We start from the raw sequence: 112,735 nt of genomic DNA, 5'->3' as shown, positions 1-112,735 counted from the left end.
GATGCGGTGACCAGCGCGAGATTCCCCCGGTTGCCGCAGTAGTACGACGTAAGGCGGTCAGCTCGTCCAGAAGTCCCACCAGCGGGTCAGGACCAACATGCCGACGATCCCGACGTGCGACAGCGGGATCACCCAGGTGAACTCGGCGAAGAGGGACCGCGACCAGCCGGGCGCGGGCAGGAAAGCGTGGCGGACGACGAACGAGGTCACGTACCAGAACAGGACGATCGTGGCGACCCACGCCAGTGCGCACCACAGACACAGGGCATTGATCCGGTACAGCGACTCGAACTGCAGCCACGACACGAAGCCGACGCCGAACAGGCAGCCGGCGTCGAAGGTCAGCCAGTACCAGCGCGGGAAGGCGGCGCCGGCCAGCAGGCTCGTGCCGACGCAGATCACGATGGCGTACGCCACCAGTCCCAGCATCGGGTTGGGGAAGCCGAAGGCCTCGGCCTGGTCGCTCTCCATGACGCTGCCGCAGGACACCACCGGGTTCAGGCTGCACCCCGGGGTGAAGTCGGGGTCCTGCAGCAGCTTGAACTTGTCGAGGGTGATGACCCAGGAGGCCAGCAGCCCCGCCGCGCCCGTGAACAGCAGGAGCAGGGCGAACCCGCGGCCGCCGCTCTCGGCCCGCCGCATCAGGAGCGCAGGCTGCGCGCCGGCAGGACGATGTGGGCGGCGGCCTTCAGCGTCTCTTCGGCACCCGCGAACGCGGCCAGTCCGTCCGGAGTGACGGACTGGCGCGAGGCCTCGGGCCAGGGGCGGGTGGTGAACACGAAGTAGGCGTAACCGCGCTTGGCGACCGCCGCGAGCCATTGCGGCGGTACCGGGCACTTGGTGTTCAGATGCGGCATGGTGACGACGGCGTGCCCGGCCACCACGAGCAGGGTGACCGGCAGGCTCAGCCTGACGTTGCCGTCGACCAGGCCACCGCCGACGGGCAGGCCGTTGTCGTTCAGCAGCCTCTCGACGGCGGCGGTCGCGGCCTCGGGGCCGTCGGGGGCGTTTCCGAGGGAACACGCGAGGAGGTAGGCCATGTCGTGGCCGTCGGGAGCCTCGCCGCTCCAAGCCGTGATCATGAGAGTGCCGAGATCAGCGGTGCGCAGAGGGCGGGCTTCGCTGGAGGTTTTGGTCACCGCGCGACCGTATCCACGGGCCGGACGGGGGGCGGCCGTTTCTCACCCGGGCGGGGGAGCGCTGATGCCGTCTCCATCCGAACGAGGGAGGCGCCGCTCCGCCGTGCTGTCCGGCTCGAACAGCACGAAGGGCCGATCCCGGGCGGCAGCCGCCGCTGGGAAATCGGCCCCGGCGTGGAGGATGACGTCAGTTCCCCACGGGAAGCCCACCGAGGAGTCCGGGCCTGGAGTTCAGCTTGGTGGTCGCCTTCTTGGCGGTGTGGAGCGGCGACTTCTTCTTCTCCGTGTTCAGCGCGTCCGACTGGTGCTGCAGCGGCCGCACGTCGAGGGGGCCCTTGGTGAGCGAGTTGACGGCGCCGTTGAGGCTGGTGGGCGTCAGATCGGCGGTGTCCTGAGCGAACGCGGGCGCGGCGGCACCGGCAAGAACCAGGGAACCGGCAACTACAGCAGCAGCCTTCAGGGACTTCATCGTGTTCCTCTCTTCGGCAATTCATGTCGTCGGGCGGGCAAGTCCGACACCGTGCCCAACGAGCCCCGGCCGGAGCGGAAACTCCGTGCGCGGATATTGGGCTTTCATGAAAATGCCGGGTGCCGGCCTCGGGAGAGACCGGCCCGCCTGTGATGCGGGCGCGTCACGACACGGGCAGTTGTGAGCTGCTGGGCAGGGAGGACAGGCCCGCCAGGTCGGGAGCGGGCAGCTCGGTGTCGATCATGGTGGCGGCGACGGCGTCGACCAGGCCGCTGACCACGGCGGGGAGGGTGGACTCGACCTGGGTGGCCTCTCCGGAGGTGACCGCCTCGAGCAGGGCGTCGATCGCCTTCTCCAGGGCGTCGATCGCGTCGTCCAGCAGGTCGGCCGGCGCCTTTACGGACCGCGCCCCGGCGTCGCCGTTCTGGATGAGCGTGAGCAGCAGGGAGGGGGTCGGCGTCGTCGTACTGCCCGTCGTCGTGCTCGGTGTCGTCGTCATGCCTGTGGCGGGCAGGGTGACGGCGGCCGCCGAGGCCTCCTCGGTGATCTTCGCGGTGGCGTCCTTGACGGCGTCCCCGAGCTTGGCCGCCTGCTCGGCGGAGATCTGGCCGTTGTCGGCCTTGAGCACGGTGTTCAGCAGGTCGGTGACCGGGGTGAGCACGCCTCCCAGCTCGGCCAGCGCCTCGACCTGGGGGCGGAGCGCGTCCGCGTGGGGGACGGGCACGGGCCCACGGGAGGCCGCCGCGGTGGGGCCGGCGACCGCGACGAGAAGTGCGGCGCAGAGTGCGCAGGAGGCGAAGCACCGTGCGGGCAGACCACGCATGGGTGTTCCTTTCGATGTGCGTCGGATCTTGAGCCCACCGTGGAAGCGACGACCGCGCCCTGCAACCCAGCGATCACTCCCTGACACCGCCCCGCCTGCGCCCCTCGGACATCGCCCCTGGTGAGGGGCGCCTCAGGACCGGGCTCACGCGCTCCGCAGGTCACCCCCCATCCGGGGAAACACGGACCGGCCGCGCTCCCGTGGACGGGTCCACGGGAGGGCGGCCGGCGAAGGCGGAGAGCCGACGTCAGTCGTTCTCGCACTCATTGCCGAACGCGGGGTTCAGCGCAGCGATGCCGTTGACGGTGTTGCCGCAAACGTTGATCGGAACGTGGATCGGGACCTGGATGACGTTGCCCGACAGCACGCCCGGGGAGTGGGCGGCAACGCCCTGCGCGCCGCTGTCGGCGGCGGCGATGCCCGCGGTGCCCGCAACGGCGGCGGCCGCAACGGTGGTCAGGGCCAGGCCCTTCGCGATACGCGACATGGAGAGGTACTCCTTGGGTTGACACAAACAACCGGGCGGGGATGCCCGGCCCTGTGTCAACGCGTGGCGCCCGCGCGGGTTGTGCCGCCAATGGGGTGATCTCACGAACGAACGTGCCTCACCGCCCGACACACATGTCGGGTTTCACGGACTAAATGCGCATACCGGATAGGGTTGCGAAGCTCTTGAGGCACCCATGCAGCCAGCACATCGCATTCGTCACGCCACCTTCCCGAAAGGGCAATGCCGGTCATGCGTATTTCCCGGGTCCCGCTGTGCCACGTTGCCAGGGGCGGCGTCCGCGCGGCGGACAACGGCTTCGACGGATACGAGGCACTCAACTCCCGTACCGGGATGCGGATGCGGTTGCACGGCCTCGGCGTGAACGCCCTCGGTCACGCCCCCGATCTGTTCGAACTCGGCAAGGCGCTGCGGTCCGGTGGTGACCAGTCGGCCTTCCGGCTCGTTTCCCAGCGCGACGCGGCCAGGGCCGGCGTGCTCTTCGTCGCTGCTGCCGCCCGCGCGTAGGCGCCTTCCCTCCTGTCCCGAGCGCCGTCCGTGAGCGAGGAAACGCGCATGCACCAGTCAGTCCCCGATCCCCGGCCGCGAGTCCTGCATCTGACCCAGCCCGTGGACGGCGGGGTCGCCCGTGTGGTGACGGACCTGGCCCGAGCCCAGCTCGCGGCCGGTCTGCACGTGACGGTCGCCTGCCCGGACGGCCCCCTCGCCCCCGCCCTGCGCGGGCTCGGCGCCGACGTACGGCACTGGCACGCCACCCGCTCGCCGGGTCCGGCCCTCGTGCACGAGGTACGGCGGCTCGGTCAGGTGATCGCGGACGTGCGGCCCGACCTGGTGCACGCGCACAGCGCGAAGGCGGGCCTGGTCGGCCGGCTCGCGGTACGCGGGCGGATCCCGACCGTGTTCCAGCCGCACGCCTGGTCTTTCGAGGCGGTCGGCGGGATGACGGCGGCGCTCGCGCTGCGGTGGGAGCGGTGGGCGGCGCGTTGGGCGTCCCAAGTGGTGTGTGTGAGCGCGGCGGAGCGCGCGACCGGCGTGCGCGCCGGCATCGGCGGGCGGTGGACGGTGGTCCCCAACGGCATCCGGCCCGAACGTTTCCACCCCGCCCCCGTCGACACCGTACGGTCCGGTGTCCTTCCCGATGTCGATCCGGCGGCGCCTCTCGTGGTGTGCGTGGGGCGGCTGTGCCGGCAGAAGGGGCAGGACATCCTGCTGGACGCCTGGGACAGCGTGTCGCGGCGGGTGCCGGACGCCCGGCTCGTGCTCGTCGGTGACGGGCCCGACCAGGAACGGCTGCGCTCCCGCGCACCGCGGTCCGTGCTGTTCGCCGGGGCAGTCACCGACACCGCGCCCTGGTACCAGGCCGCCGACCTGGTCGTGCTGCCCTCGCTCTGGGAGGGCATGGCGCTCGCCCCGCTGGAGGCGATGTCCTGCGGACGGCCCGTGGTGCTGACCGATGTGGACGGTGCCCGGGAGAGCCTGCCGCCCGCGCTCGTCCCCCGCTGCCTGGTGCCGCCGGGTGATCCGACGCCGCTCGCCGAGGCGGTCACCACGCTGCTGCTCGACCCGTTGCTGCGCGAGGCGCTCGGCCACCAGGGGCGCCGCCACGTCCTGTCCACGCACGACGTACGGCTCACCGCCGAGGCGGTGGCGGCCGTGTACCGCGACGTGCTCGGCGGCCCGGCCGCCGCATACGCCGTGCCCACCGAGTACAGGGAGTTCATCCACTCGTGACCGCGGAAAGTACCGTCCCCTCGCCCGGTGCCCAGCCTCGGGATCCCGGTTTCGCGCCCCTGTTCGTCATGCCGTCGCGCGGCACCGCAGCCGGTTTCCGCTTCCCGGCCCGCAGACCCCCGTCCCGGCCCGCCTCCACGGCCCCGCTGCTCGCCGCGGACAGCGTCGCCGCCCTGCTGGGCGCGGTGACACTCGCCGGCGCGGAGCACCAAGTGCTGCTGGTGGCGCTGCTGGTGACCGCGTCGATGCTGCTGCGCCGGCACTCGGCCCGGCCGGTGCCGGGGATCCTCGACGAACTGCCCTCCGTGTGCGGCCGGATCGCGATCGCCTGGCTGGCGGTCGCGGCGCTCGTCGCCGCGTACGCACCCCACCATGCCCTGCCGGCCCGCACCCTCGCCGCGGGCTTCGTGCTCCAGTCGGCGACGGCCTGCGCGGCCCGGGGCGCCGTGCACTGGCGGCGGCGCGTGCTGCGGCGCGCCCGGCCGCGGGCCGCGCTGGTCGTCGGCCCGGCCGCGACCGCGCAGCGGGTGGCCGCCGCCGTACTGCGGCATCCGCGGTGCGGGGTGCGGCCGGTGGGGATCGTGACCGAACAGCCGGACGGCGGGGGCCAGTTGCCGGTGCTGACGACCGGCGAGGAGGTCGAGCGAGCCCTCATCCAGAACGCTGTGCGGGACGTCCTGGTCGTCCATCCCTCCGCACGCTCGGCCCAGGGGCCGCTGCTGCGGGCGCTCGCCGAGTCGGGCTGCGCGGTGTGGGAGGTGGAGCCGGACTCACCGTCGTACGCCTCGAAGGACCAGCTCGCCGGGTTCTCCTGTCGTCGGCTGGAGATGGGCTCGCGGTGGCACGGCGGTCTCGGCAAGCGGGCGCTGGACGTGGCCGTCTCCGGGACGCTGTTGCTGATGGTCAGCCCGCTGCTGCTGGTGTGCGCGCTCGCGCTGCGAATGACCGGCGGGCCGGGCGTGGTGTTCCGGCAGGAGCGCATCGGCAAGGACGGCCGGCCCTTCACCCTGCTGAAGTTCCGCACCCACCGCCCGGTCGACGAGCACGAGGCGGCGACCCGCTGGAGTGTGGCGAACGAACACCGCATGCCGTGGTTCTGCCGCTTCCTGCGCCGCACCTCACTGGACGAGCTGCTCCAGCTGTGGAACGTCCTGTGGGGCGACATGAGCCTGGTCGGACCGCGCCCCGAACGCCCGTACTTCGTCGCCAAGTTCAGCCAGGCCCACCCGGGTTACGCGGCCCGCCACCGCATGCAGACCGGCATCACCGGCCTCTCCCAGATCCACGGTCTGCGCGGGGACACCTCCATCGAGGACCGGGCCCGTTTCGACAACGCCTACATCGACAACTGGTCGCTGTGGCAGGACGTCTGCATCCTGCTGCGCACCGCGGCCGCGCTCGTGCGCCCGACGGGGAGCTGAGCACATGACCCTCGCCCTGACCCTGCCCCGCGTCCGGCAGTGGCCCCCCGTCCTGCCCGTGCTCGCCGTGGTCGCCCTGCTCGCGCTGCCGCTCGCGCCGGGCGACGAGGGCGGCGCGGGACCGGCCGACGCGGTCTCCGCACTCGTCGTCGGGTACTGCGCGATCCGTCTCGTACGGGACCGGCGGCGTCCCCTGTCCCGTACGGCGGTCGTGCTGCTGGGCCTTCCCGTGGCCGGGCTCGCGCTCGCCGCGGCGGGGGCCGCCTCGCCGGGCGCGGGGATCAGCGGCATGGGCCGCTACCTCCAGGTGTTCGTGCTGGTCCCGGCCGCCGTCATGCTGCTGATCCGCGACCGGGGTGACTTCCGGCTGCTGGCCTGGGCGTTCGTGGGACTCGCCGGGTGGCAGGGCGCGATCGGCACGCATCAGTACATGACGGGGACCGGCGCCTCGTACCAGGGCGAGGACATCCGGGCCGTCGGTACCTTCGGGGCGAGCGACGTGATGGGGATGGCGACCGTCGTCTCCTTCGGGCTGGTGTGCGCGGTGGGGCTGGCCCTGGGGCGGACCTCCGTACGGGAGCGGGCGGTTGCCGCCGCTTGCGCAGTCGCCCTGCTGCTGCCGCTCGCGCTGTCCTTCAGCCGCGGTGCGTGGATCGCGACGGCCGTGACGTGCGGGGCGCAGCTGATGCTGGCCGGGCTGCGGCGGGCGCTGGCGGTGACCGCGGCGGTGGTCGCGACGGGCGTGATCCTGGTGGGCGGGCTCGGACTGGGTTCGGCGCAGCTCCAGGAGCGGGTCGACAGCGTCACACGGGTCACCGACGCGCCGGACCAGTCCGTCACCGACCGCTACACGCTGTGGGCGGCGGCGGTCGGCATGTGGCGCGAACAGCCGCTCACCGGCGTCGGGTTGAAGGGCTTCGCCGAGCACCGGGACGCGCACGCCTCGCTCGCGCTGTCCGCGGGCAGCGACACGGAGGGCGCGGGCGCGGACTTCCGCAAGCAGCCGCTGCTGTCCCCGCACAACATGTACCTCCTCGTCCTCGCCGAACAGGGCCTGCTCGGACTGCTCGCGCTGGCGGGCTGCTGGCTGGCCCTGCTGGTGTGCGGGCTGTACGGGCTGTTCCGGGTACGGCGGAACGGCCCCGGGCTCGACTGCGCACTCGTCGCCTGCGGCCTGCTGATCTGGCAGCTGACCGACTTCCTGTACGCCGACATCGGCGGCCCCTCGACCGTGCTGACGGCGGTGTGCTTCGGACTGGTGGCCTGGTGGGCGCTGGTCGCAAGCGGCGCGACGACGGCATGGGACACGGTGCGATGAAGGTGACGCCCCCCAGGCCCGACGCGCACGCCGACACCGACGGCACGGTGGTGTTTCCCTCGGCCCGCACCGCCGACGCCAGCGAACTCGCCCCCGTCTCCGGGGGGTTCCTCGCCAAGGCCACCCTGGTCACGGCCGGCCTCTCGATCGTCGGAGCCCTGCTCGGGCTGGTCCGTGACCAGGCGCTGGCCCGGCTCTTCGGTGCCGGGAGCGAGACGGACGCCTTCCTGGTGGCCTGGACCGTGCCCGAGTTCGCCTCCACCCTGTTCATCGAGGACGGGCTGTCCTTCGCGCTGATCCCGGCGTTCAGCCTGGCGCTGGCCCGCCGTGCGCAGGGCGCTCCCGGCGACCCGGTCCGCTCGCTGGTGGTGGCCACGCTCCCCTGGCTGTCGCTGGCCTTCGTCGCCGTGTCCGCGCTGGTCATCGGCACCGCCCCCTACCTGGTCGAGGCCCTGGCACCCGGGCTTCCCGACCCGGGCCTCGCCGTCGACTGCACCCGGGTGACCGCGCTGAGCGTGCTGGGCTTCGGGCTCGCCGGATACTGCAGCGCCGCCCTCAGGGCGCACCGGACCTTCCTCGCGCCGGCCGCCATCTACGTGGCCTACAACGCCGGCATCATCACCGCGATGTTCGTGCTCGGCGGGCAGTGGGGCGTGCGCTCGGCGGCCGTCGGGGTCGCGGTGGGCGGTGGATTGATGGTGGCGATCCAACTGCCATCCGTCTGGCGGCAGTCGCGACGCCGGGCAGCGCCCCGGGTCGCATCCGCCGAGGCGGCCGGGCAGAGCATGACGCTGGCCATGGTCGCCACCGTCCTCCTCTTCGCCCTGTGCCGGCAGTCCCAGGTCCTCATCGAGCGCTTTCTCGCCTCCGCCCTCCCGGCCGGCGCCATCTCGCACCTCAACTACGCGCAGAAGGTGGCTCAGATCCCGATGACGCTGTCGCTGATGCTGTGCACGGTCACCTTCCCCGTGGTGGCGCGGGCGCTGGCCGACGGCGACACGGAGCGGGCCCGGGACCGCGTGGAGCGGGACCTGGCGCTGGCCGCGTGTCTGGTGCTGCTCGGCGCGGCCACGGTGATCGCCTGCGCCCCCCAGATGGTCGAACTCCTCTTCCAGCGAGGCGAGTTCACCGCGGCGGACACGGCGGCGACCGCGGGGGTCATGCGCGTGTACGCACTCGGGCTGCTCAGTCAGACCCTGGTCGGGTGTCTGGTCCGGTCCCACTTCTCCGCGGGCCGCTCCACCTGGTATCCGCTCGGCGCGATGGCCGTCGGCATCGTCACCACCGCCGGCGTCGGCAGCTGGACGGTGGGCCCGTGGGGAGTGGCCGGGATCGCCGCCGCCAACGCCATCGGCATCACCGTCACGGCCTTGATGCTGCTCGCCGGCATGGGCGCGCGCAACGTCCCGATCCGCACCCGGCGGGTTCTCGCCGGGCTGAGCAGGACGCTGTACGCGGCGGTCGTCGCAACCGTCACCGGCGCGTTCGCGGCGAGCCGATTCGACTCGGCGGTACCGGGTCTGGCCACGGGTTCCCTGACCGTGGTCGCCGTCTTCGTCCTCCTTGCCCGGGCCCTGAACGTCCAGGGCGTCGCTTCCGCTCTGCGTTCCCTACGCACCGTCACCCGAAGGCTCTCGCATGCCCGTTTCCGCTGACAGCGCCCCTCTCAGAGGCCCGGTGCCCTGGGTGGCGATGTACCACTCCGTGGGCGACTACTCGGACGACCCCTACCGCGTCACGGTCACGCCCGAACGGCTGGACCGGCAACTGCGCTGGCTGCGCGGACGCGGCCTCACCGGTGTCTCCGTGGCCGACCTGCTGGCCGCCCGCGCCCGCGGCGAGGGCCGCAAGCTGGTCGGACTCACCTTCGACGACGGTTACGCCGACTTCGTCGACCATGCCCTGCCGGTACTGCGCCGGTACGGCTTCGGCGCCACTCTCTTCGCGCTGCCGGGCCGGCTCGGCGGGGACAACGCCTGGGACCGGCTGGGCCCGCGCAAGCCGCTGCTCACCGCGGACGCCATCCGGCAGGCGGCGGCCGAGGGGGTGGAGATCGGCTCGCACGGGCTGACCCACATCGACCTGACCAAGGCGGACGACGCCCTGGTGAAGGCCGAGGTCGTCGAGAGCCGGGCCACGCTGGAACAGTTGACGGGCTCTCCCGTGAACGGCTTCTGCTACCCGTACGGCGCGATCGACCAGCGTGCCGTGGACGCCGTCCGCGACGCCGGATACACATACGCCTGCGCGATCGACCCCGGTCCGCTGAACGGCCCGTACGCACTGCCCCGCCTGTACGTCGGGCAGGACGACCACGCCGTACGCCTGTTTCTGAAGTACCGGCTGCACCGCCTGCGCCGGCGCCCTGTCGAGGGGGTCTGACGTGCGGGCCCTGCATGTCATCACCGGCCTGGGCGTCGGCGGTGCCGAGCAGCAGCTCCGGCTCCTGCTGCGGCACCTGCCGGTCGACTGCGAGGTCGTCACGCTCACCAACCCGGGCGCGGTCGCCGACGGGCTGGCCGCCGACGGGGTGCGGGTGACCCACCTGGGGATGGCCGGCAACCGGGACCTGGGCGCGCTGCCTCGCCTGGTCCGGCTGATCCGCACGGGCGGCTACGACCTCGTGCACACCCACCTCTACCGTGCCTGCGTCTACGGCCGGCTCGCCGCGCGGCTCGCGGGCGTCCGGGCGATCGTCGCCACCGAACACTCCCTGGGTGACTCGCAGATGGAGGGCCGCCCACTGACGGCGGGGGTACGTGGCCTCTACCTGGCCAGCGAGCGCCTGGGCCGGAGCACGGTCGCCGTCTCCCCGACCGTCGCCGAACGGCTGCGGCGCTGGGGCGTTCCGGCCCCCCGGATCGAGGTCGTCCCCAACGGTGTCGACCTGGACCGCTTCCGCTTCGACCCGGACCGGCGTCTGCGCACCCGACAGCGGCTGGGCCTGCCCGAGACGGCGTATCTCATCGGCGGCATCGGCCGGCTCACGGCCGGCAAACGCTTCGACGTCCTGATCCGGGCTCTTGCCCAGCTCCCCGCCGACCACTGGCTGTTGCTGGCCGGGGGCGGACCGCAGGAGCACACCCTGCGGCGGACCGCCCAGGACGCCGGGGTCGCGGACCGCGTGCTGTTCACCGGCGAACGCCCCTGCGTCCCCGACGGCACCCCCGGCCCCGACCTGCCCTCCCTCACCTCGGCGATGGACCTGCTCGCCTCCCCCTGTCCGGAGGAGACCTTCGGTCTGGCGACGGTGGAGGCGCTGGCGTCGGGGCTGCCCGTCCTCTACTCCTCCTGCCCGGCACTCGAGGACCTGCCCGCGCACACCGCGCCGGCCGCGCGCTTCGTCCGGGGCGGCCCCGACGCCTTCGCGCGGGCCGTCACCGCGACCCGGGCCATGGGCCCCGGACCGCGCACCGCGCCCGAGGCCGCCGACCGCTACAGCATCACCCGCAGCGCCGATCGCCTGATGAACGTCTACGCGGCGGCGGTGGCCGCCCCTTCCATCTCTCCATCACCCCAGGGAGCCCCTCTCTCATGACCGAGAACCCCACCGGACCGAGCCACCCGGCCACCGGCCTGGCCCGCGTCAGGACCCTGCCGCCCTGGTCCCTGCTCGCGGCCGGAACCCTCGTCGGCGGCCTGCTCGGCGGGGTGTACGGGCTCACCGAGCAGCCCGAGTACACCGCCACGTCCTACGTCGTCGCCGTCCCCACCGAGAAGTCCGACCCGGCGACGGCGATCGGCTTCGCGCAGGCCTACGGCCGGGTCGCCACGCAGCTCGCGGTGCTCGGAGACGCGCAGGTGTGGGCCGGTGTGCCGGTGACGACGCTGAAGTCGAGCGTGCGGACGCAGACCTCGCCGGACGCTCCGATGGTCGCCGTCACGGCCACCTCCACCCGCCCCGACCTGGCCGCCGACATGGCCAACGCCGTCTCCCGCGCGCTGACCCGGCATGCGAACGACACCAAGGGCGCCACCCGCGTCGAGCTTCAGACGTTCGCCCGGGCCACCAAGCCCAGCGAGCCGTCCTCGGCCTCCCCCACCCTGACCGGCCTGGTGGGCGCGAGCGCGGGCGGCCTGCTCGGCGGGCTGGCACTGCTGGCCCGGCCCAGGCGGTCCGGGGACGCGGCCGGGCGCCCCGCGCCCGTACCGGGTCCGGCCATGGCCGGCGACACCCACGGGCAGCTGTGAGGTACCGGGCGGAACTCGTCACCACGGAGCGGGACTTCGCGGAACTGGCTGCGGAGTGGGGTGACTTGTACCGCCGCTGCGGGTCCGCCACCCCCTTCCAGAGTCACGCCTGGCTGCACTCCTGGTGGCTGTCGTACGGCAGACGCGGCCGGCTGCGGCTGGTGCTGGTGCGCGACGGGGCGGACCTGGCCGCCGCCGCGCCGCTGATGCGCGTGGACCGCCCTGTGCCCTCGCTCGTGCCGCTCGGCGGGTCCATCTCCGACTACGGGGACGTCCTGCTGGACGACGAGCGCGGCCCGGAGGCGGTCACCGCGCTCGCCGGGGGCCTGTCCGCGGCCGCTCGCACCGCCCTGATCGACCTCCGCGAGGTCCGCCCGGGCGGGGCCGCCGAGCGGATCTACGGCCACTGGAACGGGCCCCGACGCCGGGTGGACGACTCGGTGTGCCTGGAACTGCCCGCGGTGTCCATGGACGAGCTGATCACGCGCCTGCCCACGGCCAAGGCCCAGCAGCGGGTCCGCGCCAAGCTGCGCAAGCTGACCGCGCTCGGGATCCAGCGGCACACCGTGACACCGGACGAGGTGGACAAGGCGCTGCGGCGGCTCATCGAGCTGCACGCCCTCCAGTGGGAGGGCCGGGGTGTGACGCCCGAGCATCTTCGGCCGCGGTTCCGCGAACACCTGGTGCGCTCGGTCGCGCCGATGGTGCGCTCCGGGGACGCGGTGGTCACCGAGTTCCGTCTCGACGACGACGTGGTGGCCGTGGACCTGACCCTGATGTCGCGGCGGCTGGCGGGCGGCTACCTGTACGGCGCCCATCCGTGCCTGCGCGAACGCAAGGCGGACGTGGCGGTGATGCTGCTCGACGCGTGCAGCCGGCACACCCAGGAGGGCGGGCACGGCACGCTGAGCCTGCTGCGCGGCAACGAGCCGTACAAACACCACTGGCGGCCCGAGCCGGTCGTCAACCAGCGGCTGCTGCTGGCCCGGCGGCGCACGGCCCCGCTGCTGGCGGCGGTCGAGTGCGACGTGGCCGCGCGGCGGCGGGGCAAGGAGTTGCTGCTCCACTGGCAGGACTGGACGGAGCGGAAGGAGCGCCACGGTGGCGGCGGGTCCTGAGGGAGTCCGCCGCCACCGGTCGGCCGCGCTACCGGTTGCGCGGCAACCAGTCGAAGCGCAGGCACAGCTTCCCGCCGAGCCAGTACTCGACCCAGTCGCCCAGATCCACCGGAGAGCAGTCGGGCGGACTCGTCGGGCCGACGGGTGCGGTGGGCTCGGCCGGCTCCGTGACGGGGTCGGTGGGCTCGGCCGGCTCCGTGGGGGCGGTGATGGTGCCGGAGAGGAGGGACCGGTAGATCTCTGCCGCCCGCGGGTTGTCCGGGCACTGCCACACACCGTGCGGGCAGTAGTCGGTCAGCGTGTTGTAGAGCGGCTTGTGCTCGTTCATCCAGCCGAGCATGCGCCGCATGTACTCGGCGTTGTCCCCGTTGCGGAACAGTCCCCATTCCGGATAGGAGACGGGCTTGCCGTGGGCCTTGGCGAAATTCACCTGCGCCCGAAGGCCGTAGGGCTCATTCACCTGTTCGTCGAACGTCATCCCGGACGGCTGGTCGTAGGAATCCATGCCAACGATGTCGACCGAGTCGTCCCCGGGATAACACCGCGTCCAGGGCACGGCGTCCCGCCCCCGGGACGGCGCGAAGTCGAACCGGAACTTCTGCCCCGGCACCGCACGCATGGTCGTGACGATCCTGTTCCAGTACGTCTTCCAGGCCTCCGGGTCGGGCCCGCAGCGATGGGTGTACGTGGTGCCGTTCATCTCCCAGCCGAGCACGATCACCGTGTCCGGCACCTTCAGCCGCACCAGCCGTTCGGCCAGGGCGCGGAAGTGACGGTCGAAACGGCCGGCGGCGCCCTGACGCAACAGCAGCCGCACCTCGGCGTCGGAGACCTGCTCCTCGTTGCGCTCCAGCATGGGGACGTTGAGGACGAACATCCGGTCGTCCCGCCCGGTGCGCCAGCGCGCCCACGCGTCGAGGAAGCCGGGGGCGCCCTCGATGTTGCTCCAGCGGTCGCCGGGCAGATAGGTGTGGCCGACGCGCAGTTCGGCGCCGCCCAGCCAGCGGCTGAGGTCGAGCATGCGGGCCACGCCATTGGGGCCGTAGTCGAGATAGGCGCCGAACGCGGGAGCATGCTTTCCGGGCCACGCCGGCGCCGGGAGGGGCGGCGGGGTCACCTTCGGCTGCTCGGGCAGGGCCGGGGCCACGGGGACCGGTGTGGCGGCGGGTGTCGGAGCGGGAGGACCGGCGATCCGCGCCACCCCCGCACCCGCGGCGAATCCTGGACCGGACGCCAGTGCCGTCGTCGCGACGACCGACGCCGCGACGACGGCCAACCGCCCGGACCGGGTCCGTCGATGCTGTGGGGCCATGCCTGCTCCTCTCTCCACGCTCGGAATTTCGCTTTCGCTCTCTTTTCCGCGCCCTCGGGCTTTTCCCTTACCTGACACTCAGTCATATCAATATGAATTCCGCCACCGTGCTTACGGCTTTCGTGTGCTCCGATCGCCCGCACGAGTGAAACAACCGAAGGACGATGCCGTGTCGCCGTTCGACAGCCGGGTCCCCGCAGTACTGCTGCGGATCGACCCGAATCCCTTTCACCACGGAACGCTCGGTGCCGTGCGTTCACTGGGCCGGGCGGGTGTGGAGGTGCACCTGGTCGCCGACTGCGCGGGAAGCCCGGTCCGCGCGTCCCGTTTCGTACGGCAGTTGCACCCCGCGCCGCCGCCCGGCGCGTCCCCCGCCGACATCGCTGTCGTACTGCGTCAGGTGGCCGCCCGGATCGACAGCCCCGCCGTCCTGATCCCGATGGACGACGCGAGCGCGGTCGCGGTCGGCCGGCTGCGCGAGGAGCTGGCCCCCTCCTACCTCCTGCCGCAGCAGCCCCCGGCGCTGCCCGAGCGGGTGGCCGACAAGGCCGAACTGGCGGCGGTGTGCGCGGCCGCGGACATCCCGCATCCGGAGACGGTGATCCCGTCCGGCGCCGGCGAGGCCGCCGCCGCGGCCTGGCGGCTGGGCCTTCCGGTGGTGGCGAAGTGGAGCCGCCCCTGGCTGCTGCCGACGACCGGCGGGCTGCGCAGCACGGTCGTGGTGCGCAGCCCGCAGGAGGCGCACGAGCTGTACCTGCGCACCGAGGAGGCGGGCAGCCGGCTGCTGTTGCAGGCGTTCCTGCCCTCGGGCCCGGACCGCGACTGGTTCTTCCACGGGTACGCCGCCCGCACGGGCGCGGTGATCGGCGGCGGCCCCGGTGTGAAGGAACGGTCCTGGCCGCGCGCGGCGGGCCTGACCGCGGTGGGGCGCTGGCGGCCGAACCCGGACGTGCAGGCGCTCGCCGAGCGGCTCACCGGCGCACTGGGCTACCGCGGAATCCTCGATCTCGACTTCCGCCGCTGCGGCACGACCGGCGCCTACCACCTACTCGACTTCAACCCGCGCCCCGGTGCCCAGTTCCGGCTCTTCGCCGACAGCGCGGACCTGGACGTCGTACGGGCCCTGCACCTGGACCTGACCCACCGTCCGCTGCCGGATGGTTCGCCGCTGCCGGGGCGCGCCTTCGTGGTGGAGAACTACTCCCCGCTCACCCTGCTGCGTCCCGCCCCCGACGGACGTGAGCTGGCCTGGCACGCGGAGGACGACCGGGCGCCGGGCCGGGAGATGCGGGGGCTGTGGGCACGCCATGTGTCCCGCCGCGTGCGGGAGCGACTGCGGCGGCCGGCCGGAGCCGGAACCGGACGCCTGGTCGGGGCCACCGTGTCCGTGCCACCGCCCTCCCCCGCCACGCCCTACCGCTCCCCCGCCCTCGCCAACGCGCTCCCCGACGAGGTGTCCGACGACAAGAAAGTGAGCAGCTGCTGATGTACGACCTCCTGGTGGTGGGCGCGGGCCCGTACGGTCTGTCCATCGCGTCCCATGCCGCAGCCGCCGGACTGCGGCTACGGGTGTTCGGCCGCCCCATGGCCTCGTGGCGTGACCACATGCCGCGAGGGATGTTCCTCAAGTCGGAGCCGTGGGCGTCCAACCTGTCGGACCCGGCGGGCCGTCTGCGGCTGGACGCGTACTGCGCGGGCCAGGGCGTGGCAGCCGAGCACGGGGAGCCGATCCCGGTGGAGATGTTCGCCGCGTACGGCCAGTGGTTCGCCCGGAACGCGGTACCGGAGGTGGACGAGCGCACGATCACGCGGATCGCCCCCTGCCCGGGCGGCTTCGAGGCGGTCACCGAGGACGGCGAGACCCTGCACGCCCGCACGGTCGCACTGGCGGTCGGTGTGATGCCCTTCGTGGAGCTGCCGACCGCCCTGCGCACGCTGCCCGACTCCCTGGTGTCGCACAGCAGCCATCACGACGACCTCGCCCGCTTCCGCGACCGGGACGTCACCGTGATCGGCGGCGGCCAGGCGGCCCTGGAGACGGCGGCCCTCCTCGCCGAACAGGGCACACGGGTACGGGTCCTGGCGCGCGCCGACCAGTTGCAGTGGAACGACGTGCCGCCGCCCTGGCAACGCCCCTGGTGGCAGAGGGCGCGCGCCCCTCACAGCGGCCTCGGCCCCGGCTGGCGCAACTGGTTCTACTCCGAACGCCCGGGCCTCTTCTACCGGCTTCCCGAGGCGAGGCGGACGCGGATCTGCGCCACGGCGCTGGGGCCGGCCGGAGCCTGGTGGCTGCGGGACCGGATCGAGCCGGTGGTCGAGGTGCAGCTCGGCCACGAGGTGGCGGCGGCCCGTCCGGTGCGTGGCGGGGTGCGGCTGGATGTCGTGAGCGGCGGGGGCGGATCGCAACCGTCGGGGTCGCGGCGGGCCCTGCGCTCCCTGGAGACCGAGCATGTCATCGCCGCCACGGGCTTCCGCGCGACGGGAGAGCGGCTGCGGCTGCTCTCCGACGAACTGCGCGGCTCCCTGGCGACGGTGGCCGACGGCGCGCCGCAGGTCGGGCGGGACTTCGAGTCCTCTTGTCCGGGGCTGTTCCTCGCTGGCCTGGTGACGGCGTCCGGCTTCGGCCCGGCCATGCGCTTCGTGCACGGGGCGACCTTCACGGCGAGCACGCTCGTCGGCGGAGTGCGTCGTCACCTGCGCACGGGCACACCCGGCGGAACGATCCCGGCGCCCAGCAGCCGGGGACAGCGCGGGGCGGCGCCCGCCGTGCGGCCCTGACCTCAACCGTCCGTGGGGAGGATGCCGGGCGTGCCCGGCCGGCACCCCCCCACGGGTCATCGACGGGACGCTGCTCGGCTTCGCCGGTACAGGACGGCTCCGGCCGCGATCAGTGCGGCGCTCGCGGCCGATGCCCCCATCAGGGCCTCGCTGCCGGTCTCCGCCAGAGCGGGCCGGTCGTCTCCGGGGTACGAGGGGGGCACGTGGTCGCGGTCGGCGGGGGGAGGCGTGCTCTTCCCGCCGGGCGGCGGGGTGGACGGAGGAGTCGTCGCAGGGGTGTCGCCGTATCCGTCCGAGGTGTCCTCGGCGCAGGCGTTGCCGAAGACGGGGTCGAGTAGGGTGGCCAGGCCGACGCTGTCGCCGCACACGTTCAGCGGCACCTCGACCGGGACCCGCACATCGTTGCCTGAGCCGGCGCCGGGCGAACCCTCGGTCCCGCCCTGCGCGTCCTCATCGTGGTCATGACCCGAGCCGTATGCGGAGTCGTCCTTGCCGTCCTCGTCCCGCGCCGCGCAGGCGTTGCCGAAAACGGGGTTGAGTGCGGCGATCACGTCGACCGTGTTGCCGCACAGGTTCAACGGCACGTCGACCGGGACCTGCACGTCGTTGCCGGACACCACACCCGGCGAGTCCACGGCGGTCCCGTTCGCCTGCGAATCCGCCAGGGCGGGACTGCCGCACAGGGACAGAACGCTCGTCGCGGCAGCGGCCGCGAACATTCCCCTGCTCAGGGTCTGTCGCACTCTTGATCGTCTTCCTGCTTGAAGAAATGGGAAAGCCGGCCTTGGAGCGGACAAGGATGTCCAAGGCCGGCCATGACACAGCCGTACGGCTGGTGCGGAACGACGTCAGCCGTTCACGCACACATTGCCGAACGCCGGGTTCAAGATCCCGCCAACGTTCACGGAATTGCCACACACATTGATGGCCGCGTGAATGGGAACCTGGACCACGTTGCCGGAGAGGAATCCTCCGGAACCTGCGGCGACACCCTGGGCCTCCGCGTCAGCAAAGGCCGGAGTAGCCGCACCCAGAGCCATGATCACGCCCGCAACGACAGCAGCGGTCTTCTTCATGAACTTTCCCTTCTCTGCGGTCATGCCTCATTGACGGCCGAAACCGCGCGAGCACAGCCGTACGGCTCGCACCATGACCAGCAGCCTGCACACGAGAAATTGACCGAAGAAGGGAAAATCAACGTGCGACACTCCGAAATTCACTCGGATGGGCCGCACAATACCGCCGCCGTACCGCCGAAAGAGCTACACAGCCGCCGACGCCCTCACCTTGCGGGGCGGCTCACTTCTCGCTGTTCGCCGACAGGACCGACACGTCCTCCAGGACGTGCGAGAGCGCGCCGTCCCGCTTGCTGTTCGTGGAGTTCTCGGTGCACTGCTGCTGCAGGTGGTCCGAGAGAACGGGGATGTCCTGGATGGCGCCGCCGATGAACCCGTCGACCGCGACGTCGGTGTCCTGGACGCCCAGGCAGGGCTTGTTGAGCGAGCCCTGCACCAGCGAGAGCTGCGGGCTCATAGTGCCCTTGGTCACCGAGTTGCCGAACTTCGACGAGGTGCCGTTGCCGTTGGCCACGGTCGGTCCCTTGTCGTCGCCGATGGCAAGCGCCTGGGGCGCGGCCGCCACCGACATGCCAATGACAGAAGCGGCAGCCGCCGCGGCGACCATTGCCTTCTTGAGCACTTCGCGTTCCTTTCGTCGTAGCGACGCATGTCCTACGGCCTCATCAACCGGACCCTCCCGAATTGGTTTCGGGGATTCACCCGGTTGGCCCGCATGAAATGCCGGACATCTGATCACCAGGGCCGATGACGCTCGCCGGGTGTCCTCGGTATGGGCCGACGGAGTGAACGGGAGAAACCATGCTGCGCCAATGCAGTTGAGCCAGAGCGCTCCCGCGCAGACGTTTCCTCCGAAAGGGTTGGCCAGTGATCAAGAAGTTTGTCGCCACTGCGGCTGTCGCCGCTTCCGCCTTGGGCGCCTCCGCTGCCGCGGCACCGCAGGCACTGGCGGTCGGGAACGACCAGGGCCCGAGCGTCACGAACGGCAACGCGGGATGGCAGGCCTTCGGCAACTCGACCACGTACGGGAAGATGAGCCCGCAGATCGCTCTCATCCAGGGCTCTTTCAACAAGCCGTGCGTCGCCGTGAACGACATTCCGGCCTCGGTCAACGGGGCCATCGGTGGCGCGATCCAGGACGTTCCGATCCTGTCCGACCACATGCAGCAGCAGTGCGCCGAGAACTCCTCGAACGTCAAGCGCGACGGCGCGCTGGCGCACCTGCTGGAGGACGTGTCGGTCCTGTCCCAGAACGGCGAGGGCTGACATCGACGGAAGGGCGGGGCCACCGAACCGATGGGTGGCCTCGCCCTTCGTGCGCCCTCGACCGGAGGGGTGCGGGGGAAGGTTGCCAACCCGCTTGCCATCCGAGCCGGTTGTGCGACACGCGGGCCCAAGTCGGGCCGTTGTCGCACCTGTTCGACTCATCCTGGTGTACGGCCGTTGAGCCGAGCGTGTCATCGCCCAAGGATCGCTTCGTCGTTCGAGGTGTCACACGTGTTGCTGAAATGACGGCGACACGGCAGCCACTGCTGCCACACGGCGGCCTCTTGATCAAGCTGGTGACTTCTGCGAAGGAGACCCCCCGTGCGAATTTCTGACATGCAGCGCTGCGAGGCCCGGCCGGGACAGCTCGTCGAGTGGACGGTCAGTGCGGCGACCGTCGCGGCTGCGGCGGTGCTGCCACCGGATCCGCGGCCGCCGGCGTACATCCAGGAGTCGCACGTCAGGACAGCGCGGTCGGTGCGTGAGGACGGTCTGTTCGTGCCGACATGGCTCGGAGCGGCCTTCGACCTGCCGGGCCGTGTGGACCTCGGTGCGCTGGAAGGGGCTCTGCGGGACTGGACTCTGCGGCACGAGACGCTGCGCAGCGGATTCAGGTGGGCCGGGGACGACATGCAGCGCTTCACGCTCGACGCGAGGGACGTGTCGCTGCAACGTGAGGTGGTCGGTGACTTCACCGACCCGGAGGCACTGGTCAGTTACCTCCAGGGCCGGTTCGACATCGCGGCGGACGCACTGGGTTGGCCGAATCTCATGTACGCGGCGGTCGTTCGCGAGGACTCCGTCAGTGTGTACATGGCCTTCGACCACACCAATGTCGACGCCTACTCCCTGCAGCGCATCCCGGAGGAGATCAGCGAGCTGTACATGGCCGGCGTCACGGGACGGCCCGTCGTCGGTACGCCGGTGGGAAGTTACGTCGACTTCTGCGAGCAGGAGCGGGCGAACGCGGACGGGATCGACGACACCCACGCGATCGTCGCGCGCTGGCGGGAGTTCGTGGGCCGGTGCGACGGAAGGCTCCCGGAGTTCCCCGTCGACCTCGGTGTGCAGCCCGGTGGGGTGCTGCCCGCCCAGAAGCTGCTGTGCGAGCCGCTCGTCGACGCGAGCGCCGCCGCCGCGTTCGAGGAGTACTGCCGTCCCTACGGCGGCAGCCTGGTGGGCATCCTGGCGGCGACCAGCCTCATCGTCCACGAACTCGGCGGACAGCCGGTCTACCGCACGGTCGTGCCGTTCCACACCCGGCTGAAGTCGGCGTGGTCGGATTCCGTGGGCTGGTATGTCGGCGGCGCCCCGATCGAGGTGCCCGCGGCCCGGGACTTCGAGGGAGCACTCGTCGCGGTCCGCGCCGAGTTGCGGGCCAACCGTTCGCTGGCGCGCATTCCGCTGGCCCGTGTACTGCGTCTGCTCGGCACGGACTTCCGTCCGACGTCACCCGACATGTACTCGATGGTCTCGTACGTTGACGCCCGCCTCATTCCCGGCTCGGCCCGCTGGGCGGAGCAGAGGGCGTACGGGCTGATCCGGGTGTCGTACGGCGACCAGGTGTGCGCCTGGGTCAACCGGCTGCACGAGGGCCTGTGGTTCGCCTGTCGCTACCCGGACACCGAGGTCGCCCGCAAGAACGTGCGGCGGTACGCCGAAGGACTGCGGGATGTGATCGTCTCCGTGCCCGCACATGGTCGCCTGCGGGTCGCAGAGCCGGTGTTCACCTGACACGACTGGCTTTTGCTTCAACCGCGTTGCCCCGTCCCCCTCGGCAACCCGTTTCCCCGGGCGGGCAGTTGGCGTCAACCCGGTGATGGTGCGGGGTGTATCCCCCTCAGGAACACGCCTGTTGCGTGCGAGTGCCTCCTATGACTACTGCTAGTATTCGTTCAGTCACGCTAGGCAATCAGCTGTGACGTCCGAGCGACGAACGAGGTGTTCCATGCGCAAGATTCAGCAGGTCGTGATCGCAGCAGCAGTGGCGGCCGGCGGCCTGTCCGCCGCCGGTGCCGGCACCGCCGCCGCCGACACCTCCGACGGGGGGCTGCAGGTGAACAACCTCTACCGCCCCTACCAGGAATGCAGTCCGCAGACGGTGGCCGAGAACAACGTCCCGATCGGCGTGCTCGGCCTCGCGACCACCACGGACACCACCTGCAGCCAGTTCAACACCGCCTTCCAGGGCTGAACCCGGCAGGCACCCCCACAAAGGACAACGCATCAGATGTTCAACAGAAGGAAGATCGCGGCCCTTTCGGTGTTGACCGGGGGCCTCCTCATGACCTGCGTCGGCATCACCCAGGCGCAAGCCGCGGCGGGCCCGGGAAACTGCACGCGCGACCTGTTCGGTTTCACCTGCACCCAGCGGATCACGGGAGTGATCCCCGAAGACGGCGTCATCCCCCACCAGGAGACCTGCAAGCCGGTCGAGCCCGTGACACTGCCCGCCGCCCTTGGCAACGGCAGGGCGCGGCTGGGCCCCGAGGTGACCTGCGCCGCCCCGGCATTGACCGCGCCTGACGCGGTCGGCACCGCACCGGAGGAGAACGGCCTGTTGGGCTGAGCCTCACAAACCGACGACGCGACATGGGGAACGTAGATCCTCGATAGCTACACAGTGTGTGTATATGCTCACATTGAGTAGCCAAGCCGGGCGGTCCTGCCCGGGTGAGAAAGGGTCAACCATGCGTATGTTTCAGCGTGCTGCAGTCGTAGCGGCAGCGATTGCGGGGCTGTCCACCATCGGTGCCGGCGTCGGTTTCGCCGGTGACAACGGCGAAGCGCCTCCGCCGATCAGCGCCGTGGCCAACTCGTCGGCCAACGCCGTCGCCTTCGGGGGCGACTACTACACCCTGCCGCAGGCCCAGCCCGAGGGCCAGCCGGAAGCCCAGCCTGAGGGTCAGCCGGAGGAGCAGCAGCAGCCCGAGGCCCAGCCGGAGGCTCAGCCCGAGGCCCAGCCCGAGGCCCAGCCGGAGGAGCAGCACGGCGAAGAGTAGGAACCGCGCCGCAAGCCCATCCGCACCGCGCCACAACGAACGAACCACCGTTCTTGGGAAGCCTGACGCACATTGCACGAACTCAACGTCTCGGTCCCGCACCGCTTCAGCGGGTTCAACGGTGTGCTGAGTGAATCCCCGTGGCGAATGCAGCCCGGACGCGCCGCTCGATCAGGGCACGCGTCCGGGCTGCGGCCGTCTGTTTCGACCTTCTCGGGCTCGAGTGCACACCGGTTGACGGCATGTGCGCTCGGGCCTCCGTCGTAAAGGAATACCGCACATGTTCACTGCGCAGAAGATCGCCGCCGTCTCGGGGCTCATCACAGGTCTCGCCGCGATCTGCCTCGGCGCCCCATACGCCTACGCGGACGACGGCAACTGCGCGATCACCGCGCAGGGTGACACCGTCTGCATTCGCAAGAGTGAGACGCAGATCGACAAGGATGACGCGCATATCGTCGAGCAGAAGCAGGCCTGCTCGACAGCAGACCGGCCGAACGTGGTGGACTGGCAGGACAAGATGCTCGACGGCGGGTCCACGAGCGTCGGACCGGTCGTGGAGTGCTCCAACACCGCCCCTCTGCCCAAGCAGTTCAAGAAGCCGCACATCGAGTTCTGAGCATGACGGCGAAATGCCGGGCCGGGATGATTCCCGGCCCGGCATTTCGGTTTTTGGGGAAGTGGTCTTTGGGAAAGTGCTGCCGACGCAACGAAAATCCCCGGTGCCCCGTCAGCGATTCGGGGGCACCGGGGAAAGACTGTGTCTTACTTGCCGACCGTGTTGTCGCAGCCCATGCTCGAGCCCAGGGACGTCTGCTGGGCGCCCGGGTTGCCCTCGCCGTTCAGGAGGTTGCCGCCGAGGCCGTTGCCGATGCCGACCTCGCCGAGGATGTCGACGTTGGTGTCGTGCGACGTGCACTTGCTGGTCTGCATGATATCGAAAGCGTCGCCACCGCCCTTGCGCCCACCCTGGTCGGCGTGGGCGGTGCCGGCACCCAGGAGGCCGATGCTCCCGAATGCGGCGAGGAGGACGGCAGCCGTGCGGAGCTTGCGCATGTCATCTCCGGTGAAGTGAGGTGGACGCGATCCGTGTTGATCGACATCAGTGCGGTCATGAAGGTCGAAGGGAACCTTCGCCGCCTGGCATGCCTGGCGGCACGCGAATGGTCCCGGCCCTGCGCCGGGACCATTCGCGGTGTTCGGCGCCTGAGCGCCGGGAAGTGCCTCAGAAGGCGCTGTTGTTGCAGCCCATCGTGGAGCCGATGTCGGTGGCCTGAGCACCCGGGTTGCCCTCGCCGTTGAGGCCGTTGCCCAGCAGGCCGTTGAGGATGCCGACCTCGCCGAGGACGTCAAGGTTCAGGTCGTGCGAGCGGCAGCTGGAGCTCTGCGAGATCTTGAACTTGTCCCCGCCGTCCTTCCCTCCATGACCGTCGGCGTGGGCGGTGCCACCCACGAGGCCGATGCTGCCGAGGGCAACGACCAGGACGGCAACGTTGCGAAGCTTGCGCATGTCATCTCCGGTGAGAGTGAATGGGTGCGATCTGTGCCAGATCGACTCCTTACAGTTACAGGAGATTAGTGCGAAGTATCCCAAAACGGTCAGAGGCGCGCCGATTTCGTGTCCTCGGAGCGAAAGCACCCGAAAGTCGTATCGCGTGCGAAGAGCTAGCGCGCGTTGGCGAGGGCGCTGGAGAGGGCATTCGACTGGCTGTTGGCCTGGGTGCATTCGATGCCCCGGGTCTGGGAGGCGGCGAGCACCGCGACCGGGACGTTCGCGTCGAGCAGGGACTGCGGGCTGCACTCCTGGGCCGGCCGGAACAGGTTGTTCTGAGCCGGCGCGACACCCTGCACTGGCCGCGCCGTCTGCGCCGTCTGCGGGGCCGGGGAGGAGAGTTGAGGGTTGATCTGCGGGTTGAGCTGAGGGTTGAGCTGCGGTGCAACCTGGGTGCCGCGCTGCGCGGCCGGGGCCGGGGCCGGCTGCTGAACGGTCGGCGAGCCATAGCTCTGCGTGGTCGCCTGAGCGGACGTGGCCGTGGTGGCCTGGGCGTCCGGCTGCGAAACGGGAGGCGGCACAGCCCCGTTCAAGGAGGGAGTGACTGCTGAGCTCGATCCTGCCCCGACGGCGGCCAGTCCGCCGGCCGCTGCGACGACGAACGCGATTTGCTGGAGCTTGCGCATGGAATTCTCGGCCCTTCATTGACCTGTGCACGAAAATCTGGGGAAACGCTGATACGGCAGCGCAGTTGCAGCTGTTCGCACTGCCCTGAGTGGCTGCGATGGACCAACGTCCTTGCCCCGTGGGGAACGACACGAGAAGAGACGCAGATACGGGCGCCGGGGCGTGGTCACCCATTTGCCGCATACGGCGTACGGGCGGCGACACGCGCCCCCCACGCGGCAAACGGGTGACGGGCCGCGGGATTCCGTGACCCCGGCCAGGCGTCCTCGTTCCAACCGGGAGAGGGCAGCGGTCGTGGACCTGAAATGGGTGAGTCGAGTCGCTGCCGGCTTTGATGCGAAGTCCGCGTGCCACTCGGGATCACCGTTGCTGACCGTGCAGTTGGGAGCAGCGCACCGGCTGCACGCGTGACCGCACTCAATGCAATGGACTTCCCTATTTCAGGTATGAAGGGCCGAGAGTTTCATGCGCAAGCTTCACAAGGCCGTGCTCCTAGTAGCAGCGGCCAGCGGTCTGTCCGCCATGGGCACCGGCATCAGCCATGCCGACTCTCCCATCACTCCCCCGCCGGCGCCGGCTCCCGACAACCCGGCTCCGCAGGCCGCCCCGGCGCCCGCCTACCAGTCGGCACCTCAGGCCGCGCCCGCACCCGCCTACCAGCAGGCACCGCAAGCTGCCCCGGCGCCGGCGTACCAGCCGGCACCGCAGGCCGCGCCCGCACCCGCACCCGCACCCGCACCGGCACCGGCACCGGCACCGGCACCGGTCTACCAGCAGGCACCGCAGCCCGCTCCGGCGCCCGTCTACCAGCAGGCGCCGCAGCACGCCAGCTACGCCGCCGCCTCGTCGCAGGGATCGGCACAGGCCTCCGCCTCGCCGTACGCGCAGCAGGCGGCACCCGCGCAGCCCGCACCGGCCACACCCGTACAGCCCCAGGTCGTGCCGCAGGTCATGCCGCAGGTCGCCCCCCAGTTGGCCGTCCCGCAGACCTTCGCGCCAGAGCCGCCGCCGACTGTCACCCCTCAGGTGAACCCGCAGGTCAACCCGCAGGTGAACCCGCTCATCAACCCGCAGCTCGCGTCGGCGGGCGCGCCGCAGCTGGCTCCGGTCGGCCTCGGACAGCTCGCGGCGCCTCCCGTCGGCCAACTGGGGCTTCCCCGACTCGGCTGACGGTCGCCCGAGCCTCGTCCACCCCCTCCCAGCTCGATCTCTTGCAGACCCCATCCGCTCGAAATGGAGTACCCCATGCGCACGTTCCACAAGGCAGTCCTCGTGGGCGCCATCCTCGGCAGTGTCGGCTCCTTCGGCGCCGGCGCCGCCGTGGCACACGGTGAGCCGGGCAATGACTTCGACATCGCGCAGGGCATCGAATGCCGCTCGCACGACATGAACATCGAGGTGCTCGGCAGCGTCGGCGCCCTGACCGGCCTGGCGGGCAACCTGCTGAACGGCGAGGGCAACCCCGGTGCGCAGCAGAACCACCTCGGTTCGGACATGGGTTGCGACAACCAGGCGTTCTGACGGACTCCACCGCCCTGCAGGCGGCCTTGACCCTCCCCTGCGCCGAGACGCTCTCGGTGCGGGGCGAGGGTTTTTCCGTGAAGCGGCACTGCCGTGCGAACGGGCCCCAACTGGTGTACGCACACAACCCCGTTCCGGGCAAAAGACTGAAAAACCATTACTTCCGTGGTTTCACGCATGTTTCACCGAGTGCGGGTGAGTGCCCGCGACATGTCTGAAGGGCAGGGACCCATGAAACGGGCTATCCGAAACAGTGTGATCGCCGTCGCCGTCGCCTCTGGTGCGATGGCAGTCGCGGGGCCAGTGCAGGCCGACTCCACCGCTGACAGCTCCGCAGAGGGCTCGCCCGGGGTGCTCTCCGGCAACAACGTCCAGTTGCCCGTGCACGTCCCGGTGAACGTGTGCGGCAACACCCTGAACGTGGTCGGGCTCCTCAACCCCGCCATGGGCAACCGCTGCGCCAACGAGGACGGCGAACACGGGGGCGACAAGAAGTCCGCGGCTCCGGGCGGGGCCGCGGCCGAGGGCAGCGCCCACGACTCGCCGGGTGTCGTCTCCGGCAACAACGTCCAGCTTCCGGTTGATCTGCCCGTGAACCTCACCGGCAACAGCGCGAACCTGGTGGGTATCGGCAATCCCGCCTTCGGCAACGAGTCGGTCAACGGCCCGGTCGACCGTCCCAACGAGACCGAGGACCGGTCCGTACCGTCCACGCCGCGGGTCCCTCACCAGCCGTCGCACCGGGCCAAGGGGCACCAGGCGCCGGACGGGTCCCCCGCCGTCGTACAGCAGGAAGCGGTGGCCGCGCTCGCGGAGACCGGAGCGGACGACCTCTGGGTGCCGAGCGTGGCGAGCCTGGCCCTCCTGAGCGCCGGCGCGGTGCTGTACCGGCGCTCTCGTCCGAGCGCGGGCGCCCGCCAGGGGTGATCCCGGCGGGCTGCCCGGCGGGACGGTCACTCGAGGTGCTTCGCCTGCCGGATGGTGTCAGCGAGCTGTCGTACCGCCCGGTCCTCCGTGATGTCCGCCAACGTGTCCGCCCGGTCGGCCAGTTCGCTCAGGCGTGGAGCTCCCGGCAGGGGGCTCCAGGGGTCGTCGCCCCGGCGGAGGGCGTCGGCGAAGTAGGCGGCCACCGCGGTGACCTGGAGGCGCGGGCGCGCGCTGCCCAGGGAGTCGGCGAGGGTGTCCGACTCCAGCTGGCCCGACTCCTCGTGCGGGGTGCGGGTCTCGGGGTCCTGCCAGCGGACGGTGGCGGTGGCGAGGTGGCCGTCCGCGCCCGGTCGGGTGCGGACGGCGTAGAGGGCGGTGACGGTGTGACCGGGGCCGACCTCGCCGCCGTCGACGCGGTCGTCGCGGAAGTCGTCGTCGGCGACGCGGCGGTTGTCGTAGCCGACGAGCCGGAAGTCGGTGACCGTCTCCGGGTCGAAAGCGACCTGGGCCTTGGCGTCGCGGGCGGTGAGGTCGATGTTCTGCGGGAGCTGCTCGCAGAAGACCTCGCGGGCGTCCTTCTCGTCCGAGACGTACGTGGTGTGGCCGTCGCCCTTGTCGGCGAGGCGTTCCATCAGGGCGTCGCCGTAGTCGCTGCCCACTCCGACGCCGAAGAGGGTGATGCCGTGTTCGCGGCGGGCGCCGTCGATGCGGTCGAGGATGGTGTCGGGGTCGGTGTCGCCGTCGTTGGCGAGGGCGTCGGAGACCAGGACGACCCGGTTGGTGGCGCCCTCACGCAGGCCCTTGACGGCGGTGGCGTAGCCGGTCTCGACGCCCGCGCCGAGGTTGGTGGAGAAGGTGGGCTCCAGGCCGTCGATCGCGTCGTGGATCTTGTCGCGGTTGCCGTCGAGGCGGGTCATCGGCAGGACGGTCTCGGCCCTGTCGCTGAAGGTGACGATCGCCACCGAGTCGTCGTCGCGCAGCCGGTCCGTCATCACGCCGAGGGACTCCTGGGCGAGGTCGAGTCGGCCGGGTTCGGACATGGAGCCGGAGATGTCGATGACGAAGGTGAGGGCGGCCGGCGGGCGTTCGCCGCTCTGCCCGTCCGCGTTCCGGGTGGCCAGGCCCACGCGGACCAGGGACCAGTTCCTTTCGTCGGTGCGGGCGCCGTCGACGGTCACCGTGAAGCCGTTGCCGTCGGGACGCTCGTAGTCCTGGCGGAAGCTGTTGACGAACTCCTCGGGGCGGATCGTCGAGGGTTCGGGGCGCTGTCCGTCGGCGAGGGTGCGGCGGGCGTAACCGTAGGACGCGGTGTCGACGTCGAGGGCGAAGGTGGAGAGGTGGTCGGGGGCGGTGTCGCGGGACTCGTCGTCCGGTTCGCCGCTCCCCCGGCTGTACTCGGGGGCCGGGACGGCGGTCGCGCCGTTCGCCCGGTCCGTGCTGCTGTCGTCGCCCGAGCCGCCCGCCCCGCATCCCGTGAGGAGCAGGCCGCCCGCCGCGGTGAGTGCGAGGAGAGCGGCCCGCAGCCGCCGTGTCCCGTACCGGTCCATCGTCCGTGCCCCCTTGGCCAGTTGACGCCGTGTCTGTGACTGTGACGGGCCGGGGGGCCGGAACGTGCGCTACGGGGGGTTGCGGATGGATCTCGAACAGGGCACGGACCACGGCCTTCGAGACCGGTGGGTGATCCTCCGGTGACCTACGACACCACGTCCTTGCGGGCGAAACCGCGGAAGGCCAGCGCGAACAGCACGAGGGCGTACGTTATCGACAGGGCCGTGCCCTGGATCATGTCGGACCACTCCAGTTGCGGTCGGACGGCGTCGAGCCAGGCGTACTGCCAGTGCGAGGGCAGGAAGTCCCGCCAGTCGCCGAGCGCCGTCACCTGGTCGAGCACGTTGCCGACGATGGTCAGGCCGACCGCGCCGCCGACCGCGCCCAGCGGGGCGTCCGTCCTGGTGGACAGCCAGAACGCCAGGGCCGCGGTGACCAGTTGGGACACGAAGATGTACGCCACCGTGACCATGAGGCGCTGCGCCGCGGTGCCGGCGGCCAGCTCACCGCCGGTGGGCAGCTCCAGCGGGCCCCAGCCGTAGGCCGCCGTGCCGACGGCGAGCGCGACGAGCGGCAGGAGCAGCATCGCGGCCAGGCTGAGCCCGAGTCCGACGACCAGCTTGGACCACAGCAGCCGGGCCCGGGGCACGGGCGCCGCCAGCAGGTAGCGCAGGGAGGACCAGCCGGCCTCGGAGGCGACCGTGTCCCCGCAGAACAGGGCGACGGGGACGACCAGGAGGAAGCCCGCCGAGGCGAACAGGTTCACCGCGGCGAAGTTGGCGCCGGACAGGGTGGCCGTGTCCATCAGGTTCACCCGGTTGTTGTCGCCGCCCGGCCCGCCGCCCACCTGGAAGGCGATGAGCAGCACGAACGGCAGAGCGAACAGGATCCCGGCCATGACCATCGTGCGGCGGCGCTTCAGCTGCCGGACCAGTTCCACCCTCAGGGGCAGCGTGCGGCCGGCGCGGTAACCGTCGGCGACCTCCGCGCTGTCGATCAGCGTGCTGCTCATGCGGAGTCTCCGATCAGGGTGAGGAAGGCGTCTTCGAGGCGGCGGTGGGGGCCGACCGCCTCCACGGGGACCTCCAGCCGGACGAGTTCGGCGACCAGGTGCCGGGCGCTGCCGTCGGCGTCGAGGCGGACCACCAGTCCGCCGTCGGTGCGGACCGCCGAGGCCACGCCGGGCAGCGCGGCGACCTTCTCGACGAGGGGTTCGTCGACCGGGCCGGCCGTGCCGACCAGCAGGGTGTCGCCGGAGCCGATGATCTCGCCGACCGGGCCCGCCTGGACGAGCTGCCCGTGGTCCATCACCACCAGGTGGGTGCAGGACTGTTCGACCTCGGACAGCATGTGGCTGGAGACGATCACCGTGCGGCCGGCCGCCGCGTAGCGGATCATCACCTCGCGCATCTCGCGGATCTGCGGCGGGTCGAGTCCGTTGGTCGGCTCGTCCAGTATCAGCAGGTCGGGCAGGCCGAGCATGGCCTGGGCGATGGCGAGGCGCTGGCGCATGCCCTGCGAGTAGGTGCGGACCGCGCGCTCCAGGGCGGCACCGAGGCCGGCGATCTCCAGGGCCTCGTCCAGGTGGGCGTCCTGCGGCGGGCGGCCGGTGGCCCGCCAGTACAGCTCCAGGTTCTCCCGGCCGGACAGGTGCGGCAGGAAGCCCGCGCCCTCGACGAAGGCGCCGACGCGGGACAGCACGGGGGCGCCGGGCGCGATGGCGTGGCCGAAGACGCGGATCTCGCCGCCGTCCGGTGTGATCAGGCCCATCAGCATGCGCAGGGTGGTCGTCTTGCCCGCGCCGTTCGGGCCGAGCAGGCCGAGGACCTGGCCCTTCTCGACCCGGAAGGACAGGTCGCGGACCGCGTACCGGTCTGCGGACTTGGCGTACCGCTTGCTCAGGTCCCTTATCTGCAGGGGGACTTCGGCCAGGCCCGGGTCGGGGGCGGGGGCCGTGGTGCGGCGCCTCGCCGTCAGGAGGAGGGCGAGCGCGGTCACCGCGCCGGCCAGGGGCAGCCACCACACCCACGAGGGCAGCGGCGCGGCCGCGTCGCTGTCGGCGAGGGTGGTCGGCACCTTCAGGTCGCCCTTGAGGGAGACCGTGTACGTGGCCGGGGCGGCCGGTGAGGCGTAGCCGAGGTCGGTGGAGGCGAGGACCAGGCGCAGCCGGTGGCCGTCCTGCACCTCGTGGTCGATCGCCGGGAGGGTGAGGGTGACGTCCTTGCCGGCCTTGGCGCCCTCGACGCGGAGGGGCTCGACCAGCTGGGAGGGCAGCACCTGCTGTCCGCGGCCGGGGCCGACGTCGTACACCTTGGCGAACAGGACCGCGTCGTCGCTCGTCGACTTCACGTGGACGGTGACCGTCGGGGACCCGGTGATCTGCAGGTCGTCCTTGACGGGGGCCGACTCGAAGGCGGCGTACTGGCCGGGGAAGTCGAGGGAGATCCCGACGCCGAGCGTGGAGAGCTGGGCGAGGCCGGCGGCGCCGCCGATGCCGGGCAGGGCGGAGACGGCGGGCGGGCTGGAGCCGGCCGGGTTCTCGAAGGACTGCTCGCGTCCGGCGAGGGCGATCGGGCGCGGGTCGCCCTCCAGGCCGGGGTAGGTGTCGGCGGCCACGCCGGTCAGCCGGGTCTCGCCGTCGCCGGTGTCGGTGCCGAGGGTGCGGGTGACGCGGAAGGCGGGGCCGGTGTCGGCGCCCTTGTCGTCCTTGAGGTAGCGGTCGAACCAGGAGGCGACCCGGGCCTGGACCCGGCCGGTCTCCATGTCGCCGCCGTCGTGCCCGCCCGCGATCCAGTCGACGTCGACGGGGGCGCCGTTGGCGCGGATCGCCTTCGCCGCGGCGTCGGCCTGGCCGAGCGGGAAGAGGGAGTCGGTCTGGCCCTGCAACAGCAGGGTGGGCACCTTGATGCGGTCGCCGACGGCCGACGGCGAGCGCTCGTCCAACAGCTTCTCGGCCTGCGCGTCCGGGGTGCCGGACTCGGCGACCCGCTCGTACATCTGGCACAGCTGCGGCTCGAACTTCGCGCAGCCGCCGCCGGAGTTGACGAAGATGCCCGCCCAGAGCTTCTTGAACACGCCGTTCGGGAAGAGGGCGTCGCTGAGGTTCCAGTAGGTGATCGCCGGGGCGATGGCGTCCACGCGGTCGTCGTAGCCGGCGGCGAGCAGGGAGATCGCGCCGCCGTACGAGGCGCCCGCGACGCCGACGCGGGGGTCGCCGGGCTTGTCGAGCTGGACCTGCGGCTGCCGGGCGAGCCAGTCGATCAGCTTCCTGACGTCCTGGACCTCACCCTTCGGGTCGTTCAGTCCGATCTTCCCGGTGGATTTGCCGAAGCTTCGCGCGGACCAGGTCAGTACCGCGTACCCGTCCCTGGCCAGGTTCTCGGCCTGCTCGCGCACGTCGTCCTTGCTGCCGCCGAAGCCGTGCGCGAGCAGTACGGCGGGCCGGCGTCCCGCGTCGGACGAGGTGAAGTACGAGGTGTCTATGCGCACGCCGTCGAGGGCCATGATCTGGTCCTCCCGGTGCACCGGGGCCGGCTTGTCGTCGGCCACGGCCGTCCATGTCCCGGCACCGGCGAGCACGACGACGGCGGCCACGGCGGCGGCGAGCCGTCGTGGCCGCCGACGTAGGTCACGCAGCGGCGGCAGTCGAAGATCCATGTGTCAACGGTACGGGGTGAAAAGGCCGGTGAGTCGTCGACCAGGGAGTGAACCGGGGCCATCCCGTGGGGGTACGGCGGCGCTCTCGTGTACCGCGTTCGCGGTACGGCCGACGGCCGGTGACACGACGGCGCCCCGACTCTCCGGCGGAGGGTCGGGGCGCCGTAGGTGCTCAGTGGTTGCGCGGGAAGCCCAGGTCGACGCCCGCCGGGGCGTCGGCCGGGTCGGGCCAGCGGGTGGTGACGACCTTGCCGCGGGTGTAGAAGTGCGTGCCGTCGTTGCCGTAGATGTGGTGGTCGCCGAAGAGCGAGTCCTTCCAGCCACCGAAGGAGTGGTAGCCGACGGGGACCGGGATCGGGACGTTCACGCCGACCATGCCGGCCTCGACCTCCAGCTGGAAGCGGCGGGCGGCGCCGCCGTCCCGGGTGAAGATCGCGGTGCCGTTGCCGAACGGCGAGGCGTTGATGAGGGCGATGCCCTCGTCGTAGGTGTCGACGCGCAGCACGGTCAGCACCGGGCCGAAGATCTCGTCCTGGTAGGCCTTCGCCGTGGTCGGGACCTTGTCGAGGAGCGAGATGCCGATCCAGTGGCCGTCCTCGAAGCCCTCGACCGTGTAGCCGGAGCCGTCCAGGACGACCTCGCAGCCCTCGGCCGCCGCGCCCGTGACGTAGGACGCCACCTTGTCGCGGTGCACCTTGGTGATGAGCGGGCCCATCTCGGAGGCCGGGTCGTTGCCGGGGCCGATCTTGATCTTCTCGGCGCGTTCGCGGATCTTGTCGACCAGCTGGTCGCCGATGGCGCCGACCGCGACGACCGCGGAGATGGCCATGCAGCGCTCGCCCGCGGAGCCGTAGGCGGCGGAGACGGCGGCGTCGGCGGCCGCGTCCAGGTCGGCGTCCGGCAGGACCAGCATGTGGTTCTTGGCGCCGCCCAGGGCCTGGACCCGCTTGCCGTTCGCGGAGGCGGTGGTGTGGATGTAGCGGGCGATCGGGGTCGAGCCGACGAAGGAGACGGCCTTGACGTCCGGGTGCTCCAGGAGGCGGTCGACGGCCACCTTGTCGCCGTGCACGACGTTGAAGACACCGTCGGGCAGACCGGCCTCGGCCAGCAGCTCGGCGATCTTGAGGGAGGCCGACGGGTCCTTCTCGGACGGCTTGAGGACGAAGGTGTTGCCGGTCGCGATGGCGATCGGGAACATCCACATCGGGACCATCGCCGGGAAGTTGAACGGCGTGATGCCCGCGACGACACCGAGCGGCTGGCGGATGGAGGCGACATCGACGCGGCTGGCGACCTCGGTCGACAGCTCGCCCTTGAGCTGCACGGTGATCCCGCACGCCAGGTCCACGATCTCCAGGCCGCGCGCGACCTCACCGAGGGCGTCGCTGTGCACCTTGCCGTGCTCGGCGGTGATCAGCTCGGCGATCGCGTCCCGGTTCGCCTCGAGCAGCGCCCGGAAGCGGAACAGGATGGTGGTGCGCTTGGCGAGCGAGGAGGTGCCCCAGGTCGCGAACGCGTCCTTGGCGGCGGCGACCGCGGCGTCGACCTCGTCGACCGACGCGAACGCGACCTTGGTGGTGACCGCGCCGGTCGCCGGGTCGGTGACCGGCCCGTAGTTCCCCGACGCGCCTTCGACGGTCTTGCCGCCGATCCAGTGGTTGACGATCTTCGTCATGACCGAGTACTCCTTCACAGATGGCGGCGTCGGGTAGAGACGTGCCGTTCGTACAGCTCTCGGGCCTTCACCGCAGACGGTCGGGTCGCGGTTTCGGCCACAGGTACATCCCACCAGGCCTGCGCCGGAGGCGCGCCCGACACTGTGTCTGCCGTTTCGGTCTCGACGTAGACACATGTGGGAGTGTCGGCGGCCCGCGCCTCTTCGAGGGCGGCGCGGAGGTCTCGTACGGTCTTCGCGCGCAGCACGCGCATACCGAGGCTGGCCACGTTGGCGGCCAGGTCCACGGGCAGCGGGGCGCCCGTGTAGGTGCCGTCGTCGGACTGGTAGCGGTAGGCCGTGCCGAACCGCTCGCCGCCGACCGTCTCGGACAGGCCGCCGATGGAGGCGTAGCCGTGGTTCTGGATCAGGAGCAGCTTGATCGCTATGCCCTCCTGCACGGCCGTGACGATCTCCGTCGGCATCATCAGGTACGTTCCGTCGCCGACCAGCGCCCAGACGTTGCGGTCGGGCGCGGCCATCTTCACACCGATCGCGGCCGGGATCTCGTAGCCCATGCAGGAGTAGCCGTACTCCAGGTGGTACTGGTCCCTCGACCGGGCGCGCCACAGTTTGTGCAGGTCGCCGGGGAGGGAGCCGGCCGCGTTGATGACGACGTCCGACTCGTCCACCAGGGCGTCCAGGGCGCCGAGGACCTGCGGCTGGGTCGGCCTGATGTCGGGCTCGTCGGCCTCGAAGCAGGCGTCGACGCGCTGCTCCCAGCGCTCCTTGTCGAGCGTGTACTCGTCGACGTACGCGTCCGTCACCTGGTGGGCGTGCAGCCGGAGTGCGTCGGTGAGCTCCGTCAGGCCGCTGCGGGCGTCCGCGACCAGGGGCGCGCCGGCGAGCTTGTGGCCGTCGTAGGGCGCGATGTTGAGGTTGAGGAAGCGGACACCGTCGGCGGCGAACAGGGTGCCGGAGGCCGTGGTGAAGTCCGTGTAGCGGGTGCCGACGCCTATCACCAGGTCGGCCTGGCGGGCCAGTTCGTTGGCGGTGGCGGTGCCGGTGTGGCCGACGCCGCCGACGTCCTGGGGGTGGTCGTGGCGCAGGGAGCCCTTGCCGGCCTGGGTGGAGGCGACCGGGATGCCGGTGGTGCCCGCGAACTCGGCGAGGGCCTCCTCGGCGCGGCTGTGGTGGACTCCGCCGCCGGCGATGACGAGCGGGCGCCGGGCGGTGCGGATCGTCTGAACCGCTTCGGTGAGTTCGGTCGGGTCGGCACCCGGTCGTCGTACGACCCAGGTGCGCTCGGCGAAGAACTCGTCCGGCCAGTCGTGGGCCTCGGCCTGGACGTCCTGCGGGAGGGCGAGGGTCACGGCGCCGGTCTCGACGGGGTCGGTGAGGACCCGCATGGCCTGGAGGGCGGCCGGGATCAGGGCTTCCGCACGCGTGACGCGGTCGAAGTACTTCGACACGGGCCGCAGACAGTCGTTGACGCTGATGTCGCCCGCGTACGGCACTTCGAGCTGCTGGAGGACCGGGTCGGCGACCCGGGTGGCGAAGGTGTCACCGGGCAGGAGCAGAACCGGCAGGTGGTTGATGGTCGCGAGGGCCGCGCCCGTCACCAGGTTGGTGGCGCCCGGGCCGATGGACGTCGTCACCGCGTGGGTGGAGAGGCGGTTCGACTGACGCGCGTAGCCCACGGCCGCGTGCACCATGGACTGCTCGTTGCGGCCCTGGTGGTAGGGCATGTCGTCGGCGTACTCGACGAGCGCCTGGCCGAGGCCCGCGACATTGCCGTGGCCGAAGATGCCCCAGGTCGCGGAGATCGACCGCTGCCGTACGCCGTCGCGTTCGGTGTACTGGGCGGCGAGGAAGCGGACCAGCGCTTGTGCGACGGTCAGGCGGGTGGTCATCGGTAACCCTCCGTATGGTCCGGGTGGAAGCAGATCCGCCACTCCCGCGTCTCACCCGGCCCCGCCATGACGTTCAGGTAGTACATGTCGTGGCCGGGCTGGGCGATGGACGGGCCGTGCCATCCGTCGGGGACGAGGACGGCGTCGCCGGAGCGGACCTCGGCGAGGACGTCGGATCCGCCCTCACGGGAGGGAGATACGCGCTGATAGCCGAAACCGTTCGGGCCGTCGATCTCGAAGTAGTAGATCTCCTCCAGCTCCGCTTCCACGCCGGCCCGGTGCTCGTCGTGCTTGTGCGGCGGATACGAGGACCAGTTGCCGCCGGGAGTGACCACCTCGACGGCGATGAGCTTGTCGCAGTCGAAGGCGTCGGCGGAGGCGAAGTTGCGGACGTGCCGCAACTGGCTGCCACTGCCGCGTTCTTCGACGGGGACCTCCGGCGCGGGGCCGTAGCGGGCGGGGAGTCGTCGCTCGCACTTCGCTCCTGCCAGGGCGAAGCGGCCTCCCGCGCCGGAGGCGATCAATGCCTGGGCGTCACGGGGCACGTACGCGAAGTCCGAGACTCCGGCGAACACGCTTTCCCGGCCCAGGAGTTGGAACTCTTCGTTATCGGTGTGGACGGTACAGGCGCCCTCCAGCGGAAGCACGATCCACTCGCTGTCACCGGAGGTGAAGGTGTGGGTGCCGCCGGGTGCCAGCTCGACGATCCGCAGGCTGCTGTGGGTCCAGCCCGCCCGCTTGGGGTCGATGTCCAGCGTGTACTGGGCGTTGGCGGAGCCGCCCTTGGGGACGTACAGCTCGTTCTGTGTCATGCGGCGGCCCTCACAGCAGTCCTACGGCGGTGTCCACGGCGGCGGCCACGTCGCCGTCCGCCGGATACAGCAGCGAACGGCCGACCACCAGTCCGCGCACGGTGGGGAGTTGGAGGGCGCCGCGCCACTTCTCGTACGCGCCGTCCTGGTCGTCTCCGACCTCGCCGCCGAGCAGCACGGCGGGGAGTGTGGAGGTCGCCATGACCTCGCCCATGTCGTCGGGGTTGTCGGTGACCGGGACCTTGAGCCAGGTGTAGGCAGAACTGCCGCCCAGGCCCGAGGCGATGGCGATCGACTTGCTGACGGCCTCGGCGGAGAGGTCGTTCCTGACCTTGCCCTCGGTGGTGCGGCCGCTGATGAACGGCTCGACGAACACGGGGAGCTTGCGAGCCGCCATGTCGTCGATGGCGCGGGCCGTGGACTCCATCGTGGTGAGGGAGCCCGGGTCGTCGTAGTCGATGCGCAGGAGCAGTTTGCCGGCGTCGAAGCCGAGGCGCTGGATGTCCTCGGGGCGGTGGCCGGTGAAGCGGTCGTCGAGCTCGAAGCTCGCGCCCTGGAGGCCGCCGCGGTTCATGGAGCCCAGGACGACCTTGCCGTCCAGGGCGCCGAGCAGCAGCAGGTCGTCCAGGATGTCGGCGGTGGCGAGGACGCCGTCGACGCCGGGGCGGGACAGCGCCAGGCACAGGCGCTCGAGCAGGTCGCCGCGGTTGGCCATGGCCATCCGGTTGCCGCCGACGCCGAGCGCGCCCCGGGCGGGGTGGTCGGCGGCGACGATCATCAGGCGGCCGTTGTCGTTGAGCAGCGGCCTGCGGGGGCGGCGGGCGGCCGCCTCGGCGATCGCTTCGGGGTGTTCGGCACGCAGGCGGACGAGTTCCGCGATGTCGACCCTCACTTGACCGCTCCCGCCGCGATTGCGCTGTCGATCTCGTCGGGCGTCGGCATCGCCGAGCTGCACTCCAGACGGGAGGCGACGATGGCCCCGGCCGCGTTGGCGTGCCGCATGATCTTCTCCAGGTTCCAGCCGCTGAGCAGGCCGTGGCAGAGGGAGCCGCCGAAGGCGTCACCGGCGCCGAGGCCGTTGAGGACGTTCACGGGCAGGGGCGGGACCTCGGCGGACTCGCCGCTGCTGTTGACGGCGAGGACGCCCTTGGGGCCCTGCTTGACGACCGCCAGTTCGACACCGGCGTCCAGGAGGGCGCGGGCGGCGGCGTGCGGCTCGCGTACGCCGGTGGCGACCTCGACCTCGTCGAGGTTTCCGACGGCGACGGTGGTGTGGCGCAGGGCCTCTTCGTAGAAGGGGCGGGCCTCCGCCGGGTCCTTCCAGAACATCGGGCGCCAGTCCAGGTCGAAGACGGTGGTGCCCGCCTTCGCGCGGTGGGCGAGGGCCGCCAGTGTCGCCGTACGGCTGGGCTCCTCGCTGAGGCCGGTGCCGGTGACCCAGAAGATGCTCGCCTCGCGGATCGCGTCGAGGTCCAGCTCGTGGGCGTCGATCTCCAGGTCGGGGGCCTTGGGCCGGCGGTAGAAGTACAGCGGGAAGTCGTCCGGCGGGAAGATCTCGCAGAAGGTGACGGGGGTCGGCAAGCCCTGGACCGGGGTGACCCAGCGGTCGTCCACGCCGAAACCCTGGAGGGCCTCGTGCAGATAGGTGCCGAAGGGGTCGTCGCCGGTGCGGGTGATCACCGCGGTCCGCCGTCCCAGGCGGGACGCGGCGACCGCGACGTTGGTCGCCGATCCGCCGAGGAACTTGCCGAAGGACGTCACCTGCGGCAGCGGGACACCGGTCTGGAGTGGATACAGGTCCACACCGATCCGCCCCATGGTGATCAGGTCGTACGCCATCGGCTTCCCTTCGTACCTGCGTCGGCTCTCCCGGCGTTTGTAGCCCCGGACGCCGAGCCCTGTCAATGTTTTGTCCAGACATTCGGACGAGACCTTGACAGCGCTTGCTGTCCGAACCGAAGCTGGCCGGCATGACAGCGCCCGCACCTCAGCCCTCACTGTCCCGCATCCGGATCGGCTCGGCTCCCGACTCCTGGGGCGTGTGGTTCCCCGACGACCCCCAGCAGGTCCCCTGGCAACGCTTCCTCGACGAGGTCGCGGACTCCGGTTACGAGTGGATCGAGCTGGGGCCGTACGGGTACCTCCCGACCGACCCCACGGTCCTCACCGAGGAGGTCTCCCGGCGTGGCCTGAAGGTGTCCGCGGGCACCGTCTTCACCGGCCTGCACCACGGCGAGGCCGTGTGGGAGAAGACCTGGGCGCATGTCGCGGACAACGCGGTGCTGGCGCAGGCGATGGGTGCCAGGCACCTTGTCGTGATTCCGTCGTTCTGGCGGGACGACAAGACGGGTGAGGTGCTGGAGTCGTCCTCGCTGACGCCCGAGCAGTGGCGGAACCTGACCTCGCTGACCGAGCGGCTGGGGCAGCGGGTGCGGGAGGAGTACGGCCTGCAGATCGTCGTCCACCCGCATGCGGACACCCACATCGACAGCGAGGAGAACGTCGTCCGGTTCCTCGACGGGACGGACTCCTCCCTGGTGTCGCTGTGTCTGGACACCGGGCACTACGCGTACTGCGGCGGCGACAGCGTCAAGCTGATCGAGACGTACGGGTCGCGGATCGGGTATCTGCACCTCAAGCAGGTGGATCCGGAGATCCTCGCGGACGTACGGGCCAAGGGGACGCCGTTCGGGCCCGCGGTGGCACAGGGTGTGATGTGTGAGCCGCCTTCGGGTGTGCCGGCGCTCGGGCCTGTGCTGGAGGCGGCGGGACGGCTGGATGTCGATCTGTTCGCGATCGTCGAGCAGGACATGTATCCGTGTGAGCCGGATCGGCCGCTGCCGATCGCCCAGCGGACCAGGGCGTTTTTGCGGTCCTGCGGGGCGTAGTCTTCGGCCGCGGGCGGGTCGCCGCTGGTCGCCCGTCGCCGGTCGCGCAGTCCATGGTGCCCCCGGAGGGTGTTGCTGTGGCCCGTCGGCTGTGAAGCTGGGGGGATGGTGTTGGTCCGTACCGGGCGTGGGTCCGGTGGGTTCTGGGAGTTCGCCCTCGCGGCGCCTCATCCTCGGCTGCGGCCCGGGGTGTTGAGCTATCGCGGGATCCGGCTGGCGATGGACCGGCCGCGACGGCGCCTCGAAACACCCGTCGGGGCCGCCACGCTGCTGTTGGGGTTCGAGCAGCCCGTGCGCATCACGCGCGCGGGACGGGCTCCGGAGACACTCGTCTCCGTCTTCTGCGGGCCCACCACCACACCCGCCGTCGGTGAACACGGCGGCCGGCTGTCCGGCATCGAGGTGATGCTCACACCCTGGGCCGCGTTCACGCTGTTCGGGACCCCGCAGTACGAGACCGCCGACAGGGTCGTCGACCCCGACGCGCTTCCGCACACCCTGGACCGGCGGGTCGGTGAACTCGCCGCCGCGCTGGCGGTGTTGCCCTCCTGGGAGGAGCGCTTCCGGTTGCTGGACGACGTGTTCGCGCGGTGGTGGGACGCCGGTACGCCCTGTTCGGACCGGGTGGTGCGGGCCTGGTCGGAGCTCGTGCGGACGGGCGGTGCCATGCCGGTGCGGCGGCTCGCCGAGGAGGTGGGCTGGAGTGTGCGGCATCTGGAGAACCGGTTCCGGGAGCAGATCGGGCTGGGGCCCAAGGCGGCGGCGAGAGTCCTGCGGTTGCAGCGGGCCCGGCGGCTGCTCGCCGCGGGGCATGGACAGGCGGCGACCGCGGCGGCCTGCGGGTTCTACGACCAGGCGCATCTGAGCGGCGAGTTCAAGGCGATGACCGGGTGCACGCCTCGGGAGTTCACGACGGCCCGGCGGCTGCCCTTGGCTGCCGCGCCGCCCGGGGACCGGATGGATGGTGAGGCGACGAGCTTGATCCTTGCGGGCGGGACGTCTGGGACCGCTGGGATGGCTGGGACTTCCGGTGGCTCCGGGGCACCCGGGCACTTCCGGTAACTCCGGTGGGCCAAGGGGCCCGGCACATCCGGTAACTCCGGTGGGCCCGTGGCGCCCGGCACATCCGGTAACCCCCGGTGCACCGGTACATCCGGCGGGCCCGGGGTGCAGGGGATACACGGGATACACGGGATGCACCGGGCACTTCCGGTGACTCGGTGCGCTGATGGATCGGGGCACGGGGTACGCCGGGCACTCCGGCACTTCCGGTGACTCGGTGCGCCCGGTACCTCCGGCGCGACCGGGACGGCCGGTCGCATCCCGTGCGCTGATGAGTCGGGGCACGGGGGGGCCCGGGCACTCCGGCACTTCCGGTGACTTGGTGCCCCCGTACCTCCGGCGCGACCGGGACGGCCCGTCGCATCCCGTGCGCTGATGGATCGGGTGCGGCTGGTGGATCCGGTGCGGCCGATGGATCGGGTGCGGCTGGTGGACCCGGTGCCGCTGGTGGATCCGGTGCGGCTAGTGCATCCGATCCTTCCTGGCGAAGTGCGGATTTCTCCAAGACCGACGGGACCACCCGACTGCACGCTGTGCGCGTCCAGCCGGTTGATCCGGGGGGACGGCCGGGGGGAGCCGGTGGGCCGGGCCCTGCGCAGAGGGCCCGGCCCGCTCAGGCGAAGTGCGTTGTCAGTGGCGGCGGTTAGCGTTCGGGGCATGGCTGACACGTACACCACCCTGTGGACCAACGACCTCTGCAGGGCACTCGGCGCCGGAGGCTTCGAGGGCGAGCCGCTGACCGTGCTCTTCGGAGGCCCGCACACCTCGATGCCGAGCTTCGCGCGGGCCGGGGTCCGGCCCGGCGACCGGATCCTGCCGATACGGGTCTTCCAGAAGCAGATGTGGGTGCTCGGGACCATGGAGGTCGAGCGGCTGGTCGACTACGACCGTGTGGGCGAGGAGTTGAGCGTCGAGCGGCAGGCCCACCTCAACCGCTGGGGGATGCTGGAGGGGAGTTGCGCGAGCGAGGTCCTCCTGGGCGGGCCCGGTGTCCCGCTCGGCTTCGGCAGACCCGTACCGCCGGACCTGCTCGCGCGTCTCACCTACCGTTCGAGACGGGGCGAGCGCCAGATCAAGCATGTCGTGGACGGCGAACTGCGCAGCGCCGTCAGCCTCCAGGGCGTCTACCGGCTCGCGCCCGACTCCGCACGCGAGTTGGAGGAATTCCTCGGCAGCACGGCCGCAAGGGCCTGAGACGGCCCCTTTGTCAACGCGCCGCGCCCTCGCGCCCGCGTGCGCCTTTGCGTCACCTCTGTCACAAACTCCTCCTCCGTGTCACACATGTCTCGCGTACGCGGGCGCCTCGTCACATCAGGCACACAGCCCCTGCCCGACAGTCACCGCTGGTCGTTCACCGGACACAGGCTTTGTGATCGCCAGCGCAGCGCCCGGTACCCCCGACGGCCTTTCCCGGCCGCCGCCGCGGTGCGCGCGGGGAGGTGCACCACATGACCGACCGAAGGCTCTGGTCGTACAAGGAGATCGCGGCGCACATCCGTGTGCAGCCGGACACCGTGCGGTCGTACCGCAAGCACGGGCTGCTGCCGCCACCCGATCACGTCGAGGGCGGCAAGCCCTTCTGGTACGCGGACACCGTGCGCGCATGGGTCGAGTCCCGGCCGGGCAACCGGGGGCGGAGAGAGGACTGAGGGTCGGCTCGCCCGGTGACACGACCGCGGGCACCGGGCCGGACCTGGCCGAGTCCCGCCCTCGTGGGCTGCAGGCGGGCGTCGATCTCACCTCCGGCACCGACGGGCCCAGTGACAAGCTCGAGGAGACCTGCGAGAAGCCGCGCCGCATCGCCGCCCACGCACCGAAAATCCCGGGCCATGAGGAGCCGGCGTCTGGCACAGTCGGCCCATGAGCGACTTCTCCGTCAAACCCGTGCTGACCGGCGACAGGACCGTGCTGCGGCCGTTCACGGAGGTGGATGCCGAGGTCATGGCGGAGATCATCGAGGACCCCGAGGTCGTCCGCTTCACCGGTGCTCCCTCCGGCGAATTCACCCTGGAGCGGCTGCGGTCCTGGTACGGCACCCGGTCCGAGCAGCCCGACCGTCTCGACCTCGCCGTCACCGACCGCGCCACCGGCGAACTCGTCGGCGAGGTCGTCCTGTACGAGACGGACAGCCAGGCCCGCAGCTGCACCTTCCGTACCCTCATCGGCCCCCGGGGACGCGGCCGGGGCCTCGGCACCGAGGCCACCCGCCTCATCGTCGGCTACGGATTCGAGCAACTCGGCCTGCACCGGATCGAGTTGGAGGCCTACGGCTACAACGCCCGTGCCCTGCGGGTCTACGAGAAGGCCGGATTCGTGGTCGAAGGTGTGCGGCGGGAGGCCGATCTGCGGGACGGCGAGTGGGTGGACTGGGTGATCATGGGCATCCTCGACCGCGAGTGGGCCGCTCTCAGCTCCAGGGCTCGATGACCGTCACCCCCGCTCCGGGGGCGGTGCCCATCGCCGCCAGGGCGTCCGGGACCGCGTCCAGGGTGATCGTGGACGTGACCAGCAGATCCGGTCGCAGCACGCCCGCCCGGACCAGTTCCAGCATCGGCGGGTAGGTGTGGGCGGCCATGCCGTGACTGCCGAGGAGTTCGAGCTCGAGGGCGATCGCGCGGGCCATGGGGACCGGGGTCGTGCCGTCCGGCGAGGGCAGCAGGCCGACCTGGATGTGCCGGCCGCGGCGGCGCAGGGAGTTGACGGAGGCCGCGCAGGTGGCGGGTGAGCCGAGGGCGTCCAGGGACAGCTGGGCCCCGCCGCCGGTCAGGTCACGGATCGCCGCCGCGGAGTCCTTCGTGCCGGTCGCGTCCACGCACTCCGCCGCGCCGAACTTCCTGGCCAGGGCCAGGGCCTGGGGAGACACGTCCACCGCCACCACCCGGGCTCCCGAAGCCGCCGCGATCATCACCGCGGACAGGCCCACGCCGCCGCAGCCGTGAACCGCGACCCACTCCCCCGCGGTGACCCCGCCCTGCTGCACGACCGCCCTGAACGCCGTGGCGAAACGGCAGCCCAGGGACGCGGCCGTGGTGAAGGACATGTCCTGCGGCACGGCCACGAGGTTCACATCCGCGTGGTCCAGCGCCACGTACTGGGCGAAGGAGCCCCAGTGGGTGAAGCCGGGCTGTGTCTGGTGCTCGCAGATCTGGTGGTCGCCGTTGGCGCAGGACGCGCAGGTGCCGCAGGCGCAGACGAAGGGGACGGTCACCCGGTCGCCCGGGTGCCAGGCGCTCACGCGAGAGCCGACCGCTTCCACGACGCCGGCGAGTTCATGGCCCGGTACGTGAGGGAGGGTGATGTCCGGGTCGTGCCCCTGCCAGCCGTGCCAGTCGCTTCTGCAGAGGCCTGTGGCTTCCACTCGGACGACTACGCCGTGGTCCGACGGGTGGGGGTCGGGGACGTCACGTACCTCCGGACGTTCGCCGTATCGTTCGAAGATCACCGCTCGCATCTGCCATCCCCTCGCCGTTTTCCTGTGCCGGTACATCGTGGCCGGTCGCGCCCCGCGGCGGAGCCGCGTGTCGATCCTCCGCGCCACTGGGGCGTTCGGCTTCCCCTTCGCTCAGCCCGAACCGTTCATGGAAGCGCCTCAAAGGAGCCGGTGCCCACCAGGTTGCGCGGCCCGTCAGCCTCATCACCGCCGGTACCAGCAGACTGCGGACGATCATCGCGTCCATCAGCACCGCCAGCGCGATGCCCAGGCCCAGCATCTTCGTGTTGGTCACCCTCGACGTGCCTATCGCCACCATCACCACGGCGAGGATGACCGCGGCCGCCGTGATCAGGCCTCCCGTGCGCTGCAGGCCGTGGCGGACCGCCTCCTCGTGGTCGCCCGTCCTGTCGTACTCCTCCGTGATGCGGGAAAGGAGGAAGACGCCGTAGTCCATGGAGAGGCCGAAGGCGACGCAGAACATCAGGACCGGGAGCGTTGTCTCTATGGAGCCCGGGCTGGTGAAGCCGAGGAGGCCGGAGAGATGTCCGTCCTGGAAGACCCAGACCACCGCACCGAACATCGCCGTCAGGCTGAGGGCGTTGAGAAGGACGGCCTGGATCGGGATCAGGACGCTGCCCGTCAACAGGAACACCAGCAGCAGGGTGACGATCGTGATGAAGATTGCTGCCCATGGCAGGCGGTCGCCTATCGCGTGCTTGGAGTCGACCAGGACGGCCGCCGTGCCGGTGACCTTGGTGTCGAAGGGGGCCTTCGTGGAGCGCAGTTCACCGACCAGGCGCTGTGCCCGGTCGTCCACGGCCTCGCCCTTGGGCTGGACCGTGAAGTACGCCGAGTCTCCCTTCACCAGCGGGCCGTCGACGCGCAGGACCTCGGGGAGGGCGGCGATCCGCTCCTTGTAGGAGACGTACTGCGCCGGGGTCGCCCGGCCCTCGGCGAGGACTTCCAGGCCGCCGCCGGGGCTGCCGGGGAAGCCGTCCCTGAGGTGCTGCTGCACCACATGGGACTCGGCGGACGCGGGCAGTTGGCGGTCGTCGGCGGTGCCGAACTTCACCCCCAGGAAGGGCAGTCCGAGCAGGACCAGGACGGCGGTGGTGCCCAGGGCGAAGAAGGGGGCGCGGCGCATGACGAGGGTCGCCGTGCGCGCCCAGGCGGTGCCGCTGTCCTGTGCTTCGGTCTTCTTCGGTGCTCCGCGCCGGAACAGCCGGCGCAGGTCCAGGGAGTTGACGCGGTGGCCCAGCAGGATCAGGGCGGCCGGGAGGAGGATCAGGGCGGCTGCCGCGGCCAGCAGGACGACGGCCATCCCGGCGTAGGCGAAGGACCGTAGGAAGTACTGCGGGAAGAGCAGCATCGCCGCCAGGGACACCGCGACCGTGAGGGCGGAGAAGAGGACGGTGCGGCCCGCTGTGCGCAGGGTGGTCCCGATGGCCGGCAACGGGTCGGCACCGGTGGCCAGTTCCTCGCGGAAGCGGCGGACGATGAACAGCGCGTAGTCGATGGCCAGGCCCAGTCCGAGGGCCGTGGTGAGGTTCATCGCGAAGACGGAGACGTCGGTGAACTCGGTCAGGCCGCGCAGCACGGCGTTCGTCCCGAGGATCGCGACGATGCCGATGCCGAGCGGGAGCAGGGCGGCGATCGCGCTGCCGAAGACCATCACCAGCAGCAGGAGCGTGATCGGCAGGGCGATCATCTCGGCCCGGGTGAGGTCCTCCTGGATGATCGTCTGCATCTCGTGCCGCACCGCGACGATGCCGCCGATCTCGACCTTCACCGGGCCGTGCGTCCCCCGGAGGGAAGGGGCGACGCGGTCGAGCGTCTTCCCCATCTGTTTCTCGTCGCCGGTGATGCGGGCCGCGATCAGCGCCTCATGGCCGTCCTCGGCGCGCAGGGCCGGTGATGAGGCGGACCAGTAGGAACCGACCCCGGTGATGTCCTTCTCGGCGGCCAGGCGGGCGGTGAGGCGCTTGGCCTCCGCGGCCACCGCCGGGTCGTCCACCGAGGCGTCGCCCGCGTCGACGAGCAGCAGGAGGTTGGGCTGGGAATCCGGGAACTCGCGCTCCAATGCCTTGGTGGCGTACGTCGACTCCGCGTCCGGATCCTCCCAGCCGCCCGCGCCCAGACGGTCGGCGACACCGCTGCCGGCCAGCACGGCGAGGAGCGTGAGCACCAGGGCCGCGAGCAGCGACAACCTGGGACGGGCGGTGACGAGGCGGGTCCATCGGCCGACCCGAGGTGGGCTGTTGACTTCGGTCATGGTGCGGTGTCCCCTTCACCGTGGAAACCGTAGAATGAAAAACACGAGAGATCGCTCGCGTTTCCAGAATGCGAGCGACCGCTCGTGTTTGTCAACCGTCTGCGGAGAGCTGGGGATAACGCGTGCCCGACAACGACGAGAAGGAACAGCCGCGCCGCCGCCAGGCGCGCGGCGAACGCCGGATCGCCCAGCTCCTGGACGCGGCGGCCACCGTCTTCACGACCACGGGCTACACCGCGGCCAGCACCAACGCCATCGCCCGCGAGGCCGGCGTCTCGCCCGGCACGCTCTACCAGTTCTTCCCGAACAAGGAAGCGATCGCGATCGAGCTGGGCGGCCGGCTCGTGCACGAGATGCAGACGGCGTACGGCGAGGCGCTCGCCCCGGTCGACCCGGCGACCCCGCTGGAGGAGGCGGTCGGCGCCGCCGTGGACCGGTTCATCGCCTTCAACTGCCAACACCCGGTGTTCTTCGCGCTGATGCACGGCCCCGACATCCCCGGCCGGCTCACCGAGGAGCACGACGCGCTGCATGTGACCCTCGTGAGCCGGGTCGAAGGGCTGCTCTCCTCGATCCTCCCCGAGGCGCCCGTCGCCGACATCAAGCGCACCGCGCAGATGGTGCTCGGCATCTACATGGCGGGCCTGGAGCTGGTCCTCGCCCACCAGGGCGCCGAGCGCGACGCGTACATCCGGGAGGTGAAGACCGCGCTGACCCGCTACCTCGACCCGCTGGTCGGCGACCGGCTCGGCAGGCCCGGCCCCACGACGACTCCGTAGCCCGCTTGACCGAGCACCGGCACCAGCATCTCTGCGCGGGGTACTCGCTCCCCTCGGGACCTCTCTTGGAGAAATACCCCCTAGGGGTATAGAGTTGTGCACCATAGACAGTGCACACCTCTCATGAGTCATCAGGAGAACGACATGACCACTCAGACCGACACCGCTGACTCCGTCACCGCCGTCTACAAGGTGAGCGGGATGAGCTGCGGACACTGCGAGGGCGCCGTCTCCGGGGAGATCTCCGACATCGACGGGGTCAGCTCGGTGAAGGCGGTCGCCTCCAGCGGGGAGGTGACGGTCGTCTCCTCCGCGCCGCTGGACGAGGAGGCGGTACGCGCCGCTGTGGACGAGGCCGGATTCGAGCTTGTCGGGCGGGCCTGAGGACGTCGTGACAGGGGGTGCGGAGCCGCACACCGATGCGGCCCCGCGCCCCTGAGGGAGTTGCCGTACATGCCCAGCACCACCGAACCCGCGCCCATAGCGCCGACCTCCGAGGTCGAGCTGCTCATCGGCGGGATGACCTGTGCCTCGTGCGCCGCCCGGGTCGAGAAGAAGCTCAACCGGATGGACGGCGTCACCGCCACGGTCAACTACGCGACGGAGAAGGCCCGGGTCAGCTACCCCGCGGGGGTCGAAGTCGCCGATCTCGTCGCGACCGTGGTGAAGACCGGGTACACGGCCGAGGAGCCCGCACCACCCGCGGAAGAGCCGTCTCAGGACGACCCCGAGCTCACCGCCCTCCGGCAGCGGCTCCTCGTCTCGGTAGCGCTCGCCGTGCCTGTCGTCGCGCTCTCCATGGTCCCGGCCCTCCAGTTCGACAACTGGCAGTGGCTCGCGCTGACCCTCGCCTCGCCCGTGGTCGTCTGGGGTGCGTGGCCCTTCCACCGGGCCGCCTGGACGAACATCAGGCACGCCGCGGCCACCATGGACACCCTCGTCTCGGTCGGGACCCTTGCCGCGTTCGGCTGGTCGCTGTGGGCCCTGTTCTTCGGTGACGCCGGCATGCCGGGCATGCGGGAGCGGTTCGAGTTCACCGCCGGCGGCATGGACGGCGCCTCGACGATCTATCTCGAGGTGGCCGCCGGAGTCACCGCCTTCATCCTGCTCGGCCGGTATCTGGAGGCGCGTGCCAAGCGCCGATCCGGGGCGGCTCTCAGGGCTCTGATGGAGCTCGGGGCCAAGGACGTCTCCGTCCTGCGGGACGGGCGGGAGGTGCGGATTCCGGCGGAGCGGCTGGGCGTCGGGGACCGGTTCGTCGTACGCCCCGGCGAGAAGATCGCGACCGACGGCACCGTCGTCGAAGGCATCTCCGCCGTGGACGCCTCCATGCTGACCGGTGAGTCGGTACCGGTGGACGTCGGCGTCGGGGACGTCGTCACCGGCGCGACCGTCAACGCCGGCGGGCGGATCGTCGTAGCGGCCACGCGCATCGGGGCGGACACACAGCTCGCGCGGATGGCGAAGCTGGTGGAGGAGGCGCAGAACGGCAAGGCGGAGGTGCAGCGGCTGGCCGACCGGGTGTCCGCGGTCTTCGTGCCGGCCGTCATCCTCATCGCGGTGGGCACCTTCGGCGGGTGGCTCGGCGCCACCGGGGACACCGTCGCCGCGTTCACGGCCGCCGTCGCCGTGCTGATCATCGCCTGCCCGTGCGCGCTGGGCCTGGCCACACCGACCGCGCTCATGGTCGGCACCGGGCGCGGCGCCCAGCTCGGCATCCTCATCAAGGGCCCCGAGGTCCTGGAGTCCACACGGCGCGTGGACACCGTCGTCCTGGACAAGACCGGCACGGTGACCACCGGCCGGATGACCCTCCAGGAGGTCTACGTGGTCCAGGACGCCGACGAGAAGCAGGTGCTGCGGCTCGCGGGCGCCCTGGAGCACGCCTCCGAGCACCCGGTCGCCCGGGCGATCGCCGTGGGCGCCGAGATGGGGGTCCCCCCGCTCGAGCGAAGCCGAGAGTGGGGGAGGGTCGGACCGCTGCCCGAGGCCGAAGGGTTCGAGAACGTCCCCGGGAAGGGCGTACGCGGGCGCGTGGAGGGCCACGAGGTGGTCGTGGGGCGGCTGATCGACGTGCTGCCCGCCGAACTGGCCCGTGCGAAGGAAGGGGCCGAGCGGGACGGTCGTACGGCTGTCGTCGTGGGATGGGACGGTGTGGCGCAGGGTGTCCTGGCCGTCGCGGACGCGGTCAAGGAGACCAGCGCGGAGGCGGTGCGGTCACTGCGGGCGCTGGGGCTCACGCCGGTGCTGCTGACCGGGGACAACCGGGTGGTGGCCGAGGCGGTGGCCAGGGCGGTCGGAATCGACGAGGTGATCGCCGAGGTGCTGCCCGAGGACAAGGTCGATGCCGTACGGCGGCTTCAGGGCGAGGGCCGGGTCGTCGCGATGGTCGGTGACGGGGTCAACGACGCGGCCGCGCTCGCCGCCGCCGACCTGGGGCTCGCCATGGGGACCGGGACCGACGCGGCGATCGAGGCGGGGGATCTGACGCTGGTGCGCGGGGATCTGCGGGTGGCCGCGGACGCGATCCGGCTCTCGCGGCGCACGCTCTCCACGATCAAGGGCAATCTGGTGTGGGCCTTCGGCTACAACGTGGCGGCGCTGCCGCTGGCCGCCGCCGGGCTGCTGAACCCGATGATCGCCGGGGCGGCGATGGCGTTCTCCTCGGTGTTCGTGGTGACCAACAGCCTGCGGTTGCGTGCCTTCCGTTGAGGATTCCTTTGACGGACCCCTCTGGAGTCCGGGGCCAGGCTCACATAAGCTCTTCACAAGACTCGCGCATCGTCCTTACGCTTGGGTCTCGTTCGCCGTATCCGGGCTCTTGCGCATCTAACGGACATTTGCAAGAGACGCAGATCACAGTGATGTGAACGTAACCATCGAAGGGGTTCAAAGGTCTAAGTTGGCGATGTCAGGCAGCGTCTTGGGGGGCGTTGACTGGCATCTGAGGATGTCTTGGGGGACTTCCTCGGAGCTGCGTTGCCGGGGCACGCACTAAGGGAAGCTTTGAGCGGCCCTCCCGACCGTGCGTTGTCCCGGCAGACCGCACACACGAGTAGTACGAGGAGTTTTGCTCGTTCTGCTCAACAGCAGTACCAGCAGTACCGGAAAGACAGCGATTCAGGCGCTGGTCTCTCAGACGCCCGGCCGGATCCCGTGGGGGGAATCCGCACCGGGACATGGGAAGGCGCCCTGGACGCCGGCCCGTGGGGGGACCGGCGCCAGGGCGCCTTCCGCTTTTCATCGGCTACGACGGCGTGGGCGCCGCGGACGACGAAGGGGCGCCGCCGAAGCGACGCCCCTCAAAAGCTCACCGGCAGGTGTCAGCGCTCTTCCACCGGGATGAAGTCGCGCTCGACCACGCCCGTGTAGATCTGGCGCGGGCGGCCGATGCGGGAGCCGGGCTCCTTGATCATCTCGTGCCACTGGGCGATCCAGCCCGGAAGGCGGCCGAGGGCGAACAGGACCGTGAACATCTCGGTCGGGAAGCCCATGGCGCGGTAGATCAGGCCGGTGTAGAAGTCGACGTTCGGGTAGAGGCTGCGCGAGACGAAGTAGTCGTCGGAGAGCGCGTGCTCCTCCAGCTTGAGCGCGATGTCCAGCAGCTCGTCGGACTTGCCGAGGGCCGAGAGGACGTCGTGCGCGGCGGCCTTGATGATCTTCGCGCGCGGGTCGAAGTTCTTGTAGACCCGGTGGCCGAAGCCCATCAGCCGGACGCCGTCCTCCTTGTTCTTCACCTTGCGGATGAAGGAGTCGACATCGCCGCCGCTGGCCTGGATGCCCTCGAGCATCTCCAGGACGGACTGGTTGGCACCGCCGTGCAGCGGGCCCCACAGGGCGTTGATGCCGGCGGAGATCGACGCGAACATGTTCGCCTGGGACGAGCCGACGAGGCGGACCGTGGAGGTCGAGCAGTTCTGCTCGTGGTCGGCGTGCAGGATGAGCAGCTTGTCGAGGGCGGAGACCACGACCGGGTCGGGCTCGTACTCCTGCGCCGGGACCGAGAAGGTCATGCGCAGGAAGTTCTCGACGTAACCGAGGTCGTTGCGCGGGTAGACGAACGGGTGACCGATCGACTTCTTGTACGCGTACGCCGCGATCGTCGGAAGCTTGGCAAGGAGCCGGATCGTCGAGAGGTTGCGCTGCTTCTCGTCGAAGGGGTTGTGGCTGTCCTGGTAGAACGTGGACAGCGCGGAGACGACCGACGACAGCATGGCCATCGGGTGGGCGTCGCGCGGGAAGCCACGGTAGAAGTTCTTGACGTCCTCGTGCAGCAGGGTGTGCTGCGTGATGTCGTTCTTGAACACCGAGAGCTCGTCGACGGACGGAAGCTCACCATTGATCAGGAGGTAGGCGACCTCCAGGAACGTGGAGCGCTCGGCCAGCTGCTCGATCGGATAGCCGCGGTACCGGAGGATCCCGGCCTCGCCGTCGAGGTAGGTGATGGCGGATTTATAGGCGGCGGTGTTGCCGTAGCCGCTGTCCAGGGTGACCAGACCGGTCTGGGCGCGGAGCTTTCCGATGTCGAAGCCCTTGTCGCCGACGGTGCTGTCGATCACCGGGTAGGTGTACTCGCCATCGCCGTACCGCACTACTACAGAGTTGTCGCTCACGTCATCCCTCACCGACGTTGTGCCTCTTCTTCGAGGTTGCCCTGACTGTCTCTACCATCCCCCATTTGGCGCAGGAGAGTGCACTCGGGGTCGGCCGTTGGGCGTATCGGCGGCACTGAGTGCCGCCAACTTGTTCATCCTGCCCGTCCCCACCCGCTTCCGGAAGGGCTCTGTGACCCACGTGACTCATTTGATCGATCATTTTTTGTGAAGCCTCGCCATTGACGCTCTTCACAGGCCCGAGAGCCGGAAGTCGAGCGCCGTGCAGCGCCGCCCCGCCGAGACCGTGCGCACCGCCTGACCGATCGCCTTGCGCGAACCGACGAGGACGACCAGCTTCTTCGCCCGCGTGACCGCCGTGTACAGCAAATTCCGCTGAAGCATCATCCAGGCGCTGGTGGTGACCGGGATCACCACGGCGGGATACTCGCTGCCCTGTGAACGGTGGATGGTCACCGCGTACGCGTGGGCCAGTTCGTCCAGTTCGTCGAACTCGTACGGCACCTCCTCGTCCTCGTCCGTCAGCACGGTGAGGCGCTGGTCGACCGGGTCGAGCGAGGTGACCACGCCCACGGTGCCGTTGAAGACACCGTTGGTGCCCTTCTCGTAATTGTTGCGAATCTGGGTGACCTTGTCGCCGACCCGGAAGACCCGGCCGCCGAACCGCTTCTCCGCGAGGTCGGGACGGGCCGGGGTGATGGCCTGCTGAAGCAGACCGTTGAGAGTGCCTGCGCCCGCGGGACCTCGGTGCATGGGCGCGAGCACCTGGACGTCCCGGCGCGGGTCGAGGCCGAATTTGGCCGGAATCCGACGGGCTGCCACATCCACCGTGAGCCGGCCGACCTCCTCTGTGTCGTCCTCGACGAAGAGGAAGAAGTCCTTCATGCCGTCGGTGACGGGGTGCTGCCCGGCGTTGATGCGGTGGGCGTTGGTCACGACACCGGACTGCTGGGCCTGCCGGAACACGCGCGTGAGGCGCACGGCGGGGACCGGGCCGCCGTCGGCGAGCAGATCCCGCAGGACCTCCCCCGCGCCGACGCTGGGCAGTTGGTCGACGTCCCCGACGAACAGCAGGTGCGCGCCCGGAGGAACGGCCTTCACCAGCTTGTTGGCGAGCAGCAGGTCCAGCATGGAGGCCTCGTCGACCACCACCAGGTCGGCGTCGAGCGGGCGGTCCTTGTCGTAGGCCGCGTCGCCGCCGGGCTTCAGCTCCAGCAGGCGGTGGACGGTGGAGGCGTCGGCACCGGTGAGTTCGGCGAGGCGCTTGGCGGCCCGGCCGGTCGGGGCGGCGAGGACGACCTTGGCCTTCTTGGCGCGGGCCAGCTCCACGATCGAGCGGACGGTGAAGGACTTGCCGCAGCCCGGGCCGCCGGTGAGGACGGCGACCTTCTTGGTCAGCGCGAGCCTCACGGCCGCCTCCTGCTCGGGCGCGAGCTCCACTCCGGTACGGGACTTCAGCCAGCCCAGCGCCTTGTCCCAGGCCACGTCGTGGAAGGCCGGCATACGGTCCTGGTCGGTACGCAGGAGCCGCAACAGCTGGGCGGAGAGGGAGAGTTCGGCGCGGTGGAAGGGGACGAGGTAGATGGCGGTGACGGGCTCGGATCCCGGCTCCGAGCCGGGCACCTTCTCCCGTACGACACCCGGGTCGCCGGAGTCCTCGTCGGGCAGGGCGAGTTCGGCGAGGCACTCGATGACCAGGCCGGTGTCGACCTGGAGGAGTTTCACCGCGTCGGCGATCAGCTGTTCCTCGGGGAGGTAGCAGTGCCCCTGGTCGGCGGACTGCGAAAGGGCGTACTGCAGGCCAGCCTTGACGCGCTCCGGGCTGTCGTGGGGGATGCCGACGGACTGGGCGATCTTGTCGGCGGTGAGGAAGCCGATTCCCCAGACGTCGGAGGCGAGCCGGTAGGGCTGGTTCTTCACGACCGAGATCGAGGCGTCGCCGTACTTCTTGTAGATGCGCACGGCGACGGAGGTGGACACCTCGACGCTCTGGAGGAAGAGCATGACCTCCTTGATCGCCTTCTGCTCCTCCCAGGCGTCGGCGATCTTCTTGGTGCGCTTGGGGCCGAGCCCGGGGACCTCGATGAGCCGCTTCGGCTCCTCCTCGATGACCTGCAGGGTGTCCATGCCGAAGTGCTGGGTGATGCGGTCGGCGAAGACGGGGCCGATGCCCTTGACCAGCCCGGAGCCCAGATAGCGGCGGATGCCCTGGACGGTGGCCGGCAGGACGGTCGTGTAGTTCTCAACGGTGAACTGCTTGCCGTACTGCGGATGGGAGCCCCAGCGGCCCTCCATCCGCAGGGACTCCCCCACCTGGGCACCGAGCAGCGCGCCGACGACGGTGAGGAGGTCGCCGCCGCCCCTGCCGGTGTCGACGCGGGCGACCGTGTAACCGTTGTCCTCGTTCGCGTACGTGATGCGTTCGAGCACGCCTTCGAGTACGGCCAGTCGTCGTTCACCCGTGGAGGCCCCCGCCTGATTGGACATGATCCGACGGTACCGCCCGGCACCGACAGCGCCCCGGTCACCCGGATCAGGCGGACCGCTTCACGCAGGTCCCCGCGCAGCACCCTGGACTCCGGAGGAACGCCGTACGGTTCGCCGCGGAGGCGGAGGTCCGGGGACTGTCCCGCGAGTCAGTTCGGTGCGTACACCACACGGCGACCCCGGCGGCTCCGCCGCGGTCGACACGGAGCGGCGGCGCATGACGACAGCGCCGCTGGAAGCACCCCTCTCAGGGGACGGCACCCAGGCCCCACCAGACCGACATGACCGACCGGCAGGTCCAAAGCGACGACGGCGAGGGTGCCGTCGGCGATCCCGCTCCCGGCAGGGCGTCCGCCGTCGGGGACGCTCAGGAGACTCGGCGAGCGCTCGGATCCGGTACCGCTCCCACCGCTCGGCCCAGGCATCCCGCCCACCCGGCGACGGCGTCACGCCGCCCGGATCCGGCTATGTCGCCTGCGACGTCACGTGGTCGATCACCTTCCGGAAGTCCTCGGTCGGGGAGAACTCGACGAACTCGCAGTCCTCCAGGGCGACGGGGACATGGCCGGGTCCCCAGTAGTACGCCTGTCCCGCTGAGTACTCCTCCTCACCCGTGGGCGTGAGCATCTTCAGCCGGCCCTTCAACAGGTATCCCCAGTGCGGGCACTGGCAGGCGTCGCCGTCGAGGCCCTTGAGGGCGGGGCCCATGTCCGTGCCCTCCGGCAGCCGGAGATAGCCGACCGACATGCCGCCACCGATGGGCCCGGTGCGCACCTCCACCCCGTCGCCCGCGAGGACGACGGGCACGTCGTCGTGAGTGGCTCCTGTCATGGTTCCTCCGCTCCGGCCCGCCATGGCCTTGGGGAAACGACTCGTACTCCTTCCAGCCTGGTGCGCCCCCGCACGACCCGCGACATCACGATCCTGTCTCGGGGTCTTGTCAAACCCTCGTGTAATCGATTCCAATCCTCCGTGGACGGAGTCGTGTAATCGATTCCACGAACGATCCACAAGGAGGTGGAGCGGCGATGGCGAGCATCAAGGATGTCGCTGCCGAGGCGGGGGTCTCCGTCGCCACGGTGTCGCGGGTCCTGAACGACCATCCGTCGGTCAGCGCGGACGCACGCACGCGCGTGCTGGCCGCCGTGGAAACGCTGGGCTACCGCCCGAACGCCGTCGCCCGCTCCCTGCGCACCGACCAGACCCACACCCTCGGCCTGGTCATCAGCGACGTCATGAACCCCTACTTCACCGAGCTGGCCCGCTCCGTCGAGGAGGAGGCCCGCGCGCTGGGGTACAGCGTGATCATCGGCAACGCCGACGAGCGGCCCGACCTCCAGGATCATCACGTACGGAACCTGCTCGACCGGCGGATCGACGGACTCCTGGTCTCCCCCACCGACGGCGGCTCCCCCTTGATGCTGGAAGCCGTGCGCGCGGGGACGCCGATGGTCTTCGTGGACCGGTGGATGCCGGGCGTGGCCGTGCCGGTCGTCAGGTCCGACGGGCGGGCCGCCGTACGCGATCTCGTCGCCCATCTGCACGGGCTGGGGCACCGCAGGCTCGCCATCATCGCGGGCCCGGCGGCGACCACCACCGGCCAGGAGCGCGTCGCGGCCTTCCGGGAGGCCCTCCAGGCGTACGGCCTCGATCTGCCCGACGCCTACATAGGGCAGGGCGACTTCCAGGCCGAGAGCGGGCGGCGGGTCACCGAGGGCTTCCTCGATCTGCCCGAGCCGCCCGAGGTCGTCTTCGCGGCGGACAACCTGATGGCGCTCGGCGCGCTGGACGCCGTACGCGCGCGTGGGCTGCGCGTACCGCAGGACATCGCCCTGGCCGCGTTCGACGACATCCCGTGGTTCGTGCACACCGATCCGCCGATCACCGCGATCGCCCAGCCCACGGGCGAGCTGGGGCGGGCCGCGGTGCGCGCGCTCGTCGACCGCATCGAGGGGCGGCCCCCCGAGTCGGTCACCCTCCCCGCCCGTCTCGTCGTCCGCCGCTCCTGCGGCGAACCCACCCCGAAGAACGTCGCAGTGAACCCAGGAACGAACAGGAGCGAGTCGTGAGCAACGAGGACGAGTTGCTGCGCATCGAGGGCATACGCAAGTCCTTCCCCGGCGTGGTCGCGCTCGACGGCGTCGACTTCGACCTGCGCCGGGGCGAGGTGCACGTACTGCTCGGCGAGAACGGCGCCGGCAAGAGCACGCTGATCAAGATGCTGTCGGGCGCCTACCACCCCGACGAGGGCCGCGTGCTGGTGGACGGCCGGGAGGTGCACATCCGCGGGGCGCAGGACGCCGAGCGGCTGGGTATCGCCACCATCTACCAGGAGTTCAACCTCGTCCCCGATCTGACGGTCGCCGAGAACATCTTCCTGGGCCGGCAGCCACGCCGCCTCGGGATGATCGACCGCAAGACCATGGAGGCCGACGCCGAGGTGCTGCTCAAGCGCGTCGGGGTCAACGTGTCGCCACGCGCGCGTGTGCGTGAACTCGGCATCGCCCGGCTCCAGATGGTCGAGATCGCCAAGGCGCTGAGCCTGAACGCGCGCGTGCTGATCATGGACGAGCCGACGGCCGTGCTCACCTCCGAGGAGGTCGACAAGCTCTTCGCGATCGTGCGCAAGCTGCGCGAGGACGGGGTCGGGATCGTCTTCATCACCCACCACCTGGAGGAGATCGCCGCCCTGGGCGACCGGGTCACGGTCATCCGGGACGGGAAGTCGGTCGGGCAGGTGCCTGCCTCCACGTCCGAGGACGAACTCGTACGCCTGATGGTGGGGCGGTCGATCGAGCAGCAGTACCCGCGCGAGCGCGGTGACACCGGAGCGGCCCTGCTGAAGGTCGAGGGGCTCACCCGCGACGGCGTCTTCCACGACATCGGCTTCGAAGTGCACGCCGGAGAGGTCGTCGGCATCGCCGGGCTGGTCGGAGCGGGCCGTACCGAGGTGGTGCGGGCCGTGTTCGGCGCGGACCCGTACGACAGGGGGGCCGTGCAGGTCTCCGGGGCGCCCCTCAAGGGACATGACGTGGGCGCCGCCATGGCGGCCGGGATCGGTCTGATCCCCGAGGACCGCAAGGGCCAGGGTCTGGTGCTCGACCAGTCGGTCGAGGAGAACCTGGGGCTGGTGACCATGCGGGCCGCCACGCGCGTGGGGCTCGTCGACCTCAAGGGGCAGCGGGAGGCCGCCACGCGGATCGCCGAGCAGCTCGGGGTGCGCATGGCGGGCCTGCACCAGCACGTCCGGACGCTGTCCGGCGGCAACCAGCAGAAGGTCGTCATCGGCAAGTGGCTGCTCGCCGACACCAAGGTGCTGATCCTCGACGAGCCCACGCGCGGGATCGACGTCGGCGCCAAGGTCGAGATCTACCAGCTCATCAACGAACTCACCGCGGCCGGTGCCGCCGTCCTCATGATCTCCAGCGATCTGCCCGAGGTGCTCGGCATGAGCGACCGGGTGCTGGTGATGGCCCAGGGCCGGATCGCCGGCGAACTGGCCGCCGACGAGGCCACGCAGGACTCCGTGATGGCACTCGCCGTCAGCAACCCCACGACCGACAAGGAGGCCGCTCGTGGCCACTGACACGCTCAAGAGCACATCGAGCGCTGATAGCGCCACCGGCGGCCTGCGCCGGCTGCTCCTCGACAACGGCGCGCTGACCGCGCTGATCGTCCTCGTCGTCGCCATGTCGGCGCTGTCGGGCGACTTCCTCACCACCGACAACCTGCTCAACGTCGGCGTCCAGGCGGCCGTGACCGCCATCCTCGCCTTCGGCGTGACCTTCGTGATCGTCTCGGCGGGCATCGACCTGTCGGTGGGCTCGGTGGCGGCCCTGTCGGCCACCGTCCTCGCGTGGAGCGCGACGTCACACGGGGTGCCGGTGTTCATAGCGGTCCTGCTGGCCGTCGTGACCGGCATCGCCGCCGGTCTCGTCAACGGCTTCCTGATCGCGTACGGCAAACTCCCCCCGTTCATCGCGACCTTGGCGATGCTCTCGGTGGCCCGCGGTCTGTCGTTGGTGATCTCCGAGGGCTCCCCGATCGCCTTCCCCGACTCGGTCTCGCACCTCGGGGACACGCTGGGCGGCTGGCTGCCGGTGCCCGTGCTCGTCATGGTCGTCATGGGGCTCCTCGCGGCCTTCGTGCTCGGACGGACGTACATCGGCCGCTCGATGTACGCGATCGGCGGCAACGAGGAGGCGGCCCGGCTCTCCGGCCTCCGGGTGAAGAAGCAGAAGCTCGCCATCTACGCGATGTCCGGTGTGTTCGCCGCCGTCGCGGGTGTCGTGCTCGCCGCCCGGCTGTCCTCCGCGCAGCCGCAGGCCGCCGACGGCTACGAGCTGGACGCGATCGCCGCGGTCGTCATCGGCGGTGCCTCGCTGGCCGGTGGCACCGGCAAGGCGTCCGGGACGCTGATCGGCGCGCTGATCCTGGCGGTGCTGCGCAACGGCCTCAACCTGCTGAACGTGTCCGCGTTCTGGCAGCAGGTCGTCATCGGTGTCGTCATCGCGCTGGCCGTGCTGCTCGACACCCTGCGCCGCAAGGCCGGGGCGACGCCGGTGACCGGTGCCTCGCAGGGCGGCAAGGGGCGCCAGGCGGCGACGTACGGTCTGGCGGCCGTGGTCACGGTGGCGATCGTCGGCGCGACCTCCTTCCTGCACAACGGCTCGTCCTCGACGGCGAACCCGAAGGTGGGTCTGTCGCTGTCGACCCTCAACAACCCCTTCTTCGTGCAGATCCGGTCGGGCGCCCAGGCCGAGGCGGAGAAGCTGGGCGTGGACCTGACCGTCACGGACGCCCAGAACGACGCCTCCCAGCAGGCCAACCAGCTCCAGAACTTCACCAGTTCGAGCCTCGGCGCGATCATCGTCAACCCGGTGGACTCGGACGCGGCGAGCAACTCGGTGAAGGCCGCCGACAAGGCGAAGATCCCGGTCATCGCGGTGGACCGGGGCGTCAACAAGGCCTCCGTGGACGCGCTGGTCGCCTCCGACAACGTCGCCGGCGGAGAGCTCGCTGCCAAGACCATCGGCGAGAAGCTCGGCGGCAAGGGCAAGATCGTGATCCTGCAGGGCCAGGCGGGCACCTCGGCCGCCCGTGAGCGCGCCGAGGGGTTCGCCCAGGGTCTCAAGGCGTACCCGGGCATCCAGGTCGTCGCGCAGCAACCCGCCGACTTCGACCGCACCAAGGGGCTCGACGTGATGTCGAACCTGCTCCAGGCCCACCCGGACGTCCAGGGTGTCATCGCCGCCAACGACGAGATGGCACTCGGCGCGATCAAGGCGCTGGGCTCCAAGGCCGGCACGTCGGTCTCGGTGGTCGGCTTCGACGGCACACCGGACGGACTGAACGCGGTGAAGGACGGCACGCTGTACGCATCGGTGGCACAGCAGCCTTCCCAGCTGGGCAAGATCGCGGTGGACAACGCGCTGAAGGCCCTCGAGGGCAAGAAGGTCGAAGAGACGATCAAGGTGCCGGTGAAGGTGGTCACGAAGCAGAACGTGGCCGGTTTCACGGGCTGACAACGGCGCACGGGCGGGCAGTCGCTTCGACTGCCCGCCCGCGTCACTGACTAGGGGAGTCATCCATGTACGACTACGACCTTCTGGTCGTGGGGTCGGCCAACGCCGACCTGGTGATCGGTGTGGAGCGGCGGCCGGGGGCCGGCGAGACGGTGCTCGGCTCGGACCTGGCCGTGCACCCGGGGGGCAAGGGCGGCAACCAGGCGGTCGCGGCTGCCCGGTTGGGCGCGCGTACGGCGTTGCTGGCCCGCGTCGGCGACGACGGTCACGGGCGGCTGCTGCTGGACTCGCAGCGGGCGGCCGGGGTCGACACGGTGGGTGTGCTGGTGGGCGGGGCGCCGACGGGGGTCGCGCTGATCACCGTCGACCCGTCGGGGGACAACAGCATCGTGGTGTCGCCGGGCGCCAACGGGCGCCTCACGCCGGGGGACGTACGGAGCGCGGTCAGCCTCTTCCACGCCTCGCGGGTGGTGTCGACGCAGCTGGAGATCCCGCTGGAGACGGTCGTGGAGGTCGTACGGAATCTGGCGCCGGGCAGCCGGTTCGTGCTGAACCCGTCGCCGCCGCGGCCGCTGCCGACCGAGGTCCTCGCGGCCTGTGATCCGCTGATCGTCAACGAGCACGAGGCGAAGGTGATCCTCGGGGACGCGTGCGTGAGTGACGCGCCGGAGGACTGGGCGCGGCTGCTGCTCGCGAAGGGGCCGCGGTCGGTGGTGGTGACGCTGGGCGCGCAGGGGTCGCTGGTGGCCTCCTCGGCGGGGATGACCCGGGTGGCGTCGGTGAAGGTGGACGCCGTGGACACGACGGGCGCGGGGGACGCCTTCACGGCGGCGCTGGCGTTTCGGCTCGGGGCCGGTTCCGCACTGGCGGAGGCGGCCTCGTACGCGTCCCGGGTCGGGGCGGTCGCCGTGACCCGGAAGGGTGCGCAGGACTCCTTCCCCACGGCGGATGAGGTCGAGGCGCTGTGCTGTGCCAGCCCGGGGGGCAACCCCCGGACCCTACCGGCAGAGGGCCGGAAGAGGCGCCCGGAGCGACGCGGCGAGGCGAGTCCCTGTGAAGAAGGCCGGAATCCTGAACCGTCATCTCTCCGGCGCGCTCGCCGAACTGGGGCACGGGGACGGGGTGCTGGTCTGCGACGCCGGGATGCCGATCCCCGACGGGCCTCGCGTGGTCGACCTGGCCTTCAGGGCCGGGGTGCCGTCCTTCGCGGAGGTCCTCGACGGGCTGCTCGCGGAGCTGGTCGTGGAAGGGGGGACGGCGGCGGCGGAGGTGCGGGGCGCCAATCCCGCGGCCGCGGAGCTGCTGGACACCCGCTTCCCCGAGCTGCACCTGGTCTCCCACGAGAAGCTCAAGGAGCTGTCGACGGGCGCGCGGCTGGTCGTGCGCACGGGTGAGGCACGGCCGTACGCCAATGTGCTCCTCAGGTGCGGGGTGTTCTTCTGACGTCCGCGGAAAAAAACCGGAGAGCCGTACAACCCTCTCCCGACCTGGCGGGTCGTACTTGGCATCAGGACTCTTGGAGGGGGATCCGGGGGGATCGCGGGGGTTCTGATGGGGGAGGGGAAACCCGAAGGGGCTCGGTCATCGACCGGGCCCCTTCGAAATGCGCGGGTGTCGGTGCCCGCCTCTACGGTGCCCCCATGACTCCTGTGACTCCTGAGGAAATGCGGGCCAGGTTACGTCCCTTCCGTGACAAGGCGCTCGCGCGAGGGATCCCCGTCGAGGACGTGGAGCGGTGGATGGACACCGCCCGGCCCTGCGCGACGCTGGCGGCGGGCGGGGACGGGCCGGTCGTGGGGCGGTTCGGGGGGCCGCTGCTGCTGCCGGTCGGCATGCCACATCCCTTTTATCCCTTCGTCGCCTCCATCGATTTCGCCGCCCTGCCCGCGGACGCGACGGATCTTCCCCTGCCGCCCGACGGCCGGCTGCTGCTGTTCGCCTATCCCGAGGACTTCGGCGACCTGACCGACATGGGGAACGTGGTGTACGTCCCCGCGGGGGCCGCCGTGGAGGAGCGGGACAAGGAGGGCTGGGCCTGGTTCGAGAACGACGACGAGTACCAGGAGGTCTTCGCGCAGTTCCCGCAGGAGACGCTCAGGGCGGCGGTCGACGTCTCGCTGCCGTACCACTACTGGGTCGAGATACCCGAGGAGCCCCGCTGGGTACCGCTCCCCGGGCATCCGCGCTCGGAGGAACTGGCCGCGGTGTGGGCCGAGACCCACGACGACATCGCCTCCTCGGGGCGGCTCCAGCTCGGCGGGTACGCCGACCAGGAGGCGGTCGACACCGACCCCGTCGGGACGGCGATGACCTGCGCGCTGAGGGAGGCGGCAGCGGGCCGTCGCGAGCCGGTGTCGGACGACCTCGCGGACTGGGTGCTGCTCGCCGAGTGGAATCCCTGGATCGACGGCTTGGAGGGCGCCACCGTGCACTGGTCGATCCAGCGCGCGGACCTGGCGGCACGGCGCTTCGACCGCGCGTTCACGACGGTCTTCCGGAATCCCTAGGGGCTCCGGACGGGGCCGGAGGGGAACTCCCGAGGTTCCCCTCCGGCCCCCGCTTCACACGGTGTGGGCCACGAACCGTTCGGCGGTCTCGGCGAGCACCTCGCGGCCGTCGCGGGCCCACAGCGCGTCGTTGAACAGTTCGACCTCGATCGCGCCCGTGTACCCGGCCGCCTCGACGTATCGCTGCCACTCCCGCATGTCGATCGAGCCGTCGCCGATCTGGCCGCGGCCGTTGAGGACGCCCTCCGGCAGCGGGGTCGTCCAGTCCGCGAGCTGGAAGGTGTGGATACGGCCGCCGGCGCCCGCGCGGGCGATCTGTGCGGGCGCGTTGTCGTCCCACCAGATGTGGTACGTGTCCACCGTGACGCCGACCTGCCGGGCGGGGAAGCGCTCCGCCAGGTCGAGGGCCTGGGTGAGCGTCGAGACCACACAGCGGTCCGAGGCGTACATGGGGTGCAGGGGCTCGATGGCCAGCTTCACCCCGTGCTCCTCGGCGTACGGGCCCAGGACGGACAGGGCGTCCGCGATGCGTTCGCGGGCGCCGTGCAGGTCCTTGGAACCGGCCGGGAGACCGCCGGAGACCAGCACCAGGGTGTCGGTGCCCAGCGTCGCCGCCTCGTCGACCGCGCGCCGGTTGTCGTCCAGCGCCGCGGCCCGCTCGTCCGGGTCGATCGCCGTGAAGAAGCCGCCGCGGCACAGCGTGGTGACGGTCAGACCCGCGTCACGGACCAGCTTGGCCGTCGCCTCGACGCCGTACGTCTGGACGGGCTCGCGCCACAGGCCGACGTTGACGACGCCCAACTGGCCGCAGGATTCGACCAGTTCCGGCAGCGACAGCTGCTTGACCGTCATCTGGTTGATGGAGAAGCGGGACAGGTCGGTCACTGGTTCACCCCGTACAGGGACAGCAGGTTCTTCATCCGCTCCTCCGCCAGCTTCGGGTCCGGGAACAGGCCCAGGCCGTCGGCGAGTTCGTAGGCGCGTGCGAAGTGCGGGAGGGAGCGGGCCGACTGGAGGCCGCCGACCATCGTGAAGTGCGACTGGTGGCCGGCCAGCCAGGCCAGGAAGACCACGCCCGTCTTGTAGAAGCGGGTGGGTGCCTGGAAGAGATGGCGGGACAGCTCGACGGTGGGGTCGAGGAGTTCGCGGAAGCCCTTGGCGTCACCGGTGTCCAGGACACGGACCGCCTCGGCCGCCAGCGGGCCCAGCGGGTCGAAGATGCCGAGCAGGGCGTGGCTGAAGCCCTGTTCGTCACCCGCGATCAGCTCGGGGTAGTTGAAGTCGTCGCCCGTGTAGCAGCGGACGCCCTGCGGGAGCCGGCGGCGGATGTCGATCTCGCGCTGCGCCTCCAGGAGCGAGACCTTGATGCCGTCGACCTTGTCGGGGTGGGCCGCGATGACCTCGAGGAACGTGTCCGTGGCGGCGTCCAGGTCGCTCGACCCCCAGTAGCCCTCCAGCGCCGGGTCGAACATCGGGCCCAGCCAGTGCAGGACGACCGGCTCGGCGGACTGGCGCAGGAGGTGGCCGTAGATCTCCAGGTAGTCCTCGGGGCCCTTGGCGGCCGCCGCGAGGGCCCGGGAGGCCATCAGGATGGCCTGGGCGCCGGACTCCTCGACGAGGGCGAGCTGCTCCTCGTAGGCCGCGCGGACCTCGGCGAGGGACGCCGGGCCGGTGAGCTGGTCGGTGCCGACACCGCAGGCGATGAGGCCACCGACCGACTTGGCCTCGGCGGCGCTGCGGCGGATCAGCTCGGCCGCGCCCGCCCAGTCCAGGCCCATGCCGCGCTGGGCGGTGTCCATCGCCTCGGCGACCCCGAGCCCGTGCGACCACAGGTGGCGGCGGAAGGCGAGGGTGGCGTCCCAGTCGACGGCGGCCGGGGAGTCCGGCGTGGAGTCGGCGAACGGGTCGGCGACGACGTGCGCCGCCGAGAAGACCGTACGGGAGGTGAAGGGGGTGCCGGGGGTGGCGGCGAGGGGTTCCTTGCGGGGCTCGTAGGCCCTGAAACCCCCGTCACCGGCAGGGAGTCGGATCGTCACAGCGAGATCTCCGGTACGTCGAAACGGCGGCCCTCGGCCGAGGACTTCAGGCCCAGTTCGGCGAGCTGGACGCCGCGGGCGCCGGCCAGGAGGTCCCACTGGTAGGGGGCGTCGGCGTAGACGTGCTTGAGGAAGAGCTCCCACTGGGCCTTGAAGCCGTTGTCGAACTCGGCGTTGTCCGGGACCTCCTGCCACTGGTCGCGGAAGACCTCGGTGGCGGGGATGTCCGGGTTCCAGACCGGCTTGGGGGTGGCGCTGCGGTGCTGGACACGGCAGTTGCGCAGACCGGCGACGGCGGAGCCCTCGGTGCCGTCGACCTGGAACTCGACGAGCTCGTCGCGGTTGACGCGCACGGCCCAGGAGGAGTTGATCTGGGCGATGGCGCCGCCCTCGAGCTCGAAGATGCCGTAGGCGGCGTCGTCGGCGGTGGCGTCGTAGGGCTTGTCGTTCTCGTCCCAGCGCTGCGGGATGTGGGTGGCGGTGAGGGCCTGGACGGACTTCACGCGGCCGAAGAGCTCGTGGAGCACGTACTCCCAGTGCGGGAACATGTCGACAACGATGCCACCGCCGTCCTCGGCCCGGTAGTTCCAGGAGGGGCGCTGGGCGGTCTGCCAGTCGCCCTCGAAGACCCAGTAGCCGAACTCGCCGCGGATCGAGAGGATCCGGCCGAAGAAGCCGCCGTCGATGAGGCGCTTCAGCTTGAGCAGGCCGGGGAGGAAGAGCTTGTCCTGGACGACGCCGTGCTTGATGCCCTTCTCATTGGCGAGACGGGCCAGTTCCAGGGCGCCCTCCAGGCCGGTGGCGGTGGGCTTCTCCGTGTAGATGTGCTTGCCCGCCGCGATCGCCTTCTTGATCGCCCCCTCACGGGCGGAGGTGACCTGGGCGTCGAAGTAGATGTCGACGGTCGGGTCGGCGAGGACCGCGTCCACGTCGGTGGAGATGTGCTCGATGCCGTGCTGCTCGGCCAGGGCCTTCAGGGCGTGCTCGCGGCGGCCCACCAGGATCGGCTCGGGCCACAGCACCGTGCCGTCGCCCAGGTCGAGACCGCCCTGCTCGCGGATCGCGAGGATCGAGCGGACGAGGTGCTGGCGGTAGCCCATGCGCCCTGTCACACCGTTCATGGCGATACGCACCGTCTTGCGTGTCACGTCATTCCCTTCGTAGGAGTCGTACGCGGTTGTGCGCGCCGCGCACGCCCCACTGATGAGCGTTACAGCAAGCGCTTTCTATCTAGGAAGAAGCTAGCCTCTGACCAGCGGTCTGGACAAGACCGCGAACGGGGTGAGTTGTTCGAGGGGGCGAACAGCTGGGCGTAATGGCCTTAAGGTCGGCTCGGAACCGGGACCTTGGTGCCCGCGTGTACGACGGAGTACGACTGAGATGCGCTGCGGCGCGCGACCGGAGGACGACGAGATGACGGTGACCCTGGCGGACGTGGCGGCCCGCGCCCAGGTCTCCCCCGCGACGGTGTCGCGCGTGTTGAACGGGAACTACCCCGTGGCCGCGACCACGCGTGAGCGGGTGCTGCGGGCCGTGGACGAGCTGGACTACGTGCTCAACGGTCCGGCGAGCTCGCTCGCCGCCGCCACGTCGGACCTGGTCGGGATCCTCGTGAACGACATCGCGGACCCCTTCTTCGGGATCATGGCCGGTGCGATCCAGTCGGAGATCGGGGGGCCGGGCGGGCGCGCGGGCGGTGAGCGGCTCGGGGTCGTCTGCAACACAGGGGGCTCTCCGGAGCGGGAGCTGACGTATCTCACCCTGCTGCAGCGGCAGCGGGCGGCGGCGGTCGTCCTGACGGGTGGGGCGGTGGAGGACGCGCCGCACAAGGCCGCGATGTCCGCCAAGCTGCGCAAACTCGCGGACGCCGGGACGCGGATCGTGCTGTGCGGGCGGCCGCCGGCGCCGGAGACCGGGGCGTTCGCGCTGACCTTCGACAACCGGGGCGGGGGCAAGGAACTCACCGAGCACCTCATCGGGCTCGGGCACCGGCGGCTCGGGTACATCGCGGGGCCGGAGGAGCGCACGACGACCCGGCACCGGCTGGAGGGGCACCGGGCGGCGCTGGAGGCGCACGGGATCACCGAGGATCCGCGGTGGACCGTCCATGGCCGCTACGACCGGCGGTCCGGGTACGAGGCCACGCTGGAGCTGCTGCGGCGGGATCCGTCGTTGACGGCCGTGGTGGCCGCGAACGACTCCGTCGCGCTGGGCGCGTGCGCGGCCCTGCGGGACTCCGGGCTGCGGATTCCGGAGGACGTGTCCGTCGCCGGGTTCGACGACCTGCCGTTCAGCATCGACGCGGTACCTGCCCTGACGACGGTGCGGTTGCCGCTGGCGGAGGCGGGGGCCCGGGCGGGGCGGATCGCGATGGGACGCGAGGAGCCGCCGCCCGGGGGGATCGCGACGGTTCGCGGGGAGCTCATGGTGCGGGGGTCTTCGGGGGCTCCTCGGGGCTGAGGAGGCGTGGGTGGGTGCGGGCCGGTGGGGGCTGGTCGCGCCCACGCGGCGGCAGCCGCAGATCGACAGCCCCGCGCCCCTTGGGTGGGTTCAGTTGCCCGAATCCCCCACGGAAGCCTTCCTCGCCGCCTCCTCCACCCGGTTCCGGTACTGCTCCCACCAATCCCCGTCCCCCGGCGCCATGTTGTCCCCCTCCGCCCGCTGCCCCACCGATCCGTCGACGAGTTCGCGTACGACGTCGGCGTGGCCGACGTGGCGGTGGCTCTCGGCGATCATGTGGATCAGGATGCGCTGGAGGGTGAGTTCGGAGTGCGGGGGCCAGGGGACTCGGCCCACGGTGTCCAGGGGGAGGGTGTCGAGGGTCTCGTCCGCGTGGGCGCAGGCCCGGCGGTAGCCGTCGACGATCTGCTCGCGGGTCTCCTCGGGGGTCGCCCACAGGTCGGCGTTCGGTTCGGCGGCGCCGGTGATCCACAGGGGCTGGGCCCCCGGGAGCGGCCGGCCGAAGGTCTCGCCGAAGTAGATCGCCTCGGCACCGGTGAGGTGCTTGACCAGTCCCAGGAGATTGGTGCCGGTCGGCGTAAGGGGGCGGCGGACGTCGTACTCGGAAAGGCCGTCGAGCTTCAGGAGCAGGGAGTCGCGGGCGTCCTGGAGGTAGAGGCGGAGGTCGGTGGCGGCGTCTGTGGCGGTCATCGGATCAGTCTGTCGTCAGCTTGATCTTTGTCCACCGACAATCGGTGGCGGGCCTTCACCGTCCGAGCCGCAACTGCCGTCCCCTCACGACCCGTTGTCAGTGGTCGCCTCTATCGTCCTGGCATGGTCTTTTCACTGCCTGACGGGCTGCCTTCGGGGCGGTTCGAGCAACGGGGCCCGTCGGAGGTCTGGATCTGCGACGAACTGCCGGACGACGTCGGGACGGTGTGGGCGGAGCTGCTCCGGTGGGCCCCGGTCACCGGGCTGCAGCCGCATCTCTGTTGGCCCGGCGACCCCGCTCGCCCCGCGGATCCGGCCGCCGCCTACGCCGTACGTCTGGAAGAGGTCCTCGCGGCCGACTTCGCGGAGTACCGGGAGCGGCGGCTGCCGTTCTGGTCCGATCCCTCCTCCGCGGAGCCGGACGACACCCCGGAGGACGTCGAGCCCTGGCCGCACGATCCGGGGCCGCCGTTCGCGAGCTGGCCGGGGCTCGCGCCCGCGGGTCCGGACACCGGTACGGGTCCGGGCGCCGAGGAGGCCGCGGGCCGTACCGTCGCCGATCTCCTGCACACCGGGCCGTACGAGGCGTCCCTCAGCCTTGTCCTCGTCCCCGCCCGCAGCTCCGCCGACGTCCCCGCGGTGATCGGCTGGACCGACAGGCCGCCGATGCCGCTCATGGGCGCCCTGCTGCGGAGCTGGGAGGAGCGGTTCGGGGCCCGGGTCGTGGCCGCGTACGGCGGTGAGCTGCATGTCTCCGTCGCCCGCCCGCCCCTCGACCCGGCGCACGCCGAGAGGCTCGCCCTGGAGCATGTGCTGTCCACCGCGGACAACATCGTGGACGACCCGCCGACGCCCTTCCCGGAGTACGCGCGCGAACTCGTCGGGCGGACGGAATGGCGGTTCTGGTGGGACTGAGCCGGAAGACGTTTTACGCTCCCCCCACCGATGAGTTCCCCGCCCCGCCCCGGTCTGCAATGCCGTAACCGACTAGGAAACTGGAGTGAGTCCCATGCGCATCGTGGTCAGTGAGTTCATCAGTCTGGACGGGGTCGTGCAGGCGCCCGGCGGGCCCGAGGAGGACACCGACGGCGGGTTCGCGCACGGCGGCTGGTCGCACCCCTACTTCGACGAGGAGGTGCTCGGACCGGCGTTCACCGAGGGGATGGAGCGGGCCGAGGCGCTGCTGTACGGGCGGCGGACGTATCTGACGATGGCGGGGGCCTGGCCGGAGCGCGCCGGGGACCCGTTCGCCGACCGGCTGAACTCCCTGAAGAAGTACGTCGTGACCGACACCCTTGGCGACTCCGAGCTGACCTGGAACAACACCGAGCGGATCCCGGGCTCCGAGGCCGTCGCGCGGATCCGTGCGCTGCGTGAGCGCGAGGGCGGCGAGCTGGCGATGATGGGCAGCCCCACCCTCGTCCGCACGCTGATCAGCGCGGGGCTCGTCGACGAGCTCCAGCTCATCGTGATGCCGGTACTCCTCGGCGGCGGCAAGTCGATCTTCCCGGAGGACGGCGGTAAGCGGCCGTTCGAGCTGGTGTCCACGGTCACCGGGAAGACCGGCGTGCAGGTGTGCGTCTACCGGCCCGCCACCGCGGGGTAGCCGCGGGAGTCGCGGACGTCTTACGCTCAGTCCATCGATATCTCTGACTGAGTCAAGCATCCGGGGGTGGACCGATCATGACCGTCCAGGACATCCGCGCCTTCAACCGCTTCTACACGAACGTCATCGGGGCCCTCGACTACAGCCGCCAGCTCTACGCCCCCTACACCCTCACCGAGTCCCGTGTGCTGTACGAGCTCGCGCACTCGCCACGCACCGACGCGGCCGACCTGCGCACCGAACTCTCGCTGGACGCGGGGTACTTGAGCCGGATCCTGAACAAGTTCGAGCAGGACGGGCTGATCGAGCGCACCGCCTCGGCCCGTGATCCGCGCCGACGCCGGGTCACGCTCACCTCGCGCGGCCGGGAGACCGCCGCGCTGCTCGCCGAGCGCGCCGACGAATCGGTGGGCGCACTCCTCGCGACCGTCCCCTCCGCCGACCGGCCCCGGCTCTCGGAGGCGATGCGGACCGTCCGTACGCTCCTGTCCGACGGCCGCCCGCCCCGCCGCGAGGACGTCCTGCTGCGCGAGCCGGGCCCCGGTGACCTCGGCTGGATCGTGGCCCGGAACGCGGCCCTCTACGCCGCCGAGTACGGCTTCAACGCCGACTACGAGGGACTCGTCGCGAGGATCGTCGCCGACTTCGCGGAGGACCACGATCCGCATCTGGAGCGGGTGTGGATCGCCGAGCTGGACGGGCGGCCGGTGGGGTGCGTCATGTGCGTCCGGGACGAAGCGCCCGCGACTGCCCGGCTGCGGCTGCTCCTCGTCGAGCCCGACGCGCGCGGACTCGGCATCGGGGACCGGCTGGTGGCGGCCGTCGTCGACTTCGCGCGCGGGGTCGGCTACCGCGACCTGGTCCTGTGGACCAACGACGTCCTCGCCGCCGCCCGCCGCGTCTACCAGCGCCACGGATTCGTCCTGGCCGCCGAGAAACCCCACCGCTCCTTCGGCAGGGACCTGAACGGGCAGGACTGGAGACTGGACCTGACCGGCGCGGGTGAGTGAGGGGGGCGGGGCCTGGGATCGGCTCGGCCGGTCAACTGGTGAGCGGTGCGGCCGGGTGCGGTGAGCGGCTCGGCCCGCTCGCCCGGTGCGGCCGGGTGCGGTGAGCGGTGCGGCCGGTGCGGCCGGGCGCGGTGAGCGGCTCGGCCCGCTCGCCCGGCGCGGCCGGGCGCGGTGAGCGGTGTGGCCGGTGCGGGCCGGGTGCGGGCTGTCAACCGTGGAGCCGCTCGGTCGGCCGGCCCATGAGCGGCTGAGCCACTCGCGCCCAAGACGTGGCCCCGTCGGTCGACCAGCGCAGAGCCCAGCGGCCCATCCACCCAGGTGCCTGAGCCGCCCATTGGCCCAGCCACGCACCGGCACCACCCGCCCGGCTGGACCTCACCGACTCGACGGGGCGAGAGTAGGGCGCATGAAACTGGCGTTCTCCACCCTCGGTGTCCCCGGCCTCCCCCTCACCGACGTGCTACGGCTCGCGACCACGCACGGCTATCACGGAGTAGAACTGCGCGCGCATCCGGAGGAGCCGGTGCACCCCGGTATCGGGCTCGCCGAACGGGCCGACGCGGTCGCCGAGTTCAAGGCGGCGGGCGTGGAGGTCCTCGGTCTCGCCGGGTACGCGCGCGTGGCCGCGCCCGGCGACGACGAACCCGTCGTGGAGGAGATCCACCGGCTCCTGGACCTCGCCCGCGACCTCGGCGCCCGCTTCGTGCGCGTCTTCCCCGGCGCCGCATCCGACCAGTCCCGCGAGGAGGCCGACGCCACGGCCGCCCGGCGCCTCGGTACGGCCGCGGAGTACGCCGGCGACCTCGACGTACGCATCCTCCTCGAAACCCATGACTCGCACCGCACGGGCGCAGACGCGATCCGCGTGCTCGGCCCGGTCGGGCACCGCCAGGTCGGCTCGCTCTGGGACGTCATGCACACCTGGCTCGGCGGCGAACAGCCCTCCGAGACCTACGCGGCCCTCGGGCCGTACCTGGGATACGTCCAGGTCAAGGACATCGCGTCGGCCGACGACACCACCCCGGTCGCGCTCGGCTCCGGGGTCCTGCCGCTCGCGGAGTGCGTGGAGGTCCTCTCCCGGCACGGCTGGGACGGCTGGCTGTGCTGGGAGTACGAGAAGCGGTGGTACGAGGCGGCCGCGCCGCTGGAGGAGCTGCTGGGGGCGGGCCGCGAGCACCTGGCGCGGCTCCTGAACGACTCGGCGTAAGCGAAGCGGAACAAGCGTGGTCGAGCGCGGTCGAGCGATCAGGAAGGGCGGAGACTTCGCCGTCCCGGACGGGGCCACAGCCGGTGCCACACCGGCCGCTCCGTCCCGGGCCCGGAGTCGTCCGGGACGACCGGTGCGTCCGGCAGCGCGGACAGGACGCCGGCCTTCGCCTGCCAGTCGCTGAACACGCCCTGGAACAGCGGGTGGTCCTGGCCGGGCAGCGAACTCCTCGGTGCGGTCATCGCGTCCTCCTTCGTGTGTCTGCCGAAGCTCACTGTCGAAGGTAGGGAGAAACGGTCCGCTGCTACCGTCCAATGGCATGCGGGAATCACAGACCAATCTGGCGGGCGATCTCCTGATCGATCTGAGCCGGGCGGGCGAGGGCCCCTTGCACGAACGGGTGAAGCGGGCGCTGCGCTCGGCGATCCGCAGCGGGCGGGTCGAGATCGGCAGCGCCCTGCCGCCCAGCCGGCAGCTCGCCGGTGACCTCGGCTGTTCCCGCTGGGCGGTGACCGAGGCGTACGGCCAGCTCGTGGCCGAGGGATATCTGGAGGCCCGCAGCGGCTCCGCGACCCGGGTGCGCTGGTCCGGCGACCGGGACGGCGGCGTCGAACGTCCCGTGACCCGCAAGGCCCCCGAGGCCCGTTTCGACCTCGCGCCGGGCCTTCCGGATCTGCGGGCCTTCCCGCGCCGCCGGTGGGCCGAGGCCGTCCGCGCCCAGGTGACGAACACGGCGTTCACGGAGTTCGGCTATCCGCCGCCCGGCGGTCACCCCCGGCTCAGGGGGCTGCTCGCCGAGTACCTGGGCCGTTCCCGTGGCGTCTCGACGACGGCGCAGGACGTGACGGTGTGCACGAGCGTGACCGACGGGGTGCGGCGCGTCTGCCGTGCCCTGCGCTCCCAGGGCATCACCGCCGTCGGCTGTGAGGAGCCGGGCTGGACGCGGCTGCGCCAGGTGATCCGCGCCGCCGGTCTGGAGCCGGTGCCCGTGCGCACGGACGGCGGCGGTCTGCGCGTGGACGACCTCGCCGGACACTCCGGGCTGCGGGCCGTGCTGGCCGCGCCGGCTCACCAGTTCCCGCTGGGCACCGTGCTCGTGCCCGAGCGGCGGGCCGCGCTGCTCGACTGGGCCCGCCGGGTGGACGGCGTCGTACTGGAGGACGACTACGACGCGGAGTTCCGCTACGACCGCCGCCCGGTGGCGGCCCTGCAGGGCATGGACCCGTCCCGGGTCGTCCTGTTGAAGTCCCTGAGCAAGACCCTGTCCCCAGCGCTCGGCATCGGATGGGTGGTGGCGCCCTCGCGCTGGACCGACATCCTGCACCGGATCGACCAGGCGGCGACCCATCCCCCGGTCCTCGACCAGCTCGCCTTCGCCGACCTGCTGGAGTCGGGTGCCTACGACCGCCACCTGCGGGCCTGCCGACAGCGCTACCGCGACCGGCGCGACACGCTCGTGCGGACCCTCGCCGAACAGCTGCCCGACGCCCCGGTGTCCGGCATCGCGGCCGGGCTCCACCTCATCCTCCGGCTGCCGAACTCCGTGGACACCGCTGCCGTGGTCAGGGCGGCGGCCGCCCGGTCGCTGTCCGTCGCCGACCTCGCCGCCTATCACGCCACCGGGGACCACGCCGGCCACGGCCTGGTCCTCGGCTACGGCAACCTCGCCGACGGCATGGTGAAGCAGGCGGTGGGGCAGCTCCGTGCGGCGATCGAGGAGAGCCGGTAATTCGGTGGCCGGGGCGGGGGCGCCCGGTTACCGTCCCGGGGTGCATCAGCCCGCCCCTGCCCCGGTCCCCCTGTCATGAGTCTCAGCCGTACGTTCCTCGATGTGCGGCCGCTGAGCACCTCCCCGGTCTTCCGGCGGCTGCTGTTCGGGCGCACGGTGTCCACGCTCGGCACCTTCATGACCATGGTCACCGTCATGTACCAGGTCTGGGACATGACCCACAGCACGATCTGGAGCGGCGCGGTCGGGGTCGCGCAGGCGGTGCCGATGGTCGGGGTGAGCCTGTTCGCGGGCGCCTGGGTCGACCGGGCCGACCGGCGCCGGGTCTACCTCACGGGCACCGTCGGCTCGGCGGTCTGCTCCCTGCTGCTGGCCGTGCAGGGCTTCGCGGGGCACGCGCCGGTGGCCGTCGTCCTGCTGCTGGTCGCGGCACAGACCTCCTTCGCCGCGCTCGGCGCGCCCGCCGCCGGCGTGTTCGTGCCGCGTCTGTTGCCCCGGGAGCAGGTGGCCGCCGGTCTCGCGCTCCAGCAGGTCACCGGCCAGGCGATGATGCTGGTCGGCCCGGCCGTCGCCGGGGTCGTGCTCGGCTGGTGGGGCATCGGCGTCTGCTACCTCCTGGACACCCTGAGCTTCACGATGTCCTTCTACGGCGCCTACGGCCTGCCCGCGCTGCCGCCCGAGGGCGAGAAGTCCCGCCCCGGTCTGCACGGTGTCCTGGACGGGCTGCGCTTTCTGACCGGCCACCGGGTGGTGCGCGGCGCGCTGCTGACCGATCTGGCCGCCACCGTCCTGTCCATGCCGGTGAGCCTGTTTCCGCTGGTCAACGAGGAGCGCTTCGGCGGCGACCCGCGCACGCTCGGCCTGTTCCTGTCCGCGCTCGCCGTGGGCGGTGTCGCCGCGACGGTCTTCTCCGGCCCGGTCACCCGACTGGCCCGCCCCGGCCCGGTGATGCTGTGCGCGTCGGCGACCTGGGGCGCGGCCCTCGCGCTGTTCGGCCTGACCACCAGTGCCTGGGCGGGACTCGGCATCCTGGCGCTGGCCGGCGCGGCGGACGCCCTCGCCGTCCTGTCCCGCACCACCATCGTCCAGACCCGCACCCCCGACGCCCTGCTCGGCCGGGTCACGGCCGCCGAGACGATCGTCGGCCAGGCGGGCCCGCACCTCGGCAACCTGCGCGGCGGTCTGCTCGCGGGCTGGAGCTCGGGCGTGACGGCGCTGATCACGGGCGGTCTCCTGTGTGTGGCGGCGGTGGGCTATGTCGGGGCGAGCACACCGGAGTTGCGGGCGGTTCCGGCTACGGACGAGGTGTGATCCGGGCATCCGGGTCCAGACACCAGTCCAGTACGGCGGGCCAGGAGCCGTAGCCGGCGTCCAGGTCGAGGTGGGCGGCGCCGGGGAGGATGTCGGCGGGGATGCCGAGCGGTTCGCCGAAGGTCTCGCGGGCCCCTTCCGGGCAGTACGGGTCGTCGTCGCCGGCGACCAGGCGGGTGGGCCCGGGGAGGGTGAACCCCAGGGCGGGCGCGGCGAATTCGGCGACCTCCGGATGGTGTCCGACGACGGACGCGGAGGGCGGGGCGACGAGCAGCACGCGGTCGGCGGAGCCGTGCCGCACGAGCCCGCGTGCGACGGCGTGCAGCCACAGCAGGGCGGAGGCGCTGTGCGCGATGACGACACGCTCACCGGTGGCGGGCAGTCCACCGAGATGCCGGGCGAGTTCGGTGAGCCAGGTGTCGAGGTCGGGGTCGTCGGGGTCGGGCAGCTGGGGGTAGGTGACGTGGTGGCCGAGGTCGGTGAGGCGGTCGGCGAGCCAGTGCTGCCAGTGGTCGTCGGGCCGGTGGTTCTGCCAGCCGTGGAGGATCAGGTAGGCGGTCATGGCGTCGATGGTTTCCGATCACCGATACGCAGGTCCAGTTAATCTTTCTCTGTGGAACAGGTAAGCGAACCCTTCACCATCGACCTGCGTCGGCTGACCGTGCTGCGCGAGCTCCAGCGCCGGGGCAGTCTGGCGAGGACGGCGGCGGCCCTGCACCTCACCCCGTCCGCCGTGTCGCAGCAGATCGCGGCGCTGGCCCGCGAGACGGGCGTACCGCTGACGGAGAAGGACGGCCGAGGCGTGCGGCTGACCGGTCAGGCGCGTGTGCTGCTGGCTCACGCCGACGCCATCGCGGCCCAACTGGAGCGGGCGCGGGCCGACTTGGGGGCGTACGGAGAGGGCGGGCGGGGGTCGGTGACGATCGGCTGTCTGTCGAGCGGGATCCTCGGCCTGCTGCCGGACGTGCTGCGGGCGCTGGCCGATCGTCTGCCTCAGGTCCGGGTCGACGTGGTGGAGTCCGAACCGCCGGACCTGTTCACGGCGTTGGACGGGGGCCAGGTCGATGTGGCCGTGGCGGTGCATTTCGCGGCGGCGCCCCCGCACACGGACGCCCGCTACAGCCGCACCGAGCTGTTCACCGACGTGATGGACATCGCCGTCCCGGCCGGCCACCGGTTGGCCGGGCGTGAGCGCGTCGACCTGCGCGAACTGGCCGAGGAGGCATGGGTCGTGGGGGACGCCCGCAGTTGCGTGGGCGCGGTGGCGCGGTCGGTGTGCGCGGCGGCCGGGTTCACCCCGGACATCCGGCACGCGGTGAGCGACTGGGGTGCGCTGGCGGCGCTGGTCGAGGCGGGCCAGGGAGTGGCGCTGGTCCCCCGCCTGGTCCGCCCGGTATACGCCCACCGCGACCTGGCGCTGCTGACGACGGAGGACGGGACGCCCCCGTCCCGGCACGTCTTCGCGGCGGTGCGGACGGGGGCGGAGGGAGATCCGGTGCTGGCGACGGTCCTGGACCAACTACGGCGCTCGGGCCTGGAGTTGACCGGTCGGGGTCAGCAGCGGGCCCTATGAGCCGGACGGTGTGATCGTCGAACCCCGGGAGCGGAACCCCGCCACCCGCTCCTCCAACCGCTTGCGGCACTGCGGCCACTCCTGCGCCGTGATGGAGAAGATCGCCGAGTCCCGCAGCCGTCCGTCCTCACCGGGGGCCCAGGAGCGCGACCAGTTCCGCAGGGCGCCCTCGAAACGGGCGCCGACGCTCTGGATCGCGGCCCGCGAGCGTTCGTTGCGGGCGTCCGTCTTCAGATCGACGCGGGCGACGCCCCACTCCTCGAAGGCGTGCCGGAAGAGCAGCAGCTTGGCCTCGGCGTTGATGCCCGTCCCCTGTGCCGAGCCCGCCAGCCAGGTGAACCCGACCTCCACGGCGTCGAGCCGGTCCTCCGACCGCCAGCACCGCGGCTCCCAGTACGACGTGGCCCCCACCGCCCGCCCCGTCGCGACCGACACCTGCGCATACGGCGCGAGCTTCCCCGTCGCCGCCCGCGCGAGCTGCGCGTCGACGTAGTCACCGACCTCGTCGGCTCTTGGCACCCAGGTGAACTCGTACGTGCCGCGGTTCTCCTCCGCCGCCACGGCCAGGTCCGCCGTGTGCCCGTGGTCCAGCGGTTCCAGGCGCACCAACTCGCCTGCCAGGACCGGCCCTTCCAGCTGGAAACTCAACGCCTCTTCAACCCCCGATGGTCCTTCGCAGCTCGGCGAACGCCTCATGGAAACCGGGGAAAGTCTTGCGTACGCATCCGGGGTCGTCGAACGAGATTCCCGGTACCCGAAGGCCGGTGACCGCGAAGGACATGACGATGCGGTGGTCGCCGTACGTCGTGATGCGCGTGTCGGCCGAAGGAGCGGCGCCCGGTTGGATCTCGATCCAGTCCGGGCCCGTCGCCACCCGCACGCCCAGCCGCCGCAGGTTCTCCGCGCAGGCCTCCAGGCGGTCGCACTCCTTCACCCGTGTGTTCGCCACGTCCTCGATGCGGACCGGGGCGGAGGCGAAGGGGGCGATCGCCGCGAGTGTCGGCATCGTGTCCGAGATGTCCCGCATGTTGACCGTCAGACCGTGCAGTTCGCCGGTGCCCCGGACCGTGGTGGCCGCGGCGCCGACGGACACCTCCGCCCCCATCCGCCGCAGTACGTCCACGAAGCCGAGATCGCCCTGGAGCGCGCCCGTACCCAGGCCCGGGACCGTCACCGCGGCGCCCGGGGTCACCGCCGCCGCCGCGAAGAAGTAGCTCGCGGTGGACGCGTCGGGCTCGATCGCATAGGTCGTGGCGCGGTAGCCGCCCGGCGGGACCACGAAGACGTCACCCTCCCTCGCCACCTCCACCCCGAACGCCCGCATCATCGCGAGGGTGATCTCGACGTACGGCGCCGACACCAGGTCCGTGACGCGGATGCGCAGTCCCCGGCGGGTCAGGGGGCCCAGCAGCAGGAGTGCGGTGAGGTACTGGGAGGACTGGCCCGCGTCCAGCGTCACCTCGCCGCCCTCCACGCCCGCCGCCCGCACCGTCAGCGGATGATGCCCCTCTGCCTCCTCGTGCCGCAGGTCCACGCCCAGGTCGCGCAGCGCACGGGACAGCGGCAGCAGGGGACGCCTGCGCATCTGGGGCGAGGCGTCGAAGCGGTACGTACCGTGGCCGGCCGCGGCCAGGGTGGGCAGGAAGCGGGCGGTCGTCGCGCCGTCACGGCAGTACACGTCCGCCTCGGCGACCGCCGGTCCCTGCGGGCGGCCGTCCACCTGCCACGCGTCCGGTGTACGGCCCACCCGGTAGCCCAGCCGCACCAGACCCTCGGCGAAGCCCTCCGTGTCGTCCGAGCGGAGGGGACGTACGAGGGTGGTCACTCCGTCGGCCGCGGCGGCCAGGAAGAGGGCCCGGGCGGTGATGGACTTCGAGCCGGGGAGGGAGAGGGACTGCGGGGCGGGCGTGTCGGCGGGCATGCCCCTCATGATCGCCCACGACCACCTCCGACGCCGGGACGTCCACGGGGTGGACCCCGTCTCAGACGCGACGCCCGGAGCGTGGCCCCCGCTTCCACCGGTCGTCCGGCAGCGGCGCCTTGCGGTCCGTCTGGACCTGGAGCTCGTAGTACGAGTCGGCCGCCGTCCCGTGCCACGCCTCGTCGTGCGCCGCCATCGCCCCGCGCAGGGCCCCGCCCGCCGTCCCGCGGCGGCGGACGTGGCGGGCCAGCAGGGCGAAGAGGGCCAAGGTCACGGCAAGACCGGCGAGGACGGTCAGGAGCGGCAGCAACTGGCTCATGCACCGACCCTACGCCGGGGGTGTGGCCGGCCCAATATGTCGGCTCATACGTCCCGTTGACCCCGGCCACACCAACTTGGGGAAATCCGGCCGCAGCCGGGAACCCCGCCCCGCCGCCGCTCGTCCAATGCGCAAGCTGCCGGAGAGTCACCGTGGTACGGCGTCGGCCTCGCTGCTGGCTGCGAACGCTGACCAACCCTCTCCTCCGTACTGCGGCCGGCAGCACGCCGTCATCGGCGCGCCCCCCTCCAACTGCGCCGATGGCGGCCCCTCCCTGGTTCCTGTGCGCTCCCTTGACTGGCAGAAACTTCCCGGTTATTGGTGACTCCTCGGAAGTTTCCTTCAGCGGATCACCTCCGGAAGGAGCGCACGTGCCCTCCAGACGTACCGTCCTCGCCGCCACGGCAGGCGTCGCCGCCTCACTCGCCATCAGCGGGACCGCACACGCCGACGACAAGAAACTCCGCTCCCTCATCTCCCGTATGACGCTCGAGGAGAAGGTCGGCCAGCTCTTCGTGATGCGGGTCTACGGCCACTCCGCCACCGCCCCCGACCAGACCGACATCGACGCCAACCTCAAGGAGATCGGCGTCCGTACGGCCGCCGAGATGATCGCCAGGTACCGGGTGGGCGGGATCATCTACTTCACCTGGGCGCACAACACCCGTGGTCCGCACCAGATCGCCGACCTGTCCAACGGTATCCAGCACGCGTCACTGCGACAGCCGCGCGGACTGCCCGTCCTCATCTCCACCGACCAGGAGCACGGGATCGTGTGCCGGGTCGGCGAACCCGCCACCCTCTTCCCGGGCGCCATGGCGATCGGTGCGGGTGGCGCGCGCAAGGACGCCCGCACGCTCGGCCGGATCGCGGGGCAGGAACTGCGAGCCATCGGCATCCGGCAGAACTACTCCCCCGTCGCCGACGTCAACGTCAACCCGGCCAACCCCGTCATCGGCGTCCGCTCCTTCGGCTCCGAGGCCGACGCGGTCGCCGGGCTGGTGGCCGCCGAGGTCGCCGGGTACCGGGGCGCCGGGGTCGCCGCGACCGCCAAGCACTTCCCGGGGCACGGGGACACCGCCGTCGACAGCCACTACGGCTTCCCGGTCATCACCCACAGCCGGGAACTGTGGGAGAAGCTGGACGCCGTCCCCTTCCGGGCCGCGATCCGCGCCGGCATCGACTCGATCATGACCGCGCACATCCAGTTCCCGGCCCTCGACGCCTCCGGCGACCCGGCCACCCTCTCCCACTCGATCCTCACCGGCATCCTGCGCGGCGAACTCGGCTACGACGGGGTCGTGGTCACGGACTCCCTCGGCATGGAGGGCGTCCGCACGAAGTACGGCGACGACCGCGTCCCCGTCCTCGCCCTCAAGGCCGGCGTCGACCAGCTCCTCAACCCGCCCTCCCTGGACGTGGCGTGGAACGCCGTCCTGAAGGCCGTACAGGACGGTGAGCTCACCGAGGCGCGGCTGGACGAGTCGATCCTGCGGATCCTGCGGCTCAAGGCCCGGCTGGGGCTCTTCGAGGAGCCGTACGTCAGCCACGGCGGCGTCACCCGGACCGTCGGCACCCCGGCCCACCTCGCCGCGGCCGACGGGATCGCCGAGCGGACGACCACCCTGCTGGTCAACGAGAGGCGGCTGCTGCCCCTGAACCGCCGCACCCACCGCAGGCTGCTCGTGGTGGGCGCCGACCCCGCCTCCCCCTCCGGTACGACGGGCCCGCCGACCGGGGTCCTCGCCGCCGCGTTCACCGAACTGGGCTTCACGGCCACCGCCCTGCCGACCGGTACGGCCCCCTCGGCGGCCACCGTCGCCCGGGCCGTCGCCGCCGCACAGGACGCGGACGCGGTGATCGTGGGGACGTACAACATCACGGCCGCCCAGAAGACACTCGTAGAGCAGCTCGTGGCGACCGGGAGTCCGGTGGTGGCGGTCGCGATCCGCAACCCTTACGACGTGGCCCAACTGCCCACTGTCCCGGCATACCTGGCGGCCTACTCCTGGACCGACGTCGAACTGCGGGCGGCGGCACGGGTGATCGCCGGAGAGGCGGCACCGCGCGGGAGGCTGCCGGTGCCGGTACAGCGGGCGGACGATCCGGCGAAGGTGCTGTACCCGGTCGGGTACGGGCTGTCGTACGGCCGATAGGCCACGGGACGTAGTTCCCGTACGACTCGCAACTCGTACATCACCCCCGAAAGGCGCAAAGGACCCCACATGTCTGGCGTGGCCCCGCCGCGACGGTCACGCTGGACGGTGGGGGTAGTGCGGGGGGATTGTGATGCGCGACAGGTTGTCCACGGGGGTGGTGTACGTGCTTCTGGCGCTGCTCGCCGCCCTGCTGACGGGGTGCACACAGTCGGCGGCCGGCGGGGAGAGCGACGAGAAGACCGGCGCCACGGCCTCGGTGTCGCCGACCGCGACCCGGGCCTCCGGTTTCGGCGCGGTGTTCCTCGCGGTCGACGAGTGCAGCTCCTTCGGCAAGGCCAGTTTCACCGAGGTGCCCTGCACCAGTGAGCGGGCGGCGGCGCGGGTCGTGGCCCGGCACGACGGCACCCCGTCCGGCGGGCCGCCGTGCCCGGCGACCACCGACTTCGTGCTGCACATCAGCGAGCAGAGCCAGATCTCCGACGAGGACGGCGACGGGGCGGTGCCGCAGGGATACGCCTGCATGCGCAACCTGCAACCGCCGCACCCCGGTGACCCCGGCGGCGGGGGCGGACCGCGGACCATCGTCGGCGACTGCGTGTACAGCTCGGGCAGCGGACAGGTCAGGGAGACCGCGTGTGACGGCAAGGGCGCGAAGAAACCGCAGTACAAGGTGGTGAAGGCGGTCGCCGAGCGCAGCCGGTGCCCGCTGTCGACAGCCCTGTACGTCCAGCTCGGCGGCGCTCAGCCGGTGGGCTGCGCCCGGCCGTTGTGATCCCGGCCGGGCGCGGCGAGCGGACTACGGACGCAGGGCGGGCTCGCGCTCCACGTCACGTACGTCCAGCTTCTTGTCGAACGTCGCGAGCGGCTTCGCCTCGGTCACGGCCGTGGCCGGGACGCCCGCCCAGGCGAGGATCCTGGCCGTGGCGAACGCCTTCTGGTCGGCGACCAGACCGGCGACGTTCGCCCCGTGGTTCATGCCGGGCGCGGTGAACACGTACGCGTCCTTCGCCCCCTTGTCGACGCGGAACCGCTCTGCGCCCCACGGGTCGTTCTGGCCGTAGACGTAGAGCATGTGCCGGGCGTTGTTCCGCACCCAGTTGTCGACGTCCCGCATCGCGTACGGCTGGAACTTCGTCGGGATGTCCCGCGGGACGAAGTTGCGCGGCGGCTGGTAGCCGTAGCGGATGTACTTCTTCTCGATGTGCGGGAAGCGGATCGTCGGGGCGCCGAGCTGGGTGGCCGCCTGGTAGTAGTACGGCGTGTACGGCTCCAGGCCCTGGTCGGTGTAGAAGGAGAACCCGGAGACGGTGTCGATCGAGTTCCAGATCTGGTCGTCGGTCGCGGTCTTCGCGTCCGGCGGGACCAGCTCGTCGTCACCGCAGTTGGCCAGCAGGTTGTACTGCCAGAAGCCCCAGACGTAGTCGAGGACGACCGCCTCGTAGGCCCGGTCCAGGCTGCCGACGGTGGTGAAGGTGAAGCCCTCCGCCGCCGCGTACTGGGCGTACTTCTTCTCCAGCGGCTCGCGCCGCACCAGGGCCTCGCGCTGCACCGCGTTCAGCCGGTCGCGGCACTCCTGGGTGCCGACCTTCTCGAAGAAGCGGTCGTACGCCGAGTCCTCGTTGTTCACCACGTCGTTGGGGGCGACGTACGCGACGACGCCGTCCATGTCGCGCGGGTAGAAGCGCTCGAAGTAGGTGGCCGTCATGCCGCCCTTGGAGCCGCCCGTGGAGATCCAGTTCTTCGAGTAGATCTTCTTCAGCGCCTTGAAGATGCGGTGCTGGTCACTGGCCGCCTGCCAGATGTCCAGCTTGGTCCAGTCGGCCGGGTCGGGCCGGGAGGGCGTGAAGAAGCGGTACTCCATGGAGACCTGGTTGCCGTCCACGATCTGGGTCGGCTCACGGCGGCTCGGGTTCGTCGAGACGTTGTAGCCGCCGGTGTAGAAGACCGTCGGCCTGCTGACGTCCTTGTGCAGCACGGTGATCCGCTGCTGGAACGTGCCCTTGGACGGGTGCCGGTGGTCGACCGGCTGGGTGTAGTTCAGGACGAAGAAGCGGTAGCCGGTGTACGGCTTCTCCTCGATCAGGCTCATCCCCGGGACGGCGAGGAGCTGATCCTTGATGTCGGTGGTGACACCGGTGCCGTCGGCCTCCGGCTCGGCGGCGGTGGCCGCCCCTGCCGTGCTGACCGTGCCGATGAGCACGACCAGCGTGAGAAGCCATCTGAGCGCCTTGCGCATGCACCCTCCCCTGTGAGTACAGATGTGCGCCGGACGCTAGCGGCGCAAGTCCGGTCCGCACCAGGGGAGGTGACGCCTTGATGGGGAAAACCCTGTGAGAAACCTTTGTCTCAGAGCCGGATCCAGCCGTCCGAGTCGTACTTGCCCCGGCCGACCTCGCCCTTGACCCACACCTTCCGCTGCCCGGCGTGCACGGTGACCGGACCGGCCCGGTACTTGTACCGGCCCACGTCCTCGACCGGCCGCAGCCCGTAGGCCCGCAGACTCACCTTCATGTGCTGCCGGACCCCGGGGCGCTTGGGAAGTGTGATCGCGCACACGTATCCGCGCCGCTTGTACACCTCCACGGTGCCGGTGGAGAACGGGAACGACCTGACCTTGCGCCCCTCGCAGGACGAGGCCGCGGCATGCGCCTGTCCCGGCACGGCGACCCCGAGCATCCCGGCCGCCGCCGTCACGGCCAGTCCCACCGCCAGCCGCCGTATCGCTCCACTCTTCACTGCCGTCCCTCCCGCACCTCTTGGGCGTACAGGTGTACGGACGCACAACGTATGTCGGACGGTTGCACGACCGTCAGCCGGACACCTCGACCGGCTCCCCCACGAACGTCCGCCACAACTCGGCGTACCGACCGTCCAGCGCGAGCAGCTCGTCGTGCGTTCCGTCCTCGACCACGCGGCCGTGGGCCATCACCACGACCCGGTCAGCGCGGGCCGCCGTGGTCAGGCGGTGGGCCACGACGAGGGTCGTACGGCGGCCGGCGAGACGGTCGGTGGCCTGGTTGACCAGGGCCTCGGTGGCCAGGTCCAGGGCTGCCGTGGCCTCGTCGAGGAGCAGGATGTCCGGGTCGACCAGTTCCGCCCGGGCCAGTGCGATCAGCTGGCGCTGGCCCGCGGAGAGGTTGCGGCCGCGTTCGGCGACCTCGTGGAGGTAGCCGCCCTCCAGCGTGGCGATCATCTCGTGGGCGCCGACCGCGCGGGCCGCCGCCTCGACCTCGGCGTCGGTGGCGTCCGGGCGGCCGTAGGCGATGGCGTCGCGGATCGTGCCCTGGAAGAGGTAGGCCTCCTGGGGGACCACGCCGAGGCGGTGGCGGTAGGAGGTCAGGTCCAGGGCGCGCAGGTCCGTGCCGTCGACCGTCACCCGGCCGCCCGTCGGGTCGTAGAACCGGGCCACCAGCTTGACCACGGTGGACTTGCCCGCACCCGTCTCGCCGACGAACGCGACCGTCTGACCGGCGGGGATCTTCAGGTCGATGCCGCCGAGGGCCTCCTCGTCGTCCCCGTACGCGAAGTGCACGTTCTCGAAGGCCACTTCACCCCGCAACGACAGGACGTCCAGGGGCTCCTCGGCCGCCTTCGTGGACGTCGGTTCCCGGAGCAGCTCCTGGATGCGGCCCAGGGAGACGGTCGCCTGCTGGTAGCCGTCGAAGACCTGGGAGAGCTGCTGGACCGGGGCGAAGAACAGGTCGATGTAGAGGAGGTAGGCCACCAGGGCGCCGGTCGTCAGGGTCGTCGCGTCCACCCGGCCCGCGCCCGCGATCAGCACGGCCGCGGCGGCCACCGAGGACAGCAGCTGGACGAAGGGGAAGTAGATCGAGATCAGCCACTGGCCCCGGGTGCGGGCCTGGCGGTAACTGTCGCTGCGCTCCGCGAAGCGCGCCCCGCCGTCCCGCTCCCGGCGGAAGGCCTGCACGATCCGCAGCCCGGACACCGACTCCTGGAGGTCGGCGTTGACCAGCGAGACGCGTTCACGGGCGAGTTCGTACGCCTTCACGCTCGCCTTGCGGAAGAAGTAGGTGGCGATGATCAGCGGCGGGAGCGTCGCGAAGACGACCAGCGCCAGCTGTACGTCGATCACCAGCAGGGCGACCATGATGCCGAAGAAGGTGACGACCGAGACGAACGCGGTGACCAGGCCGGTCTGCAGGAAGGTCGAGAGGGCGTCGACGTCCGTCGTCATCCTCGTCATGATCCGGCCCGTCAGCTCCCGCTCGTAGTAGTCGAGTCCGAGCCGCTGGAGCTGGGCGAAGATCTTCAGCCGCAGGGAGTACAGGACCCGTTCGCCGGTGCGTCCGGTCATCCGGGTCTCGCCGATCTGGGCCACCCACTGGACGAGGACCGAGAGCAGAGCGAGCGCGGTCGCCGTCCAGATCGCGGCCATGGCCATCCGCGTGACGCCGTCGTCGATGCCGTGCCGGATCATCACCGGGAGCAGCAGGCCCATGCCGGCGTCCACGGCGACCAGGCCCAGGCTGATCAGCAGCGGGCGGCCGAAGCCCCGCAGCAGCCGTCGCAGGCCGTACGACTCCTCGGGCGTGACCGCGCGTGCCTCGTCGATGTCGGGGGTGTCCGTCGCCGGGGGCAACGCGTCGACCTCGGCGAGGAGTTCGGGGGTGGCCGGGGTGCCGGCCAGAGCCGTGTCCTTGGGCTCGCGGTCACCGGTCCACAGACGGGGGGTGACTCCGCGCTCGGCGTCGAACTCGGCGTCCAGCTCGTCGCGTACGGAGGTGTCCTCCTGTACGGCGACCGGCCGGGCGTGGCCCGGGGAGACGCCGCCGAGGCCGTCGGGGTCGGTGAGGAGGCGGCGGTAGAGGGACGAGCGGTGCTGGAGCTCCTCGTGGGTGCCGAGGTCGGCGAGGCGGCCGTTCTCCAGGACGGCGATGCGGTCGGCGAGGTTCAGGGTGGAGCGGCGGTGGGCGATGAGGAGGGTGGTGCGGCCCTCCATGACCTGCTTCAGGGCCTCGTGGATCTCGTGCTCGACCTGTGCGTCCACGGCGGAGGTGGCGTCGTCCAGGACGAGCAGGCGCGGGTCGGTGAGGATCGCGCGGGCGAGCGCGACGCGCTGACGCTGGCCGCCGGAGAGGGTGAGGCCGTGCTCGCCGACCGTGGTGTCGTAGCCCTCGGGCAGCTCGGCGATGAAACGGTCCGCCTGGGCGGCGCGGGCGGCCTTCTCGACCTCCTCCTGCGTCGCCTCGGGACGGCCGTACGCGATGTTGTTCCGGACCGTGTCCGAGAAGAGGAAGGAGTCCTCGGGGACCAGGCCGATCGCGGCCCGCAGGGAGTCCAGGGTGAGCTCGCGGACGTCGTGGCCGCCGATGAGTACGGCGCCGTGGGTGACGTCGTAGAAGCGCGGCAGGAGCAGGGAGACGGTGGACTTGCCCGAGCCGGAGGAGCCGACGACCGCGAGGGTCTCGCCGGCGCGGATCTCGAAGCTGAGGCCGTCGAGAACCGGGCGCTCATGGTCGTAGCCGAAACTGACGTCGTCGAACTCGACGGTGGCCGGGGCGTCGGCGGGGAGTTCCTTGGTGCCGTCCTTCAGGTACGGATCGGTGTCGATCAGCTCCAGGACGCGCTCGGTGCCGGCGCGGGCCTGCTGGGCGACCGTGAGGACCATGGCGAGCATGCGGACCGGGCCGACGAGCTGGGCGAGGTAGGTGGAGAAGGCGACGAAGGTGCCGAGCGTGATGTGACCGCGGACCGCGAGCCAGCCGCCGACGGCCAGCATCGCGACCTGGCCGAGGGCGGGGACGGCCTGGAGGGCGGGGGTGTACTTCGAGTTGAAGCGGATCGTGCGCAGGCGGCCCGCGTAGAGGCGGCGGCCGACCTCCCTGAGCTTCCCGGTCTCCTGGTCCTCCTGGCCGAAGCCCTTGACCACGCGTACGCCGCTGACGGCGCCGTCGACCACGCCCGCGACGGCGGCGGCCTGGGCCTGGGCGTACCAGGTGGCGGGGTGCAGCTTGGAGCGGGAGCGCCTCGCGATCCACCACAGGGCCGGGGCCACCGCCAGGGCGACCAGGGTGAGCGGGATCGACAGCCAGGCCATCACGATCAGGGAGATCAGGAAGAGGGCGAAGTTGCCGATCGTCATCGGGAGCATGAAGAGCAGGCCCTGGATCAGCTGGAGGTCGCTGGTGGCCCGGCCGACGACCTGGCCCGTGGACAGCTCGTCCTGGCGGCGGCCGTCGAGGCGGGTGATCGTGCCGAACATCTCCGTGCGGAGGTCGTGCTGGACGTCGAGGGCGAGACGGCCGCCGTAGTAGCGGCGGATGTAGGTGAGGACGTAGACGAGGATCGCGGCGACGATCAGGGCGCCGGCCCAGGGGGCCATGTCCCGGGTGTGGTCGCCGATGACGTCGTCGATGATCACCTTGGTGATCAGGGGGACGATCGCCATGACGGCCATGCCGCCGAGGGATGAGCCCAGAGCGAGGACGACGTCCTTGGGGTAACGCCAGGCGTACCCGGCCAGTCGTCGTGCCCATCCCCGTTGCGGTTCCACGCGGTGCCCTCCGGTTTGTCCCTCGACCTGATCTACCGGAAGGCACCAACGCGAAATTAAGCGGATTTCATCCCTCCGCAACATCTTCGGAGATCAGACCCGCACCCTCAGGTAGTAGAACCGGGTCGTCTGCACCGCGTTCTGGTTGTCGTCGCTGACCAGGAGGACCTCGAGGCGGCCCTTGCTCACGCCTGTGACGGCCATGCCCTCGATGTTGTCGAGGAGCGGGTTCGGCTGGGGCTGCTTGGCCGTCGCGCCCAGCGTCGGGCAGCTCGCCATGTCCGTGAGCAGGGTCTTCTTGATCAGTCGCGCGCCGGACTGGCCCGTCAGGTTCTCGACGCCGCTCGTGTCCGTGGCGTGGCGGGGGTCGGCCAGGTAGAGGCGGACCGTGTTGCCGACGCCGGAGGTGAAGCCGCGCTCCAGGACGAGGAGGCGGCCGTCGGGCAGGGCCTGGACCTCCGGGACGCCGAGGAAGGCGGCGTCGGTGCGGTAGGCGTACTGGGCCGCGAGCTCGAAACCGCCGTGGTGGCGCCGCCAGGTCTGGAACCGGACGATGCCGGCCGTGTCGCCGGCGAGCGCGTACTCCATGGAGGCGAGCAGGGTGCGGCCGCCGTTCATGAGGGTCAGGCCCTCGAAGGTCTGGTTCGACGTGGCGCGGCCCACCGGGGCCACCTGGAGGGAGACCGGGACGGGGAGGCGGTCGAGGATCGTGCCGTCGGTGCTGTAGCGGCGGATCGACGGCTCGGTCTCCGACGTGATCAGCCGGGTGCCGTCCCGGTCCATCACCAGGCCCTCGGAGTCCAGCGCGGCGCCCTTCTCGTCGACGAGCGGGACGACCGCCTTCGGCGCGAGGGTCTTCGCGTCCAGGGAGAACAGCGAGGAGCGGTCCGAGAGGGCGGCGAGCGAGCCGTCCCCGTCCACTGCGAGCGCGGAGAGGTTGCCGACGAAGGTGCCGTCGTACGTCGTCTTGTCGAGCGCGTCGGAGAAGCGGTCGAGGGAGACGGACGGGGAGCAGGCGTGGCTCACCGGCGCGGCGGCCTGCGCCGGGCCTGTGGCCGCGAGACAGGCCGCCGCCGTCAGGGCCGCGGTGGTGGTGGCGAGTACGGTTCTCAGCTGCATGGCCGTCACCGTAGGGCGGGCCGGTGACGTACGGGCGTCCGGCAGGCGTCAGCTCGGCGCGAGATCCCGGTGGATGACCTTCGCGACGCCCTGGATCGTGGTGATGCCGTAGTTCATGGTGCTGTTGCCGTGGGTGAGCACCGTGATCATGTAGTCGTGGCCGCCGCCCTTGAAGGTGCCGACGCTGTGCACCCGCCAGCCGTGGGTGGAGCGCTGCAGCCAGCCGTTCTTGACGTGCCAGGAGATGCCCGAACCGGCGCCGTACGGTGTGCCCCAGCGCTGTGACGAGATGACCTGGCCCATCAACTTCAGGATGTAGGCACGGGCGTTGTCGCTCAAGACCGTGTTCTTCGCGGTGACGAGCTTGAGCAGCTTCTGCTCGTCGGTGACGGTGATCTGGGTCAGGCCCCAGTAGCCGTTCGCCCCGGGCTTGGTCTGGGTCATGCCGGCCGCGGTGAGGAAGCCCTTGATCTTCGTCAGGCCGAGCTGCCGCCACAGCTTGCTGGTCGCGTCGTTGTCCGACTTGGTGATCATGGCCTTGGCGAGGGTGCTCTCACGGTCGGTCAGATACCTGTTGTGCTTCTTCGCGTCCCACAGCAGCGTGGCGAGGACGGTCACCTTGACGACGCTCGCGGAGTCGTAGGCGGTGGAGGAGCGGAGGGTGCAGGTCGTCTTGGTCGTGCGGTCGTAGAGGCCCACGGCGATCGTGCCGGAGCGGTTGGAGAGGGCGGACGTGATGTCCCGCTTCAGTTTGTCGGCGAGGCCCGCCTTCGCGGACGTGCAGCTGACGGCCGGTGCGGTCGCGGCGGCGGCCGGCGTGGCGGCGGCGACGCACGCGGCCAGCGCGCCCGCCGCGATCCATTTCGCGTGTCTTGCTATCCCCCGAGTCATGCCCAGTTGACTCTCGGGTTCGGGTGAATGGTTGTACGCATGGGGAATGGTTGTGCGAGTCGTTACTCAACCCGTGGCGATTTCACAGGATGGAGCCAGGTACGTCACAGCCCTCACCCAAGCCCCCTTTGCACGATGCCCGGGTGACATCTGCCACCGATCCCCATCCCCACACCGAGCCCGTGTCCGCCGACTGGCCGCCACCGGCCCCGCCCGCGGCATCCCCGGACAAGGCCCCGCGCTGGTCGCTGCCCGCGCTGCTCGCGATCCTGGTCCTGGCCGGCGTCCTCTACAGCTGGAACCTGTCCGGGTCCGGCCTGAACAGCTTCTACAGTTCCGCGATCTACAGCGGTACGCAGAGCTGGAAGGCCTGGTTCTTCGGGTCGCTCGACGCGGGGAACTTCCTCACCGTCGACAAGCCGCCGTTCGCGCTGATGATCATGGGGCTGTCGTGCCGGGTCTTCGGCTTCGGCACCTGGCAGATGATGCTGCCCGAGATCGCGGCCGCCCTCGGCACGATCTGGATCCTGCACGCCTCCGTGAAGCGGGTGTTCGGTCACGCGGCGGCCGCGATCGCCGCGCTCGTCCTCGCGCTGACCCCGATCACCGTCGCGATCAACCGGGACAACAACCCAGACACCCTCCTCGTCCTGCTGATGGTCGGTGGCGCGGCCCTCGCGCTGCGCGCGGTGCGCACCGACGGGCTGCTGCCGCTCATCGGCTCCGCGGTCCTCTTCGGGCTCGCCTTCAACACCAAGATGCTCCAGGGCTACATCGCCCTGCCCGCCGTCTTCGCGGTGTACGTGTACGCGTCGCGGCTCGGCTGGAGGCGGAAGGTCGTCAACCTGGCCCTCGCGGCGGTGGCGTTGGCGGTCTCCAGCTTCTGGTGGGCGACGGCGGTCTCGCTGGTGCCCGCCGACGACCGGCCCTACATCGGCGGTTCGACCGACGGCTCCGCCTGGAACCTGATCATGGGCTACAACGGCCTGGGTCGGGTCCTGGGCGGCGAGGGCAACGGCGGAGGCGGTGGCGGCGGGGGCGGCACCTTCGCCGGCACCGCGGGCCTCGGCCGGATGTTCAACGCCATCCTCGGCGGCCAGATCTCCTGGCTGATCCCCTTCGCGTTCCTCGCGCTCGTCGCCGGTCTGGTGCTGTGCGGCCGGGCCCCGCGCACCGACGCCACCCGCGCCGCGCTCGTCCTGTGGGGCGGCTGGCTGGTGCTGCACTACCTGACCTTCGCGATGGCGGAGGGCACCATGCACCCGTACTACACGACCGCGCTCGCCCCGGGCATCGCCGCGCTGACCGGCGCGGGCGGCGTCATGCTGTGGCGCGCCTTCCGCGGCGGTGACGCCCGCTGGTCCTGGGTGCTGCCGGCCGGGCTCGCGGTCACCGGCGTCTGGGCGATCGTGCTGCTGCGCCGGGCCACCGGCTGGAACACCTGGCTGTGGCCGGTCGTCGGTGTGGTCATGGTCCTCGCGATCGTGGGCCTGTTCGTCTTCCGTACGGCGGGTTCCGGCACCAGGGCGCGGCTGCTCGGCGTGTCCGTCGTCGCGGCGATCGTGGCGGCCCTCGCGGGCCCGACGGCGTACGCCGCCTCGCCGGCCTTCTCCACCGCCAGCGGTGGCATGGGCGGCACCAACCCGACGGCGGGTCCGTCGACCGGTGGCGGCATGGGCGGTCCCGGCGGCGGTGGCGGCCGGGGCGGCTCCGGCGGCAACGGCGGTGGCCCCGGTGGCGGGCAGGACGGTACCCAGCAGGGCGGCCGGGCGGGCGGGGAGTTCCCCGGCGGCAACGGCGGCGGTCAGATGCAGCCCGGTGGCGGCACCGGTGAGCTCCCGCAGGGCGGCGCGTCACCCGGCGGCACCACCGGGGAACTCCCGGGCGGGGGCACGGCGCCCGGCGGCACCGGCGGCATGACCGGTGGCCCCGGTGGCGGTGGCGGCGGCATGGGCGGCAGCGTCGACAGTGCGCTGATCTCGTACCTGGAGAAGCACCAGGACGGCGCCAAGTGGCTGCTCGCGGTGTCCAATTCGCAGAGCGCCGGACAGCTGATCCTCAGCACGCACAAGCCCGTCATCTCCATGTGGGGCTTCACCGGCACCGACAAGGCGATGACCCTCGCCAGGCTCAAGGAGCTGGTGAAGAAGGGCGAGCTGCACTACATCCAGCTCGGCGGCGGCGGAATGGGCGGCAACAGCAGCCTCAGCCAGGAGATCACCAGCTGGGTGCAGAAGAACGGCACGGCGGTGAAGGAGAGCGACTACACCACGAGCAAGAGCTCGACTTCGAGCTCGGGTACGAGCACGTCGACCGTCTACCGCCTGGACCCGTCGGACGTCGGCTGACCAAGTCCCGGTAATGCGGCCCCCGATCACGCGTCGGGGGCCGCTCGGCGTGTCAACTCGCGTAGACAAGGCCCGATTTGCCGTTTCAGGTCACCTAATGGACACGCGCCATCCATTTACACGGTCGCATGTCCATGTCACGCTCCCATCTGCCGCCTCCATTCAACCCGCGTAGATGGGACCCCCCTCATGCTGGCGACACGCATCCGCAGCTGGAAGTCGGTGGCGCTCACCACCGCCGCCGTGCTGGTCGGGCTCGCCGCCCCGGTCGTGACCACGACCCCGGCCGCCGCCACGACGACCGCGTACGACACCACGTACTACAAGAACGCGGTCGGCAAGACGGGCACGACCCTGAAGTCCTCCCTGCACACGATCATCAGCGCCAACGTCTCGAAGATCTCGTACTCCGCGGTCTGGGACGCGCTCAAGGTCACCGACCAGGACCCGAACAACAGCAGCAACGTGATCCTGCTGTACAGCGGCGTCTCGCGCAGCAAGTCCCTCAACGGGGGCGACGTCGGCGACTGGAACCGCGAGCACACCTGGGCCAAGTCCCACGGCGACTTCGGCGAGGCGATCGGCCCCGGCACGGACCTGCACCACCTGCGCGCCTGCGACGTGACGATCAACAGCACCCGCGGCAACCTGGACTTCGACAACGGCGGCAGCACCGTCACCAACGGCGGCGGCAGCACCGTCGACTCCGACTCCTTCGCGCCGCGCGCCGCGGACCGGGGCGACGTGGCCCGCATCATCCTCTACATGGCTGTCCGCTACGAGGGCGACGACGGCTGGCCCGACCTGGAGCCCAACGAGAAGGTCGGCAACGGCAGCAACCCGTACATGGGCAAGCTCGCCGTCCTCAAGGCCTGGAACGAGGCGGACCCGCCGAGCGCCTTCGAGGAGCGGCGCAACCAGGTCATCTACGACACCTACCAGCACAACCGCAACCCGTTCATCGACCACCCGGAGTGGGTCGAGGCGATCTGGTAGGAGCGTCCTACCGGTGCGTGGGTGCGAACATCCGCAGCAGCGCCGGCAGGACGACCACCGAGGGCCCCGGTGAGCCGAGCGCCTTCGACAGGTCGTCCGCGAGGTTCCCGGGGGTCGTACGGACCCCGGGGACGCCGAAGGACTCGGCCAGTGCCACGTAGTCGGGACGGGACAGTTCCGTCGCCGTGGCCTGGCCGAAGGCGTCCGTCATGTACTCGCGCAGGATGCCGTAGCCGCCGTCGTCGACGATCAGCCAGGTGACGTTCAGGTCGTACTGGCGGGCCGTGGCGAGTTCGGCGACGGAGTACAGGGCGCCGCCGTCGCCGGAGACCGCCAGGACCGGGCGGGTCGGGTCGGCCACGGCAGCGCCCAGGGCCGCGGGGAAGCCGTAGCCGAGGCCGCCGGCGCCCTGGGCCGAGTGCATGTGGTTGGGGCCCTTGGCGTCGAAGGCGGACCAGGCCCAGTACGCCAGGATCGTCATGTCCCAGAAGGACGGGGAGTCGGCGGGAAGGGCCCTGCGGACCGACGCCAACAGCTCCTGTTCCAGGGTGAGTTCCTGGGCGGCGATACGGTCGGAGACCTTCGCGAGGACGGTACGGACCCGCTCGGCGGCCTCCGTGTCCTCCCTCGGTGACACCGTCTCCAGCAGCGCCTGCAACGCCAGTCGGGCGTCCGCGTGGATGCCCAGCGCGGGGTGGTTGGACTCCAGCTTGCCGAGGTCCGCCTCGATCTGCACGACCCGGCCTCGCGGCTTGAACGTGTGGTAGTTCGAGGAGAGTTCGCCCAGCCCCGAGCCGACCACCAGGAGGACGTCCGCGTCCTCCAGGAAGTCCGTGGTGTGGCGGTCCTCGATCCAGGACTGGAGGGACAGGGGGTGCGTCCAGGGGAAGGCGCCCTTGCCGCCGGGGGTGGTGACCACCGGGGCCTGGAGCGTCTCCGCCAGCTGTCGCAGTTTGCCGGACGCGTCCGCCCGTACCACTCCCCCGCCCGCGATGATCGCCGGCCGGGCCGCGTTCGACAGCAGGTCGGCCGCCACCGCGGTGAGTTCGGGGCGCGGAGGCAGCTCCTCGGGGAAGGCGTCGCCGCCCGTCACCACGGGGATCAGCGTCGGGGACAGCAGCACGTCCTGCGGGATCTCCACCCACACCGGGCCGTGCGGGGCGGTCAGTGCCGACTTCCAGGCCGCCTCGATCGCGGAGGGGATCTGAGACTGGGCGCGGACGGTGTGCACCGACTTCACCACGCCCCTGAACGAGGCCGACTGGTCCGGGAGTTCGTGCAGATAGCCGTGCCGGCCGCCGCCCAGACCGGCGGACGGGATCTGGCTGCTGATCGCCAGGACCGGCGCCGAGGCCGCGGCCGCCTCCTGAAGAGCGGCCAGGGACGTCAGCGCGCCGGGGCCGGTCGACAGCAGCAGCGGCGCCGCCTCCCCCGTGATCCTGCCGTACGCGTCCGCCGCGAAGCCCGCGTTGTTCTCCACCCGCAGGCCGATGTAGCGCAGGTCGGACCGCCGGAGCGCGTCGAACATGCCGAGCGCGTGCTGGCCGGGCAGACCGAAGACGGTCGTCGCGCCGAGCGCGGCCAGCGTCTCCACGACCAGGTCTCCGCCGCTGCGGCCGGGAGGCGGGTTCAGCGCGGCCTCGGTCTGGGCGGCGGTCGGGCGGAGCACCAGGTCGTGGTCGTGAGTCACTGCGCGCGGGCCTCTGCAATCTGGCGGGACATGATCGTGGTCAGTTCGTAGGCGGTGTGGGAGGCCGCCACCGACGTGATCTCCGCGTGGTCGTACGCGGGGGCCACCTCGACGACGTCCGCCGACACCAGGTTGCACGATGCCAGACCGCGCAGGATCTCCAGCAGCTCGCGGGAGGTCATGCCGCCCGCCTCGGGGGTGCCCGTGCCGGGCGCGTGCGCCGGGTCCAGGCAGTCGATGTCGATGGAGATGTAGAGCGGACGGTCGCCGACGCGCTGACGGAGCTGGTCGGCGATCTCGTCCACACCCCGCCGCATGACGTCCGCGGACGTCACGATGCCGAAGCCCATCTTCTCGTCGTCGGTGAGGTCCTGCCTGCCGTACAGCGGCCCGCGGGTGCCCACGTGGGAGAGGGCGGAGGTGTCCAGGATCCCCTCCTCGACCGCCCGCCGGAACGGCGTCCCGTGCGTGTACTCGGCGCCGAAGTAGGTGTCCCAGGTGTCGAGGTGGGCGTCGAAGTGCAGCAGGGCGACCGGGCCGTGCTTCTTCGCGACGGACCTGAGCAGCGGGAGGGCGATGGTGTGGTCGCCGCCCAGGGTCATCAGGCGGGCGCCGGTGCCGAGGAGGTCGTCCGCGGCCGCCTCGATCGTCTCGACGGCCTCGTTGATGTCGAACGGGTTCACGGCGATGTCGCCGCCGTCCGCCACCTGCGCCAGCGCGAAGGGGGACGCGTCCTGCGCCGGGTTGTAGGGCCTGAGCAGCCGGGACGCCTCACGGATCGCGTTGCCGCCGAAGCGGGCGCCCGGCCGGTACGAGACACCCGAGTCGAAGGGCACACCCACGACGGCGACCTCGGCCCGCCCGACCTCGTCGAGGCGCGGCAGCCGGGCGAAGGTCGCGGGGCCGGCGTAGCGCGGGATGCGGGAGGAGTCGACGGGGCCGCGGGGGGTCTCGGGGGAGCTCATGGTCGTAGGCCTTCCTTCTGTCGTCTGCCCGTCGACACTAGGTGGCCGGAAAGCGGCTGCGAAGTGTACGTTTCATCCATTCGAGCGGTACTGGATGGAGGGAACGTCCACCATGCCGGACCCGGCCGTCCCACCGACCCCACCGGTCCCGCTGGCCGCGCTGCTGGCCCGTGAGGATCTCGGGCTGCGGCAGATCGCGGGGCCCGCGGATCCGTCCGCGGTCGTCCACTGGGCGCACACTTCGGAGATGGCGGACCCGTATCCGTATCTGCTGGGCGGTGAGCTGCTGCTGACGGCGGGGGTGCACATCCCGGAGGCGGCGGGCTCGGGCACGTACTTCGACGACTATGTCTCCCGTATCGTCGCGGCGGGCGGCGCGGCCCTCGGCTTCGGGGTGGCCCCGGTGCACGACACGGTCCCGCGCGCCCTGGTCGCGGCCTGCGACGCCTTCGAACTGCCCCTGATCGAGGTCCCGCCCCGGACCACCTTCTCCGCTGTGGCCCGCGCGGTCTGGCAGCTGATGGCCCAGGCCCGCCACGCGGAACTGCGACGCGTCACCGAGGCCCAGCAGAGTCTGGCAGCGGCCGCGTCCCGCCCCGACCCGGTGCCGTCGGTACTGCGGCAGCTGGCACAGCGGGTCGGCGGGTGGGCGGTGCTGTACGGGCCGGACGGAACGGAGGTCGCGGTGGCCGGGCGGGGGGCTGAGCGGGCGCGGGCCGCAGGGGGACCCGAGGCCCGGGAAGTGCGGGAGGCGTTGGCGGGACTGGCGCGCATCGTCCGGCCGACGGCCACGGCTCCGCCCGCCGGATCAGCGCCGACTGAGCCGGTCGCTTCCGCCGGATCAGCGCCGACTGGGCCGGTCGCTTCCGCCGGATCAGCGCCATCCGGGCCGGTCACTTCCGCCGGGCCCGGCCGCTCCGCGCCCGCCTCCCCCGCCTCGGCCACTGACACCGTCGCCGGCGTCCACCTCGCCGCCTACTCCCTCGGCGCCGGGCACGGCTTCGTGCTCGGCCTCGGCGCCCCGCAGCGGGATCACGGCGACCACACGATCGCGTCGGTCGCCGCCGTGCTGCTGTCGTTGCTCACCGGTGAGCATCAGAGCGGGTCGGGGGCGGCGCGCTCGTCCGCTCTGGTACGGCTGCTGCTGGGCGCCCCCGCTCAGGACGTGGCCCCGCTCCTCGGTGGCGAGCGGTGGGTCGTCGTGCACGCCCGGCCCGACACCCTCGCCGCTCCCGACCCCGTCGCCGCCTCCGCGCTGGGCGCGGCGCTCGGGTCGCCGCTGGTGGACGTGGCGCGGGAGGTCGTACGGGTGCTGCTGCCCGCCGATCCGGAACCGGCCCCGCAGCCGGGGTGGACGCTGGGGGTCAGTGCCGTCGCCGGACCGCGGGAGTGGGCCGCCGCCGACGTCCAGGCGGGCCGTGCGCTGGCCCGCGCCCGTGCGACCCGGGCCGGGCTGGTCCGGTACGGGGCCCGTCCCGCCCTCGCCGACCTGGTGCCGGAGGCGGACGCCGAGGCACATGCCCGGGCGCTGCTGGCTCGGTTCGACGCCACCCCCGCCCTCACCGATACCCTGCGCACCTGGCTGTCCCTGCACGGCAGCTGGGACCGGACGGCGGTCGCGCTGGACGTGCACCGCAACACCGTGCGGCAGCGGATCGCGAAGTGCGCGGCGCTGCTGGAGCTGGACCTGGACGACCCGGACGTACGGATGGAGCTGTGGTTCGCCCTGCGGCGACCATGATCACGTGACCCGCGTCCCAGCGTGCGGGATGCGCGGCGATCCCGTGAAGGCGTGCATCAGAATGGGAGACATGCCGATACCCGGGACACCCAGCCGCGCCGAGCTCGTCGACCACCTTGTGAAGACCCGTATCGCGGGTGAGGTCGCCACCCCGCGTGAGAACAACCTCTCCCACTACCGCCAGCTGGCGAACGGCAACCGCCACTACTGGTTCGGCCTGGAGCTCGGGGACCGCTGGAGTGACGAGCAGGACGTGCTCGCGGTGATGGCGGAGCGGGTGGGGGTCAACGACGACCCGGAGTACCGGTACGGCCAGGACACCATCGACCCCGAGCTGACCGTCGGGGGCCTGGAGCGCATGGCGGCCCGGTTGCGCAAGGCGGCGGACGGACAGCAGCGGGTGCTGTTCGCCACCGGCCACCCCGGCGGCATGCTGGACGTGCACCACGCCACGGCCGCCGCGCTGCGCACGGCCGGCTGCGAGATCGTGGTCATCCCGGACGGGCTGCAGACGGACGAGGGATACGTCATGCAGTTCGCGGACGTGGCGGTCCTGGAGCACGGCGCCACGCTGTGGCACACGCACTCCGGCGACCCGATGAAGGCCATCCTCACGGCCCTGGAGCGGGAGGGCCGTCCGCTGCCCGACCTGGTCGTCGCCGACCACGGCTGGGCGGGCTACGCCGGACAGCACGGCGTGGACTCGGTGGGCTACGCCGACTCCAACGACCCGGCACTGTTCCTGGCGGAGGCCGAGGGGACGGTCCAGGTGACCGTGCCGCTGGACGACCATGTGGTGAGCCCGCGCTACTACGACCCGATGACGGCGTACCTGCTGGCCGAAGCGGGCCTGGCCTAGACGCGGGCCCCGGGGGGGCCGTCACCTGGGCGCGCGGACCACGCCCTCCTGGATCACCGAGATGGCCAGCCGGCCGTCCTGCGTGTAGATGCGGGCCTGGCCGAGGCCGCGGCCGCCCTGGGCCGACGGGGACTCCTGGTCGTACAGGAGCCACTCGTCCGCGCGGAAGGGGCGGTGGAACCACATCGCGTGGTCGAGCGAGGCTCCGACGACGTCACCGACGGCCCAGCCGCCGCGGCCGTGCGCGAGGAGGATCGAGTCGAGGAGCGTCATGTCGGAGACGTACGTGGCGAGGACGACGTGGAGCAGCGGTTCGTCAACAGCACCGCCGAGCTTGCCGTTGGTGCGGAACCAGACCTGGGAGTGCGGTTCGCGCGGCTCGCCGAACTTTCCGTACGGCGGGTCGTCGGCGTAGCGCAGGTCGATCGCCTCGCGGGCCTCCAGGAAGCGCTCCACGACCGCCGGGTCCAGGTGGTCGTAGCCCCGCAGCCGGTCCGCGGAGGTGGGCAGCGTGGCCGGGTCGGGGGCCGCGGGCATGGCGGCCTGGTGGTCGAAGCCCTCTTCGTGCCGCTGGAAGGAGGCGGAGAGGGCGAAGATCGGCTGGCCGTGCTGGACGGCGAGGACCCTGCGGGCGGTGAAGGACCGGCCGTCGTTCATGCGGTCGACGGTGTAGACGATCGGCGCGCCGGGGTCGCCGGGGCGCAGGAAGTACGCGTGCAGGGAGTGGGCGAGCCGGTCCTCGGGGACCGTCCGCCCGGCGGCGACCAGCGCCTGCGCCGCGACCTGCCCGCCGAATACACGGGGGACGACGGCGGCGCGGGAGTGGCCGCGGAAGATGTTCTCCTCGATCTGCTCGAGGTCGAGCAGATCGAGGAGATCCTGAAGTGCCTGGCTCATGAAGCCATTTCTACTGGTCAGTAATTTCCGGGACCTTACAGACCCATGTCCTTCGCGATGATCGTCTTCATGATCTCGCTGGTGCCGCCGTAGATGCGGTTGACGCGGTTGTCCGCGTACAGGCGGGCGATCGGGTACTCGTTCATGAAGCCGTAGCCGCCGTGCAGCTGGAGGCAGCGGTCGATGACGCGGTGGGCGACCTCGGTGCAGAACAGCTTGGCGGAGGCGGCCTCGGCGGGGGTGAGCTCGCCGGCGTCGAGGGCCTCGAGGGCGCGGTCGGCGACGGCCTCGGCCGCGTCGACCTCGGCCTGGCAGGCGGCCAGCTCGAACTTGGTGTTCTGGAAGGACGCGACCGACTTGCCGAAGACGGTGCGCTCCTGGACGTACTCCTTGGCGAACCGGACGGCGGCCTTGGCCTGCGCGTAGGCGCCGAAGGCGATGCCCCAGCGCTCGGAGGCGAGGTTGTGGCCGAGGTAGTAGAAGCCCTTGTTCTCCTCGCCGAGGAGGTCCTCGACGGGGACCTTGACGTCGACGAAAGCGAGCTCGGCGGTGTCGGAGGTCTTCAGGCCGAGCTTGTCCAGCTTGCGGCCGATGGAGTAGCCCTCGGACTTGGTGTCAACGGCGAAGAGGGAGATGCCGTGCCGGCGGTCCTCGGCGGTGGGCGCGGAGGTGCGGGCGCAGACGATCACGCGGTCGGCGTGGACGCCACCGGTGATGAAGGTCTTGGAGCCGTTGAGGACGTAGTGCGTGCCGTCCTCGGAGAGCTTGGCGGTGGTCTTCATGCCCGCGAGGTCGGAGCCGGTGCCCGGCTCGGTCATCGCGAGGGCCCACATCTCCTCGGCGGAGACGAACTTGGGCAGGAACCGCTTCTTCTGCTCGTCGGTCGCGAGCATCTTGATGTACGGCAGTCCGAGCAGGACGTGCACACCGGAGCCGCCGAACTGCACGCCGGCGCGGGCGGTCTCCTCGTACATCACGGCTTCGAACTTGTACGAGTCGATGCCGGCGCCGCCGAACTCCTCGTCCACGCGGATGCCGAAGACACCGAGCTCGGCGAGCTTGTAGTAGAAGTCGCGCGGCGCCTGACCGGCCGCGAACCACTCGTCGTAGACCGGGACGACCTCGGCCTCGATGAAGGCCCGCAGGGTCTCCCGGAACGCCTCGTGGTCCTCGTTGAACACCGTACGGCGCACCGCCGCCACCTCCACCTGACTGAAAGGGTCCATGTCTAAGCGCTTGCTCAGAACTAAGGTACCGGCCGGTAAGGAGGGGCGTCCAGAGGTGATCCCGTAACGCTCGTCACGCCGCCGCGGCCGCGAACGCCCCCTTCGCCATGCGGTGCAGCAGCTCCGCGGTGGCGCCGCGACCCGGGAGCGAGCCGGGGCGGCCCAGGTGCGGGGTGGAGTTCAGGAGCCCGAAGACGGAGTGCACGGCCGAGCGGGCGGCGGGTTCGGGGAGGCCGGGGTGGACCTCGCGCAGGATCTCCACCCACAGCTCCACGTACTGCCGCTGCAGCTGCCGGACCAGCTTGCGGTCGCTGTCCCGGAGGCGGTCCAGCTCGCGGTCGTGCAGGGTGATCAGGGGGCGGTCGTCGAGCGCGAAGTCGATGTGCCCCTCGATGAGCGAGTCGAGGACCGCCTCGGCGGGCGTGCCGTCCGACTCCGCCAGCCGTCGCTTCGCCCCCGTCAGCAGCTGCCCGCTGATCCCCACCAGCAACTCCGCCAGCATCGCGTCCTTGCCCGCGAAGTGCCGGTAGAGGCCGGGCCCGCTGATGCCGACCGCCGCGCCTATCTCGTCCACGCCCACGCCGTGGAACCCACGCTCGGCGAACAGCCGCGCGGCCTCCTTGAGGATCTGCTCGCGGCGGGTGGGTGCGTCGGTTCTCGTCGCCATGGAAGCAATTCTAGACAGGGAGGTTAGCGGTCGTTAACCTGAAGGAAATGGTTAACGCTCATTAACAGGCGATCACTGGGTGAGGGGAACCGCGGGACATGGATCAGGCACCCGAGCTGACGAGCGCGGCGGACCCCGCGTCGGAGGCCTGGCAGGCCAACGAGGCGGCCCACCGGGCACTCGTTGACGAGCTGCGGGACAAGCTCGCCGCGGCCCGGCTGGGCGGCGGGGAGAAGGCGCGCGAGCGGCACACCGCGCGCGGGAAGCTGTTGCCCCGGGACCGGGTGGACGCCCTCCTCGATCCCGGCTCGCCCTTCCTGGAGCTCGCTCCGCTCGCCGCCGACGGCTTGTACGACGGACAGGCCCCGGCCGCCGGGGTCATCGCCGGGATCGGCAGGGTGAGCGGGCGGGAGTGCGTCGTCGTCGCCAATGACGCCACCGTCAAGGGCGGCACGTACTACCCGATGACGGTGAAGAAGCACCTGCGCGCGCAGGAGGTCGCCCTCGACAACCGCCTCCCCTGCATCTACCTCGTCGACTCCGGCGGCGCCTTCCTGCCCATGCAGGACGAGGTCTTCCCGGACCGCGAGCACTTCGGGCGGATCTTCTACAACCAGGCCAGGATGTCCGGCGCGGGCATCCCGCAGATCGCCGCCGTGCTCGGCTCGTGCACGGCCGGGGGCGCCTACGTCCCCGCCATGAGCGACGAAGCCGTCATCGTCCGGAACCAGGGCACGATCTTCCTCGGCGGCCCTCCCCTCGTGAAGGCCGCCACCGGCGAGGTCGTCACCGCGGAGGAGCTCGGCGGCGGCGAGGTGCACTCCCGGATCTCCGGCGTCACCGACCACCTCGCCGAGGACGACGCCCACGCCCTGAGGATCGTGCGGAACATCGCCGCCACGCTCCCCGCGCGCGGGGAGCTGCCCTGGACCGTCCGGCCCGCCGTGGAGCCCAAGGTCGACCCCTACGGCCTCTACGGCGCCGTCCCCACCGACTCCCGCACCCCCTACGACGTACGCGAGATCATCGCGCGCATCGCCGACGGCTCCCGGTTCGCCGAGTTCAAGGCCGAGTTCGGGCAGACCCTGGTCACCGGTTTCGCCCGGATCCACGGCCACCCGGTCGGGATCGTCGCCAACAACGGCATCCTGTTCTCCGAATCGGCCCAGAAGGGCGCCCACTTCATCGAGCTGTGCGACCAGCGCGGCATCCCGCTGCTGTTCCTCCAGAACATCTCCGGCTTCATGGTCGGCAAGGACTACGAGGCGGGCGGCATCGCCAAGCACGGCGCCAAGATGGTGACCGCGGTCGCCTGCACGCGCGTGCCCAAGCTGACCGTGGTCGTCGGCGGTTCGTACGGCGCCGGGAACTACTCCATGTGCGGCCGGGCCTACTCCCCCCGCTTCCTGTGGATGTGGCCCAACGCCAAGATCTCCGTCATGGGCGGCGAACAGGCCGCGTCGGTCCTCGCGACCGTCAAGCGGGACCAGTTGGAGGCCCGCGGGGAGGCCTGGGCCGCCGAGGACGAAGAGACCTTCAAGGACCCGATCCGCGCCCAGTACGAGCGCCAGGGCAACGCCTACTACGCCACCGCCCGCCTCTGGGACGACGGGGTCATCGACCCGCTCGACACCCGGCAGGTGCTCGGCCTGGCCCTGACCGCATGCGCCAACGCGCCACTGGGCGACCCCCAGTTCGGCGTCTTCCGGATGTGAGGACCCATGTTTGACACAGTGCTTGTCGCCAACCGGGGCGAGATCGCGGTCCGCGTCATCCGCACCCTGCGCGCCATGGGCGTGCGCTCCGTGGCCGTCTTCTCCGACGCGGACGCCGACGCGCGGCACGTCCGGGAGGCGGACACAGCGGTACGACTGGGCCCGGCGCCGGCCTCGGAGAGCTATCTGTCCGTCGAGCGGCTCCTGGAGGCGGCCGCCCGCAGCGGCGCCCAGGCCGTCCACCCCGGATACGGCTTCCTCGCGGAGAACGCGGCCTTCGCGCGCGCGTGCGCCGACGCCGGGCTGGTCTTCATCGGGCCGACGGCGGACTCCATCGCGCTGATGGGTGACAAGATCCGCGCCAAGGAGACCGTGGAGGCGGCCGGGGTGCCGGTGGTGCCCGGCGGCCGTGACCCCGATCTCGCCGAGGCCGCGCGCGCGTTGGGCGCGCCCGTGCTGCTGAAGCCCAGCGCGGGCGGCGGCGGCAAGGGCATGCGGCTGGTCCGGGACCTCACGGTCCTGGAAGAGGAGATCGCCGCCGCCCGCCGCGAGGCCCGTGCCTCCTTCGGCGACGACACCCTGCTCGTGGAACGGTGGGTCGACCGGCCCCGGCACATCGAGATCCAGGTGCTGGCGGACGGCCACGGGAACGTGATCCATCTCGGCGAGCGCGAGTGCTCCCTCCAGCGCCGGCACCAGAAGATCATCGAGGAGGCGCCCAGTGTCCTCCTGGACGAGGGCACGCGCGCGTCGATGGGCGAGGCCGCGGTCGAGGCGGCCCGCTCCTGCGGCTACCGGGGCGCGGGCACCGTGGAGTTCATCGTCCCGGGCGACGACCCGTCGTCGTACTACTTCATGGAGATGAACACCCGTCTCCAGGTGGAGCACCCGGTCACCGAGCTGATCACCGGCCTGGACCTGGTGGAGTGGCAGCTTCGGGTGGCGGCGGGCGAGCGACTGCCGTACGGGCAGGAGGAGGTCCGGCTGACCGGGCACGCCGTCGAGGCCCGCGTCTGCGCCGAGGACCCGTCCCGTGGGTTCCTGCCGTCCGGCGGCATGGTGCTCCGCCTCCACGAGCCCGACGGCGACGGCGTGCGCACCGACTCCGGGCTCAGCGAGGGCACGGAGGTCGGCAGCCTGTACGACCCGATGCTGTCCAAGGTCATCGCGTACGGCCCGGACCGCGCGACGGCGCTCAGGAAGCTCCGGGCGGCCCTCGCACGGACGGTGACGCTGGGCGTGCAGACCAACGCGGGGTTCCTGCGGCGGCTGCTGGCCCATCCGGCGGTGGTCGCGGGCGAGCTGGACACCGGGCTCGTCGAGCGCGTGGTGGACGACCTGGTCTCCACGGACGTACCGGAGGAGGTGTACGAGGCCGCGGCGGCCGTACGGCTCGAAGCGCTGCGGCCGCGGGGCGACGGCTGGACCGACCCGTTCTCGGTGCCGAGCGGCTGGCGGATGGGGGGCCTCGGGAAGCCCGTCGGGTTCCCGCTGCGGGTGACGGGACTCGAACCGGTCACTCACCGGAGCCGCGGTACCCACACCGTCACCGACGACCAGGTCACCGTCACCCTCGACGGCGTCCGCCACACCTTCCACCGCGGCGGTGACTGGTTGGGCCGTGACGGCGACGCCTGGCAGGTGCGCGACCACGACCCGGTGGCCGCGTCCCTCACCCGCGGTGGCCACGCCGGCGCCGACTCCCTCACCGCCCCCATGCCCGGCACGGTGACCGTCGTGAAGGTGGCGGTCGGGGACGAGGTGGCCGCCGGTCAGAGTCTGCTCGTCGTCGAGGCGATGAAGATGGAGCACGTCATCTCCGCCCCCCACGCCGGCACGGTCGCCGAGCTGGACGTCACGGCGGGCACGACCGTCGCCATGGACCAGGTGCTGGCCGTGATCGCACCGCACGAGGAGGTGGCGCAGTGACCCTGCCCATGACCGTTCCCGAGCCCGGCCTGCCGGCCCGCGTCCGTATCCACGAAGTCGGCGCCCGCGACGGCTTGCAGAACGAGAAGTCGACCGTGCCCACCGAGGTCAAGGCGGAGTTCGTGCGCCGCCTCGCCGACGCGGGTCTCACGACGATCGAGGCCACCAGCTTCGTCCACCCCAAGTGGGTGCCCCAACTCGCCGACGCCGAGCAGCTGTTCCCGCAGATCGCCGACCTGCCCGCGGCCCTCCCGGTGCTCGTCCCGAACGAACGCGGCCTGGACCGCGCGCTGGCCCTCGGAGCCCGCCGGGTCGCCGTGTTCGCCAGCGCCACCGAGTCCTTCGCCAAGGCCAACCTCAACCGCACGGTGGACGAGGCACTGGCGATGTTCGAACCCGTCGTCGGCAGGGCGAAGGCAGAGGGCGTCCATGTCCGCGGTTATCTGTCGATGTGCTTCGGCGACCCGTGGGAGGGCGCCGTCCCGATCCCTCAGGTCACCAAGGTCTGCCGTGCCCTGATCGACATGGGGTGCGACGAGCTCAGCCTCGGCGACACGATCGGGGTGGCGACTCCGGGGCACGTACGGGCCCTGCTGACCGAACTCGACGTCCCCGTCGACAGGTTGGGCGTGCACTTCCACGACACCTACGGCCAGGCCCTCGCCAACACCCACGCCGCCCTCCAGCACGGCGTCACCACCGTGGACGCCTCCGCGGGCGGCCTCGGCGGCTGCCCGTACGCCAAGTCCGCCACCGGCAACCTCGCCACCGAAGACCTCGTGTGGATGCTGCAGGGCCTCGGCATCGACACCGGCGTCGACCTCGGCCGCCTCGTCGCCACCAGCGTGTGGATGGCCGAACACCTGGGCCGACCCAGCCCGTCCCGTACCGTCCGCGCCCTCTCCCACCAGGAGTGAACCACCGATGGACCACCGCCTCTCCCCCGAGCTGGAAGAACTCCGCCGTACGGTCGAGGAGTTCGCCCATGACGTAGTGGCGCCGAAGATCGGCGAGTACTACGAGCACCACGAGTTCCCGTACGAGATCGTCCGCGAGATGGGCCGCATGGGCCTGTTCGGGCTGCCGTTCCCCGAGGAGTACGGCGGTATGGGCGGCGACTACCTGGCGCTGGGCCTCGTGCTGGAGGAACTCGCGCGCGTGGACTCGTCGGTGGCCATCACGCTGGAGGCCGGCGTCTCCCTCGGCGCCATGCCCCTGCACCTGTTCGGCACGGAGGAGCAGAAGCGCGAGTGGCTGCCCCGGCTGTGCTCGGGCGAGATCCTGGGCGCGTTCGGCCTCACGGAACCGGACGGCGGCAGCGACGCCGGGGCGACCCGTACGACGGCCCGCCTCGACCCGGACACCGACGAATGGGTCATCAACGGCACCAAGTGCTTCATCACCAACTCCGGCACCGACATCACGGGCCTGGTCACCGTCACCGCCGTCACCGGGCGCAAGCCGGACGGCAAGCCGCTGATCTCCTCGATCATCGTCCCCTCGGGCACTGCGGGCTTCACGGTCGCGGCGCCGTACTCGAAGGTCGGCTGGAACGCCTCCGACACCCGTGAGCTGTCCTTCTCCGACGTCCGGGTCCCGGCGGCGAACCTGCTGGGCGAACAGGGGCGCGGCTACGCCCAGTTCCTGCGCATCCTCGACGAGGGCCGGATCGCCATCGCGGCCCTGGCGACCGGGCTCGCGCAGGGCTGTGTGGACGAGTCGGTGAAGTACGCGAAGGAGCGGGAGGCGTTCGGGCGGCCCATCGGCGCCAACCAGGCGATCCAGTTCAAGATCGCCGACATGGAGATGAAGGCTCACACGGCCCGGCTCGCCTGGCGGGACGCGGCCTCGCGGCTGGTCACCGGCGAGCCCTTCAAGAAGGAGGCGGCCCTCGCCAAGCTGTACTCCTCAACGATCGCCGTGGACAACGCCCGTGACGCCACGCAGATCCACGGCGGCTACGGCTTCATGAACGAGTACCCGGTCGCCCGCATGTGGCGCGATTCCAAGATCCTGGAGATCGGCGAGGGCACCAGCGAGGTCCAGCGGATGCTGATCGCACGGGAGTTGGGGCTGCCGGGTTAAACCGCAGACCACAGGGCACCCACAGCTTCGACGGGGCGGCACCCCCGTCCACTGGACATCTAATGAGGTTAGGCTAACCTACATTCGAACTTGTCCGGCGGGCGCTTCGCCCCGTTCGAAAGCAGCCACACATGTCCAATGCACGAGCCGCCCATCTCACCCGCCGTGGCATCCTCGCCGCGGGCGGCGCACTCGGCCTCGGCGCCGTGCTCGCGGCCTGCGGTGACGACGACTCCAGCAGCGAGGGCTCGAGCAAGGAGACCACGGCCGCGAAGTCCGGACCCTGGACCTTCAAGGACGACCGCGGCACGACCGTGAAGCTCGACAAGGTCCCCACGAAGATCGTCGCCTTCGTCGGCGTCGCCGCCGCGCTCCACGACTACGGCATCGAGGTCAAGGGCGTCTTCGGCCCCACCAAGACCAAGGACGGCAAGGCCGATGTCCAGGCCGGCGACATGGACGTCAGCAAGCTGACGGTCTTCGGCAACGTCTGGGACCAGTTCAACGTCGAGCAGTACGCGGCCTTCGCGCCCGAGGTCCTCATCACCACGACCTTCGACAGCGCCGGCACCCTCTGGTACGTCCCCGCGGCCTCCGCGTCCAAGATCGCCAAGCTGGCGCCGAGCGTGGCCGTCTCCGTGTACGACCGCCAGATCACCACGCCGCTCCAGCGGGTGTGGGAGCTGGCCGAGTCCCTCGGCGCCGACATGACGGCGGCGAAGGTCACCGACGCGAAGAAGCGGTTCGAAGCGGCGTCGGAGCGGCTGCGCACCGCCGCCAAGGCCCACCCCGACATCAAGGTGCTCGCCGGGTCCGCGGCGCAGGACGTCTTCTACGTCTCCGGCACCAACCTGTCCATCGACCTGGAGTACTTCAAGGCGCTCGGCGTGAACTTCGTGGAGCCCCCGGCGTCCGTACTCAAGGCCTCCGGCGGCTGGTACGAGTCGCTGAGCTGGGAGAACGTCGACAAGTACGCGGCCGACATCATCATGATGGACGACCGTACGGCGACGATCCAGCCGGCCGACATCACCGAGGCGACCTGGAAGAAGCTGCCCGCGGTGAAGGCGGGGCAGGTCATCTCGCGTTCCCCCGAGCCGATTCCGTCGTACGACAAGTGCGTGGCGATGGTGGAGAACCTCGCGAAGGCGATCGAGACCGCGAAGAAGGTCAGCTGACCTCGTACTTCCTGAGCCCCAGGAGCCTCACATGACCACGGCCGTAGCCGCCCCGTTCCGTTTCTTCTCCCTCCAGGTCGTACGGACGAGGCGGCTCGGGCCGTCTCTCGTGCGGGTCAGCTTCACCGGCGAGGACCTCCGGCACTTCCTCTCCGACGGACGCGATCAGTCGCTGTCCCTCTTCCTCCCCGCCGAAGGCCGTACCGAGCCCGGAGTGCCCGTCGAGCTCGGCGACGGATGGTGGCAGGCGTGGCGTGAACTCCCCGACGACGTACGGGCCGTGATGCGGTCGTACACGCTGCGCTCGCTCCGTCGGAACCCCGACGAGATCGACATCGACTTCGTGCTGCACGAGCCCGCCGGGCCCGCCTCCCGGTGGGCCGCGCGCGCCTGCGCCGGTGACAAGGTCCAGTTGCTCGGGCCCGCCGTCGCCGACAACCGGGCGATCCGGTTCCGGCCGCCGGAGGACACCGATCTGGTGCTGCTGTGGGGCGACGGGACAGCACTGCCCGCCGTCTCCGCGATCCTCGAAGCCCTCCCCGCCGGGCAGCGCGCCCGCGTCTGGCTGGAGGTGCGTGACGCCGGGGACATCCAGGACCTCGCGACCGAGGCGGACGCCGAGATCACCTGGCTCGTGGCCGAAGAGACCGGCAGCAAGTGCTCCCCCATGGCCCTCGGCGCCCTCCGGGATGCCCGACTGCCGGACGCCGAGCGGCCGTACGTCTGGATCGCGGGCGAGTCCGGCTGCGTGAAGGAGCTGCGGCGGCACTTCGTGCGGGAGCGCGGGATCGACCGGCGCCGGGTCACCTTCGTGGGGTACTGGCGGCAGGGGATGACCGAGGAGCAGCTGCGGGCGGCCGAGTAACTCCCGTCCACGTGACGCCAGTCACGGCTGAGGCAGGCTTGAGCCCGCGTTAATTAGGTTAGGCTTACCTAAGTTGAACCCGGGGTTCCGCCCCGCTCCTGCCCCGTCCCGCACGGATTTCCCCACCGGAGGGCCCCTACATGCGCTCGCACCTGCTCAATGACACGACCGCGGAGAGCTACCGCCGCTCCGTGACCGAAGGAATCGAGCGGGTGGCGGCCAAACTCGCCACCACCACAAGGCCGTTCACCGGAATCACCGTCGACGCCCTCACTCCCCGCATCGACGAGATCGACCTCGACAAGCCGCTGCTGGACACGGCAGCGGTGCTCGACGAGCTGGAGGACGTCTACCTCCGCGACGCGATCTACTTCCACCACCCCCGCTACCTCGCCCACCTCAACTGCCCGGTCGTCATCCCGGCCGTGCTCGGCGAGGCCATCCTCTCGGCCGTCAACTCCTCCCTGGACACCTGGGACCAGTCGGCCGGCGGCACCCTCATCGAACGCAAGCTGATCGACTGGACGACCGCGCGCATCGGCCTCGGCGAGAACGCGGACGGTGTGTTCACCTCGGGCGGGACGCAGTCCAACCTGCAGGCGCTGCTGCTCGCCCGCGAGGAAGCCAAGACGGACACGACGGCCGAACTGCGCATCTTCGCCTCCGAGGTCAGTCACTTCAGCGTGAAGAAGTCGGCCAAGCTCCTCGGACTCGGCCAGGACTCCGTGGTCTGCGTCCCCGTCGACCACGACAAGCGCATGCAGACCGTCGCCCTCGCCCGTGAGCTGGAGCGCTGCCGTCGCGACGGCCTGGTCCCGATGGCCGTCGTCGCCACCGCGGGCACCACCGACTTCGGTTCCATCGACCCGCTGCCCGAGATCGCCGAGCTGTGCGAGCAGTACGGCGCCTGGATGCATGTGGACGCGGCCTACGGCTGCGGGCTGCTCGCCTCCGTCAAGTACCGGGACCGCATCGACGGCATCGAGCGCGCCGACTCGGTCACCGTGGACTACCACAAGTCCTTCTTCCAGCCGGTGAGTTCGTCCGCCGTGCTGGTACGGGACTCCTCGACGCTGCGGCACGCCACGTACCACGCGGAGTACCTCAACCCGCGCCGCATGGTGCAGGAACGTATCCCCAACCAGGTGGACAAGTCCCTCCAGACCACCCGCCGCTTCGACGCGCTCAAGCTGTGGATGACCCTGCGCGTGATGGGCGCCGACGGCATCGGGCAGCTCTTCGACGAGGTGTGCGACCTCGCGGTCGAGGGCTGGAAACTGCTCGCCGCCGACCCCCGCTTCGACGTCGTGGTCGCACCCTCGCTCTCCACGCTCGTCTTCCGCTACATCCCGGCCGCCGTCACCGACCCGGCCGAGATCGACCGCGCCAACCTGTACGCCCGCAAGGCCCTGTTCGCCTCCGGCGACGCGGTGGTCGCGGGCACCAAGGTGAGCGGCCGTCACTACCTGAAGTTCACCCTGCTCAACCCCGAGACGACGGTCGAGGACATGTCCGTCGTCCTCGACCTGATCGCCGGCCACGCCGAGCAGTACCTGGGAGAGTCCCTTGAACGCGCTTCCTGAACCCACGAAGAAGACCTACGACGTCGTGGGCATCGGGCTCGGGCCCTTCAACCTCGGCCTGGCCTGTCTGACCGAGCCCATCGACGAGCTCGACGGGATCTTCCTGGACTCGAAGCCCGACTTCGAGTGGCACGCCGGCATGTTCCTGGACGGCGCCCACCTCCAGACCCCGTTCATGTCGGACCTGGTCACCCTCGCCGACCCGACCTCGCCGTACTCCTTCCTCAACTACCTGAAGGAGAAGGGCCGGCTCTACTCGTTCTACATCCGCGAGAACTTCTATCCGCTGCGGGTGGAGTACGACGACTACTGCCGCTGGGCCGCGAACAAGCTGAGCAACGTCCGCTTCAGCACGACGGTGACGGACGTCCGCTACGAGGACGGTCTGTACGTCGTGACGACCGGGGCCGGTGACACCTACCGCGCCCGGCGCCTGGTCCTCGGCACCGGCACCTCCCCGCACTACCCGGAGGCGGTCCGCGGCCTGGGCGGCGACTTCTTCCACAACTCCCGCTATGTGCAGAACAGGTCGGAGCTCCAGAAGAAGGAGTCGATCACGATCGTCGGCTCCGGGCAGTCCGCCGCCGAGATCTACTACGACCTGCTCGGCGAGATCGACGTCCACGGCTACCGGCTGAACTGGGTCACCCGCTCCCCGCGCTTCTTCCCCCTCGAATACACCAAGCTCACGCTGGAGATGACCTCCCCGGAGTACATCGACTACTACCGCGAGCTCCCCGAGGCCACCCGCTACCGGCTCACCGCCGAGCAGAAGGGCCTGTTCAAGGGGATCGACGGAGACCTGATCAACGAGATCTTCGACCTGCTCTACCAGAAGAACCTCGGCGGCCCGGTCCCCACCCGCCTGCTCACCAACTCCTCGTTGAACGGGGCACGTTACGAGAACGGCACGTACACCCTGTCCTTCCGCCAGGAGGAGCAGCAGAAGGACTTCGAGCTGGAGTCGCAGGGCCTGGTTTTGGCCACCGGCTACCAGTACGCCGAGCCGGAGTTCCTGAGCCCCGTCAGGGACCGCCTGGTCTACGACTCCCACGGCAACTTCGACGTGGCCCGCAACTACGCGATCGACGTGACGGGCAGAGGCGTATTCCTCCAGAACGCCGGCGTCCACACCCACAGCATCACCAGCCCCGACCTGGGCATGGGTGCCTACCGCAACAGCTGCATCATCCGTGAGCTGCTCGGCACCGAGTACTACCCGGTCGAGAAGTCGATCGCCTTCCAGGAGTTCTCCGTATGACCTTCACGTTCCGCCCGCTCGACCCCCTGAAGGACGCCGAGCTCCTGCACTCCTGGGTCACCCACCCCAAGGCGGCCTACTGGATGATGCAGGACGCCACGCTGGTCGACGTCGAGCGCGCCTACATGGACATCGCCGCCGACGAGCACCACCACGCGCTGCTCGGCCTCGACGAGGACGGCGTCCCCGCCTTCCTGATGGAGAAGTACGACCCCGCCCACCGCGAACTCGTCGGCCTGTACGAGCCGCGGCCGGGCGATGTCGGCATGCACTTCCTCACCCCGGCGACCGACACCCCCGTCCGCGGCTTCACCCGGTCCGTCATCACCGCGGTGATGGCCCACCTCTTCGAGGACCCGGCCGTCGAGCGGGTCGTCGTCGAGCCGGACGTGTCCAACACGGCCGTCCACGCCCTGAACGAAGCCGTCGGGTTCGTGCCCGAGCGAGAGATCCGGAAGCCGGAGAAAATGGCCCTGCTGAGCTTCTGCACACGGGATCAATTCTTTGAAATTCAGCACAGCTTGGCGGCGACGGGGGTGACCGCATGAGCCTCGCCGACGCCGTGGCCCACCTCTCCCCCGAGCGCTGGGAGACCGCCAACCGCCTGCTGATCCGCAAGGGCCTCGCCGAGTTCGCGCACGAGCGGCTGATCGAGCCCGAGGAGACGGACCGCGGCCAGTACGTCGTCCGCAGCGACGACGGCCTCACCCGCTACGACTTCACGGCCGTCCGCCGCGCCCTCGACCACTGGCAGATCGACGCCGACTCGATCACCCGCCACCGCGACGGCGCCGAACTCCCCCTCGCCGCCCTGGACTTCTTCATCGAGCTGAAGCAGACCCTGGGCCTGAGCGACGAGATCCTGCCGGTCTACCTGGAGGAGATCTCCTCCACCCTCTCTGGCACCTGCTACAAGCTCACCAAGCCGCAGGTCCCGGTCGCCGAACTCGCGCGGAGCTCCTTCCAGGACATCGAGACCGGCATGACCGAGGGCCACCCCTGCTTCGTCGCCAACAACGGCCGGCTCGGCTTCGGCATCCACGAGTACCTCTCGTACGCCCCCGAGACCGCGAGCCCGGTCCGCCTGGTCTGGCTCGCCGCGCACCGCTCGCGCGCCGCGTTCACGGCCGGGGTCGGCATCGAGTACGAGTCCTTCGTACGCCAGGAGCTGGGCGCGGAGACCGTCGAACGCTTCTACGGCGTCCTGCGCGACAAGGACCTCGACCCGGCCGACTACCTGCTCATCCCGGTCCACCCCTGGCAGTGGTGGAACAAGCTCACCGTCACCTTCGCCGCCGAGGTCGCCCGCGGGCTGCTGGTCTGCCTGGGCGAGGGCGACGACGAGTACCTGGCCCAGCAGTCCATCCGGACCTTCTTCAACCGCTCGAACCCGGAGAAGCACTACGTGAAGACGGCCCTGTCCGTCCTCAACATGGGCTTCATGCGCGGACTTTCGGCCGCGTACATGGAGGCGACCCCGGCCATCAACGACTGGCTCGCCGGACTGATCGAGGGCGACCCGGTGCTGAAGGCGACGGGCCTGACGATCATCCGCGAGCGGGCGGCCGTGGGCTACCGGCACCTGGAGTACGAGGCCGCCACCGACCGCTACTCGGCGTACCGCAAGATGCTCGCCGCGCTGTGGCGCGAGAGCCCGGTCCCGTCCCTCCAGGACGGCGAGTCGCTCGCCACCATGGCCTCGCTGGTCCACGTCGACCACGAGGGCCGGTCCTTCGCGGGCGCACTCATCGAGCGGTCGGGACTCACCCCGACCGACTGGCTGCGCCGCTACCTCCGCGCCTACTACACCCCGCTCCTGCACAGCTTCTACGCCTACGACCTGGTGTTCATGCCGCACGGCGAGAACGTCGTCCTGGTCGTGAAGGACGGCGTGGTCGAGCGGGCGGTCTACAAGGACATCGCCGAGGAGATCGCCGTCATGGACCCGGAGGCGGTGCTGCCGCCGGCGGTCGAGCGGCTGCGCGTCGAGGTCCCCGACGACAAGAAGCTGCTGTCGATCTTCACGGACGTCTTCGACTGCTTCTTCCGCTTCCTCGCCGCGAACCTCGCCGCCGAGGGAATCCTGGAGGAGGAGGACTTCTGGCGCACGGTCGCCGAGGTCACCCGCGACTACCAGCACTCGGTGCCCGAACTGGCCGACAAGTTCCGGCAGTACGACATGTTCGCGCCCGAGTTCGCCCGGTCCTGCCTCAACCGCCTCCAGCTGCGCAACAACAAGCAGATGGTGGACCTGGC

100 protein-coding genes and 2 pseudogenes (1 of these 102 only partly in view) are annotated in these 112,735 nt (G+C 71.0%); 58 read left to right on the top strand and 44 right to left on the bottom strand.

Going from position 1 to position 112,735, the window contains the following annotated elements; all coding sequences use genetic code 11:
- Nucleotides 1-57: 57 nt before the first annotated feature.
- The 5 genes from M2157_RS30845 to M2157_RS30825 form a co-directional block, all read right to left on the bottom strand.
- On the bottom strand, nt 58-642 hold the full coding sequence (locus M2157_RS30845; RefSeq protein WP_280857706.1) for a vitamin K epoxide reductase family protein: 585 nt from the start codon (nt 640-642) through the stop codon (nt 58-60).
- A complete protein-coding gene (locus M2157_RS30840) occupies nt 642-1,139 on the bottom strand; it encodes a DUF5949 family protein (RefSeq protein ID WP_280857707.1) in 498 nt (165 codons plus the stop codon). The genes M2157_RS30845 and M2157_RS30840 overlap by 1 nt, the downstream gene beginning before the upstream one ends.
- A 187-nt stretch (nt 1,140-1,326) precedes the next feature.
- A complete protein-coding gene (locus tag M2157_RS30835) occupies nt 1,327-1,608 on the bottom strand; it encodes a hypothetical protein (protein WP_266523628.1) in 282 nt (93 codons plus the stop codon).
- A 163-nt stretch (nt 1,609-1,771) separates the two neighbouring features.
- The gene (locus tag M2157_RS30830; protein ID WP_280857708.1) at nt 1,772-2,431 is read right to left on the bottom strand and encodes a hypothetical protein; all 660 of its coding nucleotides are present in this window, start codon (nt 2,429-2,431) and stop codon (nt 1,772-1,774) included.
- A 247-nt stretch (nt 2,432-2,678) separates the two neighbouring features.
- Nucleotides 2,679-2,918, bottom strand: coding sequence for a chaplin (locus M2157_RS30825; RefSeq protein WP_266564531.1), 240 nt, complete (start codon nt 2,916-2,918; stop codon nt 2,679-2,681).
- 384 nt (nt 2,919-3,302) lie between these two features.
- On the opposite strand from M2157_RS30825, the pseudogene M2157_RS30820 reads away from it, so the two are divergent.
- The 9 genes and pseudogenes from M2157_RS30820 to M2157_RS30780 all read left to right on the top strand — a co-directional run.
- Nucleotides 3,303-3,446: pseudogene (locus M2157_RS30820) on the top strand (DUF3344 domain-containing protein); the annotation flags it as partial.
- Nucleotides 3,447-3,494: 48 nt separating this feature from the next.
- Nucleotides 3,495-4,670: a glycosyltransferase family 4 protein gene (locus tag M2157_RS30815; protein WP_280866819.1), complete on the top strand. Its 1,176-nt coding sequence runs from the start codon at nt 3,495-3,497 to the stop codon at nt 4,668-4,670.
- On the top strand, nt 4,667-6,091 hold the full coding sequence (locus tag M2157_RS30810; RefSeq protein WP_280857710.1) for an exopolysaccharide biosynthesis polyprenyl glycosylphosphotransferase: 1,425 nt from the start codon (nt 4,667-4,669) through the stop codon (nt 6,089-6,091). The genes M2157_RS30815 and M2157_RS30810 overlap by 4 nt, the downstream gene beginning before the upstream one ends.
- A gap of 4 nt (nt 6,092-6,095) precedes the next feature.
- On the top strand, nt 6,096-7,409 hold the full coding sequence (locus M2157_RS30805) for an O-antigen ligase family protein (RefSeq protein WP_280866818.1): 1,314 nt from the start codon (nt 6,096-6,098) through the stop codon (nt 7,407-7,409).
- Complete coding sequence (locus M2157_RS30800; RefSeq protein ID WP_280857712.1) at nt 7,406-9,064, top strand: lipid II flippase MurJ; 1,659 nt, start codon at nt 7,406-7,408, stop codon at nt 9,062-9,064. The genes M2157_RS30805 and M2157_RS30800 overlap by 4 nt, the downstream gene beginning before the upstream one ends.
- Nucleotides 9,048-9,791 carry a polysaccharide deacetylase family protein gene (locus tag M2157_RS30795; protein ID WP_280866817.1) on the top strand — a complete coding sequence of 248 codons (744 nt, stop codon included), beginning with the start codon at nt 9,048-9,050 and terminating at the stop codon, nt 9,789-9,791. Before M2157_RS30800 ends, M2157_RS30795 begins: the two co-directional genes overlap by 17 nt.
- Before the next feature lies 1 nt (nt 9,792).
- Nucleotides 9,793-10,947 (top strand): glycosyltransferase, encoded by a 1,155-nt coding sequence (locus tag M2157_RS30790; protein WP_280866816.1) that lies wholly within the window; start codon nt 9,793-9,795, stop codon nt 10,945-10,947.
- Nucleotides 10,944-11,600, top strand: a complete 657-nt coding sequence (locus tag M2157_RS30785) for a lipopolysaccharide biosynthesis protein (RefSeq protein WP_280857715.1) — start codon at nt 10,944-10,946, stop codon at nt 11,598-11,600. The genes M2157_RS30790 and M2157_RS30785 overlap by 4 nt, the downstream gene beginning before the upstream one ends.
- Entirely contained in the window at nt 11,597-12,718 is a 1,122-nt protein-coding gene (locus tag M2157_RS30780; protein WP_280857716.1) for a GNAT family N-acetyltransferase, read from the top strand. The genes M2157_RS30785 and M2157_RS30780 overlap by 4 nt, the downstream gene beginning before the upstream one ends.
- Before the next feature lie 28 nt (nt 12,719-12,746).
- Here the strand turns inward: M2157_RS30780 and M2157_RS30775 are convergent, their stop codons facing one another.
- Nucleotides 12,747-14,030, bottom strand: coding sequence for a glycosyl hydrolase (locus M2157_RS30775; protein ID WP_280866815.1), 1,284 nt, complete (start codon nt 14,028-14,030; stop codon nt 12,747-12,749).
- 169 nt (nt 14,031-14,199) lie between these two features.
- On the opposite strand from M2157_RS30775, the gene M2157_RS30770 reads away from it, so the two are divergent.
- A complete protein-coding gene (locus tag M2157_RS30770; RefSeq protein ID WP_280857718.1) occupies nt 14,200-15,516 on the top strand; it encodes an ATP-grasp domain-containing protein in 1,317 nt (438 codons plus the stop codon).
- On the top strand, nt 15,516-16,808 hold the full coding sequence (locus tag M2157_RS30765; RefSeq protein ID WP_280857719.1) for an NAD(P)-binding domain-containing protein: 1,293 nt from the start codon (nt 15,516-15,518) through the stop codon (nt 16,806-16,808). Before M2157_RS30770 ends, M2157_RS30765 begins: the two co-directional genes overlap by 1 nt.
- Before the next feature lie 56 nt (nt 16,809-16,864).
- Here M2157_RS30765 and M2157_RS30760 read toward each other — a convergent pair whose 3' ends face one another.
- The 3 genes from M2157_RS30760 to M2157_RS30750 form a co-directional block, all read right to left on the bottom strand.
- Entirely contained in the window at nt 16,865-17,551 is a 687-nt protein-coding gene (locus M2157_RS30760) for a chaplin (protein ID WP_280866814.1), read from the bottom strand.
- Nucleotides 17,552-17,656: 105 nt separating this feature from the next.
- Nucleotides 17,657-17,908, bottom strand: coding sequence for a chaplin (locus tag M2157_RS30755; protein WP_280857721.1), 252 nt, complete (start codon nt 17,906-17,908; stop codon nt 17,657-17,659).
- 199 nt (nt 17,909-18,107) lie between these two features.
- Nucleotides 18,108-18,506, bottom strand: coding sequence for a rodlin (locus M2157_RS30750; RefSeq protein ID WP_280857722.1), 399 nt, complete (start codon nt 18,504-18,506; stop codon nt 18,108-18,110).
- Nucleotides 18,507-18,751: 245 nt separating this feature from the next.
- Here M2157_RS30750 and M2157_RS30745 point away from each other — a divergent pair, with 245 nt between their 5' ends.
- The 6 genes from M2157_RS30745 (at nt 18,752) to M2157_RS30720 (ending at nt 22,771) form a co-directional block, all read left to right on the top strand.
- Nucleotides 18,752-19,150, top strand: coding sequence for a rodlin (locus M2157_RS30745; RefSeq protein WP_280857723.1), 399 nt, complete (start codon nt 18,752-18,754; stop codon nt 19,148-19,150).
- A 321-nt stretch (nt 19,151-19,471) separates the two neighbouring features.
- A complete protein-coding gene (locus tag M2157_RS30740; RefSeq protein WP_280866813.1) occupies nt 19,472-20,884 on the top strand; it encodes a condensation domain-containing protein in 1,413 nt (470 codons plus the stop codon).
- 214 nt (nt 20,885-21,098) lie between these two features.
- Nucleotides 21,099-21,344 carry a hypothetical protein gene (locus M2157_RS30735; protein ID WP_280857725.1) on the top strand — a complete coding sequence of 82 codons (246 nt, stop codon included), beginning with the start codon at nt 21,099-21,101 and terminating at the stop codon, nt 21,342-21,344.
- A 36-nt stretch (nt 21,345-21,380) separates the two neighbouring features.
- Nucleotides 21,381-21,719 carry a hypothetical protein gene (locus tag M2157_RS30730; RefSeq protein WP_280866812.1) on the top strand — a complete coding sequence of 113 codons (339 nt, stop codon included), beginning with the start codon at nt 21,381-21,383 and terminating at the stop codon, nt 21,717-21,719.
- Between the two features lie 121 nt (nt 21,720-21,840).
- The gene (locus M2157_RS30725; protein WP_280866811.1) at nt 21,841-22,152 is read left to right on the top strand and encodes a hypothetical protein; all 312 of its coding nucleotides are present in this window, start codon (nt 21,841-21,843) and stop codon (nt 22,150-22,152) included.
- Between the two features lie 280 nt (nt 22,153-22,432).
- Entirely contained in the window at nt 22,433-22,771 is a 339-nt protein-coding gene (locus M2157_RS30720) for a hypothetical protein (protein WP_280857728.1), read from the top strand.
- Nucleotides 22,772-22,917: 146 nt separating this feature from the next.
- Here the strand turns inward: M2157_RS30720 and M2157_RS30715 are convergent, their stop codons facing one another.
- From M2157_RS30715 to M2157_RS30705, 3 genes are all read right to left on the bottom strand, one after another.
- Complete coding sequence (locus M2157_RS30715) at nt 22,918-23,208, bottom strand: hypothetical protein (protein WP_280866810.1); 291 nt, start codon at nt 23,206-23,208, stop codon at nt 22,918-22,920.
- A 169-nt stretch (nt 23,209-23,377) separates the two neighbouring features.
- Nucleotides 23,378-23,662, bottom strand: coding sequence for a hypothetical protein (locus M2157_RS30710; protein ID WP_280857730.1), 285 nt, complete (start codon nt 23,660-23,662; stop codon nt 23,378-23,380).
- A gap of 155 nt (nt 23,663-23,817) precedes the next feature.
- Complete coding sequence (locus tag M2157_RS30705; RefSeq protein ID WP_280857731.1) at nt 23,818-24,330, bottom strand: hypothetical protein; 513 nt, start codon at nt 24,328-24,330, stop codon at nt 23,818-23,820.
- Nucleotides 24,331-24,796: 466 nt separating this feature from the next.
- On the opposite strand from M2157_RS30705, the gene M2157_RS30700 reads away from it, so the two are divergent.
- The 3 genes from M2157_RS30700 to M2157_RS30690 all read left to right on the top strand — a co-directional run bounded on the left by M2157_RS30700 (nt 24,797) and on the right by M2157_RS30690 (nt 26,779).
- Nucleotides 24,797-25,501, top strand: coding sequence for a hypothetical protein (locus tag M2157_RS30700; protein WP_280866809.1), 705 nt, complete (start codon nt 24,797-24,799; stop codon nt 25,499-25,501).
- A gap of 75 nt (nt 25,502-25,576) precedes the next feature.
- A complete protein-coding gene (locus M2157_RS30695) occupies nt 25,577-25,852 on the top strand; it encodes a hypothetical protein (RefSeq protein WP_280857733.1) in 276 nt (91 codons plus the stop codon).
- A 231-nt stretch (nt 25,853-26,083) separates the two neighbouring features.
- Nucleotides 26,084-26,779 (top strand): chaplin, encoded by a 696-nt coding sequence (locus M2157_RS30690; RefSeq protein ID WP_280866808.1) that lies wholly within the window; start codon nt 26,084-26,086, stop codon nt 26,777-26,779.
- A 26-nt stretch (nt 26,780-26,805) separates the two neighbouring features.
- On the opposite strand, the gene M2157_RS30685 is transcribed toward M2157_RS30690, so the two are convergent.
- The 8 genes from M2157_RS30685 to iolC all read right to left on the bottom strand — a co-directional run bounded on the left by M2157_RS30685 (nt 26,806) and on the right by iolC (nt 38,202).
- Nucleotides 26,806-28,326: a VWA domain-containing protein gene (locus M2157_RS30685; RefSeq protein ID WP_280866807.1), complete on the bottom strand. Its 1,521-nt coding sequence runs from the start codon at nt 28,324-28,326 to the stop codon at nt 26,806-26,808.
- Between the two features lie 146 nt (nt 28,327-28,472).
- Nucleotides 28,473-29,339 carry an ABC transporter permease gene (locus M2157_RS30680; RefSeq protein WP_280857736.1) on the bottom strand — a complete coding sequence of 289 codons (867 nt, stop codon included), beginning with the start codon at nt 29,337-29,339 and terminating at the stop codon, nt 28,473-28,475.
- Entirely contained in the window at nt 29,336-31,984 is a 2,649-nt protein-coding gene (locus tag M2157_RS30675) for an alpha/beta fold hydrolase (protein WP_280866806.1), read from the bottom strand. The genes M2157_RS30680 and M2157_RS30675 overlap by 4 nt, the downstream gene beginning before the upstream one ends.
- Before the next feature lie 172 nt (nt 31,985-32,156).
- A complete protein-coding gene (gene mmsA / locus M2157_RS30670) occupies nt 32,157-33,659 on the bottom strand; it encodes a CoA-acylating methylmalonate-semialdehyde dehydrogenase (protein WP_280857738.1) in 1,503 nt (500 codons plus the stop codon).
- Between the two features lie 14 nt (nt 33,660-33,673).
- The gene (iolD, locus tag M2157_RS30665) at nt 33,674-35,551 is read right to left on the bottom strand and encodes a 3D-(3,5/4)-trihydroxycyclohexane-1,2-dione acylhydrolase (decyclizing) (RefSeq protein WP_280866805.1); all 1,878 of its coding nucleotides are present in this window, start codon (nt 35,549-35,551) and stop codon (nt 33,674-33,676) included.
- The gene (iolB, locus tag M2157_RS30660) at nt 35,548-36,363 is read right to left on the bottom strand and encodes a 5-deoxy-glucuronate isomerase (protein ID WP_280866804.1); all 816 of its coding nucleotides are present in this window, start codon (nt 36,361-36,363) and stop codon (nt 35,548-35,550) included. Before iolB ends, iolD begins: the two co-directional genes overlap by 4 nt.
- Nucleotides 36,364-36,373: 10 nt before the next feature.
- The gene (locus M2157_RS30655; protein ID WP_280857740.1) at nt 36,374-37,255 is read right to left on the bottom strand and encodes a deoxyribose-phosphate aldolase; all 882 of its coding nucleotides are present in this window, start codon (nt 37,253-37,255) and stop codon (nt 36,374-36,376) included.
- A complete protein-coding gene (gene iolC / locus M2157_RS30650) occupies nt 37,252-38,202 on the bottom strand; it encodes a 5-dehydro-2-deoxygluconokinase (RefSeq protein WP_280857741.1) in 951 nt (316 codons plus the stop codon). The genes M2157_RS30655 and iolC overlap by 4 nt, the downstream gene beginning before the upstream one ends.
- Before the next feature lie 131 nt (nt 38,203-38,333).
- Here iolC and M2157_RS30645 point away from each other — a divergent pair, with 131 nt between their 5' ends.
- The 5 genes from M2157_RS30645 (at nt 38,334) to M2157_RS30625 (ending at nt 42,740) form a co-directional block, all read left to right on the top strand.
- On the top strand, nt 38,334-39,251 hold the full coding sequence (locus M2157_RS30645; RefSeq protein WP_266527891.1) for a sugar phosphate isomerase/epimerase: 918 nt from the start codon (nt 38,334-38,336) through the stop codon (nt 39,249-39,251).
- 105 nt (nt 39,252-39,356) lie between these two features.
- A complete protein-coding gene (locus M2157_RS30640; RefSeq protein WP_280866803.1) occupies nt 39,357-40,313 on the top strand; it encodes a helix-turn-helix domain-containing protein in 957 nt (318 codons plus the stop codon).
- 657 nt (nt 40,314-40,970) lie between these two features.
- Nucleotides 40,971-41,507 (top strand): hypothetical protein, encoded by a 537-nt coding sequence (locus tag M2157_RS30635; protein WP_280866802.1) that lies wholly within the window; start codon nt 40,971-40,973, stop codon nt 41,505-41,507.
- Nucleotides 41,508-41,761: 254 nt separating this feature from the next.
- A complete protein-coding gene (locus tag M2157_RS30630) occupies nt 41,762-41,962 on the top strand; it encodes a MerR family transcriptional regulator (protein WP_280857743.1) in 201 nt (66 codons plus the stop codon).
- Between the two features lie 211 nt (nt 41,963-42,173).
- Complete coding sequence (locus tag M2157_RS30625) at nt 42,174-42,740, top strand: GNAT family protein (protein ID WP_280857744.1); 567 nt, start codon at nt 42,174-42,176, stop codon at nt 42,738-42,740.
- Here the strand turns inward: M2157_RS30625 and M2157_RS30620 are convergent.
- Together M2157_RS30620 and M2157_RS30615 are read right to left on the bottom strand one after the other, a co-directional pair.
- Nucleotides 42,721-43,764, bottom strand: a complete 1,044-nt coding sequence (locus M2157_RS30620) for a zinc-dependent alcohol dehydrogenase family protein (protein ID WP_280866801.1) — start codon at nt 43,762-43,764, stop codon at nt 42,721-42,723. The genes M2157_RS30625 and M2157_RS30620 overlap by 20 nt on opposite strands.
- Nucleotides 43,715-46,018 carry an MMPL family transporter gene (locus M2157_RS30615; protein ID WP_280866800.1) on the bottom strand — a complete coding sequence of 768 codons (2,304 nt, stop codon included), beginning with the start codon at nt 46,016-46,018 and terminating at the stop codon, nt 43,715-43,717. The genes M2157_RS30620 and M2157_RS30615 overlap by 50 nt, the downstream gene beginning before the upstream one ends.
- A 122-nt stretch (nt 46,019-46,140) precedes the next feature.
- Here M2157_RS30615 and M2157_RS30610 point away from each other — a divergent pair, with 122 nt between their 5' ends.
- The 3 genes from M2157_RS30610 (at nt 46,141) to M2157_RS30600 (ending at nt 49,509) form a co-directional block, all read left to right on the top strand.
- The gene (locus M2157_RS30610; RefSeq protein ID WP_280857747.1) at nt 46,141-46,797 is read left to right on the top strand and encodes a TetR/AcrR family transcriptional regulator; all 657 of its coding nucleotides are present in this window, start codon (nt 46,141-46,143) and stop codon (nt 46,795-46,797) included.
- Between the two features lie 144 nt (nt 46,798-46,941).
- A complete protein-coding gene (locus tag M2157_RS30605) occupies nt 46,942-47,181 on the top strand; it encodes a heavy-metal-associated domain-containing protein (protein ID WP_280857748.1) in 240 nt (79 codons plus the stop codon).
- Between the two features lie 69 nt (nt 47,182-47,250).
- Nucleotides 47,251-49,509, top strand: coding sequence for a heavy metal translocating P-type ATPase (locus M2157_RS30600; RefSeq protein WP_280866798.1), 2,259 nt, complete (start codon nt 47,251-47,253; stop codon nt 49,507-49,509).
- Nucleotides 49,510-50,120: 611 nt separating this feature from the next.
- On the opposite strand, the gene M2157_RS30595 is transcribed toward M2157_RS30600, so the two are convergent.
- The 3 genes from M2157_RS30595 to M2157_RS30585 all read right to left on the bottom strand — a co-directional run bounded on the left by M2157_RS30595 (nt 50,121) and on the right by M2157_RS30585 (nt 54,728).
- Nucleotides 50,121-51,410: a citrate synthase gene (locus M2157_RS30595; RefSeq protein WP_266527917.1), complete on the bottom strand. Its 1,290-nt coding sequence runs from the start codon at nt 51,408-51,410 to the stop codon at nt 50,121-50,123.
- 231 nt (nt 51,411-51,641) lie between these two features.
- Nucleotides 51,642-53,897 carry an ATP-dependent RecD-like DNA helicase gene (locus M2157_RS30590; RefSeq protein WP_280866797.1) on the bottom strand — a complete coding sequence of 752 codons (2,256 nt, stop codon included), beginning with the start codon at nt 53,895-53,897 and terminating at the stop codon, nt 51,642-51,644.
- Nucleotides 53,898-54,362: 465 nt separating this feature from the next.
- On the bottom strand, nt 54,363-54,728 hold the full coding sequence (locus M2157_RS30585; protein WP_280857751.1) for a hypothetical protein: 366 nt from the start codon (nt 54,726-54,728) through the stop codon (nt 54,363-54,365).
- Nucleotides 54,729-54,925: 197 nt separating this feature from the next.
- On the opposite strand from M2157_RS30585, the gene M2157_RS30580 reads away from it, so the two are divergent.
- The 6 genes and pseudogenes from M2157_RS30580 (at nt 54,926) to M2157_RS30555 (ending at nt 61,929) form a co-directional block, all read left to right on the top strand.
- Nucleotides 54,926-55,966: a LacI family DNA-binding transcriptional regulator gene (locus M2157_RS30580; RefSeq protein ID WP_280866796.1), complete on the top strand. Its 1,041-nt coding sequence runs from the start codon at nt 54,926-54,928 to the stop codon at nt 55,964-55,966.
- Nucleotides 55,963-57,483 (top strand): sugar ABC transporter ATP-binding protein, encoded by a 1,521-nt coding sequence (locus tag M2157_RS30575; RefSeq protein WP_280866795.1) that lies wholly within the window; start codon nt 55,963-55,965, stop codon nt 57,481-57,483. Before M2157_RS30580 ends, M2157_RS30575 begins: the two co-directional genes overlap by 4 nt.
- Nucleotides 57,473-59,422 carry a substrate-binding domain-containing protein gene (locus tag M2157_RS30570; protein ID WP_280866794.1) on the top strand — a complete coding sequence of 650 codons (1,950 nt, stop codon included), beginning with the start codon at nt 57,473-57,475 and terminating at the stop codon, nt 59,420-59,422. The genes M2157_RS30575 and M2157_RS30570 overlap by 11 nt, the downstream gene beginning before the upstream one ends.
- A gap of 65 nt (nt 59,423-59,487) precedes the next feature.
- Nucleotides 59,488-60,378: pseudogene (locus tag M2157_RS30565) on the top strand (ribokinase); the annotation flags it as partial.
- Nucleotides 60,379-60,475: 97 nt separating this feature from the next.
- Nucleotides 60,476-60,865, top strand: a complete 390-nt coding sequence (gene rbsD / locus M2157_RS30560) for a D-ribose pyranase (protein ID WP_280866793.1) — start codon at nt 60,476-60,478, stop codon at nt 60,863-60,865.
- A 197-nt stretch (nt 60,866-61,062) separates the two neighbouring features.
- Nucleotides 61,063-61,929 (top strand): DUF1963 domain-containing protein, encoded by an 867-nt coding sequence (locus M2157_RS30555; RefSeq protein ID WP_280866792.1) that lies wholly within the window; start codon nt 61,063-61,065, stop codon nt 61,927-61,929.
- 54 nt (nt 61,930-61,983) lie between these two features.
- Here M2157_RS30555 and M2157_RS30550 read toward each other — a convergent pair whose 3' ends face one another.
- The 3 genes from M2157_RS30550 to M2157_RS30540 are packed head-to-tail and all read right to left on the bottom strand — an operon-like array spanning nt 61,984 to nt 65,113.
- A complete protein-coding gene (locus tag M2157_RS30550) occupies nt 61,984-62,814 on the bottom strand; it encodes a sugar phosphate isomerase/epimerase family protein (RefSeq protein WP_280866791.1) in 831 nt (276 codons plus the stop codon).
- On the bottom strand, nt 62,811-63,965 hold the full coding sequence (locus M2157_RS30545; RefSeq protein WP_280866789.1) for a dihydrodipicolinate synthase family protein: 1,155 nt from the start codon (nt 63,963-63,965) through the stop codon (nt 62,811-62,813). Before M2157_RS30545 ends, M2157_RS30550 begins: the two co-directional genes overlap by 4 nt.
- Nucleotides 63,962-65,113 (bottom strand): Gfo/Idh/MocA family oxidoreductase, encoded by a 1,152-nt coding sequence (locus M2157_RS30540; RefSeq protein ID WP_280866787.1) that lies wholly within the window; start codon nt 65,111-65,113, stop codon nt 63,962-63,964. The genes M2157_RS30545 and M2157_RS30540 overlap by 4 nt, the downstream gene beginning before the upstream one ends.
- A 265-nt stretch (nt 65,114-65,378) precedes the next feature.
- On the opposite strand from M2157_RS30540, the gene M2157_RS30535 reads away from it, so the two are divergent.
- On the top strand, nt 65,379-66,425 hold the full coding sequence (locus M2157_RS30535) for a LacI family DNA-binding transcriptional regulator (protein WP_280857761.1): 1,047 nt from the start codon (nt 65,379-65,381) through the stop codon (nt 66,423-66,425).
- Nucleotides 66,426-66,515: 90 nt separating this feature from the next.
- Here the strand turns inward: M2157_RS30535 and M2157_RS30530 are convergent, their stop codons facing one another.
- The gene (locus tag M2157_RS30530; protein ID WP_280866786.1) at nt 66,516-67,115 is read right to left on the bottom strand and encodes a DinB family protein; all 600 of its coding nucleotides are present in this window, start codon (nt 67,113-67,115) and stop codon (nt 66,516-66,518) included.
- 123 nt (nt 67,116-67,238) lie between these two features.
- Between M2157_RS30530 and M2157_RS30525 the strand changes: the two genes are divergently transcribed.
- The 4 genes from M2157_RS30525 to M2157_RS30510 all read left to right on the top strand — a co-directional run bounded on the left by M2157_RS30525 (nt 67,239) and on the right by M2157_RS30510 (nt 70,938).
- Entirely contained in the window at nt 67,239-68,030 is a 792-nt protein-coding gene (locus M2157_RS30525) for a DUF4253 domain-containing protein (RefSeq protein ID WP_280866785.1), read from the top strand.
- Between the two features lie 94 nt (nt 68,031-68,124).
- Nucleotides 68,125-68,721 (top strand): dihydrofolate reductase family protein, encoded by a 597-nt coding sequence (locus tag M2157_RS30520; RefSeq protein ID WP_280866784.1) that lies wholly within the window; start codon nt 68,125-68,127, stop codon nt 68,719-68,721.
- Between the two features lie 77 nt (nt 68,722-68,798).
- Nucleotides 68,799-69,731, top strand: a complete 933-nt coding sequence (locus M2157_RS30515) for a bifunctional helix-turn-helix transcriptional regulator/GNAT family N-acetyltransferase (RefSeq protein ID WP_280866783.1) — start codon at nt 68,799-68,801, stop codon at nt 69,729-69,731.
- Between the two features lie 406 nt (nt 69,732-70,137).
- Complete coding sequence (locus M2157_RS30510) at nt 70,138-70,938, top strand: sugar phosphate isomerase/epimerase family protein (protein WP_280857766.1); 801 nt, start codon at nt 70,138-70,140, stop codon at nt 70,936-70,938.
- A 38-nt stretch (nt 70,939-70,976) separates the two neighbouring features.
- Here M2157_RS30510 and M2157_RS30505 read toward each other — a convergent pair whose 3' ends face one another.
- Nucleotides 70,977-71,180, bottom strand: a complete 204-nt coding sequence (locus M2157_RS30505; protein ID WP_280866782.1) for a hypothetical protein — start codon at nt 71,178-71,180, stop codon at nt 70,977-70,979.
- 77 nt (nt 71,181-71,257) lie between these two features.
- Here M2157_RS30505 and M2157_RS30500 point away from each other — a divergent pair, with 77 nt between their 5' ends.
- Nucleotides 71,258-72,667: a PLP-dependent aminotransferase family protein gene (locus M2157_RS30500; RefSeq protein ID WP_280866781.1), complete on the top strand. Its 1,410-nt coding sequence runs from the start codon at nt 71,258-71,260 to the stop codon at nt 72,665-72,667.
- Nucleotides 72,668-72,742: 75 nt separating this feature from the next.
- Entirely contained in the window at nt 72,743-73,978 is a 1,236-nt protein-coding gene (locus M2157_RS30495) for an MFS transporter (RefSeq protein WP_280866780.1), read from the top strand.
- Here the strand turns inward: M2157_RS30495 and M2157_RS30490 are convergent.
- Nucleotides 73,962-74,540, bottom strand: a complete 579-nt coding sequence (locus tag M2157_RS30490; RefSeq protein ID WP_280866779.1) for an alpha/beta hydrolase — start codon at nt 74,538-74,540, stop codon at nt 73,962-73,964. The genes M2157_RS30495 and M2157_RS30490 overlap by 17 nt on opposite strands.
- A gap of 51 nt (nt 74,541-74,591) precedes the next feature.
- Here M2157_RS30490 and M2157_RS30485 point away from each other — a divergent pair, with 51 nt between their 5' ends.
- Nucleotides 74,592-75,551, top strand: coding sequence for a LysR family transcriptional regulator (locus M2157_RS30485; protein WP_280866778.1), 960 nt, complete (start codon nt 74,592-74,594; stop codon nt 75,549-75,551).
- Here the strand turns inward: M2157_RS30485 and M2157_RS30480 are convergent.
- The 3 genes from M2157_RS30480 to M2157_RS30470 form a co-directional block, all read right to left on the bottom strand.
- The gene (locus M2157_RS30480; protein ID WP_280866777.1) at nt 75,546-76,199 is read right to left on the bottom strand and encodes a GNAT family protein; all 654 of its coding nucleotides are present in this window, start codon (nt 76,197-76,199) and stop codon (nt 75,546-75,548) included. The two genes, M2157_RS30485 and M2157_RS30480, sit on opposite strands and share 6 nt — an antisense overlap.
- Nucleotides 76,200-76,206: 7 nt before the next feature.
- The gene (gene aroA, locus M2157_RS30475; protein ID WP_280866776.1) at nt 76,207-77,472 is read right to left on the bottom strand and encodes a 3-phosphoshikimate 1-carboxyvinyltransferase; all 1,266 of its coding nucleotides are present in this window, start codon (nt 77,470-77,472) and stop codon (nt 76,207-76,209) included.
- A 61-nt stretch (nt 77,473-77,533) separates the two neighbouring features.
- Nucleotides 77,534-77,791: a hypothetical protein gene (locus tag M2157_RS30470; protein ID WP_266527989.1), complete on the bottom strand. Its 258-nt coding sequence runs from the start codon at nt 77,789-77,791 to the stop codon at nt 77,534-77,536.
- A 371-nt stretch (nt 77,792-78,162) separates the two neighbouring features.
- Here M2157_RS30470 and M2157_RS30465 point away from each other — a divergent pair, with 371 nt between their 5' ends.
- Nucleotides 78,163-79,947 (top strand): glycoside hydrolase family 3 protein, encoded by a 1,785-nt coding sequence (locus tag M2157_RS30465; protein ID WP_280866775.1) that lies wholly within the window; start codon nt 78,163-78,165, stop codon nt 79,945-79,947.
- A gap of 133 nt (nt 79,948-80,080) precedes the next feature.
- Nucleotides 80,081-80,722, top strand: coding sequence for a hypothetical protein (locus M2157_RS30460; protein ID WP_280866774.1), 642 nt, complete (start codon nt 80,081-80,083; stop codon nt 80,720-80,722).
- Nucleotides 80,723-80,746: 24 nt separating this feature from the next.
- Here the strand turns inward: M2157_RS30460 and M2157_RS30455 are convergent, their stop codons facing one another.
- The 5 genes from M2157_RS30455 to M2157_RS30435 all read right to left on the bottom strand — a co-directional run bounded on the left by M2157_RS30455 (nt 80,747) and on the right by M2157_RS30435 (nt 88,474).
- Nucleotides 80,747-82,186, bottom strand: a complete 1,440-nt coding sequence (locus M2157_RS30455; RefSeq protein WP_280866773.1) for a S28 family serine protease — start codon at nt 82,184-82,186, stop codon at nt 80,747-80,749.
- A 110-nt stretch (nt 82,187-82,296) separates the two neighbouring features.
- Nucleotides 82,297-82,686 carry a hypothetical protein gene (locus tag M2157_RS30450; protein ID WP_280857778.1) on the bottom strand — a complete coding sequence of 130 codons (390 nt, stop codon included), beginning with the start codon at nt 82,684-82,686 and terminating at the stop codon, nt 82,297-82,299.
- 73 nt (nt 82,687-82,759) lie between these two features.
- The gene (locus tag M2157_RS30445) at nt 82,760-86,464 is read right to left on the bottom strand and encodes an ABC transporter ATP-binding protein (protein WP_280866772.1); all 3,705 of its coding nucleotides are present in this window, start codon (nt 86,462-86,464) and stop codon (nt 82,760-82,762) included.
- 93 nt (nt 86,465-86,557) lie between these two features.
- Entirely contained in the window at nt 86,558-87,583 is a 1,026-nt protein-coding gene (locus M2157_RS30440) for an esterase-like activity of phytase family protein (RefSeq protein WP_280866771.1), read from the bottom strand.
- Between the two features lie 48 nt (nt 87,584-87,631).
- Nucleotides 87,632-88,474: a serine hydrolase gene (locus M2157_RS30435; protein WP_280866770.1), complete on the bottom strand. Its 843-nt coding sequence runs from the start codon at nt 88,472-88,474 to the stop codon at nt 87,632-87,634.
- A gap of 143 nt (nt 88,475-88,617) precedes the next feature.
- Here M2157_RS30435 and M2157_RS30430 point away from each other — a divergent pair, with 143 nt between their 5' ends.
- The gene (locus M2157_RS30430) at nt 88,618-90,822 is read left to right on the top strand and encodes a glycosyltransferase family 39 protein (RefSeq protein WP_280866769.1); all 2,205 of its coding nucleotides are present in this window, start codon (nt 88,618-88,620) and stop codon (nt 90,820-90,822) included.
- A gap of 189 nt (nt 90,823-91,011) precedes the next feature.
- Nucleotides 91,012-91,818, top strand: a complete 807-nt coding sequence (locus tag M2157_RS30425) for an endonuclease (protein ID WP_280866768.1) — start codon at nt 91,012-91,014, stop codon at nt 91,816-91,818.
- A gap of 7 nt (nt 91,819-91,825) precedes the next feature.
- Here M2157_RS30425 and M2157_RS30420 read toward each other — a convergent pair whose 3' ends face one another.
- Complete coding sequence (locus tag M2157_RS30420; protein ID WP_280866767.1) at nt 91,826-93,508, bottom strand: thiamine pyrophosphate-binding protein; 1,683 nt, start codon at nt 93,506-93,508, stop codon at nt 91,826-91,828.
- Nucleotides 93,505-94,473, bottom strand: coding sequence for an agmatinase (gene speB, locus M2157_RS30415; protein ID WP_057609657.1), 969 nt, complete (start codon nt 94,471-94,473; stop codon nt 93,505-93,507). The genes M2157_RS30420 and speB overlap by 4 nt, the downstream gene beginning before the upstream one ends.
- 112 nt (nt 94,474-94,585) lie before the next feature.
- Here speB and M2157_RS30410 point away from each other — a divergent pair, with 112 nt between their 5' ends.
- Entirely contained in the window at nt 94,586-96,214 is a 1,629-nt protein-coding gene (locus M2157_RS30410) for a PucR family transcriptional regulator (protein WP_280866766.1), read from the top strand.
- Between the two features lie 70 nt (nt 96,215-96,284).
- Nucleotides 96,285-97,073, top strand: a complete 789-nt coding sequence (locus M2157_RS30405) for a phosphatase (RefSeq protein WP_280866765.1) — start codon at nt 96,285-96,287, stop codon at nt 97,071-97,073.
- 21 nt (nt 97,074-97,094) lie between these two features.
- Here the strand turns inward: M2157_RS30405 and M2157_RS30400 are convergent, their stop codons facing one another.
- From M2157_RS30400 to M2157_RS30390, 3 genes are all read right to left on the bottom strand, one after another.
- Nucleotides 97,095-97,970: an acyl-CoA thioesterase II gene (locus M2157_RS30400; protein ID WP_057609661.1), complete on the bottom strand. Its 876-nt coding sequence runs from the start codon at nt 97,968-97,970 to the stop codon at nt 97,095-97,097.
- Nucleotides 97,971-98,005: 35 nt separating this feature from the next.
- The gene (locus tag M2157_RS30395; protein ID WP_266528033.1) at nt 98,006-99,163 is read right to left on the bottom strand and encodes an acyl-CoA dehydrogenase family protein; all 1,158 of its coding nucleotides are present in this window, start codon (nt 99,161-99,163) and stop codon (nt 98,006-98,008) included.
- A gap of 106 nt (nt 99,164-99,269) precedes the next feature.
- Nucleotides 99,270-99,863 (bottom strand): TetR/AcrR family transcriptional regulator, encoded by a 594-nt coding sequence (locus M2157_RS30390; protein ID WP_280857787.1) that lies wholly within the window; start codon nt 99,861-99,863, stop codon nt 99,270-99,272.
- Nucleotides 99,864-99,961: 98 nt separating this feature from the next.
- Here M2157_RS30390 and M2157_RS30385 point away from each other — a divergent pair, with 98 nt between their 5' ends.
- From M2157_RS30385 to M2157_RS30340, 10 genes are all read left to right on the top strand, one after another.
- Entirely contained in the window at nt 99,962-101,578 is a 1,617-nt protein-coding gene (locus tag M2157_RS30385) for a carboxyl transferase domain-containing protein (protein ID WP_280866764.1), read from the top strand.
- Nucleotides 101,579-101,584: 6 nt separating this feature from the next.
- The gene (locus M2157_RS30380; RefSeq protein WP_280866763.1) at nt 101,585-103,507 is read left to right on the top strand and encodes a biotin carboxylase N-terminal domain-containing protein; all 1,923 of its coding nucleotides are present in this window, start codon (nt 101,585-101,587) and stop codon (nt 103,505-103,507) included.
- Nucleotides 103,504-104,424: a hydroxymethylglutaryl-CoA lyase gene (locus M2157_RS30375; protein ID WP_280857790.1), complete on the top strand. Its 921-nt coding sequence runs from the start codon at nt 103,504-103,506 to the stop codon at nt 104,422-104,424. The genes M2157_RS30380 and M2157_RS30375 overlap by 4 nt, the downstream gene beginning before the upstream one ends.
- A 7-nt stretch (nt 104,425-104,431) precedes the next feature.
- The gene (locus M2157_RS30370) at nt 104,432-105,592 is read left to right on the top strand and encodes an acyl-CoA dehydrogenase family protein (protein ID WP_280857791.1); all 1,161 of its coding nucleotides are present in this window, start codon (nt 104,432-104,434) and stop codon (nt 105,590-105,592) included.
- Nucleotides 105,593-105,723: 131 nt separating this feature from the next.
- The gene (locus tag M2157_RS30365; protein WP_280866762.1) at nt 105,724-106,770 is read left to right on the top strand and encodes an ABC transporter substrate-binding protein; all 1,047 of its coding nucleotides are present in this window, start codon (nt 105,724-105,726) and stop codon (nt 106,768-106,770) included.
- A gap of 31 nt (nt 106,771-106,801) precedes the next feature.
- Nucleotides 106,802-107,635: a siderophore-interacting protein gene (locus tag M2157_RS30360; protein ID WP_280866761.1), complete on the top strand. Its 834-nt coding sequence runs from the start codon at nt 106,802-106,804 to the stop codon at nt 107,633-107,635.
- 140 nt (nt 107,636-107,775) lie between these two features.
- Nucleotides 107,776-109,218: a lysine decarboxylase DesA gene (gene desA, locus M2157_RS30355; protein ID WP_280866760.1), complete on the top strand. Its 1,443-nt coding sequence runs from the start codon at nt 107,776-107,778 to the stop codon at nt 109,216-109,218.
- A complete protein-coding gene (locus M2157_RS30350; RefSeq protein ID WP_280857795.1) occupies nt 109,202-110,479 on the top strand; it encodes a lysine N(6)-hydroxylase/L-ornithine N(5)-oxygenase family protein in 1,278 nt (425 codons plus the stop codon). The genes desA and M2157_RS30350 overlap by 17 nt, the downstream gene beginning before the upstream one ends.
- On the top strand, nt 110,476-111,027 hold the full coding sequence (locus M2157_RS30345) for a GNAT family N-acetyltransferase (protein WP_280866759.1): 552 nt from the start codon (nt 110,476-110,478) through the stop codon (nt 111,025-111,027). The genes M2157_RS30350 and M2157_RS30345 overlap by 4 nt, the downstream gene beginning before the upstream one ends.
- A protein-coding gene (locus M2157_RS30340; RefSeq protein WP_280866758.1) for an IucA/IucC family siderophore biosynthesis protein crosses the window boundary here: on the top strand, nt 111,024-112,735 show its 5' portion. 61 nt of this gene lie beyond the right edge of the window; the window shows 1,712 of its 1,773 coding nt (coding positions 1-1,712); the start codon lies at nt 111,024-111,026; its stop codon lies beyond the right edge, outside the window. The genes M2157_RS30345 and M2157_RS30340 overlap by 4 nt, the downstream gene beginning before the upstream one ends.

The sequence above is a fragment of the Streptomyces sp. SAI-127 genome, from assembly GCF_029894425.1.
GTDB lineage: Bacteria > Actinomycetota > Actinomycetes > Streptomycetales > Streptomycetaceae > Streptomyces.
This window is presented reverse-complemented; position numbering and strand designations above follow the sequence as displayed.

What these genes read in the sequence shown, in the direction of transcription:
- M2157_RS30845 (WP_280857706.1), bottom strand. Translation starts at nt 642, where the DNA reads ATGCGGCGGGCCGAGAGCGGCGGCCGCGGGTTCGCCCTGCTCCTGCTG.
- M2157_RS30835 (WP_266523628.1), bottom strand. Translation starts at nt 1,608, where the DNA reads ATGAAGTCCCTGAAGGCTGCTGCTGTAGTTGCCGGTTCCCTGGTTCTT.
- M2157_RS30830 (WP_280857708.1), bottom strand. Translation starts at nt 2,431, where the DNA reads ATGCGTGGTCTGCCCGCACGGTGCTTCGCCTCCTGCGCACTCTGCGCC.
- M2157_RS30825 (WP_266564531.1), bottom strand. Translation starts at nt 2,918, where the DNA reads ATGTCGCGTATCGCGAAGGGCCTGGCCCTGACCACCGTTGCGGCCGCC.
- M2157_RS30815 (WP_280866819.1), top strand. Translation starts at nt 3,495, where the DNA reads ATGCACCAGTCAGTCCCCGATCCCCGGCCGCGAGTCCTGCATCTGACC.
- M2157_RS30805 (WP_280866818.1), top strand. Translation starts at nt 6,096, where the DNA reads ATGACCCTCGCCCTGACCCTGCCCCGCGTCCGGCAGTGGCCCCCCGTC.
- M2157_RS30800 (WP_280857712.1), top strand. Translation starts at nt 7,406, where the DNA reads ATGAAGGTGACGCCCCCCAGGCCCGACGCGCACGCCGACACCGACGGC.
- M2157_RS30795 (WP_280866817.1), top strand. Translation starts at nt 9,048, where the DNA reads ATGCCCGTTTCCGCTGACAGCGCCCCTCTCAGAGGCCCGGTGCCCTGG.
- M2157_RS30785 (WP_280857715.1), top strand. Translation starts at nt 10,944, where the DNA reads ATGACCGAGAACCCCACCGGACCGAGCCACCCGGCCACCGGCCTGGCC.
- M2157_RS30775 (WP_280866815.1), bottom strand. Translation starts at nt 14,030, where the DNA reads ATGGCCCCACAGCATCGACGGACCCGGTCCGGGCGGTTGGCCGTCGTC.
- M2157_RS30765 (WP_280857719.1), top strand. Translation starts at nt 15,516, where the DNA reads ATGTACGACCTCCTGGTGGTGGGCGCGGGCCCGTACGGTCTGTCCATC.
- M2157_RS30755 (WP_280857721.1), bottom strand. Translation starts at nt 17,908, where the DNA reads ATGACCGCAGAGAAGGGAAAGTTCATGAAGAAGACCGCTGCTGTCGTT.
- M2157_RS30735 (WP_280857725.1), top strand. Translation starts at nt 21,099, where the DNA reads ATGCGCAAGATTCAGCAGGTCGTGATCGCAGCAGCAGTGGCGGCCGGC.
- M2157_RS30730 (WP_280866812.1), top strand. Translation starts at nt 21,381, where the DNA reads ATGTTCAACAGAAGGAAGATCGCGGCCCTTTCGGTGTTGACCGGGGGC.
- M2157_RS30725 (WP_280866811.1), top strand. Translation starts at nt 21,841, where the DNA reads ATGCGTATGTTTCAGCGTGCTGCAGTCGTAGCGGCAGCGATTGCGGGG.
- M2157_RS30720 (WP_280857728.1), top strand. Translation starts at nt 22,433, where the DNA reads ATGTTCACTGCGCAGAAGATCGCCGCCGTCTCGGGGCTCATCACAGGT.
- M2157_RS30715 (WP_280866810.1), bottom strand. Translation starts at nt 23,208, where the DNA reads ATGCGCAAGCTCCGCACGGCTGCCGTCCTCCTCGCCGCATTCGGGAGC.
- M2157_RS30710 (WP_280857730.1), bottom strand. Translation starts at nt 23,662, where the DNA reads ATGCGCAAGCTTCGCAACGTTGCCGTCCTGGTCGTTGCCCTCGGCAGC.
- M2157_RS30705 (WP_280857731.1), bottom strand. Translation starts at nt 24,330, where the DNA reads ATGCGCAAGCTCCAGCAAATCGCGTTCGTCGTCGCAGCGGCCGGCGGA.
- M2157_RS30700 (WP_280866809.1), top strand. Translation starts at nt 24,797, where the DNA reads ATGCGCAAGCTTCACAAGGCCGTGCTCCTAGTAGCAGCGGCCAGCGGT.
- M2157_RS30695 (WP_280857733.1), top strand. Translation starts at nt 25,577, where the DNA reads ATGCGCACGTTCCACAAGGCAGTCCTCGTGGGCGCCATCCTCGGCAGT.
- M2157_RS30690 (WP_280866808.1), top strand. Translation starts at nt 26,084, where the DNA reads ATGAAACGGGCTATCCGAAACAGTGTGATCGCCGTCGCCGTCGCCTCT.
- M2157_RS30685 (WP_280866807.1), bottom strand. Translation starts at nt 28,326, where the DNA reads ATGGACCGGTACGGGACACGGCGGCTGCGGGCCGCTCTCCTCGCACTC.
- M2157_RS30680 (WP_280857736.1), bottom strand. Translation starts at nt 29,339, where the DNA reads ATGAGCAGCACGCTGATCGACAGCGCGGAGGTCGCCGACGGTTACCGC.
- M2157_RS30675 (WP_280866806.1), bottom strand. Translation starts at nt 31,984, where the DNA reads ATGGATCTTCGACTGCCGCCGCTGCGTGACCTACGTCGGCGGCCACGA.
- mmsA (WP_280857738.1), bottom strand. Translation starts at nt 33,659, where the DNA reads ATGACGAAGATCGTCAACCACTGGATCGGCGGCAAGACCGTCGAAGGC.
- iolD (WP_280866805.1), bottom strand. Translation starts at nt 35,551, where the DNA reads ATGACCACCCGCCTGACCGTCGCACAAGCGCTGGTCCGCTTCCTCGCC.
- iolB (WP_280866804.1), bottom strand. Translation starts at nt 36,363, where the DNA reads ATGACACAGAACGAGCTGTACGTCCCCAAGGGCGGCTCCGCCAACGCC.
- iolC (WP_280857741.1), bottom strand. Translation starts at nt 38,202, where the DNA reads ATGGCGTACGACCTGATCACCATGGGGCGGATCGGTGTGGACCTGTAT.
- M2157_RS30645 (WP_266527891.1), top strand. Translation starts at nt 38,334, where the DNA reads ATGACAGCGCCCGCACCTCAGCCCTCACTGTCCCGCATCCGGATCGGC.
- M2157_RS30640 (WP_280866803.1), top strand. Translation starts at nt 39,357, where the DNA reads ATGGTGTTGGTCCGTACCGGGCGTGGGTCCGGTGGGTTCTGGGAGTTC.
- M2157_RS30635 (WP_280866802.1), top strand. Translation starts at nt 40,971, where the DNA reads ATGGCTGACACGTACACCACCCTGTGGACCAACGACCTCTGCAGGGCA.
- M2157_RS30630 (WP_280857743.1), top strand. Translation starts at nt 41,762, where the DNA reads ATGACCGACCGAAGGCTCTGGTCGTACAAGGAGATCGCGGCGCACATC.
- M2157_RS30625 (WP_280857744.1), top strand. Translation starts at nt 42,174, where the DNA reads ATGAGCGACTTCTCCGTCAAACCCGTGCTGACCGGCGACAGGACCGTG.
- M2157_RS30620 (WP_280866801.1), bottom strand. Translation starts at nt 43,764, where the DNA reads ATGCGAGCGGTGATCTTCGAACGATACGGCGAACGTCCGGAGGTACGT.
- M2157_RS30615 (WP_280866800.1), bottom strand. Translation starts at nt 46,018, where the DNA reads ATGACCGAAGTCAACAGCCCACCTCGGGTCGGCCGATGGACCCGCCTC.
- M2157_RS30605 (WP_280857748.1), top strand. Translation starts at nt 46,942, where the DNA reads ATGACCACTCAGACCGACACCGCTGACTCCGTCACCGCCGTCTACAAG.
- M2157_RS30600 (WP_280866798.1), top strand. Translation starts at nt 47,251, where the DNA reads ATGCCCAGCACCACCGAACCCGCGCCCATAGCGCCGACCTCCGAGGTC.
- M2157_RS30590 (WP_280866797.1), bottom strand. Translation starts at nt 53,897, where the DNA reads ATGTCCAATCAGGCGGGGGCCTCCACGGGTGAACGACGACTGGCCGTA.
- M2157_RS30585 (WP_280857751.1), bottom strand. Translation starts at nt 54,728, where the DNA reads ATGACAGGAGCCACTCACGACGACGTGCCCGTCGTCCTCGCGGGCGAC.
- M2157_RS30580 (WP_280866796.1), top strand. Translation starts at nt 54,926, where the DNA reads ATGGCGAGCATCAAGGATGTCGCTGCCGAGGCGGGGGTCTCCGTCGCC.
- M2157_RS30555 (WP_280866792.1), top strand. Translation starts at nt 61,063, where the DNA reads ATGACTCCTGTGACTCCTGAGGAAATGCGGGCCAGGTTACGTCCCTTC.
- M2157_RS30535 (WP_280857761.1), top strand. Translation starts at nt 65,379, where the DNA reads ATGACGGTGACCCTGGCGGACGTGGCGGCCCGCGCCCAGGTCTCCCCC.
- M2157_RS30530 (WP_280866786.1), bottom strand. Translation starts at nt 67,115, where the DNA reads ATGACCGCCACAGACGCCGCCACCGACCTCCGCCTCTACCTCCAGGAC.
- M2157_RS30525 (WP_280866785.1), top strand. Translation starts at nt 67,239, where the DNA reads ATGGTCTTTTCACTGCCTGACGGGCTGCCTTCGGGGCGGTTCGAGCAA.
- M2157_RS30520 (WP_280866784.1), top strand. Translation starts at nt 68,125, where the DNA reads ATGCGCATCGTGGTCAGTGAGTTCATCAGTCTGGACGGGGTCGTGCAG.
- M2157_RS30515 (WP_280866783.1), top strand. Translation starts at nt 68,799, where the DNA reads ATGACCGTCCAGGACATCCGCGCCTTCAACCGCTTCTACACGAACGTC.
- M2157_RS30510 (WP_280857766.1), top strand. Translation starts at nt 70,138, where the DNA reads ATGAAACTGGCGTTCTCCACCCTCGGTGTCCCCGGCCTCCCCCTCACC.
- M2157_RS30505 (WP_280866782.1), bottom strand. Translation starts at nt 71,180, where the DNA reads ATGACCGCACCGAGGAGTTCGCTGCCCGGCCAGGACCACCCGCTGTTC.
- M2157_RS30500 (WP_280866781.1), top strand. Translation starts at nt 71,258, where the DNA reads ATGCGGGAATCACAGACCAATCTGGCGGGCGATCTCCTGATCGATCTG.
- M2157_RS30495 (WP_280866780.1), top strand. Translation starts at nt 72,743, where the DNA reads ATGAGTCTCAGCCGTACGTTCCTCGATGTGCGGCCGCTGAGCACCTCC.
- M2157_RS30490 (WP_280866779.1), bottom strand. Translation starts at nt 74,540, where the DNA reads ATGACCGCCTACCTGATCCTCCACGGCTGGCAGAACCACCGGCCCGAC.
- aroA (WP_280866776.1), bottom strand. Translation starts at nt 77,472, where the DNA reads ATGCCCGCCGACACGCCCGCCCCGCAGTCCCTCTCCCTCCCCGGCTCG.
- M2157_RS30470 (WP_266527989.1), bottom strand. Translation starts at nt 77,791, where the DNA reads ATGAGCCAGTTGCTGCCGCTCCTGACCGTCCTCGCCGGTCTTGCCGTG.
- M2157_RS30460 (WP_280866774.1), top strand. Translation starts at nt 80,081, where the DNA reads ATGCGCGACAGGTTGTCCACGGGGGTGGTGTACGTGCTTCTGGCGCTG.
- M2157_RS30455 (WP_280866773.1), bottom strand. Translation starts at nt 82,186, where the DNA reads ATGCGCAAGGCGCTCAGATGGCTTCTCACGCTGGTCGTGCTCATCGGC.
- M2157_RS30440 (WP_280866771.1), bottom strand. Translation starts at nt 87,583, where the DNA reads ATGCAGCTGAGAACCGTACTCGCCACCACCACCGCGGCCCTGACGGCG.
- M2157_RS30435 (WP_280866770.1), bottom strand. Translation starts at nt 88,474, where the DNA reads ATGACTCGGGGGATAGCAAGACACGCGAAATGGATCGCGGCGGGCGCG.
- M2157_RS30425 (WP_280866768.1), top strand. Translation starts at nt 91,012, where the DNA reads ATGCTGGCGACACGCATCCGCAGCTGGAAGTCGGTGGCGCTCACCACC.
- speB (WP_057609657.1), bottom strand. Translation starts at nt 94,473, where the DNA reads ATGAGCTCCCCCGAGACCCCCCGCGGCCCCGTCGACTCCTCCCGCATC.
- M2157_RS30410 (WP_280866766.1), top strand. Translation starts at nt 94,586, where the DNA reads ATGCCGGACCCGGCCGTCCCACCGACCCCACCGGTCCCGCTGGCCGCG.
- M2157_RS30405 (WP_280866765.1), top strand. Translation starts at nt 96,285, where the DNA reads ATGCCGATACCCGGGACACCCAGCCGCGCCGAGCTCGTCGACCACCTT.
- M2157_RS30400 (WP_057609661.1), bottom strand. Translation starts at nt 97,970, where the DNA reads ATGAGCCAGGCACTTCAGGATCTCCTCGATCTGCTCGACCTCGAGCAG.
- M2157_RS30390 (WP_280857787.1), bottom strand. Translation starts at nt 99,863, where the DNA reads ATGGCGACGAGAACCGACGCACCCACCCGCCGCGAGCAGATCCTCAAG.
- M2157_RS30385 (WP_280866764.1), top strand. Translation starts at nt 99,962, where the DNA reads ATGGATCAGGCACCCGAGCTGACGAGCGCGGCGGACCCCGCGTCGGAG.
- M2157_RS30380 (WP_280866763.1), top strand. Translation starts at nt 101,585, where the DNA reads ATGTTTGACACAGTGCTTGTCGCCAACCGGGGCGAGATCGCGGTCCGC.
- M2157_RS30370 (WP_280857791.1), top strand. Translation starts at nt 104,432, where the DNA reads ATGGACCACCGCCTCTCCCCCGAGCTGGAAGAACTCCGCCGTACGGTC.
- M2157_RS30365 (WP_280866762.1), top strand. Translation starts at nt 105,724, where the DNA reads ATGTCCAATGCACGAGCCGCCCATCTCACCCGCCGTGGCATCCTCGCC.
- M2157_RS30360 (WP_280866761.1), top strand. Translation starts at nt 106,802, where the DNA reads ATGACCACGGCCGTAGCCGCCCCGTTCCGTTTCTTCTCCCTCCAGGTC.
- desA (WP_280866760.1), top strand. Translation starts at nt 107,776, where the DNA reads ATGCGCTCGCACCTGCTCAATGACACGACCGCGGAGAGCTACCGCCGC.
- M2157_RS30345 (WP_280866759.1), top strand. Translation starts at nt 110,476, where the DNA reads ATGACCTTCACGTTCCGCCCGCTCGACCCCCTGAAGGACGCCGAGCTC.